Origin of the sequence: Rhodococcus sp. APC 3903, assembly GCF_030407755.1 — a bacterium.
Taxonomy (GTDB): Bacteria; Actinomycetota; Actinomycetes; order Mycobacteriales; family Mycobacteriaceae; genus Rhodococcus_F; species Rhodococcus_F erythropolis.
This window is the reverse complement of record NZ_JASDCV010000011.1, coordinates 115343-227784: the sequence shown is the minus strand read 5'-3', so window position 1 is coordinate 227784 and position 112442 is coordinate 115343. Positions and strand designations below refer to the sequence as shown.

Below are 112442 nucleotides of genomic sequence, written 5' to 3'. Positions count from 1 at the left end.
ACGAGCCTGATGCAGAGTCGCGACCTCGTCCACGATCTGGCACCGACCAAGGGCGGTACGGGCGACTTCGACGCCTTGGTCGTGGCCGCCGCCCGCCAGTTCGTCCCGACCGTTCGGATCCGCACCGTCGGTGAAGCCGTCATCTTGCCCTCGGACGTAGCTCATGCCATCGTGCGAGTGGTCTCGAGCGCGTCCTCCAACATCGCCCGCCACGCTCGCGCCGAAACGGCGGGCGTGACGATCACGTATCTCGACGACTCCGTCTCCGTGGACATTTTCGACGACGGCGTCGGCTTCGATCCGGGAAAGCTCGCCGACCATTCTCGGTACGGTGGATACGGCCTACGTGCGATGCGAAGTCGCATCGCACAGCTCGGCGGATCGTTCACCGTGGAAAGTGCACCGGGAGACGGCACCGTCGTCGCGGCCCAGTTCCCTCTCGAACGGAGGATCCGGTGACCACCACCATTCGCGTGTTCCTCGTCGACGATCATCTGGTCGTGCGAGCCGGGCTGAGAGCGCTGCTGAACACTCAGCCGGACGTCGAAGTAGTCGGCGAAGCATCGTCCGGTGAGGGGGCGGCCACGGCGATACCGTCGGCCTCACCGGATCTGGTGATGATGGATCTGGACATGGGCACCGGCATGCACGGTGCAGAAGCGATCAAACGCTTGCGAAGCGACGGTGTCGATGTTCCCGTACTGGTTTTCACGACGTACGACACCGACGCCGACGTCGTGCGGGCCGTCGACGCCGGTGCCATCGGTTACCTACTCAAGGACTCAACGCCCGACGAGATCTTCGGCGCGGTGCGCGGCGCGGTAGCCGGGCGCAGCGTTCTCTCTCCCACTGTGGCCTCTCGTCTTGTCCAGCAGATGCAGCGCCCGCAGGAAGCGCTCACCGCCCGTGAGTCCGAACTGCTCAGCCTGCTCGCCGAGGGGATGACCAACCGCGAGCTGGGTAAGGCACTCTTCATCAGCGAAGCGACGGTGAAAACACACCTCGGGCACATCTACGCCAAACTCGGCGTCGATACCCGCTCTGCCGCAGTGTCCGTCGCATTGCGCCGCGACGAAATACGCTGACCCGCCCGCCCGCGCAGGCTCTACTTGATCGAAGATCCGTGCTGCGTCAACGGCATGACCTCGATGGTCATGTACGGGAACAGGGGCAGGTTCCAGAGAATCTCATGGAGTTCGTCAGCCGACTCGACGTCGAAGATGCTGATGTTGCTGAACTGTCCCACAATTCGCCACAGATGCACCCACTTTCCCTGTCGCTGAAGGTCTTGCGAGTACGCCTTCTCCGTTGCGACGGTATCGGCACGAACTGCCGGATCCAGGTCGCGCGGAATATCGACGTCCATCCGAACGTGAAAGAGTGCCATGGTTTTATCCTCTAGTTCCTGGTCCAGGTTTTGACGGCGTCCATGTTCAGTTCGACTCCCAGGCCAGGCCCGGCGGGAAGGTGCAGCTGACCCTCGGAATACTTCAGGGGTTCCTGAAGCAACTCTTCACTGAAGAGCAGTGGGCCGAAAAGCTCTGTTCCGAAGTTGATTCCGGGCTCAGCGCACGCAAAGTGCAACGAAGCCGCGGTACCGATCGGACCCTCGATGGACGTCGCACCGTGGCACGCGATACCGGCGGCCTTGGCAATAGCGACGATGTCGCGGCTGCGCTGGAGGCCACCACACTTGGTGGTCTTGAGGGCGATGACATCGGCGGCGCTCCGGCGGGCGATTTCGAGAGCGTCGTGTGGGGTCTGCACACTCTCGTCGGCCATGATCGGAATCGGTAGTAGCCTGCTGAGTTCGGCGAGGACCTCGATTTGGTCTGCCGGAGTGGGCTGTTCGATCAGTTCGACTCCACCGTCTGCGAGTTGTGGCAGGTACCGCAGCGCCGTGAAGCGATCCCACCGCGCGTTGACGTCGACGCGGACGCCGGCGTGGCCGTCGAGCGCCTGCGCGATGCTGACGATGCGCGCGACGTCGACCGCCGGGTCGAGTGCTCCCATTTTCAGTTTGAAGCTGAAATTGAGCCGGGATTCGAGCTTTTCGTGAGCTTCTTCGATGATCTCGTCCGCCGGCGCAGCACCCAGTGCCCACGTGACGTCGACACTCTCGCGGAAAGCCCCGCCGAGGAGCGTGTGCACGGGGACTCCCAGGCTACGAGCCCAGGCGTCGTGCAACGCCACGTCGACGGCGGCCTTCGCGAATCGTGCATTGGCAACAACTTTTTCGATGTCGGCCATGATCGCGGTGATCTGATCCACGCGCCTGCCGACCACCACCGGCGCGATGTACTTCTCGATGATGACCTGCATCGTCTCCACCGATTCGCCGCCCCACCACGGACCGCCCGGAACGACACCTTCGCCATATCCGATAACACCGTCGGATGTGCGAATCGCGACCAGCAACAACGGCTGCGCCGTCATCGACGTGGTGGCGAACTTGTGGGGGCGAACCAGCGGAACGTCGAGGATGGTCGTCTCGATGGAGACGATCGACAGGTCTGTCATCAAATCACTTTCTTTCGAACAGTTGTGGATCAGGCCGGGTCGAGCACGAAGTCGTACGTGACCCGGTTGATTCCATCGGCACCCGGCTTCGGATCGAGAATCAGTTCGGGCTTCGTGGCAGTTGCCACGTCGTTCTCGATCCACTCACCGTCCTTGAAATAGAGCTGCGTAGTGATCGTGCGCTTACCGGGAGCCTTCACCATGAGGTGCAGGTGAGCCGGACGCCACGGGTGCCAACCGGCCTTCTCGATGAACCAACCGGTGGGTCCGTCGGTCGGGATCTGGTACGGCGCAGGCTGAATCGTGGTGATCTCGAAGCGCCCCTCATCATCGGCAACGATCGTTCCGCGGAGGTTACCGTCGGGGATGTGCGGCGCGAAATGGGAGTAGTAGCCCTCGTCATCCGCATGCCACAGCTCGACGGTGGCCCCATCCAACCCGTTGCCGTCGAGATCGCGAACCTGGCCCTCGAAGACCAGCTTCGATCCAACCTCGTTGTCACGCATCGGAAGTTCACACTTGGATGGCAACGTCTTGGCGTCGGCGACGTAGTAGGGGCCCTCGATGCTTCCCTTGGTGCCGTGCTGGCCGCGGTACGCAACCTCCTCGACGTTGTGCTCGAGGAAGACGTCCAGCCACAGGGGCCACTCGCCGAACTGGCCGATGTCGATGAGCCACTGCTTGAGGACGCGGTACTCGGGGTAAGTGATGCCGTGCTTGTCGATGACGCCGGCAAGTGCCTCGAGCACGTCCTTGGCGATGGCCGAGACGCGCTCGGGCGGGGTGTCCGCGCTGACTCGTTCCTGGAGGAACTTGTCGGTGGCGGCCGTGCCCGAACCTACTGCGGTGGGGCTCTCGGAAGTGGTCATGTGGTCCTCCTCGGGGCCGTATGTGGCTGTTACCGGGTGGGTGCCGTACTGCTGGGCTGAGTCGGCTTCCCAAGTCTGGTTGTACGCTCTGCGTACATCTGTTACGCTCTGCGTACGCCTGTACTGTGCGCCCAGTCACAGGGTTTGTCAACCTTCGAGGGCACTGATCAGGCATACCCGCAGATGAGAGGTCATTCCGTGAGCGAGAACGATCGCGATTACATCCAGAGCATCGAGCGTGGATTTGCTGTGCTGATGGCCTTCGACGAGAAGAACCCCAACCCGTCGCTCGCAGATCTTGCCGCCGAAACGGGGCTCTCCCGCCCCGCGGTCCGACGTATCCTCCTCACCCTGCAAAAACTCGGATACGTCACCGGCAACAACAGTCGGTGGTCGCTCACCCCGCGCGTCCTGAGCATCGGGCAACACTTCTCCGCATCACATGCCCTGACCGAGGCTGCCCTCCCCCGTCTACTGGAGATCGCAGAACACACCCACGAGTCCGCGTCACTCGGGGTCCTCGACGGCGTCGACGTGGTCTACGCCGCGCGTGTACCCGTACGCCGGATCATGAGCATCAACGTCAGCGTCGGTACCAGAGTGCCTGCATATGCGACCTCCATGGGCCGCGCCCTGCTAGCTTGGGCGCCAACCGAAATCGTCGACAAAGTCATCGCGAACTCCACGTTCGACGCCCTCACACCCACCACGATCACCGACGAAGGCGCATTCCACACCGCACTTCGAGTGGTGCGCGAGCAGGGTTATGCACTCACGTCCGAGGAACTGGAAGACGGCCTGATTTCCCTCGCCGCCCCCGTCCGCGACGCCGGCGGAAGCGTCGTCGGTGTGGCAGCGTGTTCTACCTCGGCCGGACGCACGACCCCGGAAGCCTTTCGCGCCGACGTCGCGCCTTTCCTCGTCGAGAAGGCGAATCAGCTCAGCGCGGACATGGGGTACCGGAGCTAACTTCTCAATACTTCGGAAGGCAACACACCGTACTTACGCCGAAAAGACGACGCGAATCGTCCGGTGTGCGTAAAACCCCATCTCACAGCGACATCGGTGACCGTCGTCGAGTCGTCGGCATCCACCAGATCTGCGTGGACCCGCTCGAGGCGGATGTCGAGCAGGCATTCCGATGGACTCCGGCCCACGTACTGCCGAAATCCCTCCTGCAATCTCCGTACGCTGACGCCCGCCACCTCGGCCATCTCTGCTGCGGTCCACACGCGGGCCGGGTCGTCGTGCATCTCGTCGAGCACCCGCTTGACGATGCGTGGCCTGGCGTGTCGCACCGCGTCCTCACTTTCGGGCATTGCAGCGAGGACGAATGCCGTGACCACGGCACCGGAGAGCTGAGCTGCCACCAGTTCGTTGTGCAGCACCCCGACCGGGCCGAGTATCTGATCCGACAGTGAGCGAACAAATTTCAGCCATCTGGCTCCGTCGTCTCCCCGAAGATCCACCTGATCAGGCAAGTGCATTCCGGGCCGGCCGAGTACCTTCTCCATCTCGCGGTCGAGGTACTGACGGTCCATCCGGACTCCGACAATTTCGCAGTCCGCGCTCCACCGCGTGATTCTTGTGGTGATGTCGGGCGGACACACCGTCGCAACGCCCTCCGTCGAGAGCACGTGCGAGCCCGCGAACACCGACTCGAGCTCGCCCGAGAGCGGGATGTTCACCCCGTAGGCACCGGGATGCTCGGATTCGACCGCGACGTCTGCTCCCCATCGAATATGAGCGATCCGCAGTGGACCCAACTCGGCGGTGCACACCCCGACTCCGCTGGCCGCGTGCCGTGACAACGGCGTGAGCGTGTGCGGAAAATAGGCGTCCGAAACCGCATCACACGCCTCGTCCCAGTCGCGGGGAGCTGTACCGATCTTGGAGTCGACCATCGTCCTTCTTCACCTTCCAAACCCGTGACCAGCCACATTGCCGAGCATGAGCGCTGAACATCATTGAACACTGTGTCCCCGGTCACTTCCAAGAGGAAACGGATACAGGCTTCGATCGGGTGCGCAATCCGGATAGACACCGCGCTGTACGGATCGACCGAACGCCGCGCTCGCCGTACGTTCGTCTTCACTCCCGGCGCGAGTCGTCCAGCACCTCCGCCTCCCGCACTTCGCGGCACCCTCACTCACCAGCCATCCGACAAGGAGGTCCGGTCATGGAACAAAATCAGCTTCGAGGCATCTTCGGCCAATTCGCCAGCGGCGTCACCGTCATCACCTGCACCAACGCCGACGGTCAGCCACACGGAGCCACCGTCACCGCATTCACGGCAATCTCGCTGGAACCACGCCTGTGCCAGATCACGATGACGCGAAAGTCCAAGGCGTGCGGCTACCTCGGCAACGCGCCGTTTGCCGTCAACATCCTTGCCGCCGACCAAGTGGACACGGCCATGCATTTTGCCGGCCGACCGCAGCGCACCGAACCGAAGTGGATCGACGGACCGACCGCTCCCCTGCTCGACGGCGCCGCAGCAACTATCTCGTGCGTCCCGTGGAAGGAGTACGACGGTGGTGACCACATCATCTTCATCGGTGAGATCGTCGATGCGCAGTCGAGTGGCAAGGATCCGCTTCTGTTCTACCGAAGCACTTTTCACGACCTAGGCGCCACCTCGTCGACCACAGTCTGGAACGGCAGTCAGGACGACCCCCACAGCGGATGGTTCGACGCCACCACTTCCTTCACCCCGATTCATCTTCAGCCCGCACCCCAAACGATCTGAAAGGCTTTGCCATGACGACCACCGAAATTCCTCCCACCGGCGTCGACCCCGCAGATTCCGGAGCGCCACAGGTCAATCCGGCCGCCGACAGCGAAGCCAACCGCACGAAGCACTTCGCCACCCGGCCGATGACGGGTGACGAGTACATCTCGAGCCTGCAGGACGGTCGCGAGATCTGGCTTCACGGTGATCGCGTCAAGGACGTCACGACGCACCCCGCGTTCCGGAATCCGATCCGCATGACCGCAAGGCTGTACGACGCTCTGCACACGGGCGAGCACGTGGACGCCTTGACCGTTCCGACGGACACGGGCAACGGCGGTGTCACCATGCCGTTCTTCCGCACTCCGACGTCCTCGGCTGATCTGCTCAAGGAACGCGACGCCATCGCGACGTGGGCACGTATGACCTACGGCTGGATGGGCCGCTCCCCCGACTACAAGGCAAGTTTCCTGGGAACCCTCCACGCCAACAAGGAGTTGTACGCACCGTTCCAGGACAACGCCGAGCGCTGGTACCGCGAATCGCAGGAGAAGGTTCTGTACTGGAACCACGCGATCATCAATCCCCCGGTGGATCGCCAACTTCCACCGGACGAAGTCGGCGACGTCTTCATGAAGGTGGAGAAGGAAACCGACGCCGGTTTGATCGTCAGCGGCGCCAAGGTGGTCGCCACCGGATCGGCGATCACGAACTACAACTTCATCGCTCACTACGGTCTGCCGATCAAGAAGAAGCAGTTCGCCTTGATCTGCACGGTACCGATGGACGCTCCGGGTGTGAAGCTGATCTGCCGCACCTCGTACACCGAACATGCTGCGGTGATGGGCAGTCCGTTCGATTACCCGCTGTCGAGCCGCATGGATGAGAACGACACCATCTTCGTCTTCGACAAGGTGTTGGTTCCATGGGAGAACGTCTTCATGTACGGCGACGTCGACCGGATCAACGCATTCTTCCCTCAATCGGGTTTCCTGCCGCGCTTCACCTTTCAGGGCTGCACTCGCCTGGCCGTCAAGCTCGACTTCATCGCCGGACTGTTGATGAAAGCACTCGAAGCCACCGGCGCTGGCGGCTTCCGCGGAGTTCAGACCCGTGTCGGCGAAGTGATCGGGTGGCGAAACCTCTTCTGGTCGTTGACCGAATCGATGGCACGCGATCCCGAACAGTGGGTCGGCGATTCGGTGATACCGAAGCTCGAGTACGGCCTCACCTATCGAATGTTCATGATCCAGGGGTACCCGCGGATCAAGGAGATCATCGAACAGGACGTCGCGTCGGGCCTGATCTACCTGCCCTCGAGTTCACTCGACTTCAAGAGCCCGGACGTGCGTCCGTACCTCGACAAGTACGTTCGTGGTTCGGACGGCATCACCGCCGTCGACCGCGTGAAAGTCATGAAGGCGCTGTGGGATTCGATCGGGACCGAGTTCGGCGGCCGACACGAACTCTACGAGCGCAACTACTCCGGCAACCACGAAAACGTCAAGGCGGAACTGCTGTTCGCAGCCCAGAATCGTGGACACGCAAGTTCCATGAAGGGACTGGCCGAGCAGTGCCTGAGTGAATACGACCTCGACGGCTGGACGGTTCCTGACCTTATCGGCAACGACGACGTCTCGTTCTTCAAGAACCGGTAGCTCACGCGGTACGAACACTGCACCCTTGGTCAGGACTAGGCAATTGCCTAGTCCTGACCTGAGACACACGATGTCAAGGTGAATCAGCTGGAGTACGCCCATGACGGATATGTTTCTCGATTCGAAACCCAGAAACTACTGTGCGAGTTGGGTTGCGGGTGGCAAGCGACGTGCAGGATCGAGGGTTCAGCGGGCAGTCGGGAGTTCGACGGCGCCGTTTTCGAGGAGAACGTGTGCGTCGATCATCTGACCGCCCCGTTCGACGTAACCCATCAGGTTCGCTCCGGACCCCCAGCCGAGCAGTCGCTGTACCTCTTCGGAAAGATCAAGCAGTTTTTCACGCGGGATTGACAGGTATTGGTTCTCTTCCTGACGTAAGCAGGCGAGGTCGAATGCCATCGTCAAGCCGGTCCGTGGCGCCTCGGACGAGTTGTTACCACCGCCGTGGTACGTAGAACCGGTCCACATGAGGGCAGCACCGGCCCGCATCACGGTCGGCGCCGCTTCGGCTTGTTTCGGGCCTCGTTGGTCGTCCCACCGATGGCTTCCGGGTATGACGAGGGTGCCGCCGTTTTCTGCTGTGAAATCGCTGACCGCCACCATGATCTGCAGTCGGCCCTCGCGTCCGTAGTCGGGGTGGCGCCACAGAAAGCTCGTGTCGTCTCGATGGAGACGCTGGGCACCCTGCCCTGGGTGGATTTCGATTGCCTGAGTGACACCGATCTGGATATCAGGCGTGATTTCGATCTGGTCGTCTCCGACCCAGACGGACAGGGGCACCTGAAGGATCTTCTTGGCGGCCCCGTAGTAGAGCGGGTGGAGCGCGATCTGGGGCATGAGGTCGATCCGACCGAACAGCCCTCCTGCTCTTCGCGTTTGGGTTCCGGCGAAGAATTCGTCTTCTCCGTAGCCGGTGCTTTCAAGGACGGGGCCAAGTTGGGCGCGCAGCTCGTCGAGCTGGGGGGTGTCGAGGAAATCTTCGACGATGACACCGCCGTCACGGTGGATCACGTCGACGATCTCGTCGACTGTTGTTGTCGAGGGCAGGGCGGTGAGGTGATTGGCCATGGTTGTCATTGATGTCTCCTTAGATTGCGGATTGAGGGTTGGCGGAGAGTGTTTCGATTTGGGCGAAGATGCCCTTGTCCCCGTGCCCGGCTGCGCATGCACGTTGCAAGTTGTCGAGATTCGCCGTCATCAGAGCGGCGCGTTGGCCTGCTCGCTGCATCGATTGTTGCCAGGCTTCTACTGCGGCTGCGTATACGTTCAAGGTTGCCTGATCGGTCTCGTACTCTCCAGATTCGAACGCTTTGAGTGCTTCGTGAAGGAGTTCGAGAAGTTTGTCGGTCCACAGGTGCAAACTGTGGCGCATCTCCGCGATCGCGACGTCCTCGGACCGCACGTACGCTGCTGCTTCGTGGAAGGCACCGAGCGCGACGTTGAAGAATGCGCCTGCCATGGCCGCGTCGATCACGTTGGCGGCACCGGGACGGGCTCCGACATATCGTGATTGGGCGGCGATGGGTGTCAGAAGGCTCTGGACGTCCTCCCACACGTCCTCGTCTCCGGAATAGTTGATCCCTGAACTTTCGGTTCCGATGTCCTCCGGGTATGCAGCTATGGCTCCGTCGAGGTACCGAGCGCCTCGCCCTGCGATCCACTCGGCGAACTGGTTCGCTTCCTCCGGCGTACCGGTTGCGGTGTTGACGATGATTTTTCCGGCAATCGAATCTGCTTCTGTAACGACATCTTTGGCGATCTCGTAGTTCAGGAGACTGATGACGATTAGCGGGCTGGCCGCAATCGCAGATTGTGGAGATTCGGCGACTGTAGCTCCAGCCGCAGCGAGGGGTAACGCTCTGTCGGCGGTTCGATTCCACACCGTCACCTTTGTCCCGCTACGTATGAGCGCCTGAGCGAGAGCTGTTCCCATCAAGCCGGTGCCGAGTATTGATACGTCCATGTTGTTCATCCTTTGCCTGTCGTCAGTGCATGGAAGTCGGACTTGCGGAATAGCCTGGTGCGCAACCAGTATTCGATTGTGCTGGCCGGCCACAGGGTGTCGATTCGACCGTCAGCGGATTGATACCAGCTGTCGCAGCCACCCGATGCCCATACAGTTCGGCGCATGCGTTCTTGGGTGGCGGCGTAGCTGCCTGTCTGGACGGTGCGATCGAGTTCGAGGGCAGAGATACTCTTTCGGCGCATGTACTGCACTGCCGAAGCGATGTATCTGGCTTGTGCTTCGATCATGAAGATGATCGAGTTGTGACCGAGACCGGTATTCGGGCCGTTGAGGAACCACAGGTTCGGGAACGCGGCGGATGCAAGCCCGAGCTTTGTTGCGGCGCCCTCGCGCCAACTGTCGGAGAGTTCGACTCCTTCGCGGCCGAATACTTTCATCGGTGCCAGGAAGCTGGTTGCCTGGAATCCCGTCGCGAAGATCAGGGTGTCGACTTCGTGTTCCGCTCCCTCTGAGTCAATGATCGAATGCGGGCGGATCTCGGAAACCCCCGAGGTGTTCAAGTGCACATTTTCCCGTTGCAGCGCGGGGTACCAGTCGTCGGATATCAAGCGACGTTTACAGCCAGGATCGTAATCTGGGGTGACCTTCTGCCTCAAGTCCGAATCCGGCACTTGCTGTTGAAGATTGGCGAGCGCCTGGGATCGGTACTGTTCGACGAGTTTGCGATTTCCGAGGAAGGCGCTGGCGAGCTTTTCGAATGCCCAGTAGGTCCGCCATCGCAGCCACCGTTGACGATAAGGACGCCGTGAGAATCTTTCGCGGGTGGCGGGCGACAGCTCGGCATCACCACGTGGCATGACCCAGTTGGGTGATCGCTGAAACACATGCAGGGTCTCGGTGTGCGGGGCGATTTCGGGGACGAACTGGATCGCACTGGCGCCGGAACCTATCACCGCGACACGCCTTCCCGACATGTCGAGGTCATGTCGCCACTTGGCGGAGTGGAATGCGGCACCCTCGAATGATTCCAGTCCGGGTAGCTGCGGGATGTACGGATTACTCAAGCCCCCTGAGCCGTTGACGACAACGGCCGCCGTCACTGATTCGCCGTATGCGAACTGGATGTTCCACCGGAGCCGGTCCTCGTCGAACCGCATTTCGGAGACCTCGACACCGAAGCGGATGTGCGGCAGCAAATCATACTGCGCAGCAACAGATCTGAGATAGTCGAGCAGTTCCGACCATGGCGGGAAGATACGGGTCCAGTTCGGGTTCTGAGCGAAGGAGTAGGAATACAACACGCTGGGCACATCGCAGGCTGCCCCTGGGTATGTGTTGTCGCGCCAGGTTCCGCCGACATCGTCGGCGCGTTCGTACAGGACGAAGTCGTCGATGCCCTTCTTCTTCAGTTCGATCGCCATGCACAGCCCGGAAAACCCGGTTCCGATGATCGCGATGTGGCCGTCGTTGACCCGTGATGACATGTGCTGTGCCTTTGTTCAGAGATGGATCCACGTCGACTTCGTCGACGTGAATTTGTCGAGTGCATGGATGCTCTTGTCCACACTGTGGCCTGAGAGTTTGCGACCGCCGAAGGGGACGGAGAGATCCCCTTCCTCGTAGCAGTTCACCCAGACAAGACCTGCGTCGATTTCGCGCGTGAGCCGATGGGCTCGTGTGAGATTCGACGTCCACACCCCCGCTCCGAGACCGAACGGTGTGGCGTTAGCCAACCTGACGGCGTCAGCGTCGTCAGTGAAACGGGTGACTGCGAGGATCGGTCCGAAAACTTCTTCGCGGAACAGGCGGTGCTCGGCCTGAACATCGGTGAACACGATCGGATCCAGGTACGCCCCCGAACCTGCTCGTTCCTGCAGCGAACCGTGGGCGAGCGTTGCGCCTTCTGTGTGAGCAGTTCTCGCGTGTTCGAGGACGTCCGCGCGATGCGCCCGACTCGCGACGGGCCCGATGTGGGTATCGGGATCGAAAGGGTCACCGACAGTGCAGCGCTTGATTTCCGAAACGACCTCGGCGACGAATTGATCCGCGATCGTTTCCTCGACCAACAAGCGAGCACCTGCAGTGCACATCTGTCCGGCGTTGAAGGTAATTGCCCACGCCACGGTGCGCGCTGCAACGGCGAGGTCCGGAGCATCGGCGAATACCAACTGTGGGCTCTTGCCGCCGAGTTCGAGATGCACGGGTTTCGCATTCGACTCACCCGCGTAGATCAGCAGCTGTTTGCCGACGTCCGGTGATCCGGTGAAGGTGAGACAGTCGACGCCGTTGTGGCGAGCAAGGGCAGCTCCGGCCTGTCCACCGCTACCTGTGACAACTTGCAGCACGCCGTCGGGAAGTCCTGCAGCCGAACCCAGCTGAGCCAAGCGAAGCAAGGACAACGGTGACTGTGTAGCGGGCTTGATGACCATGCTGTTGCCTGCAAGCAACGCAGGGGCGATTTTCCAACTACTGAGAGTGAGTGGGAAGTTCCATGGGGTGATCGCCGCGACCACCCCCACCGGCTCACGGCTCACCAACGCGACCGCATCGATCAGGCCGCGTGGCGACTCGTCGTAGAGTTTGTCAGCCAGTTCTCCATACCAGCGGAAGGTGTTCTCGACGGCGCGCAGCTCGATATCACGTGCCATCTGGATCGGCTTACCCATCTCGAGTGTGATGAGCGCAGCGAGTTCGTCGCGGTGCTCGTAGACGAGCTCTGCCCACCGCTGCAGTACCGCACCACGCTCGCGCGCACTGATCCTCGCCCACCGGCCATCGAGAAACGCCGCGCGAGCACCTTCGACGGCTCTGTCGACGTCGGCGTGAGTGGCCAGCGGGACACTGGTTACGACGGTGTCGTCATGCGGGGACAAGACATGGTGGCGCTCACTCCCGTCACCGTTGAACCATTGACCGTTCAGCCACATAGCCGATGGTGCTTCGATTGACGTCGCGAATCGTGTCCATTCCTCGCGGGTGTTCATGTGCGTTCCGTTTCCGAGTAGAGGGTCGGCATTTTTTCCGTTTCTGGGAGGAGCGGCTTGCCGGCATGAATCGGTGGGACGCGGCCTGCCCATGGGACGGCTTCCTCGAGTTGCGCGGCCACGGCAAGCAACAGATCGTCACGGCCGGGAGCTGCGGCGAGCTGCACTCCGATCGGCAGTCCGTCACACATTCCTGTGGGGATGGAGATAGCCGGTTGGCCCGTGACGTTGTAGATGGCAGTAAAGGGCGAGTACTTCGCCAAGGTGTCCACCCACTCGCCGGCGGTGATACCCCGCCGGTTGGAGTCGAGTTCGCCGACGTGCCAGGCGGTCGTCGGTGTGGTGGGCGTGAGAGTGAGGTCGAAGAATTCGAAGAAGCTCGCCGTGCCACGGGTCAGGTGATTCTGGTAGCGGCGGGCGCGGGCGATGTCCGCCCATTCCACGGTGAATCCGTGACGAACCATGGCGGCAGTCGAGCTCTCCAGCGAGGAGTACATGTCCTCGATGGCGCGTACTCCGGTCAGTGCGCGCATGGACTCTGCGATCGACGCAGACCAGAAAGTGAGATTGAGATCCCGAAACAGTTCGGGGTCAACATCTGGTGCCGCAATCTCGACGTGGCCGCCGAACTGTTCGAGCAAGCGCGCGATGCGCATCACCTCGGCTGTCACGGCGGGGTCCGCAGCGTGACGACTGCCAGGTGATTCGGTCGACACAGCGATCCGGAGGCCTTTCGGTCGCCGGCCGACTGCTCGGCTGTAGTGGCCGGGGCTTCGACGCGGCTGAAAGTACCGGTCCCCCGGTGCGCTGCCGTGCACTACGTCCATCAACGCGGCGGCGTCGCGAACTGTCCGGGTGACCGCGAACTCAGTCGTGAGGCCGAAGAGCGGTTCATCCGAATCCGGGCCGGGTGGAACGAGCCCGCGGGTCGGTTTGAGTCCCACCACCCCGCACAGTGCGGCAGGGATTCTTATGGATCCGCCGGCGTCGTTGGCGTGCGCCCACGGCAAGGCCCCGGCGGCAACGAGCGCCGCGGAGCCACCGCTGGATCCACCGGCGACCCGCTGTGGGTTCCAGGGGTTGCGGGTAGGACCGTTCACTGCCGATTCCGTCGTTGCGCTGAATCCGAATTCTGGTGTGGCAGTGCGACAGGTCACGGACAGTCCGGCAGCGCGCCACCTAGCCATCAGATCGGAGTCACGTGTGGCGATATAGCCTGCGGTTGCTGCGCTACCGTTCTCGTTCGCTATCCCCGCCGCAGTGCACAGGAGATCTTTGAGCGCGAACGGAACTCCGCTGAAAGGACCGGATGTGGAATACGTCGGTGGTGGGTCGAGTGGAGGACCGACGGTGGCACCGAGGTGCGTGTCGACGTGGGAGATTGCAGCTAGTGCGGCTTCGCGCACTTCAGCAGGGGTTACTTCTTTCCGGTCGAGTCGACATTTCAGATCCGTGGCGTCCATGTCCGAGTATTCATGCAACTCCATCGAGCACTTCCTTTCGCGCGAGAGCGACCTGGACCAACCAAGCGAAGACGGGGTCCTTCCGGCGCCATTCCGGATGCCATTGGACGCCGACGATCGGTCTCCCGCGCATCTCCACCGCTTCGACGACACCGTCCGGAGCCCACCCGCTGGGAGTGAGGCCCGGGCCGAGCCGGTCCACTGCTTGGTGGTGCAAGGAGTTGACCTCTACGTGTGCGCCGTATATCTCGAACACCGTCGAATCAGTGGCGATCCGTACGGGGTGGGTCTCCTCGGCTATGCCCAGTCCTGGTGACTTGTGGTTGATGTCTATGGTCGGAAGATCAGGCACGAGCGTGCCTCCCAATGCCACATTCAGCATCTGCATCCCGCGACAGACACCCAGCAGTGGAGTACCGAGTTCTACTGCACCCGATATTAATTCGATCTCATACGCATCTCGACGCGGGTCACTATCCGGGTCGGTGGGCGCGGCGTCGATACCCAGTGTTTCGGGGTGAACATCCTGCCCACCAGAGATGACTATTCCGTCGAGCCGCTCAATCAGGTCGATTCCGCTTGCCTCATAGGGAATTTGGACGACCAGGGCGCCTTCGGACGACAGCCGGGTGGGAAAATCGGAGTAGTGCATGTCGAACTCGAGATGGCGGTACCGAGGTTCGACGGCCAGGCGTTCCGCGCTCGAGCGCCGACCGGTCACTCCGATCAATGGGCGACGCGCACGCTCAGGCGAATTCGACGACGACACGATTCACCCCTCCTTCACGAAGCGCTGCGATTCCTGTGTTGATCTCGCCGAAGGGGACTCGCAACGAGATCATCTCGTCGAGTTCGAGTCGGCCCTGGACGTACAGCTCGGCCAATCGCGGAATATCGGTCGGGAATTGGTTCGACCCGAGGAGGGAGCCTTGCAATCGCTTCTCCTGGAAAAACAATTCCGACGCTGTGATCCGCAGCGGCTCGTCATCAGGAACCATGCCGAGGACCGTGGCCACTCCGCCGGGAGCGAGCATCGAGAATGCCTGCTCGACAGTGACTCTGCGGCCGATCGCCTCGAATGAGTAGTCCACCCCACCCGGACACAACGCGCGTACGGCGTCGACTGGTTCGATCTCAGCCGCGTTCACTGACGCAGTCGCCCCGACTCGAAGAGCCTGATCGATACTTCGCTGGTCCACATCGATCGCGATGATCCGGGCCGCGCCGGCTAGCCGGGCGCCCTGAATTACCGAAAGCCCCACGCCTCCACAACCGATGACGGCAACCGACGACCCTGGTTCGATGCGAGCACTGTGCCAGACCGCCCCGACGCCGGTGATGGTGGCGCACCCGAGCAAACTCGCGCGATCGAGAGGTACCGAATCGTCGACGCGGACGACGCTGTTCTCGTGCACGAGCATCTGTTCGGCGAATCCACCGATGCCACCCATTCGTCCCACTGCGCGCCCGGCCTTGGTCGTCAACGCCGGCTGGGGCCGCGAGCGGAGGCGGGAATGATTGGAGCAGAGGGTGAGTCGACCTGCAATGCAGTATCGGCATCGGCCACAAAAAGCTGTCATGCACGTCACGACGTGGTCGCCAGGCGCTACAGCCGTGACGTCTGACCCAACCGATTCGACGATGCCCGATGCCTCGTGACCGAGCACCTCCGGAAGTTCTGTTCGCCAGAGCGCGTCCACGTAGTGCAGATCGGTATGACACAGCCCGACGGCTGCTGTACGTATGCGAACTTCTCGAGGTCCGGCCACGTCGATGTCGAGTTCTTCGAACTCGAGCCGACCAGGGGCAGCGTTCAGTATTGCTGCTTTCATCTTCAGACCTGTCCTCGTTGTCAGACGTGCTCGAAGTAGCGTTCGAGCTCCCAGTCGGAGACTCCTGCGGCCGGGTCTCCCCCAGTGGTGAAGAACTGCAACCATTCCCACCGGCGCGTGCCGATCCAGTACTCCACCAGCTCTCGCCCCAAAACCTCCGTCAGGTTTACATCGCCACTCAATTCCGCGATCGCTCGAGAGAGGCTGGCTGGCAACTTCGGGGTTCCCGGCGGCAATCCCCAGGCCATGACGGTGCATTCGAGGCCAGGATCGCTGTGATCGCGCAGACCGATCAGACCGCCGGCAAGGAACGATGCCATCGACAGATAGATGTTCACGTCCGCCGACGGGACGCGATACTCGACACGAGAGAGCTTCTCGGTCGTGCAGACGGCTCGAACGGCCGCACTCTTGTTGTCAACACCCCACGTGACGGTGGTGGGAGGTCCGTCGAATTCTGCGATTCTGCGGTATGAGTTCACGGTCGGATACTGGAAAGAACTGGCCGCCGCCATTGTGTCGAGGACGCCACCGATGAAGTTCCGCATCGTCTCCGACGGGCGCGAGGGCTCAACTTCATCGAAGAAGGCGTTCCGTCCGTCCTGTTGAAGCGAAAGGTTGATGTGAGCGCCCTGCCCGAACTGGTCCGGCGACCACCGAGCCATGAAGGTGATGGTGCGACCGTGCTCGTAGGCGACTTCCCGCATGATCTGCTTCGTTCGTACGTACCAGTCCGCTGCGGTGAGAATGTCGGTCGGTGGGAGATTTACTTCGATTTGGCCGTGCGCGGACTCGTCTGCCCAGCCTTCCCAAGGGATTCCGGCCCGTTCGATGCGGTCAGCTATTGCGTCCATGAGCGTCGTGTAGTCCCGTGATCTGCTCAACAGGTAGATCGCGCCCTGGGTACCGCCGAGTGGATGCAGGTTCGTGAAACGCTGTTCGCGGGCCTGCTCGATCGACTCTTCGAACACCGTGGCCTCGATCTCCACGGCCGCCTTACCTGTAAATCCAAGCTCGGCAAGCTCTTTGACCACACGTGCGAGCGTGGATCGCGAACACACCGGAAGCGGTGCCCCGTGTTGATCGACCAGATCACACATCACCGTGGCGAGACCTGGTAGTGATGCGTCGGTTGACAGAGTCGTAAGGTCGGGACGAAGGAAGACGTCGTGCATCTCACCGCGCCAATCACCGAAATCGAATCCGAGCTGAGCGGTGTTCCCGAGATCGACTGCGAGGGCGATATCAGCGAATCCCCAGCCCGATTGCGCTCCGGACTCAAACTTTTTGGGTGACAGATGTTTTCCGACCAAGGCACCATCCAACGTCACGGTTTGTGCGCGAATCGTGCGAACGGAATTGTTGCCGATCCATTCACCGAGGTTCGTCGTGTCAGACATGGAGGACCGCCTTCATTGATGCTCCCGCGACGACCGACAATTGTCGGTTCGTGCCTTTGATGTAGAACTTCCCTGCGCGCAGGGAATAGACGAACAACTCGAAACCCGCTAGCAGTCGACGTAGATCCATCTCGAGCCCGTGAATTTCATACACATCCGTTGTCGGCCCCACGTGCACGGCTGCGTCCGTGTCGAGAGCAGCCAATGACAATCCGGGCATTCCAGGCAGGCCCGAAGCTTTCTCCCAGAATTCACACGCTGCGATGTCCAGCGTCGGTGGCTCTGGTTCGATAAGAGGGGTTAACGCGGCAACATTCGCAGTGCCCGCCAGTGGCTCGTCCTCGGATATCGCCAGTTCGTCGACGCTGATTCCGACAACAGGAACTGTCGACCCCTCGGGGCTACTGACGTGCACGCCGGTTGCTGTTCGAGTCAATCGCGCGCTTTGCGGATCACTGGTCGACTGCAGGTCGACCTCGGGGGGCATTGCCTCGAGAGCTTTCCTGCCTGAGTCGGAATCGAGAGCAACGCGCAGGCGGGTCACGACAGCTCGTACCAACGGGGGTGGGTCGAACTCCATCGTGACGGCGACGTCGGGCGCACACCGGGTGTGGGATTCATCGGGTCGCGGTGGATCTGTATCCACCCGCTCTCGGATGTCGGTCATGGGGTGGTCCCTCCAGTTTCGGGGCATGGGGCAAGCGATTTGGTTGCGCGTCAGAGAGACGCGGTTTTGTGCGATGTCGCAGCTCTCGCCCTGGTGTGATCTGCCAAGCGCTATAGTCGAGCAATGAAGTCAGTCACATGACTAACTCATGTGACTGAGATTATGGCGGATCGGAGCTAGCGTCAATAGGCAAACTGCAAGAGATCCCGAAGAGCGGCAACGACGCACCCGGAACGCACCGGGCAGATATAAGGAACGACCAGGGTGTCACGCACGCTGAGTGACATCGATACGCTCGACCCCTGGAGTCCCACGGCAACGAGAAGGTGAACGGTAAAGCGAATGGCGTATCTGACAGCATCCGAGCGGCGGACTGCGATCGTCAAGGCCGCCGCCCGAGTCATCATTCGCGACGGACTGGCCGCGGCGACCACCCGCCGCATCGCCGACGAAGCCGGAGTCAACCTCGCTGCGTTGCACTACAGTTTCGACGGCAAAGGAGAGATCTATACCGCCGTGGACGACATGTTTCGTGCCACCACAGTGGGATCACGCCTGGTACCGACAACTGGCTGGACACGTCAAGAGATCATCCGTTCATTGCTCGAACGCTTCCAAGATCTTCTCCACGCCGATCGGGACGTCCCGATCGCCCAATACGAGCTGCTGCTGTGGGCGCTGCGCAATCCGGACAAGGCCGAACTCGCCAGAGCCAGCTACACGACGTACATATCCGCCTTCGCCGATGAGCTTCGGCACGCAACCGACATCGCCGGCAGCGACGCCACACTGCTCGCCCGCTACACGATCGGCGCAATCGACGGAATCTACATGCAAAATCTCGCAACCGGCGCGACCGGAGTGAGCGCACCCGAACTCGACGCCATCTCGTCCGCAATCGTCGGCATCATCGATTCGATCCACCCGCCCCACTAGAGTTTTCCCGTTTCCCGCCCGGCGTTGCAATCGACAGCGCCGGGCCGCAGTCGTGCCCGTCATCATCCGAATCCCGCAGCTGCATTCAAGGAATTTCCCGGAACTCATTGACGAACAGCAAGGGCGAAGCTAATCTCAGTCGATCGACTCAGTCATGTGACTGACATCACCATCTCCTGAGGGCTATCCCGATCCTCACACGCGCGATCGCGGCCGATCCCGGCATATAGCCCCTGCCCGCACTCGACAGTGCACAAATTCAAGGACGCACACATGAATCACTCGTCGAATAATGCTGTAGCACAGACTGATACGGAGTCCATCAACCTTGAATCCGGCCATCTCAGCCGCCTTCAACTGACCTCGCTGGCCATCTCGTCAATGATCCCTGCCGTCGGCATGGCGTCGTTTCCAATGCTGCTGGTACTCAACGCAGGACTCGGTGGTTGGGTCGCTGCTCTGCTCGCAGCGCTGACAGTCATCTGCGTCGGCAGAGCAGTAACCGTCTTCGCTAGCCGGTATGTCGCCTCCGGATCGCTCTACTCCTACGCCGGCGAAGTATTCGGGCGATGGGCACAGTCACTGATCGCAGCCTCGTTGTTCCTCGGGTATCTGGCGATGGTCGCAAGCATTTTGCTGGTCATCGGCGCGTACAGCGGTAGCTTCCTGCAATCTATCGGCATCAACGGCGGCCTCGATCGCCCTGCACAAATCGCGATCTACCTCGCCTCCGCAGCAATTGTCGCGGCGATCACCTGTCGCGGCCTAGATGTTTCGATCGTAATCGCGGTCCTACTCACTGCGATTTGTCTTCCACTGTTGCTGGCCATTACCGGGGCGAGTGCGATTCACACTGGTCTACATCTGCAGGAACAACTGACTCTTCAGGGCGCGTCCGTCAGCGGGATCGTGGCCGGCATCGCATCCGGAACTGCGTTCCTGGTCGGTTTCGAGGGGAGCGCGGCCCTGGCCGCCGAGACCCGCGACCCGAAGAAGAATGTGCCGGCCGCCGTGATGAGTGTCCCCATCGTGCTTGGAACCTTGTACGTGATCGCAACCTTCCTACAGGCACCAGGAATCACGGAGACGTCCGACCAAATCCTTTCCGGCACATCATCCCCCGCCGCCCTGGCCGAGAATGCGGGCTTACCGACCGCAATGGGACAAATGACGGACCTCGTTGTCGCCGTAGCGACCTTCGCCGCACTGATCGGATTCGTCAACTACGGATCCCGCTTCGTCGCCACCCTGTCAGCCGAAAAGCTTCTACCACAAAGGTTCACACGCATACACTCCCGATTCCACAGTCCTGTTTCCGCAATCCTGCTGATCATTCTCGGTGGCCTCTTCGGCATTTGCACTTTGGTGATCGGCGCCACGGGCCCACTTCCTTCCATCTATAACGCAGTGTCAACTCTGGTCGTCTATTTCTGGGTGAGCCCATACGTCGTCATCAGCATCGGCGCCGTGATGCTCCTCTTCCGCGAGCGCGCAGCCACCGCCGTGACAATCGCAGCACTGATCGCCGGTGCCGTCGCAACCTCATGGATCTATCTCAACGGAATCTTCTTCCCCGCACCGTCTCCAGTCAGTGCCATGTCCTACGTTGCGCTCGCAACCATCACGCCGGCCACTATCGCCTTTTACCTGATGGGGCGTCGAAGCCACGCTGACGCCTCCCAGCCGCCACCTCACCTGAACTCGGAACGAGCGACGGCCCGAGAGCAGTAGACGAACCTCAAATTCAAGCCACCAAACCGGCTTCCCCGTCGCGAGGCACGGGCCCACCGGAGCATGAAAACCACGCCGCCCAACCTGCACTGGAACTAAAAGCGGAAGCGCCGTCGGCGCCAATTTGCTCGAGTTGGATCAGTGGGCCAAAGACATGGTCCTTGAAGCCGTCGCTACGTCGCGTACGCGTCATCCTTCGGGCGCAACCCTTCGGCTACTACGCGTGCGCGGCAGCCAACAACGCTGTGGCGCATGGAATGCCCTTCGACCATGCACTCACTGACGGAGACCTTCGGATTGATACTGAGCGTTCCGGATTCCTGATCAACACCGAATTCGGTGTCCTCGGTATCAGTCAGACATCAGGACCCACATACTCGAACACCGGCCGACCTGGGCGGAAATACACACTATGCCCAGGCCTGCTGCCAGCCCTGGAATCCTGGGTCATGACTGACGCCGACGGCCATGATCCAATGTCGAGGCGTTCGACGCGGCTGATTCCGTACGCGGCAAAAGAATCGCAGGCATGTTCTCAACCGCTCAATATCGGAACGCCCTTTCTGGGAACTCGTGTTCGGGGTCATCGGCTCGCGAATGCTCGAGCGCGGTGCCCACGCCCGACATGCGAACATTCGCATACTCGACTTTGACAATCATTTACATTAAGCAGTAGATCTATACCCATGCACCTCAACACCCGCATGTCGCGGCGCCTCACCCTTGCCACATCAGTTGGCCTCTCACTCGCCCTCGTTACGGGCTGCTCGTCCGACAACAAGGACTCGGCCCCGCCGGAGACCACCACGACAACCGCGTCCGCACCCACCGAACAAGCCTCGGCAACACCGCGTCTCGCAGTCTCCTACGACGGTGGCGTCCTGGTGCTGGATGCAACGTCGCTCGACGTGGTCGGCGAGACCAAGATCGACGGCTTCACGCGACTCAACCCGGCCGGCGACGGTCGCCACGTCATGATCTCCTCGGGTGAGGCGTTCAAGGTGCTCGACACCGGCACGTGGTCCTCGGCCCACGGCGACCATTCCCACTACTACACAGCCGATCCCGCGATGTCCGAGGTCGAGTTCGCAGCCAACGAACCCGGACACGTTGTACGCCATGCCGGAAAAACCGTTCTCTTCAACGACGGCTCGGGACTCGTCGAGATCTTCGATCCGGCGCAACTGGCAAAGCGCCAACCTCGCGTCGAGACGTACACCACGCCAGAACCCCATCACGGCGTTGCGGTCGCACTTGCCGACGGCAGCCTGTTGACGACCATCGGAAATTCGGAGTCCCGCAACGGCATTGCCATCCTCGATGCCGACCGCAAGGAAATCCTGCGCAACGAACAGTGCCCCGGTGTCCACGGCGAAGCAGTCGCTGCCGGCGAAGCCATCGTGCTGGGCTGCCAGGACGGGTTGCTCGTGTACAAGAACGGAGCGATCACCAAGGTCCAGAGTCCGGATGCATACGGCCGCATCGGAAATCAAGCAGGCTCGGAGGAGTCGGACATCGTCCTGGGTGATTACAAGACTGACAAGGACGCCGAACTCGAACGTCCGCAACGGGTCTCGCTGACCAACACGACGACGTCCGAACTCAAGCTCGTCGACCTCGGCACCAGCTACACCTTCCGCTCACTCGGCCGCGGACCGCACGGAGAGGCACTGGTGCTCGGCACCGACGGCGCCATCCACGTCATCGACCCGAACACCGGCGTCGTCACCAAGAAGATCGCCGTCATCGACGCATGGACCGAGCCCACCAAGTGGCAAGAGCCCAGGCCGGCACTCTTCGTGGAAGACCACACCGCGTACGTCACCGATCCCACGTCGAAGAAGCTGATCGCCGTCGACCTCGAGGACGGCAGCATCCTGACCGAGACCACCCTCGATCACGCCCCCAACGAATTGACCGGTGTCACCGGCTGATTCAGATCCTCATCTCAGGCCCCCATCTCACACCGAGATGGGGGCCTGAGCCGTTCTCGTGCTTCGCCTACTGACCAGGGAATCTCGACACTTAGGCAGTCCTCGAGGTTCTACGACGCGCACCTCAGAGAATCGAAGCCGTTGTCGCCAGCTCTGCTGGAGCTGAGGGATGAGCAGGACCACGATTGACCGCGGCACAAGTCAGCATGGAATAACTCCGTGTGGAGGTTCGTTGGAGATGGTGTCGGTGTTCGGTTCTTTGCCCCGGGTACCACCCCAGAATTGCCACTTCGAGTGGCCACTTGCCGAGAGGCGCAAGACGGGCACCGACGCGCTGGAGCCGCTGGACACCTTTCGGTGCCAGCGGCTTTGTCGTCTGAATGATCAGGCCGGGTTTTCGCCGGCAGCGACGTCGAGGATCCACGTCACCCCGAACGCATCGGTGAGCATGCCGAATCCGGGGCTCCACGCCGCCGCGGCAAGACCCTCGATGATGGATCCACCGACAGAGAGTTTGGCCCAGTAACCCTGCACCTCTTCGAGCGATTCACCGCGAACCGAGACGAAGAACGGTTGGTCGGTGATCGTGGTGCCGTTCTCACGGTGCGTCGTGCCGGCATTGGCGGTCGAACCGCCCGACTGTCCTGGGATGTCGTACGCCATCACGCTGAAGCCGTCCGCGGTTTCGACTTGGCCGAACACAATGTTCTCAGCGCCAGGCACATCCTTGGGCATTCCGAAGTCGCCGTAGGTTGCGATCGTGACCTGGCCACCGAAGACGGACTGGTAGAACTCCAGAGCCGCGCGGGCGTCGCCGCGGAAGTTGAGGTGGGTCGTTGTCTTGATGCTCATGTCTGCTCCTAGTACGAACGTCGCCCGGGTTTTCCCTGACAACGTCGACTCTCACAGCCGTATAGGACTGTTTTCGTCCTAGACTCGTCGTAGTCTCACGACATGGCGACCACCACTCGGCTCTTGAATCTGCTGTCCCTCTTGCAGACGAGGCGCGACTGGCCGGGCGCTCTACTCGCCGAGCGGCTCGACATCAGCCACCGCACGGTCCGCCGCGACATCGACCGGCTCCGGGAGATGGGTTACAGCATTGCGGCGACCATGGGCCCGGACGGCGGATACCGACTCGACGCCGGCAGCGAGCTACCACCCCTGCTGTTCGACGACGATCAGGTCATCGCCTTGGCAGTCGCTCTGCAGGCGGCGACGCTGACCGGCGTCGGCATCGAAGAGGACGCAGTGCGTGCGCTGACCACCTTGCGGCAAGTGATGCCGTCGCGTCTGCGCCATCGCCTCGACGCACTCACGTTCACCACGATTTCGACCGATTCCAGCGACGCAGACTCGGTGTCCCCTGAGGTGCTCGTAGCGATTTCCGCAGCGGTGCGCGCTCGCGAGGTGCTCCGCTTCGACTACTCGAACGGCCGCTCAACTGACAACATCGAAATAACACCCCCACGCCGCGTGGAGCCACATCATCTGGTGACCTCCAAGCGTCGCTGGTACCTCGTCGCGTGGGATCTCGAGCGAGACGACTGGCGAATCTTCCGCGCCGATCGCATCACTCCACGCACCCCGAACGGCCGGCGGTTCACACCGAAGGGGATCCCCGGCGGTGACGTGAGCGAATACGTGGCCGCGCGCTTCAAGGGATCGGAACATATCAACAAATGGCCGTGCCACGGCAAGGTCGTTCTCCATCGACCAGCCAGTTATGTTCTTCCCTTTGTCGAGGACGGCGCCGTCGAAGATCTTGGCCCCGACCAGTGCAGCCTCGAAGCCGGATCATGGTCCTGGACGGCGCTGGCAGCCTCCTTCAACCGATTCGACACCGACATCGATGTCGTCGGCCCGGCAGAACTGACCCACGCTTTCGCACAACTCGCCGCCCGCAATGCCGCGACTGCTGCGAGCTAGGCAGTCGTCGCGAATGAGATCCAGGTCTCCAACACAACCGTGCGTCCGTGGGTTCATGTAGGTTTCAAGTCCTCAGAGGACCTGAGGACTTGAAGACCTCAACGAAGGGATGCCCAAGGAGATGAAGAAGGGGCAAGTTGCGTTTCTCACCGGCACACACGTCGTGAACGATCTGTACCAGGGGGCTGTGCCTGCACTGTTGCCGTTCATGATGCTGGAACGCGGATATTCCTACTCCGCGGTTGCCGGAATCACGCTCGCCGCGACCGGACTATCCAGTGTCGTGCAACCCGCATTCGGCATGCTGGTCGATCGAAAGAGCCGGAATTGGCTGGTACCCACAGGTTTTGTGACGGCCGCAACGGGAATTGTCGTGGCCGCGATGAGCACCACCTACATCGTTACTTGGCTGGCAATTGCTTTGGCCGGCATCGGCATTGCCGCATACCATCCGCCCGCCACAAATTTGGCACGCGCAGCTGGAGGTCACTCGCAGAAGGCCATGAGCGTGTTCTCCGTGGGCGGCACGTTGGGAGCCTCACTGGCGCCACCGTTCGTCACGCTCGTGGTCGGTTCGCTCGGATTGTCCGGCGGCTACCTGCTCGCAGTTCCTGCAGTGGTAGCGGCTATTTGGTGGATCGTCGCCCAATCACGATCGGCCGGCACGGGCACGGACGCCGAATCAGCCCAGTCGTTGAGTTCGCAGCTAGCAGCGAACGGTCCCGTGTCAGATGATTGGCGCTCGTTCACCCGACTCGTGCTGGTAACGGTGTGTTGGTCAATTCCATATGTGACCACGCTGTCGTTGGTCTCACCGTACGTACTCAACGGACTGAACGGATCGTCCTCGAGTGCAGCAATCGTGTTGTCCTCCTTCACCTTGGCGGGAGCGGCCGGCACGCTACTGGGCGGAGTCCTCGCGGACCGTCGTGGTCGACGTGCATCCATCCGACTCGGTTACCTGCTTGCGGTACCTTCACTGGCATTGCTCGCCGCGGCTCCGAACGTGGCAATTGCCGAACTTGGAATCGTCTGTCTCGGATTCGCGATGTTCTTGCCCTTCGCGCCACAGGTGACATTGGCGCAGGACTACCTACCGAACCGCCCAGGCACGGCAAGTGGGGTGACCCTCGGACTCGCAATGTCAGTGGGAGGCATCGCCTCTCCGCTGTTCGGTTACCTGGCAGATCACTTCGGACCGCGCATGGCGATCGGGGCGACAACTGCAGTGCTGTTGGTCGGAGCCGTCATCGCATTCACCTTGCGCGATCGACGCCTCGACCCGGAGGACGAGACGGAGCGCGAACTGGACGTCATCGCCCTTCGATAACCCGAAGACAGCCCCGTAGTCTGAAGATTCATCGGAGGACATGAAGTGTCACTCGGTGGGCCGCTCCACGGCGGTTCACCGAGTCAGTCAGGAGCAGACACATGGCAGTGCGCCAGGTCAAGCAGCAGTCACTGGTACAGAAAGCCGCAGACGAACTTGCGCGCCTCATCGGCGACGGCGAGTGGCCGGTCGGGACGAAAATCCCGAACGAGCAGGATCTGAGCACGCTCCTCGGAGTCGGGCGTTCGACCGGCAGGGAAGCCGTGCGTGCACTGATCGCGTCGGGACAGCTCTACTCTCATCAAGGATCCGGCACCTACGTCATGTCCTCGACTCCGGTCACAGAACTCGAGCGAGAACTCAAACGCTCGGACCGCCGCGAAGTCTACGAAGTACGCAGACTCCTGGAAGTGGAAGCGGGCCGCCTGGCCGCCATGCGTCGGACCTCTGCCGACGTCGACCTGTTACGGGCAGCACTCGCAGCCCGTGAAAATGCTTCGACACCAACAGAATTTGTCGACGCTGACATGGAACTACATCGCGCCGTGGTGAATGCTGCGCACAACAGCGTGTTGTCGATGGTGTTCGATTCATTCATCGAAACGCTCCGCAACTCGGCCCTGGACGTGATCACCGACGTCGCGGCGCGAAACCCCCAATCCATCGACGACGAAGCCGCTGCCCACCGAGATCTGGTGGAAGCAATCGTCGCGGGTGATGCCGACGCTGCCAGCGCGGCAACGCGCAGGAACATGGACGGGCTCGACTGACCCTCTCTATCGTTGTCAGGCATGACGTCCACATCGCTCCCTCCACGGGGTCTCCGGATCGGTCTGTCCGCCATCGCGTGGCTCAACCTGCTCTCTGCGCTCGTAGGAATGGCGGGCCTGACGATCGGCGGCGGGATGGGCCTGCCTCCGGAGTGGATCGAGGGAACCGTCTTCCCTTCATACTTCTGGCCCGGAATCCTCCTCGGCGTCGTCGTCGGAGGCATCCAAGCCGTCGCACTCTTCGCTCAGCACAACAGGTTCCGCCTGGCATGGGGCCTGCACGCCGCCGCCGGGCTGACCATGCTTATCTGGATCTTCGTCGAGATCGCCATCGTTCTCGCCTGGTCGCCGCTGCAAGGCATCTTCTTCACCACCGGACTGGCCCAGACGATCCTCGCCGTGCTCGCACTCGGAGCCTGGCCTCGCCCCTTCCTTCAACGAACCGACAGCCATCACGGTCAGTGACGAATTACATTGGGATAGAAGGTCACTAGGACCGACCTCGATGCTCTCCATCGCCCAATCCAGCTCGACCCCCGACCGTCAACTGAAATCTGTTCAGCCGATGAGGTCTTTCGAGAAGTTCAGCGAGTCGAAAGACCTGTTCGCTACGAGTTCCAATTGCCTCTGTGTTGCACCGTCTCGGGCGCGCTGAGACATGCCTTGGATGACTACACCGATGAACTCGGCAAGGTCCTCGGGATCGGAGTCAGCGGGCATGAGTCCGTTGGCGATATCGGCTGCGATCCTCTGCGACAGCAACACCACGTTGGCATTTCGCATGTCGCGCAATCGGTTTGCTATGTGACTGTTGGCGTCGGTCACGCTGACCGCCGCGCTGATGATCAGACAACCACCCGGACAAGACTCGTCGGTGTAATGGGACGCCGCGTCGTTCAAGAGGCGGCGAATCAATTCGGATGCCTCGCGCTCTTCGGCGAACGCCCGGTCCATGAAGTCGCCGCGAGTCGCGTTGTAGTGATCGACGGCGGCAAAGAACACTCCTTCCTTGCCGCCGAAAGCACTGTAGAGACTCGGTGGATTTATCTGCATCGCAGCAGTCAACATGGCAACGGATGTCCCCTCGTAGCCGTGCTCCCAGAAGGCATACATCGCCTTGTCCAAGGCCGCGTCTACGTCGAACTTCCGCCCTTGTCCCGGCACCCCGGCCATGCAACCTCCCAATTCCGCAGCATCTACCGATCCAAATGTGATCTATTCTACTCTTGTAGCGATCACTATGCGAATGTCCTACTGTTCTCCTCGAAAGTTCATTTCGTTCACTGAAGTACCGCCGTACTGCTGACACAGCTCGCGAACGCTCTTTCACACCGTCTAGGGGGATCGACATGCGTAGTGCCGCTTCATTCAAACTGGGCCTCAGCCACAGCGCGGCCACCGATTCGACATGGAAGGTCGAAGCGGTCAAACAGGTCGAGTATCACGTGATTGCCGCACGAAATCTGTTCGCCAAGGACAGCACTCGACTACTCGACGGGTGCAGCGCAGCGTCGCTACACCGCGGAGACCGACGCTTGATCATCATCGACGCGAACGTCGACCGAATTCACGGGGATAGAATTCGAGGCTACTTCGAACACCACGGAATACGAGCATCCTTCGTACCGATGCGAGCCGACGAGACGGTCAAAGAGTGGGGTTCTGCGGTGCGGGTGGTCGACGCGATGAACGGATTCGGCATCGACCGACGCAGGGAGCCGGTAATCGCGATCGGCGGGGGTGTTCTACTCGACATTGTCGGTTTCGCCGCGAGCGTCTACCGCCGCGGAACGCCGTACATCCGGGTCCCCACCACACTGATCGGCCTCGTCGACGCCGGGGTCGGCGTCAAGACCGGAGTCAACTACGGCATTGGCAAGAATCGACTGGGGACGTATGCACCGGCCCTGGCAACTTTTGTCGACCGAGCATTCCTGCGTACCCTCGACAACCGACACTTGTCCAACGGCCTTGCCGAGATACTCAAGATGGCCTTGATCAAATCCCTCGACCTCTTCGAACTGCTGGAAATCTTCGGGGAACGATTGATCGATGACAGGTTTCAGGGCTCTTCCGACGAACTCGACACAGCAGCAACACAAGTCATCGCCGAGTCGATCCACCTGATGCTCGAGGAACTGCAGCCCAATCTGTGGGAATCCTGCCTCGAACGCTGCGTCGACTACGGCCACACATTCTCGCCCACGCTCGAGATGGAAGCACTACCGGAACTTCTGCACGGTGAAGCCGTAGCTGTCGATATGGCATTGACGTCTGCACTGGGTTATTTGCGGGGAAGTATCAGTGAAGCTGAACTTGATCGCGTCCTGACTGTAATGAGGCGCCTCGGCCTTCCCACCTGGAACGACGTCTTGTCCACACCGGGCGTCCTCGGCGCCGCATTGGCCGACACAGTGCGTCATCGGGACGGGCGGCAACGGCTGCCTTTGCCGGTCGGGATCGGTGGACACCACTTCGTCAATGATGTCACGATCGACGGAATCAACTCTGCCTCCGCCCTTTTGAACAGGAAGAGCGACGAGCTACGCGTCCGTGAGACGTCGGTGACGAAGGTCGCGTCATGAGGTGGGGCGGCCTCTACATCGAAGGCTTCGGCTCATACCTACCGGACAGGCGGGAACAAGCCTCCGACATGGTGACCGAAGGACGGTTCGATCCCGTCGAACAGCAGAAGACCGGACAGACTTCGGTTGCAGTGTCGGACCCTGATATCGGCGAATCCGCGCCGGAGATGGCAGTCTTCGCAGGCAGAGCTGCGTTGGCCGACAGCGGAATCAGCAGCAACGAAATCGACCTACTCGTGCATGCAGTGGTTCTGCACAACGGCCTGGAGGCGTGGAACTGCGGCGCCTACATTCAGAACGAACTTGGCATCGACGACTGCCTGCCGATCGAGATCCGAACAGCCTGCGCCGGAGCAATCGTCGGAATCGAACTGATCGGCCGCTGGTTCGACGGACACGGCAAAGGCCTGGTAACTGCATCCGACGCTTGGCGTCTCCCCCTGTTCGACCGGTGGAATTCCGACAGCGGTCTCGCCTACGGAGACGGCGCGGCCGCTGCTGTCATCGGCCCGGATCCGGGTCCCTTTCGTATTCTTTCGACTTCCGTAGTCACTGATGCACACCTCGAGCAGATGCACCGCGGGCACGAGCGCACAAGCATGCCTGTCTACGGCACCGCCGACCCGATCGATCTCCGAGCACGGGTGGGGGGCTTCACCGAGACTCACTCCATCGACGAGTTCTGGTCACGCAACGCGGCCGCTCTGTCTCGATGCGCTGAAACAGCTTTGGGTGATGCCGCCACTCATCACGGTGACATCGCCACCTGGATCGTACCGAATTTCGGCAACGTCCTACTCCGCAAACAATGTTTCGAGCCGCTGAAGATCCGCGCCGAGCAGACCTTGGTCGAACTCGGCAGAACCATCGGCCACACCGGTGCTGCCGACCCACTACTGGGCCTCGACCTGCTCCGCCGCAGCAAGGCCCTGCACCCCGGAGACCGGATCATGCTCACCGGCATCGGCGTCGGGTTCACATGGGGATGCGCAGTCGTCGAATACACCGGATACGAGAAGGGATAGGCCATGGTGGTCGAAACTCCGCACGAATTGACGACAACGGCTCGCTCTACCAACGCGAATGCCGCAATAATCTGGATGCTCCTGGCAGTGTTCGGCGTCGGCACTGTCGAATACCTTGTGGCCGGCGTACTTCCGGACATCTCCACCGACCTCGGGGTCAGCACCTCCACAGCCGGACTGCTCGTCACCATCTATGCCGTCACAGTGGTCATCGGTGGCCCTCTACTGACGATCGCTACCACCAGGGTGCCGCGGACACCTCTCATCGCGGCTCTGATGGCTCTCTTCGTCATCGGCAACATCGGAACTGCGCTGGCACCGAACTTCGCAACCATGGTGATATTTCGGATCATCACTGCTCTGCCACACGCGACGTTCTTCGCTCTGTGCCTGGTGCTGGCGACGTCGTTGGTGGCGCCTGAATTCCAAGGGCGTGTGATCGCCCGCGTCACCCTCGGACTGAACCTGGCGACGGTCCTCGGCGTCCCCTTGGGAACTCTCATCGGTACACAACTGGGTTGGCGCTGGTCTTTTGCGATCATCGCCGTTTTCCAACTGCTGGTCACCGCTGCGCTGATCGCCTCGACGCGCAACGCCGCTCCCTCGCACCAGACCGGCAACGTCAGCTCAGAGCTACGGGTGTTCACCCGGGGCCCAGTTCTGTGGGCGATCGGGCTGACCGCTCTCAGTCAGGCAGCGCTTTTCGTGGTGTTCACCTACATCTCGCCGTATCTCACCGAGCATGCCGGCATCTCGGTGTCGACGGTGACGGTGGTGTTGTTCGTATTCGGCGTCGGGTCTGTTGTCGGCAATCAACTCGGTGGTTACTACGCAGACAAGGACCTGGACAAAACGCTGTACATCGCGTTGACCGCGCTCGCGTTGGCACTTCTCGCTCTCTTCGTCTTCGGCGGAACGTCTTGGTTTGCCTTCGCCTGGATGTTCGTACTCGGTGCTACCGGTTTTTCCATTATTCCGCCGCTCGCCTCGAAACTCATCGGTGCTGCAAGCGAAGCCCCGCACCTTGCTGCCACGGTCAACATTGCAGGATTCCAACTTGCGAATGCTGCCGGCGCGTGGATCGGCTCGATCGCTCTGTCCGGCGGCAACAGCGTTGCAGTCCTGCCTGCTATCGGGGCAGTCCTCGCGGCGGGCGCAGTACTGCTGCTGTTCGTCAGTCGGCGCACTGCTCGGAGCGTGACGTGAAAGCCATGAGAGCTGCGATGATCGACGCTCCCCGTTCCGTGTCGATCGTGACGATCGACCGTCCCAACTGCGGGCCTGACGATGTCGTCGTCAAGGTTGCCTATGTCGGTCTGTGCGGTACGGATCTGGAGTTGTTGCACGGCACGTCGTCATACCTCACTGATGGCCTTACGTCGTTTCCGCATCACTTCGGGCACGAATGGGTGGGCACCGTAGAGCAGACCGGCCCGAATATTCACGATCTGTCGGCGGGTGACGTAGTCACCGGGAGCACGATGATTTTCTGCCAGGCGTGTTCGGCCTGCGGGGCCGGACGACGCAACCAATGCTCCGATCTGCGTGAGGTCGGGCTATACGAACATCCTGGTGCCGCAGCCGAATTCCTCCGCATGCCGCGGCGCACGGTCGTTTCACTCGGTCGCGTCACAGTCGAACCGGAGCACGTTCTCATCGAGCCGCTCGTGACGGTGCTCGAGGCGCTCGACGCTGCTTCGGTGTCGCCGGGTGATCGGGTTCTCGTCGTCGGCGCGGGCACGATCGGCAGCTTGTCCATCGCCATGCTGAGTCGATACCCGATCACCGTCGACGTTCTCGAACCCCGGTCGATCGAACACCTCGACTCCGGCACCGTCACACACAGTTTCACCGATGCCACACACCTGACCGGGCAGTACGACGTGGTCGTGGAGGCGTCTGGCGGCGCCGGTGCGCTGGGTACCGCCGTACGCGTTCTCCGTCCGGGAGGCAAGTGCATCCTCGTAGGCGTCGCGGCGCACACGGAATCGATCGATCCCGGAGCGGTTGCGCTGGCCGGCATTTCGATCATCGGAGTACGTCACGGGGTAGATCACTACCGCCGAGCCGCGGAACTGTTCCCGCTGATTCGCCCGGCATTGACCGCATTGATCGACAGTGTGGTTCCTCTGACCGACGCACAGTCCGCATTCGATCGTCTCGAAGGCCACAGGACACGGCCGAAGGTGGTGATCTCTGTTGAGTGAGCTCGAATACACAGTGATAACCGGAGCGAGTAGTGGTATCGGCCGGGCAATCGCGCTCGCGCTTGCGAAAGAGGGTCACAACCTCGTCCTCGGATACGGCAATGGTCTCGATCGCATCGCACGGTTGGTGAGCGAACTAAATGCGCAGTTCCGCATCGACGTCGTTCCCCTGCAACTGGACCTGCGCAATGCCGAATCGACAGTCGACGCCGTTCTGAGATGCACAGATGAACTGGGTGAGATCCACTGCCTGGTAAACAATGCCGGAATCAACGATCGATCACCCGCAGATGCACTCGCCATCGATCGAATGCGCGAGGTCATGGCCGTCAATTCGATCACCCCACTTGCGTTGGCCTCGTCGGTGGGGCGCCGGATGATCGCGCGAGGTATCGCAGGATCGATCGTCAACATCACATCGATCCATGACACGGTCCCCATCACCGGCGGTGCAATCTACTGCGCCAGCAAGGCCGCATTGGCGGCGTCGAGTCGTGTCCTCGCCCTCGAATTCGCGCCCCACGGAGTGCGCGTCAATTCCGTCGCACCGGGAGAAACCGCCACCGCGATGAACGGCATCGATGACGAATCCTCGTATGCGGACATCGATCGCCCCGCTATCCCGTTGGGGCGTCCGGCCGGTGTGCACGAGGTCGCAGCAGCCGCGGCGTTCCTCGCCGGGTCCGGTTCGAGCTATCTCACGGGGACCACCGTTACCGTCGACGGCGGACTGGTTCTGACTGCAGCCGAAGCGAATGCCCGCTACGCCGTCGATCATTCTCCAACGCAAGGTCTCATGAAAGGAATCGCATGAAAGCCATCGCAATCGAAGCCATCGGCGACCCAAGCGTTCTCACTCTCACCGAGGTTGACGAGCCGACATCCGGCCCCGGAGACGTCACTGTTTCCGTTGCAGCCGCTGCCGTCAACCCTGTCGATCTGAAGACCCGTTCGGGGTTCTTGCCCATCGAGTTGCACTTCCCAGCCGTATTGGGATGGGACGTCTCCGGAACTGTTATCGCAGTCGGATCCGCGGTAACACGCTTCACGCCAGGAGACCGCGTCATCGGAATGATCGCGCAACCGGCACACCGCTACGGAACCTATGCCGAACGCGTCACCGCCGACCAGTCCTTGTTCGCACCCGCTCCGTCGAACGTCACCCTCGAGCACGCTGCTGCGATCCCACTCGCAGCGCTCACCGCTGTGCAATGCCTCGAGAAACTCGACCTTGCACCAGAATCCACGGTGTTGGTGACCGGTGCTGCCGGCGCGGTGGGCCGAATAGCGTCGGCGCTGCTGATCTCGCGGGGACACCGCGTCGAAGCCCTCGCTCGCGAGAGCGACACTGACGAACTCTTGGCCCTCAGCCTCAGCCGGGTCATAGCGAGTCCCGTCGACCTGCCGCAGAAGGAGTACGACGCCATCGTCGACACGGCGGGTATTGCCGAATCCGTCGACAGTGTGCGAGACGACGGCGCCTTCATCTCCATCGACGACAACGAGCAACCCGCACCGCAACGTGGAATCACACCGGCGAAAAGCTATGTCGACGAGGACGGCTCGGGCCTCGAATCATTCGCCGAACTGGTATCGACCGGTTCGGTCACCGTCCCTGTCGCCCGAACATTCCGGTTCGACGAAGCACCCCAAGCCCACGCTCTGCTGGCCGCGGGCGGAACCCGAGGAAAGGTACTGCTGATCCCATGACCGTGACCGCGAATGTCGAAGATGCCTTGTCCACAGTCGGTGTCACCGTTCCCGATGCGGACGCCGCCGCCAACTTCTTCGCTTCACTCCTGGGTGCGAACCGCGTCGTAAGATACCCCGGACGTGTCTCCGTACCGATCGGATTGTCGGGGGTCGTGGATTTCGTATCAGCGGATTGGCCCCATCAACCCCCACCGCGGTTGGTCGACATCGGTACCAACCATCTCTGCTTCACTGTCGGCGATATCGAACTCGCTGTGAGCTACCTTGATTCGCGAAGCGACGTGACAGTCCTCGGCGACGTGATCGAGGTACCCGAGGGTCCGATTGCGGGCAACAAGTGGGTTTACTTCCGGTCGCCGTGGGGCGATCTCTTCGAACTTCAGCAGTGGCCCGAGGAGCCGGGATACTTCCACGAGACCCAGGCCCGACTCCACCACAGACGAGAGGACATCGCGTCAGCCCTTCTCCCGACCTGCCGCGGTTTGGATCACACGGGCTACAGCGTCCCGGACCTCGACGCCGCGATAGCGCGTCTGGTGACCGCCCATTCGGGAACCGAGGTGCTCCGCACCGACATCGCAGCGGATCGCGGGTTCATGACGGCACAGTTCGATCTCGACGTCGAAGGAACGTCCCGGATGGCGATGGTATCCGTCGGCGACTTGAACATCGAGTTGTTCGAGCACCACATCGGCCGGCAGGAGGCCCCTCGCCCTTTGACCGCCAACGGGGGAAACTTCCTGACGTTCCGCCACGGGGGCGCCGCGCGACTGATTCCGAGTTCGCTGTGAAGTACGGAATCAATCTCCCCAACTTCGGGCCGCAGATCGACCCCGAGGGGATTCTCGCGTGGGCCCGGACAGCGGAAGCTGCCGGATTCGACAATGTCCTACTCTCGGATCACGTGGTGTTGACCGACGACGCGAATCGCCGCTCTCCCGCTCCGTTTTACGAGTGCCTGGCCACGCTGTCCTGGCTCGCAGCGGGTACCGAGTCGATTCGCCTGGGCAGCGGCGTGCTGATCGGCAGTCACCGACACCCGGCCCACCTCGCCCACGCGACCGCGACGATTGATCGACTCAGCGGCGGACGGTTGATCGTGGGCATCGGGGTCGGCTGGACTGCACAGGCTTTCGACGTCCTCGGCGTTCCGTTCACACGTCGAGGCCGACTGACGGATACCACTCTCGAAACCCTGATCGCAGCGTGGACGTCGGAGACATACGACGCACCGGGCTCGGCCGGAACACATCGCGTGCACAACGGACCTCTACCGCTGCAGCAACCACACCCTCCGTTGTGGATCGGCGGCAACGGACCCGCTGCGATCGACCGAACCAACAGATTAGGCACTGCATGGCACCCATTGCACCCTACCCGGGGCCTATGCATCGCTGGAGTCGCTTCACTCGCCCCCGGGCGTGAGTTCGTCCCCCGCATCTACTTTCTCCCCACCGAAAGATCTGTCGAATCACCAAACCGTCCACTCGGGTACGGAACCATCAACCAGATACGTGCCGACATCGATTTTCTGTCTGAGATCGGTGCACAGACGATTGTGCTCGATACCGATCCTGGCGACCAGCGACTGCGCCGCTCAACCGACCACGATCTCGATCTGATTCGCATTGCCGGCGAAAGTTTGGGAATGAGTCGGGTGGCCGTCTTATGACTCTGCGGCCCAGCTTGATTCGACAATCCATTTCGACCTCGGCACTGCTGTTCGACATGGACGGAACCCTCGTCGATTCGCAGGCGTCGATCGAGGCTGTCTGGTTCGAATTCGCGGACCGGCACGGCGTTGATCGGGCGGTGGTAGCGCAGGCACTTCCAGGCCGCATCGCTTCCGACATCATCGTTCGGGTTCTCGGTAATCGAGCAAACGTCGAATCCGAACTGAACTGGATCAGGCAAAGCGAAGAGCAGAACTCGCATCCAGTTCGCGCCATCGCCGGCGCCAAGGACTTTCTGGCGTCTGTGCCCCGGGAGCAATGGGCGATTGTCACGTCGGCCCCTCGATCGATGATGGTGCGAAGGCTCACTGAAGCGGGCCTCCCGCTTCCACACGCGTCGGTATGCGCTGAGGACGTGCGCGCCGGCAAGCCAGATCCCGAGGGCTTTCTTGCAGCGGCGGCGCGCTTGAAGGTTTCCGCCGACTCCTGCACCGTATTCGAAGACTCCTCGGCCGGCATGGCTGCTGCGGCCGATTCCGGCGCATCATGCGTTGCAATCGGAGCCGAGCCCGGACGAAACCTTTTGAGAGTGAATAATTTTACTTCACTACGACTCTCCCGAGAGAGATCGGAGCTCGTAATCGACGTGGTACCGGAACTATGACGGATACCGTATCGGTCGATCTGGGAGGTACGTGGCTACGCATCCGCAGCGGTGAGCGAACCGAACGGCTGCCATCGCCCAGCGTGCTCCGACAACCGTCTGCCACTCCCGATCAACTCCTGCGCGAGCTGATCGAGACACTGGATCGATATCTACCGCCGGGTGCCGCAGTGAACATGGCGTGCGGGGCCGCGCTCGACGAACAGAAGGGCGTCGCCCATGGATCCGGCCCATTGTGGGGCGGCACTCCTGCCGGTGAGATTCCGTTGCTGCGCCTCCTCGAATCCCACCGCCCGGACGTTCGATGGACACTCGTGAACGACGTGACGGCAGGGTTGGCGTCATTCGCTCGTGGGTTTACACGTCCCACCGATCGGCGCATCGCCTACCTCACCATCAGCAGCGGGATCGCACTGCGGATAGCTGATGCAAGAGAGGGAGTGATTCCAGTGGACGCATTGGGGTTGCAAGGTGAGGTCGGCCACCTTCGTGCAGTGACGTCGGGGCCGGATACAGTGCGACAGTTGCCCTGCGCATGTGGAGGCATCGGACATGTCGCGGCGATCTCGTCCGGCTCGGCGTTGGCTGCTGTCGCCTCGGCTCTCGAATTGCCCTATGACAGAGATTCGTTCGGTCCAGCACTCGAGTCAGGCGCCCCTGGTGCATCACTTCTGTTGAGCGTGGTCGTCGAGCCGATCGCCGAGCTGGTCAGAACGATGATCGCCCTCGATCCACGACTGGATCGCATCGGGATCGGTGGCGGGCTCGCCGAAGGTCTGTCCGAGATGTATGAGAGGGAACTTTGTTCCCAACTCGCCTCGGTGCGATCGTACGCGGACACGTCACTGACTCCCGAGAGAATCCGTAAGACGATATACCTGTGCCGTCCTCACGACATCGACACCCTGTCCGGTGCCGACGATATTGCCGCCGGTCGCCTCCGCGTAAGCAAGCTGTGAAAGAGGATTCATGACAACGCAACTCACCCATCGCGCAATCGTGAGAAGGGGCAGTCGGTCGAGCGTCGAAAAGCGGCCGACTCCAACTCCCGGACCCGGCGAACTTCTCGTCGCCCCCGAGAAAGTCAGCCTGTGCGGGACTGACATTCAGATTGTGCGCGGAGACAGGGACGACCCCTCGCCCATCGTCGGCCACGAAGGCGCTACCCGCGTCGTCGAAGTGGGCGACGGCGTCACCGGCTTCGAGGTAGGTGATCGAGTCGTGGTCAACCCGACGCATCCGCATGATTCATCGTTTCTTCTCGGCCACAACGTCGAGGGGTTGTTTCAACAACGCGTCATCATCGGCGTGCCCGCGGTGAGTGGAGGGTTGGTCACGCCGTTGCCACTGGAACTTTCCAGCGCACGCGCTACTCTCGTCGAACCGTACGCCGTCGTCAGGTACGCGCTCTCCTGCCTCTCCCGTGAGTCACCGGGGACGCTGCTCATTTTCGGCGACGGTCTCATCGGAAATCTGGCTGCGGCCCTCGCACCCTCCGTTCTCTTCCCAACCGTCCGAGTAGTAATGGTCCACCGCACCGAACTCGGCATGGAGTGGACGACAAATCACTTTCCATCCGTGGTCAACTCGCTCGCTACCGAGAACTGGGTACGCGAAACCACAGGCTCGGTCGCCGTGCTGGTCGCGACTCACCGCGCCGGCACAGTAGCGTCGATCGACACCGCTCTGGAACGCCTCGGCGATCGAGTTGTCTCCGTGCATCCGCTTGGTGGAGTGCCGGCCAAGGCCACGTCCGATTTGTTACCCGGGGTGGACATCGCCGGGGTGCGACAAGCCAACACGGGTGGACCGACACCACCCGCGATCACGACGTTCACCAGGGGCTCTCTGCGCGTTGCCTTGACGGGCAACAGAGGAGTCACGAACCACCAACTCGCCTCCGCTGCAGCTGCATTGACGAGCGCCGACGACACGATCGACACGCTACTCACACACCAACTCGGCATCGATGAGGGCACCGCATTGATGAACGTGATCTGCGAGAAACGGACCCGAGAGGTGGACGGCGAGTTGGTGATTCGATTGGTGGTGAATCTTGCGGGTCATTGAAGGTATTTGATCCGACGAACTCGGGGAACAACCAGCCAAGACCTCCCGCCCGAGATCCCCCACGGACTCGCATTGCTAGTGTTGATGACGTGTTTGCCACGGGACCCAACGCGCTGACGGTAAAAGGCCAACCGACGCTTCAACACATAGATTTCACCTTTTTGGATTCTTTTCGATTTCCCGACCGGCAGGGCTTCCCCGATTCATATCGCGCATTCATCCGGCACGCAGGGTGGGCGCGGACCTTCGGACTCTGGCTCATCTATCCGCCCGTCCTTCCCGGATTTGCCGACGGCTGGCAAGGGCGCGCCCGCAACCTCACCGCTCATCTTCATTCGGTCTACACAGAAGGACAGGATGACGAGTTCGATTGGATGATCGAACCCGACGGCGATTGGTCACTCCCCGACTCGCTGCAGGTTTTCGGATGGAGCGAAAACGGTGACGCCCTCCTGTGGGACACAGCATCACGCGACACCGACGGAGAGTTTCCGGTTTGGGAATCGCGATCGTTCAACTCCCTCCACCGCCTCGGCGGGAGCCTCTACGAAGCACTTCCGTCCATTCGCACCCGGACGGCGAGCCTGTTCGGACCCCGCGCCTACGACATCGAGCCACTCCAGCCCACCCAACTCTGACGCGCGACCCAAATTATCGAAAGGCCGCGGGCACAGCCACTAGTACGACACCTACGATGACGACCAGCGACAGATAGCCGAGAACGAGGCCGGCCACTGCCAATCCGCGCCCGCTTTCGCCGGAACGGCGAATCTGGTTCAGCGACACATGGCCCACGGGAATAGCAAGAACCCCACCGAAGATTCCAAGTACCAGTGCGACGATGGCCAAGGCATTCGTACCGCCGACCACCCCTGGCGGCGGCGACACCACCTGCCTGACAGGCCCGAATGCCGAACGAAGGCTCCTCCCTAACAGCAGCGCCCCGACCATATACAGCGACAGTCCCGCCACTGATCCGGCTACCCAGGCTCCACGAAACGCCGGCCCGTCGACGTCGAGGATCCTCCCCGCCGCCCTTACCCCGGATCCTGCTGCACCGACCGCGATACTCAAATTCACTGCGCCAGGAAGAACGGCAAGCAAGGCAATAGCACCGATACCAAGCGAAAATGCCGGGCCACCTCGGCGCCGCCACGCCAACGAACTCATCAGCGCTGCGAACAAAGTCACAGCAATGCCTAAAAGCCCAGTCACAAATCCGACAACGACTCCCGTCTCGAAGTCCCCACCTAGATGACGAGCAACCCACTGTGCCCAGGCCCGTGCGAATGGCGGCCCGAGCGTCAGCGAGGCAACGACCGTTGCAACCGCAACACACGCCACGACACTGACGACCCGCAGAATCCACCCCAGATAACCGGAATGCGAATTATTCGGCGCAACAGTAGTTTCCGAGTCGATCACCAGGATTCCTTCGTTCAGAGTGTGACAACAGAACGGCTCTAGCCGTCACTCCACACAGAACCGTGGCCGGACCGGCTCACTCATCTGATCAAGTTCTGGTGCCTGTGTCTGTAGTTCGTTCGCACGACCAAACCGGCGATAGCAACGATTACACATTTATGTTAGCGTTGTTTTCATGAGTTCGAGAGCAAAGATTCTGGCAGCAGCAACCGAGTTGCTCAACACCTCCCCCAACGGTGACATCTCCACCCGCGCCGTGTGCGAGATGGCCGGCGTCGGCGCCCCCGCGCTCTACCGTCAGTTCGGCGACAAGGACGGACTGCTCGCAGCCGTCGTCGAGGCAGGTTTCTTCGAATACCTCGAAGGCAAACGCGCTGCGACACCTTCCGATGACCCAGTTGCCGATCTACGGGCCGGCTGGGATGCGCATACCGCCTTCGCGCTCGCACATCCCGCTCATTACCGACTGATGCACTCACCTTCCGCCCAGAGTGCCGACACCGCCTTGCAAGCCCAGGCGCTACTTCGATCCGTTCTCGAACGATGCGCTGCGGCAGGCGTTCTGACCGTGTCGGTCGACGTGGCTACGCAGATGGTGATGTCCGCCAATGCGGGCGTCGCTCTGATGCTCGTCGTAAGGCCGGAACAGTACCCCGATCCGACGCTGTCACAGCGAGTTCGCGACGGAATCTTCGCGTCCATCATCGACGAATCCGACGCCCACCCGGACGCCTCCCTCAACAGAGTTGCATCCACTCTCGATGCCCAACTCGCCGCCGTAGATTCAACTTCCCTCTCCACCAACGAAGTCGGCCTCCTACGCGAGTGGCTACGCAAGCTGTCCGATGCACCCGAAACCAGTTCAGGAGTTACATCATGACTGACACCACCATCCGCGTCGCCATCGTCACCGGAGCTTCCGGCGGCATCGGGCGAGCGACTGCCGAGAAGCTCGCCGCCGACGGAATGGCTGTCGCCGTGCACTATTCAGGAAACCTTCAACGCGCCCAGGAAACAGTTGACACCATCGTCGCAGCGGGCGGTCGGGCCATCGCGGTGCATGCCGACGTCGCCGACGAAGGTGAAGTCGCGGCCCTGTTCGATACGGTCGAGGAGGAGTTCGGGGGCATCGACGTCGTCGTCCATGCAGCCGGAATCATGATTCTCTCCACCGTCGCAGAACTGAACTTCGACGATTTCGATCGGATGCATCGGACCAACGTCCGAGGGACCTTCGTGGTCGACCAGCAGGCAGCCAGACGTGTCCGGACCGGTGGTGCGATCATCAATTTCTCCACCTCCGTGAAGAAGCTGGCGTTTCCGACTTATGCCGCGTACGCCGCCACCAAAGGTGCTGTCGACGCGATCACTCTGGTTCTCGCGAAAGAGCTACGGGGACGCGATATCACGGTCAACGCCGTAGCCCCAGGCCCCACGGCCACCGATCTGTTCCTGGACGGGAAAGACGAAGCTACAGTGGAGAACCTGTCCAAGCTGGCTCCCCTGGAACGCCTCGGCACACCGGTGGACATCGCGGAGGCTGTCGCGTTTCTCGCCGGCCCAGCTCGTTGGGTCAACGGCCAGGTCATCTACGTCAACGGCGGCGTGATTTAGCAAATCCATCGTCTAAGGACCACACCTTGGCAATTCCGACAAAACAGTCAAACCAGTCGACTTTGGTTGTAATGTGCAAACAATGGAAAACCAGGATCGAGGGTCCGCCCGGACGTCACGACGACAGTTCATCAGCGTTGCAGGACTGGCGGCAACCGCCGTCATAACCCTCGCGACCTCCTCGACCGCCAGCGCCGCCGGCCCCACGGCACCCAATCCAGGTTCGCGGGTCGGCGATCCTGCAGAAGCCCAAGCGGTACAGCGCGTCGCAGAGACACTGCTGAACAGCGGAGTCCCCGGCCTTGCCTTCGCCATCGTCAAACCGGATGAGAAGAACCGCAAAGCGAGTGTCACCACTACGTACCACTACGGCCAGGCCGACGTCGAAAACGGCGTGAGAGTCACTCCACGAACGCAATTCGAGATCGCCTCGGAGACCAAGACCTTCACCGCTGCACTACTGGCGAAACTGATCGCTCGGGGAGAAGTCGGATTGGACGACCTGGCGAGCAAGTATTCGGACGGCAACCCGCTGCCAAAAGGCAGCGGTGGCGAGGAGATCACGCTTCGCCAACTGGTCACCCACCGTTCCGGTCTGAGCGACGACCCACCCAATCTTTCGGCAGGGTGTGCCGATCCCACACAATCGTGCACGGACGAGAAAGCGAAGTACACGAGAGACATGCTCTGGGAAGGACTCCGGGCTCCCGGGGCCTTGGAGTTCGCCCCCGGTAGCCACTGGCTGTACTCGGACTTCGGGTTCGGACTGCTCGGCACACTCATGGCAGACAAGATCATTCCGGGACAGGAGAAGCCGCCTTTCGCGGCAGCAGTCGCCCGCGAAATCACCGACCCGCTCGGGATGATGGGTACCGTGATCGAGACCAAAGCAACCGACCTGGCCGTTCCGTACTACCTCGACGGCACAAGAGCCCCTCTGTGGAACAACACGGGTGCGATCGCAGGCGGGGGTGGCCTCGTCAGCACCGCCGAGGACATGTCGATCTGGGCCGCAACAACTCTCGGCTATGGCAACAACCCGCTCAAACCGGTCCTGACCTCGATGCTCGAGCAGATCGACACGCAAGCTCCGGAGAATCCTGCATTCGGAATGGGAATGGCGTGGCAGCTCCAACCCCCGACGCCGAACTTCCCACAATCGTTCGCCAAGAAGAACGGAGACAGCTCGGGATCCAACTGCATCACCCTGTTGGTTCCCGACAGCGGCTGGTCGATCACGATTCTGGCGAACGGTGGAAATGCGGCGATGATCGACCCTGCAGCAGTGAACCTGATGCATGATCTGGTTCCGAGACGACCGATATTCGGTAGCTCGACGGGAAGTTCGTCGGGCAGCGACGCCGGTTTCCAGACCGGGTCATTCGGATAGACCCACTTACCCAGGGGCGCTACATCTTCGTCGAGCGTGCCATCACGAAGCAGTAGAGCCCGTAGGTGATGATGCCCAATCCGGCAAGGATCAGCAGGGCCACTCCGTACGGCTGCGCACCCAGCGTCTTGAACGCTCCGTCGAGTCCGGAGGACTTGCCGGGTTCGGAACTGTTGACCGCGAGAAGAACCAGAACGCCGACAGCAGCGATGGCCAAGCCCTTGGCGACGTACCCGACGGTTCCGAGTCGGCGCACGAAGTTGCTGGGTGTGCCTTTCAAATCATCCAGGAAGTTCTGGCTCGCGCCCTTGTACACGTGGTAAACACCAACAGCGATGATCGCGATCCCACCGATCACCAATGCGATAGTCCCCAGCGTGTTCTCCATCAAACGCGCCGTGATTCCCGCACTCTGACCGCTGCTGGACTTCCCGCTTCCGCGGGCGAATCCGAATGCAGTGAAAGCAAAACCGAAATAGACGAGCGAAATGCCCAGAGCCTTTGCACGGTTGAAGAACTCCTTCTTCTTGTCGTCCGAGGACGGCGACGACGAGCTCCCCAACGCAGCTTCGGCCAATCTCCACAACGCCATGGCAAGGAAGGCCACGACGCCGACCCACAGAGCGAAGACACCCCCTGGTTTTCCTGCCAACTCGGCCATCGCACCCGATTGGTCCGCAGACCCGGATCCACCGAGAGCAAGGCGGATCGCGATATATCCGATCAGCAGATGAACCACGCCGCTGACGACAAATCCTGCGCGGGCAAAGCGCTCGAAGACATTGTTCTGTGCGACGTCAGCCGCCGTGGACGTGACACTTTTCTGGTCCTGCGGTGACGATTCTTTGTTCATCATGATCGTCGAACCATATACGGGCAGACGCTTCCCTCGAACGCCTGCATCAAGTGTTTCGAGATCAAGGGTTTCGAGGGTTCTGATCCGGCGTCGACCGCGGTTCTTCGGGGTTGGGAACCTTGGGGTCGATCGTGTCTGCATGATCTCGTTGCTGGTTCAGTTCCTCGCGAGAGCTCGTCGCCTCTTTCCGATGTTGCGCTGCATGATGTTGCAGCGCAGACGCTTCCGCCGCTTTGGCGTCGGCCTCTGCCTGCACCATGCGCGCTTTGGCTGCTGTCTCTTCTGCCCGCGCCTCGCGCTCGCCTACTTGCAGCGACTTGTCTGCGACGTCTTCGCGGATCTGTTCTGCCTCGATGTGACGACGCTCGTCGCGCCTGTTTCGCGCCACCCACAGGAGTGCGGCCACGATCGCTATCACCACGACCACGGCAACAATTATCCAGATAATGCTGCTGGTACTCATACTGCGAGAGGTACCCACCTGGGACTTTCTCACACGCAGGCAAAGAAATACGCAAAAATTACAGGTCGGTCGGATGCGTGTTGGCACCGCACAAAACGACGCACAATTCACCGTCGGACGGCGGCGTCACCGTTCCGTTCAGAACCGGAACCATTGCTGCCGCGGTTCCCAACTCCACCAGGATCCGGAACTCCCGCCACAGGAACGCCCGCGCCTGCCGGATCGAATCATCGTCGACCACAACGCTGTTAACCGAACTCTCATGCAGCGTCTCCCAGGCGATGGCGCCAATCCGTGTGGCCCCCAATGAGTCCCCGGCGATACTGTTCACTTCGATATCGATCGGACGCCCCGCATCGAGCGAGGTGTGCAAGGTGGCAGCCCCGGTCGGCTCGACGGCTACCACTTGATCTTCGGGACGAGCCGCCGCGACGATTCCAGAGACCAACCCGCCGCCGCCGACTGCAACGCAATACGTGATCGGTCCGGATGCGTCGTCCTCGATCTCGAGAGCAATGGTCCCGGCTCCGCTGACGATGTCGGGCAGGTCGTAGGCGTGCAGTTCGAGCGCACCGCTCGAGCGTGCGATGTCCGCCGCAGCGGCAGCGGCGAGTGCATACCGGTCGCCGACCTTGTGAACGGTTGCACCCAGCTCCCCAAGTGCCTTCACCTTTGCTTCGGGCGCTGTCTCCGGCACCACCACTGTGCAGGTGAGTCCTCGGCGCCGCGCGGCCCACGCAGCGCCGATCGCAGCGTTGCCGCCGGACGCGATCACCACGCCGGCATCGGGCATGGTGCCGTCGGCGACCGCTCGTTCCACGGCATTGAGACTGCCGCGCACCTTGAAGGAGCCGCCGTGTTGGAGGTACTCGAGCTTGAACAGAACCGGCACCTCGCCGTGTGGTGTCGGCACCGCAGTTCGAAAGATGGGAGTACGCCGCGCCAGTCCTGCGATACGAGTCCGCGCAGCTTCGACGTCCGAGCGCTCGATTGCCACTGGACCTGCGTTGTTGTCGGCGGTGAGAGTCATGTACCAACCCTACGGTTCGCAACGTCGACCCGAAGCAGTCGGCCCATCGTCATCAAGATGTCTGTTTTTCACCAATTAATGCCCGCATCTGACCGAGACATCGACCTTCCAGGTGAATAAATTTACTACTACAAGCACAACGACGACAGCAAGGAAAGGCACACGCCATGTCGAAGATCGCAGTATTCGGTGGAAACGGTTTTGCAGGAAGTGCAATCGCGAAGGAAGCCGCTTCACGCGGCCACGAGGTAACCGTCGTCGCTCGCAGCGCGCAGTCCGGAACCGACACGAATGTCGTGCAGGGTTCGGTTCACGACAACACGATCGTGGAGCAGATCACGGCAGACAACGACGTCGTTGTCGTTGCCATCCCCGCTCGCGAGATCGACGGCAAGCGCCTGCTCGACGCCGTCACTCCCCTCGCCGATGCCGCCGCACACAACGGTGCTCGCATTGCCGTAGTCGGTGGCGCCGGCAGCCTGTTGGTCGCCGAGGGTGGGCCGCGCGTCGTCGACACCCCCGATTTCCCGGACGCATACAAGGGTGAGGCGCTCGCTCACGCCGACGTCCTCGACGCGCTCCGCGCAACTGACAGCAATGTCGACTGGTTCTACGTGAGCCCGGCCGCAGCATTCGGTGCCCATGCCGGCGTCGCCCCGAAGGGATCGTTCCAGTTGGGTGGCGACATTCTCCTGACGGACGCCGAGGGTAACTCCGCCATCGCGGGCGAAGACTACGCCCACGCTTTTGTCGACGAGATCGAGACTCCGGCCCACCGTCGCCAGCGTTTCACCGTCGCACACTGAACATGAGCAACCTTCGTAGGCGCGCAGCCTGGATCACTGTTCCCGCTGCCGCCGCTCTCCTGCTCACCGCGTGCTCCAACGACGCGGAATCCGCAACGCCCAGCAGCTCTGCGACGTCCACGAGCGTTGTTGCCGAACAGGGCGATCAACTCGAATCCAACAAGACCGTCGTCACGGACTTCTACGAACTGGCGTTCAACGGCCGTCAGGTACAGCAAGCCGCCGACCGGTACCTTGGCGACGTCTACATCCAACACAACCCCACTGCCGCCGACGGGGCAGCCGGATTTGTCAGCGGCATAGGCGGTTACGTCGAGGCCACACCCGGATTACACGCCGAGATCACTCGTGTTTTCGCCGAGGGCGATCTGGTTGCCCTCCAGTCTCACACCACGTCTGCACCCGGCGACCGCGGCCAGGCCGTGTTCGACATCTTCCGCGTCGACAACGGCAAGATCGTCGAACACTGGGATGCCATTCAAGACGTGCCGGAAACGTCCGCAAATCCGAACACGATGTTCGACGGACCCACCTCGTCGCCGTCCAAGTCGTCAGAAGTCTTGGAGCGCAACACGGCCAACGCGTTGACGTTCCTGCAGCTCGCCTTCAACGAAGGCAAAGCCGCCGAGGCTGCCGACCAGCTGGTCGGTCCGACCTACACCCAGCACAACCCCTCGTTCGCTGACGGCAAGGACGCATTTGTCACCGCACTGGCCGGGATCGAACCCGTTACCGGAGACAAGGCCACCAAGTTTCCACGGACGGTAGCCGAGGGCGACTTCGTCTTTGTTCAGACCTTCGCTTCGTCCGGTGAGGGAACGGCCGGCAGCGGCTCGATGGACATCTTCCGATTCGACGAGAACGGCAAAATCGTCGAACACTGGGACGCGGTCCAGGACTACCCTTCGACGACCGCAAGCGGTAACACCGTGTGGGATGACGGTCGCTGAGACGACAACTCCGAACAGTTCAGCGGACGGCTACGTGATCAGCCGACGTTGATTCGTTCTGTGTCGCCGTCGTAGTAGTCCAACAATCTCTGATCCATCACCCGGCGCCACAGTGGTGGAATCCACGCGATCACGATCATCACTGCGTAGCCGGCCGGAAGTTGCGGCGCTTCGGCCGCGCTACGCAGACTTTGGTACCGCAGCTTCGGGTTGGCGTGGTGATCGCTGTGCCGCTGCAGTTGGTAGAGAAACAGATTGCTCACGACGTGATCGCTGTTCCAACTGTCAGCGGGGCTGCAGCGAACGTACGAGCCGTCAGCACGCTTGCCACGCAGCAGACCGTAATGCTCGAGGTAGTTCGCCGCTTCGAGGAAGGTGAATCCGGCAACTGCCTGCAGCAGGAGCCAGGGCGCGACCTCCCAACCGAAGATACCGATCAGCGTCGCGAAGAGGACAACACTCATCGCCCAAGCGTTGAGAATATTGTTCTCGAAGCTCCAGGTTCGTTTGCCTTTCCTCTGGAGTCGAGCGCTCTCGATGCGCCATGCCGACCGCAGCCCGCCGAACACACTTCGTGGCAAGAACCTCCAGAAGCTCTCACCGAACCGTGAGCTGGCCGGGTCCTGCGGAGTAGCTACACGCACATGGTGGCCGAAATTGTGTTCCACGTAGAAGTGCCCGTAGAGAGATTGCGCAAGCGCCACTTTCGCGAGCCACTGTTCGCTCTTCTCGCTCTTGTGGCCGAGCTCGTGGGCCGCGTTGATACCGACGCCGGCGACGACACCCACCGTGAACGACATCGCGATCTTCTCCGCGATTCCCATCGGAGCGTTGATCCAGCACCAGCAGGCGAAGACCAGACCGGCGTATTGCAAGGGGAGGAACGCGTAAGTGCACCAGCGGTAGTAGCGGTCCTTCTGCAGTCGTGGGATCGCATCGTCCGGCGGACTTTCGCCGTCTTCACCAGCCAACATGTCGATGATCGGGATGACGATGACCAGGAGCCACGCGCCGGTCGCCCAGAACAATCCGAGACGAAGGTTGTCGACGAGAAACCAGGAGATGAACGGGCTGAGTGGAATCAGCAATCCGAGCGGCCACAGGTACCTTTTGCGGTCGCGCCAGCGCGGGTTTTCGCCAGACGGCGAGTCGGTGTTCTGGACAGCCTTGGATTCGGTATGCCGTGCGTCGGAAGTCGCTGTCATTCGCCGATCTCGCCTTTCGTCCCCTCGAACGATTCGCCCCACGCACCGTTCACGCTCAGCAAACCAGAACTAATGTCCGGACGGGTATGGTCCCGAAATCCAGAGCGCCCTGCTCGAAAGACGGCACGAGCGCTTGTACTCACCAAAAACTCCCCCGCACATCACTGCTCACCCCGACAGTAGATACGGACAAAATACCCCACGGATCTGCGGGGATGGCGACCACCTCCGCACGTCGCCGAGGATCGATGATCCCTGCCAAGGCAAGGTCGAACCGCGTCGCCCTCGTCGAAGTAACGGTAACCGGCAGTGACAGAAATCATAAGCAGAGGACAGGATTTCCGCTCGTAGTGGCGACCAAAAAGACTGCGCGCCCTCAACTGGTCAGTTGCGGGCACGCAGTGAAAAGGTGAGCAAGCGTCAGAGCGTTGCAAACACCTTCGTTTTCACTTCGTTCAGCCAACCGTTCGCGGTCACGAAGTCTGTGACACTCGACTGCAATCCGAAGACGTGGCCAGCCTGCGCCGCCGGCAGCCTCGTGAAGAGGTTGTCGTCGAGGACCGCTTGAACCGCCGCATTGGTCGATCCGTCCGCATTCAGGGGATACAGCACGACCGTCACACCGTTCATGATGTCGGCCAACTGCTCCATCGGGTAGGACTCGTATCCGGCATCGGTGTAATTGGTCGGAACACCGGGCCCGTACGCCAATCCGAGTTCGTTGACGACCAAATTGCCGATCGCACCAGTGGGCTGCTGAACCGAGAAAGCGCCGGGTGCGTCTCCGAGCGAAATGTGAATCCACTTGTTGTTCGCGATCACGTCCGCGTACTCGCCACGAACACGTTCGAGATTCTCTTCGTAAGCAGTGCGCGTCGACTCGAGCACGTCCGTCTTGCCGATCGCCTCGGCGATCTCCGTGGTGATCGTCTTCCAGTCACCTCGACTCTCGCCCTTGACGATGACAGTGGGCGCAATGCCAGACAGACGGTCGAACGCCGCTTGGTCCACTTCGTCGGCGTCGCCGACGATGATGTCGGGATCTGCCGCAGCGATCGCTTCGAAGTTCATTTCCCCGTACGGCCCGATGGTCGGGAGCCCGTCGACGAAGGCCTGCTGCTCGGGCGTGAATTCACTGATCCACTTGCCGTAGTCCTGCACAGCAGCCGGTTTCACTCCGAGGGACATGAGCTGCCAAGGAGTGTCGTACGACGCGGCGACGACGCGCTCCGGCGAGGCAGGAACCTCGATGTCCCCGTATGCCGAGGCAACCGTCCGGACGTCCGTCGGCTCGGAGTCGGCCGATGACGAGGAACAGCCAGTCACCGCCATCGCACCGACAACGGCAACTGCCGCCGCTGCGATGACTCTGGAACCGAAAGAAAATGATCGAATTGCGCGCACGCAGAACTCCTACAGAGGTGATTGTTTAGCCAACCCTAAGTTCATTCTGTGGCACGACACAAGTCCGATCGAGGCGCTTTGAGTCGCTGTTCGGACTAGTCCTGTAGCCAATCGGTCATTGGCGCGCGCGGATGATCGATCAGGCTTGCGAACTCCCCCGGGGTCACACCCATCGTCCGACGAAAAGCCGCACCGAACGCGCTTTCGGAACGGAAACCCGTCTTCCTCGATACAAACGAGATGCTTCGACCGAGTGCCAGAAGTTGCATCGCATGATGAGCCCGCAGTCGCATACGCCATTCCGAGAAGGTCAAGCCGGTTTCGGCCGGAAACCTTCGTGTGAGAGTCCTCGTACTGACCTTCGCGTCGGTGGCCCACTCCTCGACCGATCGGGTGTCGGCCGGGCTGGCAACCAACTGATCTGCGATCTGCCGAAGCCACGGCGTCGTCGGCAGCGGCACATCGAAAATCAGTCGCGGTACGGGTTCGACGAGGTCGATGGCAAACGCCTCGGCTCGTCGACGAGCCGCGTCGGTCAAGTCGTCTCGGGTGAGGTGATCGAGTACTTGTTCGAGCAGCGGAGGGGTGGACAAGGCCACCACACGATCCAACCCGGTCACATCGGATGCCACCAACCACGTGCACGACAATTCTGTGCCGCTACGCGCCGTCACCTCGTGGGGAACATAGGACGGGATCCATAGACTGACCCCACTCGGCACCGTGTACACAGTCTCCGGAGTACGGACCTCGAGAACACCGTCGATCGCCCACAGCAATTCGTGATCGCTGTGGCGGTGCATCTCCCACGTGTAGTCGGAGTCGACTGACAGCCGATTGGTCGCCAAACGCAGATACCCGTCGGCACTGACGCGCAGCGGTCGCACGACGCGTTGCCACTCGGACAGCTCGTCGAGCGGGCTGCTGAGCGGGTAGTCGATCTGCTCGCTCACCGCAGCGTCGACAGTTCGGGATGTCCGAACAGGCCAGGTAACCCCCCGGTGTGCAGGAAGACCGTTTTTGATCCCGCCGTGATGGCTTTGTCCTTCACGAGTTGGATCAATCCCGCAAAGGCTCGGCCGGTGTACGTCGGGTCGAGGAAGATGCCCTCCGTACGAGCCAAACATCGGATCGCGCCGGCTGATGCTTCCGTGAGCGTCGAATATCCTTGTCCAACTTGGTTTCGCAGGATCTGAAGATCCGCGGCTCGCACGATCGGACCAGGCATCTCGTCCAATAACCCAGCGAGGGTCGACACTGGATCGGCAACAGCCCCGACATCGACGCCGACAACTCTGTCGACGCCCAGATGCGCGACAAGTCCAGCCATCGTTCCGCCCGATCCGAGTGCAACCACGACGCGTTCCACTCCGGGGAGTTGCTGCTCTATCTCGCGTGCGCAGTCGACGTAACCCTGCGCGGCCACCGCGCTGGTACCACCGAAGGGAATGACAAAAGGAACTCCGCCCGAGTCAGCGACGGCCTGCACCGCGGCGTCGACCGCGGATGCCCTGTCCCCACCGGCCCAGACGATCTCAGCGCCCGCGAGTGCATCCAGAACGAGATTTCCCTGCGCGGATTCCGGCTCGGCACCACCGAGCACCAGCACACAACGCAATCCCGAACGGGCTGCTGCGGATGCAGTCAACCGAGCGTGATTGCTTTGCGGTGCACCGGTAGTGATCAAAGTCGTCGCGCCGACGGCCAAAGCCTGAGCGCAGGTGTACTGCAGCTTTCGGATCTTGTTGCCGCCACCGCCTAGTCCGGTGACATCGTCACGTTTGATCCACAGGTCTTCCGGCCCCAATCCGAGTGCCTTCGCGCAACGCGCCAAAGGTTCGACGGGCGTCGGCCAACTGCCCAGGCTGATCGGCGGAACGTCGGAACTGAACATTCGACGAGTCTAGTTCGACCGTGCACCCACAGTCCGTACTCGAATACAGTCCGTACTCGCATACAGTCGGGACATGGGAACTTTCACGACGACCACACGTGACGTACCGCTGACCGTCAGCCGACCGGATTCGCCGAGTGAACCGAGACATGCGGTAGTAGTTCTCCAAGAAGCGTGGGGCGTGAACCAACACATCGAGAGCATCCTCGAACGCCTCGCCGACGCCGGCTACCTTGCCGTCGCCCCGCATCTCTACCACCGCGGCGCACAGACCTCCTTCACCGACTTCCCGTCCGCGAAGGATGCGCTCATGGCACTCGACAGCACAAGCATCGGCCACGACGTACGTGCCGCCGTCGACTACAGCCGATCCGAGGGAGCAGACAGAGTCGGCTCCCTCGGATTCTGCATGGGCGGCACCGCGTCACTGTGGTGTGCCGCGGTACCCCTCGTCGATTCCGCTGTCACGTACTACGGCGGCGGTGTCGCCGAGGCCCGATGGGACGGAATCGCGGCAGGCACCGAACTTGCAGCGCAACTGCAGGTCCCGTGGCTCGGTCACTACGGCGACCTCGATCCGAGTATCCCGCCGGAGAGCGTCGAGCAATTGCGCGCAACCGCGTCCGATCTCGCCCGGGTGTACCGCTATGCCGACGCCGGCCACGCGTTCAACAACGACACTTCGACCAGCCACTACGCCCCGGATTCTGCTGCCCTCGCCTGGACCCGCACTATGGAGTTCTTCGCCGAAACCCTTTGATTCCCAATGCGAGTCAGGGCACCCGCTTGACCACCGTGCCGGTGATCTCGTCCTGAACCTGTTCAGCCGTTACCGCTCGACTCTGCGCCCGACGTGATCGGGTGAAGTAGTAGATGCCGATCACGGCAAGAACAAACGGCACCCCGAACACCAAGGTCATCTTGAAATCCTCGACCCACAATGTCGTGACGAGGATCGCGACCATGAGGACACCACCCAGTATCGTCCCCACCGGGAAGAACGGAATCGTGAACGAGAGGGTTCGTCCTTCGCTTGCCATCCGCTTGCGAAAGAACCAGTGCGTCACGAAGATCAGCAGCCACGTCGCCATCGCTCCGAACATCGACAACGAGATCATCAACGTGAATGCCTGCTCGGGAAAGAGAACGTAGACGATGGTCGCGACGGCGATGCCCGACGTCGACAGCAGCAAGGCGTTGACCGGCGAGCCGTTGGCCCTGACCTTGCCGAGAACGGCCGGCGCGTCACCAGCACGCGAGAGCGAGAACATCATTCGCGAAGACACGTACAACTGACTGTTCATCGCGGACAGCGCGGCAATGATCACCACGAAGTTCAGCACACTGTCTGCGCCCGGAATCTTCACGACCTGCATTACCGTGACGAAAGGGCTTCCGCCGCTCAAGATCTTGTCCATCGGAGCAATTGCCAGAATCAAAGCAAGGGTTGCGATGTAGAAGACGAACAGCCGGACGATCGTCACACGGAACGCCTTCTTCACCGCCACCGCGGGGTTTTCCGCCTCACCGGCCGCAATGGCGATCATCTCGATGCTCAAGTAGCTGAAGATCGATACGATCACGGCAAACCACATGCCGGACAAACCATTCGGAAAGAATCCGCCACCGGCCGTGTAATTGTGGAATCCATAGTCCGGGTTCCCGCTACCGAACACGACGTACGCTGCCATCACGATGAATGCCACGATCGCGAAGACCTTGATCGTCGAGAACCAGTACTCCATCGTTCCGAAGGCCTTGACGTTGAACATGTTCACGCCGATCAGCACTCCGGAGAACAACACGATCCACAGCCACGACGGTACGTCGGCGAACCAGAACTGCATGTATTCACCGATCGCGGTGACCTCGGTACCGACCGCGAGGACGATGCAAGACCAGTAGAGATAGCGAACGAGGAAGCCGATCAACGGTCCGACGTAGAACTCTGCGTACGCACCGAACGAACCTGATGTCGCATGTGCGACGGTCATTTCGGCGAGGGCACCCATCAGCAGCAGGGCGATCAACCCGCCGATCGCGTAACTGATGATGACGCTCGGGCCGGCAAATCCGATGGCGAACTTACTGCCGAGGAAGAGTCCGGTGCCGATTGCACCGCCGAGCGCGATCATGCTCATCTGCTTGGGGCCGAGTTCGCGTTTGAGACCTGATTCTCGCTGCTGAATGTTTTTGAAATCACTCATGAAAGCTCCTTGCGAAAGGCGGTACCTCCCGGTCCGCGGAAACTTGGAAGAATCAGGTGACTGCGTCGCGCTCGCGGAATTCGGGGCGATCCCAGGACTTGTTCTCGAGGATGTCTCGCAACACGTCGACGGCGTTCCACACGTCGGCGTATCCGAGATAGAGCGGAGTGATACCGAACCTCAGCACTCCTGGTTCGCGGTAGTCGCCGATGACGCCCCGCGCGATGAGAGCCTTCATGATGGAATAGCCCTCGGGATGAACAAAACTCACGTGCGAGCCACGACGCTCGTGCGCGCGCGGCGTGATCAACTCCAAACCGTAGGCAGCGCAACGCTCCTCGACGAGGTTGATGAAGAGATCGGCCAGCGCGAGCGACTTGCTGCGGATGTCGGCCATGTCAGCTTTGAGCATGACGTCGAGACCACACTCGACGAGTGACAACGACGTGATTGGTTGAGTACCACTCAGAAACCGTCGTATTCCTGCGCCCGGTTCGTAGGCCGACTCCATCGCGAACGGTCGCGCGTGCCCCCACCACCCGGACAGCGGCTGGATTCCGGTGTTCTGATGGCGACGGTTGACCCAGATGAATGCAGGTGAACCTGGACCACCATTGAGGTACTTGTACGTACACCCGACCGCGAAGTCGGCGTCGGCGCCGCTCAGATCGACAGTGACGGCGCCGGCCGAGTGTGCGAGATCCCAGATCATGAGGGCGCCACGTTCCTGCACTGCTGCAGTGACTTCCGTCATCGCATACAGGTTTCCGGTGCGGTAGTTGACGTGCGAGAACATCACTACGGCGGTGTCTGGTCCTACTGCTTCGGTGAGGTCGCCCGGTTGGTCGATCAGGCGTAGTTCGTATCCCTGATCGAGCAGCGAGATGATGCCCTCCGCAATGTAGAGGTCAGTGGGGAAATTGTCGCGCTCGGAGACGATCACCTTCCGGCTGGGATCCTGAGCAGCCGCGATGGACAGTGCGGAGGCCAATGCCTTGAACAGGTTGATCGACGTCGAATCCGTCACTACCACTTCGCCTTCACCTGCTCCCAGCAACGGGGCGAGTTTGTCACCGAGGCGGACCGGGAGGTCGAACCATCCAGCCTCGTTCCAACTGCGAACCAAGCCGTTGCCCCACTCGTCGCCGATTACTCTCGCGGCGCATTCCTGTGCGGCAATGGGACGCGCGCCGAGCGAGTTTCCGTCGAAGTAGAGAACGCCCTCCGGAATCGCGAACTCGCGGCGGAGCTCCCTCAGGGGATCCACTGCGTCGGCCTTGACGCAGTCATCCAACGAAAGGGTGGTTGTCGATGTCATGACGATTCTTCTCCTGCATGTGTCGGCGTTGAAAGTGATGAAGGCAGAGTCCGGAGCACGGCGCGTACCGGGCTGGCATCGAGGTCGAGGAACTTCAGCGGCAGTGCGATCAACTCGTAGTAGCCTTCGTCGACCTCGTCGAGGCACAGTCCTTCGAGGATCGCGACGCCACGATCGCTTGCCGCGTGGTGCCCGTCCATGGTCTTGCTGTCCATCGGATCGAACGAGGCGCCGTCGATTCCGATCAGAACTCCACCGCGGTCGGCGAACCAGTGGGTCAGCTCCGGAGAAACGCCGGCGAAGTCGTTGTCCCACTCGCGCGGGTACTTCGGGTAAGTCCTCAGAATCAGCCGCTGCGGCAGATGGCCGCCGAATCGCTCCACCGTCTCTTCGACGGGCCTGATGCATGCGGCACCGTCGACGCCCGTCATGTCGACCACCAGTGCTTCGCCGAGATAGGGCTCGAGGGGAACAGAACCGATGGGCGCACCGCCGATGCGGGTGTGCGCCGGCGCATCGGCGTGAGCACCGATATGAGGAGTGGTGGTGATTCGGTTGATCGTGACGGCGTCACTGTCGCCGAGGTCTGACGTAACAGCGCGGGTGAAGGCGGTATCGCCTGGCCACACGGGCGTCGATTCGGAGATCGGCGGGCTGATGTCGATCAACCGCGCCCCCGAATCGCCCGTGTGTCGGCCGATCCTCGGAACCATCCGGACCCCTTCGTCGCAACAGTCGACTGTGTCGATCTCGACCGTTTGATAATTCGATGTGTTTGGCAAAAGCTAGAATCATCGACGGGCGCGGTCAATAGTTGCTGAATATTTTCGCAACGGCAGGGAGAAATCGGATGATTAATGCGATCGAACGGGCGGCAGCCGCGGCTCGGCCGAATCATGTTCGGCTCGACGACGTCGATACGGCGATTCTCCGCGAACTCGTCCGGGATGCACGCATCCCCAACAATGCACTCGCCGAGAAGGTCGGGATAGCGCCGTCGACCGCTCTGGCGCGGATGCGTGCGCTACGCGAATCGGGCGTCATCAAGGGGTTTCACGCAGACATAGACCTCGAGCTACTCGGCCTCGAGATCTCGGCGATGGTGTCGATTCTGATTCACTCCCACGCCAGGAGCCGGATGACGGAAATTGCCGAGCACCTGAGCGGACTGGATTCCGTTCAGCGAGTGTTCCTGATGAGTGGGGACCGTGATCTCCTGGTGCACGTCTCGTGTGAATCTCCCACTCGGCTTCGCGATTTCGTCAGCGCGCACCTCAACGATCCGGCCATCGCCAATACCCAGACCAACTTGATCTTCAGCGAACTGCGGCAGGGTGACTGAACCGCAGGGCACAGCAATCATCGTCGATCGATCGCACCAGTCGTCTGGCTGCCGTTCGATCATGTGAGCACAAGTGAAACGGGGTGGGTGCATTGGATTGCACCCACCCCATCCTTGAACTACCTCGTCAGCCGACAGTCAGACCTCACGTGCGGACTCAAGATGTCGCTCGGTCAAATCAGTCGACGGATTATCTACGAGGCAACGAAATTAAAGTGGTACGCCGAGTTGGAACTGAGCGATCCGTACTGATGCGCTGCAAAAATGATCGTTCCGATGTTCGTAGTCCCGAAAACTGCTGCACTCTTCCACGGATTGTTGGTGATGGTGGTGAACGGTGACGGCGGGGTGCCGGCAGTGAGCTTGACCGTGGCTCCGCCCAGTACATCAGCCTTCATCGTATTCGGAGCCTGGATACAGTAACGCCCCGCTGAATCGGTGGTCGCGGTATACGTCGTGGAGGGTGCCGTGCTAATCACGCCGGAGATTACGACCCCGGAGACACCTTGTGCGGCCGCCGGTGGTGCGGCGTTGTACTCCAACCCCGCACCGCTGTAAACATTGCCACACAGCTGGTAATCAGCGGTAGGTACGGCCTCGACCGCGGGAGCGGCAGAAGCGGTTCCTGCGAACGCGAGGGCAGCGGCGGACGCAAGAACACCCGCACCAATTCCGACTCTCTTAAATCCCATGACTGTGAACACCTTTCGTAGATGAAACGCGAACGAATCGCTATTCGAATCTTCTGTCCACTGCGCGGCTCGGAAACCTCCTGTTTGCACGCCATTCAGAGCGCAGGGAAGACACATGGTTCATGCAGCTGTGGCGATGATCTGAGTTTCCCCGTCTTGGGCACTCGGCAGTTCGACGCTCCGGCCGTGAACTGAACTAACCGTCGTGCTACATACACTATATGCACTTTTTGTTACGCTTGTCGGCGATTTAGACATTCTCAAAAATGTTGCACAACATCACTTTTCGAGATCCTTCGTTGCCACTAGGGCGCAGGATGTGGTCCCGCCAGCCACACAGGCAGTCAGATAGCGAAGACGCTCATGCAACACTTCCTCGGCACAATCACCAGTGTTCGATTGCACGAAGAGAGGTGGGCGCACCACGTGCGCCCACCTCATCAATCAACTTCAGAAAACACTTGTGCCGAAACATCTTTCGAGCTACGAGATTGGTGAATTCGTCCACCAATCAAGTGGCGTCACCTGCCGGCGCTGAGCGACTCTGCGCTGGACCAGCCCGCACCTTCGGCGGAAGCAGTGCTGAGGCCGAACAATACAACCCCAACGAAACTCGACATGAGATTGACCATCCCTGCCCAGTAGTCTGACGACATCTTTGTACTCCTTCTCAGGATAGAGAGATCAGAAATGCGGTGAGGTATTCAGAGAGAGCAGGCCACACCATTGCAGCAAGCCCCAAAGAATCACTCATAATTGGCTGAAGCGACATGCCTTACCTTCCCCTCAGAAGCCCATCGAAAGTTCGAGTGGACGTTGAATCAACATGAAAAACAATGTCGGCAGCATCTGGGCAACTGTCTCGCCCAACGATGACGTCGCCTCTGCGACGGATTCCATACCGCTCACCCTTCGTTCGAATAGTCGTTGGTAGACATCGTGTTCAAAATGTCTATTGAGCCCCCAAGAATGGGTGCCACCCCGGTAATCAGGGTCCTCAGTGCAGCCAGAAGGTCAGCTGACATCGTGCGCTCCTACCTCTCGTTCCGCGACACGCGCCATTCGCCGTGTCAGATTCTCAGCTCGCAGCAACATGAGCCTGTGTCGATTGCACCGCACCACGACGCCCGAAGTTCACAGGCTTCATGGAATCAAGACTTCGTCAAAACCTGATTCCACTTTCCGTTCGTCACCGCAGAGCCACACTAGAACAGATATCAGTTTTTTTGAGGCAGACCGACTACAGTCACAAAAGATCATTCGAAAGTGCCAGCCAAACTAGTGTTAAAGTATGATCTGCCAGGCTCTTTCGTCGAACCCCAAACTTATTCGTTAGCCAGGAATGGCAAAGCACGACACGTTACTCAGATATCCTCCACCGCACTAGAGTCGGACAGCATGTTGCCACTCGGGTTGTCCATGCTCTGGGAGTCGGTGGAGCCGGAAGCCGCTCTGGAGGAGCGATTCGGATTCAACAGCTTTGGCGCAGCCACCCATTGGGTCTCGGCGGTACTCGAGCAGACTTGGGGATTGACGGCCCTCGAGTGCTCGCGAATGGCGATCAGTGACCAGAACGCGATTGTGTGGGTTGCGAGCGACCGAGGTGGGCTGGTGGTGAAGTGGTCGCGCGCCACAGAGCGCTTCGAGAACCTGGAGGCGTCGACGCGCCTGCTGAGCGCACTCGCCGCGCAGGGCGTGCCCGTTCCGTCGCCGATCACGTCCCTGAACGGATTGGACCGGGAAACACTGCTGGTCCGGGAAACACTGCTGGCCTGGGAAACACTGGAAGGTCCTTCGTGCGCAGTGTCGTTCACCGTACTGCCGGAGTTGGCGGGAGATTTGTTGGACGTGCAGGACCACGCGGCGGTCCGTTCGGCAGGAGCATGTCTGGCAGAAATACACCGAACGCTCGGCGCCACCCATGTCGACGGATCGGTTTTCTCGTCGCGCAGCACCGGGTTGAAGGAGCGCATCGGTGGTTGGCTCGAGAATTTCGACCGCGGGTTCGCGCCTGAGGCAACGCGTAGGCTCGGGGGCCTCCTGGCGCGTGCGTCCGAGCTCGATGACCAAATTCAACTGGTACACAACGACTTCCGTGCAGCCAACATCTTGACTCGAAACTCTCGGACCACCGGAGTACTCGACTTCGACGACGTGGTGATCGACCACCGGGTGAGCGACCTGGCCAAGGCAAGCGTCTATCTGGGCACCCTGTTCACCGATTGGCGACCGACCCCGATCGCGGTACGGCAGAGCCTGCGCGCCGGCTACGAATCTGTACGTCCCCTCAGCCGATCCGAGACAGAATGGTTCGAGATCCTCGAACTGTGGCACGGCCTGATGGCAATCCCGGGTGAGAACGACACCGCCGGTTGGGCATCAGCGTTGTGACAAAAAGTGGGGACGCCGGTACCGGCGTCCCCACTTCACTTCTGATCACATCAGGATCCGGCGCGGATCCATTCTTCGAGATGCGGCGCCTCGGTGCCGATCGTCGTGCCGTCACCGTGACCGGTGTGAACCTTGGTCTCGGCAGGTAAGGCAAACAGCTTGTCGCGGATCGATCCGATGATGGTCGGGAAATCGGAGTACGAGCGCCCCGTTGCGCCGGGTCCACCGGAGAACAAGGTGTCGCCGCTGAACAGTTCGCCGGCCTCCGGCAGGTAGAGGCACGTCGACCCCGGGGAATGGCCGGGTGTGTGGATGGCCAGAATATCCGTGCCCGCCACAGCAATACGCTGATCATCTTCCAAGCTCAGATGCTTCACCCCGGGGTGAGTCATCTCCCAGAGCACATCGTCGGCCGGGTTCAGGTAGATCGGAGCGTCGAGCTTCTCGGCCAGCTCCGGCGCAACCGTGACGTGATCGTTGTGACCGTGGGTGCAGACGATTCCGATCACCTTGCGTCCGCCGACAGCGTCGATGATCGGCTGCGCGGTGTGAGCTGCGTCGACGATTACCACTTCGTTGTCGTCACCGATCAGCCAGATGTTGTTGTCGACGTCCCATGTTCCGCCGTCGAGGCTGAACGTGCCCGAGGTGACGACGCGATCGACACGCAATGTCACAGGACCACCACCGAACGGAGGACCTCGCCGCGGTGCATCGTCTCGAAGGCCTTCTCCACCTCGTCGAGCTTGATGCGCTCACTGACGAACTTCTCGAGCGGCAGACGCCCCTGCTGGTACAGGTCGACCAGAACGGGGAAGTCACGCTCGGGCAGGCAATCGCCGTACCACGACGACTTGAGGGCTCCGCCGCGCGAGAAGAAGTCCACCAGCGGCATTTCCAGCTTCATGTCCGGCGTCGGAACACCCACCAGCACTACAGTTCCCGCGAGGTCGCGGGCGTAGAACGCCTGCTTCCAGGTCTCCGGGCGACCGACTGCGTCGACAACCACGTCGGCACCGAAACCTCCGGTCAGCTCCTGGACTGCCTCGACGACGTCGTCGACCTCGGTGGCATTGATCGTGTGTGTGGCACCAAGTTCCGTGGCCCACTCCAGCTTTCGCGGATCCCGGTCGATGGCGATGATGGTATTGGCGCCGGCCAGGCGTGAACCCATGATCGCTGCGTCGCCGACACCACCACACCCGATCACGGCCACTGAATCACCGCGTCCGACGTTGCCGGTGTTCATCGCGGCACCCATGCCGGCCATGACACCGCAACCGAGCAGTCCGACCACAGCCGGATCGGCCGAGGCGTCGACCTTGGTGCACTGGCCTTCGTGAACCAGCGTCTTGTCTGCGAATGCGCCGATACCGAGTGCCGGCGTCAGTTCGGTGCCGTCTTCGAGCGTCATCTTCTGCTCGGCGTTGAACGTGTCGAAGCAGTACTGCGGGCGGCCACGCTTACACGCACGACACTGCCCGCAGACTGCACGCCAGTTGAGGACGACGAAGTCGCCCACCTCGACGTGAGTGACACCGGGGCCGACGCTCTCGACGATGCCCGACGCCTCGTGCCCGAGCAGGAACGGGTACTCGTCGTTGATTCCGCCGTCGCGGTAGGTCAGGTCGGTGTGGCACACACCGCACGCTGCAATGGCGACCACTACCTCGTTGGCACCGGGGTCGGGAATCGTGATGGGGACGATTTCGACGGGGGCACCCTTGGATCGGGCGATGACGCCGCGTACCTGCTGTGGCATGGCTTTGCTCCTGGCTTCGTGCGATTGAGGACGTGTCGTCACATGGCGCCGTGTTTTCACATTGCGATATGTGCACTCGTTGAAAGGTTAGCCCGAAGCAGGTGCCCGCAACCCTGGTCGAACTGACTGACCGACCTGGCCGAAAGGACTAGGGTGCAGGCTTCACGCCGGCCTCCGCGCCCGCGGCGGCCGCCGCACCCCGACTCTCGACGCCCAATTTCCGCAGGACCCCGGCAACATGAAACTTGACTGTGCTCTCGCTGACGCCGAGGCGCTCCGAGATCGCCTTGTTGCGCCGTCCGGCCACCAGATGCTCGAGTACCTCGAACTCCCGCGGAGCCAGTTCGGTGAGGACGTCGCGGTTCGGTAGGGCGACGGGGGCGTCGAGCGGGATGGTTGCGCTGATCCGGTTCCCCCACCCGGGCGTCGACTCGGATTCGACGGTTCCACCCAAAGTCTCTACCCTCGAACGCAATTGGCGTTCAACGTCAACCACGTCGGCTTCGCCGCCGCCGTCGTCGCGAATGTCGATCGAGAGTGAAGCCGCGTCGAGCGTCCAGGCCACCCGGATACGCGAGAGCATCTGCTGATCCGACAAGGCCAAGACCGCGCCGCGGACGACCGCGCGGGCGCCGTGCGCCACTTCACCTGGTAACCCACGCCCGTCGACGGGTGGCTCCACCAACTCCAACGCGATTTCCCGATGCTTGAGCAGCGAACGCAATTCCCCACGCATCCGTGCAAAAGCCGTGGTGGTCGACTCTTCGGCCAACTCGCGGTGCACGTCGACGGCTGAACGCAGGCCGATCAGAGCCGAGGCCGCAGTCTCCCTGGCCGAGGTTCGCGCACGTGTGTCGTCGAGATCCGCCGAGCGCAGCGTCGCCAGCATCGTCTCGAGGGTGGCCGCATGCACCTCCGTCATCTCCGCCACGGTGCGTGCACGCTCCGACGACGCTGCCCGTGACTCGGCGAGATATGCCGGGCTCGCGTTCCGGACCTGGAGCTGAATTCCGGTTGCAGTCACTGCGAACAGTGCCTGGATCAATTCGAGGGATGCTGTCTTCACCGGTACGGGGTGCGGTGTCAAAACGAGAAGCGTATCGGTTCGATCAAGCATCGCAAGCACTTCACGGTCCCGGCCGGCGACAGCGCATTTTCCCCGAAAGATCTGTCCGACAGTGAGATCCGTACGGATACGGTCGAGTTCGGCGATGGTCACACGATCGACGACGGCTGGATCCCCGGCGACCTTGCGCGGCCTACCGGTGCATTCACGGGTGAAGATCACCAGGGAAGTGTGCGGCGCCATGTCCGCGATCAACGTCGAAAATCGTCGGCCGATTTCGGGTAGTGGTCCCACCAACACGTCTCGAAGGGCGGTGATCAGTAGCGCATTGTCGGTGGTGCTCACCGTTCAACGATAACCATCCGGTTCACTGGTGCAGCGTGGTCTTCATGAGCATCACGTTGTAGTCGGACCAGGTGGTGGCGAGAAAGTAGAGGTCCTGCCCCTGTGACCAGGGGTGCATGTACGCGCCGTAGAGTCCCGGAACCTCGTCGGTGCCGATCACTACGTCGGGCGCACTCCACGGGCCGGTCAGGTCCGACGCCGTCCGCAGCACCAGCGCTCCCCACTCGTTGGAGTACATCGCGACGAACTTGCCGAGATAGTCGTTGTACTGCACCGACAGTTCGCTGACATCCCCGTCGAGAACTACTGCAGCGGCAGCGGGATTGTTGGGGACCCATGCTTTTCCGTCCCAGTATTCGTACGCCGCGACGTCCGCGATGGAGGCTTCCTTGACCCGCGAGAGGCGCCCCTCGCCGAAACGTCCCGCGGGGGTACCGAAGTTGTAGACGTAACCACCGTCTTTGACGAAGGAACCCATCTGGAAGTTGTCGTTACCCGTCAACGGCAGATTGGGCCGGGACGAGGCCGGTTCGACCTGCCAGGTCTCACCGTTGTCGTGCGAGGACGCGATCTGCGAGAAGTTGGTGACCCACTCGCCCGACCCTCCCCACGAACGAATCGACATGTAGTTGACGTACTGAACGCCGCCAACCGAGATACCCGTCGTCGGAATGCTGCTGGTTTCGACGCCGGTGACTTTCAGACTTCCGATGATCTCGCGTGAGTGATTCGGCCGGTCGGTCGGTGAGGAGTCGATGTTCATGCCGTCGGACAGATTTCCGTCCGAACTACGGAACAGGACGTTGCTGCGCCAGTCACCGACCACCCCGGAACACAGGGGGTCAGATCCGATGCCGACGGTGTCGCCGAAGGCTGTCAGGACCTGACCTGCGCCGTTGTCCCACATGATGCCGAGATCCGTGCCGAGAACGTTGAAACGCTCGACGGTTTGGTTGGGGCTGAGCGCGCCGGTGATGTACTCGACCGCCGAGGTGCGGCCCTGCAATTCCGGAAGTTTCCCGTCCGTTCCGTTGAGCCAGGGAATCGGATTGGTCGGCCCACCTGATTGATCCAAGCTGCCGGTGACGTTGCAATCCCACGGGGATGCATGAGCCTGGGTCGCCCCCAAGACCGCGGTCGACGCGAGTACACACGTCACTGCAGCTGTCGATATCTTCCGTATCCGGCGCATCGCTCCCCTTTCGCGGGGGAGATCCGGACTCTACGAGGTGTCTTGCTCGACCGGATCGGTTCATCCACCCACGACAACACAAGGTAACAGGTAAATCGGTCAATCAGGACAAAACGGCCTTATTCAACAGAGATCGATTTCAACCACTTCTCCATCACCGCTGCGGCAATCTCGAGACCCTGCGACTCGGCAGCACTCAACTGCTGCATGAAGATGCGCGGACCGTCCGCTCCCAGCGAAGCATGCAGCGAGTCGCGGTACTCGGCCAGTTCCATCCATTCGCGCGCCACCTCGGAGGACGCTTCGAGGTGAAACTGAACGGCGTAACTCTGCTTGTATCGGAAGAGTTGATTCGGATACTTGGCAGAACCAGCGAGCCGCACCGCGCCGTTCGGAATGTCGAAGGTATCCGAATGCCATTGCATTGCAGGAAATGTGGAGGGCAGATCTCCCCACACGGGATCTTGCCGGCCCTCGACAGTCAAAGTGATCTCCTCAACTCCGACTTCGGGCACAGCGCCCGTGTAGACGCGAGCACCCAGCGCCGCGGCGAGCAACTGCGAACCCAGACACACTCCCCACACCGGGACATCGTTCTCGACCAGATCGCGAATGTAATCGATCTCGGATGCCAACCACTCGACCTCGCCCTGATCGCCGACGCCCATCGGCCCGCCCATCACGATCACGGCGTCGAACCGTCGATGGGCGGGAAGCGGGTCGGTTCCCAGAAGAACGGTCTGCACATCTCCGTAGCTCTCCAGGACAGGCGAATACGCCGCTGGGGGTTCACACTGCGCGTGTCGTAGTTCCAGAAAATGCATGTAGGCAATTCCTCTCGAATCCGGTGCCGAAAGCCTATGGTTCTATTCGACATAAGGCACATCGACGGCGTCGGATGTGCTCTGCGCTCGAATCTCCCCTTTCATCGCCCCTTTACCGACAAGGAACGTCTGTGCGCGCATCACACCTCTTTTCGACATCGATTCGCCCGTCCTCAACTGCCGTTCGCATCGCACTCAGCGCATTCGCCTTGGCGTCTCTTGCCGCATGCTCAGGGACAAGCACCGACAGCGAGGCCGAATCAACATCCACCGCGACCACCACTGCAACCTCGACAACTCAACCCACGACGACTCAGGCTCCATTGACCACCTCGGTGGCCGGTACGACGAATACTCCACTGGCCACCACCCCAGTCACCGCAGAAGTGACGCCCGCTGCAACTCCTGCGATCATGCCCAACGTCGTGTGCATGAATCTTCAAGACGCGCAGGACACCATTCAGTCGGCCGGAGTCTTCTTCTCCAGAAGTGCTGACGCGACTGGCGCGGGTCGGCGCCAACTGGTCGATTCCAACTGGATTGTTGTCGATCAGACACCTTCTGCCGGAAGCCCTTTCGGTGAAATCGAAGCCGTGCTCTCAGCCGTCAAGATCGGCGAACCCAACCCCTGCTGATCGAGCGAGGTCTCGAACTTCGCAATTCCGGGAACGCCGCACCCTACTTGACAACTACCTTCAACCTCCTTCACTGTAGTCAACATTACGAGTATCCAATATATTGGATGCGAAAGGTTGGATTGCAACATGAAGGTGCAACGAATACGGCAGAGCGCCAACTCTCCGGCGGGCATGAGCGAACCCGTCATCGGAATACTCGGAGGCATGGGGCCGGCCGCTACTGCGGACTTCTACTCCAAACTCGTTGCCCTGACGCCAGGTTCGACGGATCAGGAGCACCCAAAAGTTGTCATCTGGGCCGATCCCACGGTTCCCGACCGGACATTGGCACTCACCGAGGACGGCCCGGACCCCACCCCCTGGCTGATCCGAGGCGCGCGCGTCCTCCGAAAGTCGGGCGCAACGACGCTCGCCATCCCATGCAATACCGCCCACGCCTTCCTGCCCGCCATCTCATCCCAACTGGGACTTCCTGTCGTCCACATGATCGACGAAGTTGCTCGGCACATCCGGACGCTCTCACCCGCCGTCACATCCGTCGGACTGTTGGCCACCACGGGGACGGTCCGCACCGGGTTGTATCAACAATGGCTGTCGGAATACTCGATTGACGTCCTGGTGCCAGGACCTGCGATCCAGGACGAACTGGTGATGCCGGCGATCCGAGCAATCAAGAGTGGCAACGTCGGAGACGAGACCACCGACAAACTCGTCAGGGCCGCTGATCTTCTCGTCGAATCGGGCGCGCAGGTCGTCGTGGCCGGATGCACCGAGATTCCGCTCGGACTGCCCGCCGACGCCACAACCTGTCAGATCATCGATCCGGCAACAATTCTCGCCCGCGCGCTGCTCCTACGCGTTGCGGATGCCCGGAAACACGCGTCGTTGGCCGACCTGGGCTGACCTGCGACAAGCAACGTGCAGAGTACGATATCCAGTATGTTGCGTGGCGGTAAACCGGTTGAGCGAGCACGAATGAGCGACATCGCTCTCGAACGCATTCGCGAAGCGATCGTCACCGGTGAACTGGCGCCGGGCTCGAAGATCAAGGACAGCGAACTCGCCGAGTATCTGGGATTGAGCAGAACTCCGGTCCGCGAAGCGCTCGCAAGGCTGGTCGACACCGGACTCGTGGAAGCGAAGCCCGGTGCGTACACGCGCATCACCACCCTCGACCGCGGCGACGTCGAGGCAACACTCGCAGTCATCGAAGCTCTCGACCAACTGGCCGTCGTCACCGCTGTACCGAACCTCACCGACGAGATGATCGGGGCGATGCGCTCAGCCAACAAAGACTTCGCCGCTGCCGTCAAGCGAAACGACATAGGCCGAGCGCTGACCGCGGACGATCGCCTACACAGCGTCATCATCGACGCTGCAGCAAATCCGCTGTTGAAGAAGCTGATTCACCAGGTTCACCCACAAATTCACCGCATCTACTACCGCAAGTTCTCGAGCCTTCTCGGCAGCCAGGACTCCGTCGACCATCACAACAAGCTGATCGAGCTGTGCGCCGACCACGATGCCGAGGCGGCAGCAACACTGTCGGCCGAACATCGACGCCATCTCGGCGGGCTGATCGGTGAACTCTTCGACGCCGACGAGTTCGCGCTCTCGGACTGACCGACGCCCGAATACAAGTTTCGGCACTTGCCTATATTGGCCATTGCCGATATAAATGACTGGTGCATGCGTTCGACGTTCTCGGAGACCCAGTTCGGCGAAGAATCATGGAACTCCTGTCCAGCGGCGAGCGCTCGGCGGGTCAGATCGCCGAAGTCGTGGCAGCGGAGTTCGGAATCTCGCAACCGACCGCGTCCGGGCACCTGCGAGTGCTCCGAGAAAACGGATTCGCCACCGTCCGCAGCGAAGGCACCAGGCGTCTCTATGCCGTCGAGCCCGCGCCATTGCAAGAAGTGGACCAATGGCTCGACGGATTCCGGCAGTTCTGGAGCGGTCCTCTCGACGCATTGGCCACAGAACTCGCACGCGGGAAACGACGCGGCTCGAAGCGGAGCAGATCTTCACAATCGAATTCTTCCGACGAAGGAGACTCACAATGACCGAGATCGCGAACCAGGACACCAGCCTCACCGCGGTAGAGCGGAGCATGGGCAACCGCGACATCGCGGAAGGTGCGGCTCGAACTGCCGTACTCAAGCGCCGCTACAACGCGTCGGTCGACGACGTCTGGGACGCCATCACGACCCCTGACCGCATCAACCGTTTCTTCCTTCCGGTGAGCGGAGACTTCCAGGTGGGCGGCTCGTACGCCTTCGAAGGCCAGGCAAGTGGCGAGATCCTGGCCTGCGACGCCCCACGCCTGCTGCGACTGCAGTGGACACCGCCCGGCGATCGCGGATACAGCGATCAGGTCGAGATCAGGCTGACTGCAGACGGCCCCGACGCCACCTGGCTCGAGTTGGAGCACGCCTCCGTCGCCGATGTCTTCCGCAACGACCCGGACACCGGCTGCTACGGCGTCGGAACCGGCTGGGAAGGCCCACTTCACTACCTGGGCGAATACTTGCGCGGCACTCTCCCTGATGCGCCGAGCACCGAGTGGTACACCTTCGACGAAGCAGAGGAGCTTCGTCTGGCCAACTTCCGCGGGTGGGAGTGGGCAAAGATCGAGGCAGAGCACGGCGGCCGATAACGCCCAATTCTTCGAAAACGGTCACAGGATGGCCGTTTGCTTTGTATCGTGACCGAGCTGGACGTATGTCCAGCAGTTTTGGTGGCTTCCTTTCGTGCCACAACTGCTTCGGTCCACGAGAAGAGAGCTCCACATGGCGCCACAACCCGTAGTCGACAACGCGGCCACGACGCGACGCACGCACATCATCCGGACAGTTCTCGCTGTCCTCGTCATCGCACCGCTGTCGATTGCGGCGTTCTACATGTGGGCACTGTGGGATCCGGGCGACACGGTCAACCGCTTGCCCGTCGCCATCGTCAACGCCGATGCCGGCACAGAACTCGACGGAACACGTCTGCAAGCCGGCGATGAAGTTGTTGCCGCGCTCGTCGAGAGCGGAGACGTTGCATGGAAGGTCGTCTCGGAACAGGAAGCCGCCGACGGCGTCAACGACGGCACCTACTACTTCTCGGTCGTCATTCCCAAGACTTTCAGCGCAGACGTGGCCAGTGCCGCATCGGGTTCGGGCCGCAAGGCCGAACTCGACGTCTTGTACAACGATTACAACAGTCTGGTCGCCGGCCCGGTCGGTGAAAGCATCATCGCTCAGGTGCGCTCGGCGGTCTCCGAGTCGATCGGCGAGCAGTCCATCGACCAGGTGCTGGTCGGGTTGGGTGAACTCGGAACAGGATTCGGTGAAGCAGCCGCTGGCGCGCAACAACTCTCCGACGGATCCTCCGAGGCACTCGCCGGAACCAACGAGCTCTACGCCGGAAGCAAGGAACTCGCCACCGGCATGGGTGAAGCGAATCAAGGCGGCAAGGAGCTGGCCGCCGGAGCCGGCGAGCTGGCTGCTGGAGCGAACGAAGCTGCTGCAGGCTCGGGCGAGCTGAGCAGCGGACTCAACCAGTTGGTCGGGGGAACCGACGAACTCGGCGCAGGAGCCCTTCAGATCAGCGAAGTGGTCGACATGGTCACCACCCCGGTACTCGACCTCGCGGGGTCCTCGGACGCCGTCGTCGGTCAGATCGACGCCCTCACGTCGATGCTTCGAAACTCGGCTGATCCGGTCTCCGCCGGACTCGTCGAAGCACTCGGCGGACTGCGAGCCTCCCTGACTGCACAACCGTCGGACGACGACGTGATCGGTCAGCTCGGCCAGCTTCGCGACGGTGCGCGGGAGATCTCGCGCCAACTCACCGATCCGAGCAGCGACTACCGTGGCGGGCTTCTTGCCGCGGCGGCCGGTGCAGGTGAACTCAACACGGGACTAGGCCAACTGTCCGACGGCGCAGGCCAACTCGCTACCGGCGCACAGGAACTCTCCACCGGCCTCGGGCAGTTGGACACCGGAAGTATTGCGCTCCGTGACGGTCTCGGGCAGCTATCGGCCGGCGTCGGCGAGCTCGACGCGGGCAGCGCAGAACTCGCCACCGGTTTGTCCGACGGCGCCGCCCAGGTGCCGCAGTTCTCGGACGACGAACGCGCCACCACAGCCAATCTGCTCTCGTCCCCGGTTGCCGTCGACGCGCGGAACAACTATCCCGCAGCCGGTTTCGGACCGGGAGCCGTCCCTGCCGTAATCTCGGTGGCACTGTTCCTGTGCGGAATTCTCACGTGGTTCGTCGTCCGTCCACGACGCGGACGTTCACTGAACTCGCACACCAGCGTGGTGCGTGAGGGGCTGCGCCGCTACCGCATTCCCGCCCTGGTCACCTTGGTCGCGGCGCTCGTGTTGTCGGTGGTGTCACTGACCGTGGCAAACGTCGAACCACCTAGTGTTCTGGCGATGATCGCAGTGATGATCCTGGTGGGTGCCGCCGCGGTCAGCTCGGGCAGGCTCTTCACCGTTGTGTTCGGAGCCGTCAACGGAACCTTCATCGCTTTGGGTGCCTTGATGATTCAGATCTTCGCCTTCGGCGCGGTATACCCCATCGAACAGATGCCGACGGTTCTGCAGTGGCTGCACGCTCTGATGCCACTCACGTGGGCGCGCAACGCCATGCGCATGGTCCTTGTCGGATACTACGGCCCGAAATTCTGGGTGGCGGTAATCGCTCTGGCTGCCTTGGTGATCGGAGCCGTCCTGTTCACCATCTGGTGGCGCCGCCGACAAGAACCGCCGACCGACGCCGATGACGACGCGCCGATCACCGAGGAGATCGTGTACCTCCAACCAACGCAAATGTAAATCTGCGCAAGCGTGAGCCGGATCAGCGAACGAGCGTCGTACGCATCAACATGACGTTGTAGTCGGCCCACGTGGTGGCAAGGAAGTACAGATCCGAACCACTGGACCACGGGTGGATGTATGCAGCGTAGATACCGGGAACCTCGACCAGATTGACCAATGTTTCCGGTGCCGTCCACGGACCGACCGGACTGGGAGCGGTTCGCATCACGATCGAACTGAACGCGTCGGCGTACATCGCCACGAACTTGCCGAGGAACTCGTTGTACTGAACGGAGATCTCCCCGATGCGGCCGTCCATGACGGGTACGGCCGCAGCGGGATCGGCATGGATCCAGCCGTTTCCGTTCCAGTACTCGTAGGCGGAAAGATCGAGGATCGCCCCCTCGGGCACGCGAGAAAGTCGAACCTCGCCGGATCGTCCCGCGGGGGTTCCGTAGTTGTAGACGAACCCGCCGTCCTTCACCATCGAGCTCATCTGAAAGTTCTCGCTACCGGCGACGGGGGCGACACCCGCGGGAAGAACCCCACCGATGTTGGGGCGCAGCGTCTCCGGACGCATGGTCCACGTCTCGCCGTTGTCCGAGGAGGTGGCAATCTGTGAGTAGTTTGTACTCCACTGCCCGGCCTCGCCCCAGTTGCGCACCGACATGTAGCTCAGATACTGCACACCGTTCACTGCTATGCCGCTCGTGGGGATACTGGAAGCCTCGACGCCCGGAATCTTCAGACCGGAGATGATCTCACGCGCCTGACCGGTACCGTCCTTCGGCGCGCTGTCGATGCGCATCCCGTCGGCAAGTACCCGATCCGAGCTGCGGAAGAGCACATTACTTCGCCACTCGCCCACCAAACCGTCGCAGGTGGGGTTACGACTGAGCCCGGTGGTATCGCCGAAAGCGGTCAGAATCTGCCCCGCACCGTTGTCCCACATGATGCCGAGGTCGGTGCCCAGGACATTGAAGCGATCAACTGTCTTGTTGGGACTGTATGTGCCGGTGACCTTTTCGATCGCAGTAGTACGACCGGACAGACCTGGCAACCCTCCGGTGTTGCCGTTGAGCCACGGCGCCGCATTGGCCGGACCTCCACTACTACCGACGCCACTGACTCCGACGCATCCCGGCGCAGCCATCGCCGGCGAAGCCACCGCCGTGACGGCAGCAGCTGCCAGAGCAGCAACTACCCCGAACACCCCCAACGATCTCCCCGCGCGAAACATGACTCCCCCATGGCCGGAATTGTTGGTGTTGTCGTCGTTCCCCCCGAACCTCGGACAATCTAGCAACTGCAGTCACAGATAACCCAATCAGACAAAGACGCGAAAAGGCCTGAAAGTCATAGTAGTTCAGACTTTCAGGCCTTTTCGGACAGAGAAGATCAGTCAGTAGGTCAGCGCGCTCCGCTCGCACCGCCGTCGAGTGGAATCACCGCGCCGGTCAGGTAAGCCCCGGCACGTGAAGCCAGGAAGATGGCAAGACCTGCAGCATCCTGGGGAGTTCCGACCCTGCCCAACGGGACCGAGTCCGCCACAGCCTTTGCACTCTGCTCATCCTCGAGGAGGAATGCCATCATCTTCGACGGGAACGGGCCCGGCGCAATGGCATTGACCGTGATCTGTTCCCCCGCAAGCGTTGCCGCGAGCTTGCGCGTCAACATGTGCACCGCAGCCTTACTGGCTCCGTACGAGAAGTTCTCCGAACCCGACACCACGAGTCCGTCGATCGATCCGATATTGATCACGCGCGCGGGATCTTCCGCAGTGGCTGCAGAACGCAACTGCGGCAACAGCTTCTGCGTCAAGAGGAAGATTGCCTTGACATTGATGTCGAAAATCTTGTCGAAGCCGGCGGCCGGAAAATCGTCGACGGGAGCTCCCCACGTGGCACCGGCGTTGTTGACCAGTACGTCGAGCGTCGGCGAAATCTCGGCGACCTTCGCAGCGAGGCTCTCGATCCCCTCGTCCGTGGACAGATCGGCCGGATGCGAAATGCAGGTGCCGAACTCCGAAAGCTCTCGCGCGGCTTCGTCACAGGCTTCGGCTTTTCGGGCCGAAATGACGACCGTCGCTCCGCCTTCGACAAATCCGCGAGCGATCATGTATCCGATGCCGCGTGATCCACCGGTGACCACAACGGTCTTGCCACTGACGTCGAACAGTCCCTCGATCAAGCTCATGCGACCTCGAAAAGCCCGGCAGCACCCATGCCGCCGCCGATGCACATGGTCACCACCACGAGCTTGGCTCCGCGCCGTTTTCCTTCCAGAAGAGCATGGCCGACCAGACGAGCACCCGTCATTCCGTACGGATGGCCGACGGAGATACCGCCGCCGTCGACGTTGTACTTCTCGGGATCGATCCCGAGCTTGTCGCGGCAGTACAGGGCCTGAGAGGCGAAGGCCTCGTTGAGTTCCCAGAGATCGATGTCGTCGACCTTCAGTCCGTGAAGATCCAGCAGACGCGGAATCGCGAACACCGGTCCGATGCCCATCTCGTCGGGAGCACAACCCGCGACAGCCATCCCACGGTAGATACCGAGAGGAGCCAACCCGCGGCGTTCCGCCTCGCCTGCCTCCATCAGCACCGAAGCGGAGGCACCGTCCGAGAGCTGAGACGAGTTGCCCGCAGTGATGGAGGAATGCGCACTGACAGTCCCGTCGGCCAGAACCGGTCGCAGACTCGCCAGCCCTTCCAACGTGGTGGAAGCGCGGTTGCCTTCGTCCAGGGTCAGCGTCACGGACTCGCTGCGGATCTCACCCGTCTCTTTGTCCTGCACTTGCTTGATCGAGGGCAGCGGGACGATCTCGAGATCGAACCGACCTGCGTTCTGAGCTGCTGCGGTCCGCTGCTGCGAGACGAGCGCGAACTCGTCCTGCTGCTCGCGGGTCACTCCGTAGCGTTCGGCGACGATCTCGGCCGTGTGCAGCATCGGCATGTAGATCGACGGCTTGTTTTCCTTCAGCCACGGATCAGCCGCGCGGAAGTTGTTCATGTGATCGTTCTGGACCAACGAGATCGATTCGACTCCGCCGCCGACCGCGATCTGCATTCCGTCGTCCACGATCTGCTTTGCTGCGGTCGCGATGGCCATGAGCCCGGACGAGCACTGACGATCGATCGTCATTCCGGAAACCGAGTCCGGAAGCCCGGCCCGCAGCACCGCTTGCCGTGCGACGTTGCCGCCGGAAGATCCCTGCTGCAGCGCGGCGCCGAGGATGACGTCCTCGACCTCGCCGCCCTCGAGGCCCGCGCGCTGAACTGCATTCGAAATGGCATGTGCAGCAAGCTCTTGAGCCTGAGTGTTGTTGAACGCGCCGCGGTACGCCTTACCGATCGGGGTACGGGCGGTGGAAACGATGACAGCTTGCCTCATCGGGGAAACCTTTCGTCGAACACGAAGTGCTGTGCGCCTTTATTAACCGCCGGGGGTTAATAAAGGCGCACAGCAAAGAATCAGGGCTGGAACACGACGCGACCGACAGTGGTGCCGTCGCCGAGGCGACCGATACCGTCGGCAACGTCCGTCAACGACAGCCGCTCACTGATCAGTGGTTTGACCAAGCCGGCATCGGCGAGCCTGGTGAGCTCGACGTGGCAGTCGTCGATGGCCTGCTGGTTGTAGGCCTTGTACAGCCCCCAGTGCAGTCCGATGATCGAATAGTTCTTGATGAGAGCGTGATTGAGGGCCGGCTGCGGGATCGTGCCACCGGCGAAGCCGATGATGACGATCCGTCCCTCGAAGGCGATGCACTTGGTGGACTTCGCGTAGGCGTCGCCGCCGACCGGATCGAAGACCACGTCGGCGCCCTTGCCGCCGGTGAACTCCTTGACCGCTGCCACGAAGTCTTCACTGTGACGGTCTACGACGAGGTCTGCGCCGAGCTTGCGCGCGTACTCGGCCTTGTCCGGGCCGCCGACGACACCGATGACCTTGGCGCCTGCCGCCTTGCCGAGTTGCACTGCCGCACTACCGACACCACCCGCAGCAGCGTGGACCAACAACGTCTCACCCTCGAGCAGTTGGGTGCGGCGATGCAGAGCGAACCACGCTGTCTGATAGCCGATGCTCAGAGCGGATGCTTCCGCGTCGTCGAGAGCCGACGGCGCCGGGAACGTGTTGTTCTGATCCAGTACCGAGTACTCGGCGAATCCGCCGGACGGCAGACTCGGATTACCGATCACCCGATCCCCCACTGCGAACTTGGTCACCGATTCACCGACCGAGACCACTTCACCACACAGTTCGACACCGGGTGTGAAGGGCAGCGGCGGCTTGATCTGGTACTCACCCCGGCACATGAGGACGTCGGGGAAGTTGGCCGGAGCCGCCAGCACCTTGACCAACATCTCCGTCGCATTCGGGGTGGGATCCGCGGTCTCCTCCAACGCGAGCACATCGCGGGGTTGACCGAGTTCGTTGACGCGCCAAGCCTTCACAGCAATTCTCCAGACAGATAGTGGGTGAGTTTCAGGACGAGATCGGGAGGTCGACCAACTCGGCGAGGCGTGCCCGATGCTGATACGCGGTTCCCAGCGACAGCTGATCGCTCTTCGCCCGTTTGAGGTACAGGTGCGCCGGATACTCCCACGTCATTCCGATACCACCATGAAGTTGGACGCATTCCTCCGCAGCATGAACCGCGACGCCGCTGCAGAATGCCTGGGCCACCGTCGCTGCGATCGCCGCATCGGCGTCGCCGCGCGCATAGGTGTCCGCCGCATATCGTGCTGCCGCTCCCGAAGAGCTGACTTCGAGCCAGAGATCGGCGAGGCGGTGCTTGATCGCCTGGTACGAACCGATCGCCCGGCCGAACTGCTTGCGCTCCTTCACATACGCGAGAGTCGTTTCGAGGCACCACTGAGCTACAGCGAACTGTTCGGACGCCAGAAGTGCGCTTCCGCAGAGCAATGCTTCCTCAACCGCTTGCGCCGCATTGCCGCTGTCGACACGGACCGACGACGACCCCGAGAACTCGACGTCCGCCAATCGGCGCGTCATGTCCAGGGACAGAACCGGCGTGACGGTAGCGTCGGCGATCCGAACTGTATGCAGCTCCAGGCCGCTCTCACCGGCAACCGGAACAACAAGAACATCGGACTCGGCGACGCCGGCAACCGTCGTGACGCTGCCGACGAGTCCACTCGCCGTTACCTTGACAGTAGGTGTGAAAGTTCCTGGTGCAGTGGACAACGGGACGACCAGAGCAGCCGTCGAATCCCCCGCTGCCAATTGACCGAGCACCTCGGTCTCGCCGGCCTTCAGCAACGCCGTCGTCGCCAGCACCGCGCTGGTGAAGAACGGAACGGGAGCGACCGCACGTCCGATCTCCTCCATCACGACCGCCGCCTCACGCGTCGACGCACCTGCCCCGCCCAGTTCCTCGGGTACCAGCAGTCCCGCCAAACCGAGTTCCGACGCCAGCGACTTCCACAGCCCGGTGAAGTCGGCGGACACGTCGTCGTACGCCGTGACCACGGTGTCGGCGCCGGCCCGCTCGCTCAGCAGTCGTCTGACGCTGGCTCGCAGATCTTGTTCGGTCTCGGAGTACAGCAGATCGGCGCTCATCGGGGTAGGTCCTTCCAGGCGATGTCCTTGTCGACGCGATGCTCGGGCGGCAACCCGAGTACACGTTCTGCGATGACGTTGCGCAGGATCTCCGACGTTCCGCCCTCGATCGAATTGCCCTTGGCTCGCAGGTACCGGTATCCGGGTTCACGCCCGGTGAAGTCGACGGAATCCGGTCGACGCAGCGTCCAGTCGTCGTAGCGCAGACCAGCTTCGCCGTGCAGCTCGAGGTCGAAACCCGAAATCTGCTGAGCCAAACCGGCAAACGCGAGCTTCATTCCCGAGCCCTCGGGGCCAGGCTGGCCGGCGGCGAGCTGCTGGCGCAGTCGCTCACCGGTCAGACGCGCAACTTCGGATTCGGTCCAGAGCCGCATCAACTCGTCGTGCATCGCCGGATTACGCAGCTCGGGCTCGTCACGCCAGGCCTGAGCGACCTTTCCGATCATGCCTCCCTCACGCGGTGCGCCCGAACCGATGGCAACACGCTCGTTGTTCAGGGTGGTGGTCGCAACCTTCCACCCCTGGCCTTCGGCTCCGAGGCGATTGGCGTCCGGAATCCTGACGTCCGTGAGGAATACCTCGTTGAATTCGGCCTCGCCGGTGATCTGACGCAGCGGCCGGACATCGACGCCCGGGTCGGTCATGTCGCAGATGAAGTAGCTCAGACCCGCATGCTTGGAACGTGACGGATCGGTCCTGGCCACGAGAATCGCCAGCTGCGCATTCTGCGCGCCCGACGTCCATACCTTCTGCCCGTTGACTATCCAGTCGTCGCCGTCGCGGACGGCGCGGGTAGCGACGGCCGCGAGGTCCGACCCTGCGCCCGGTTCACTGAACAGCTGGCAGTAGACCGTCTCCGCAGTCCACAACGGGCGCAGGAACTTCTGCTTCTGCTCCTCGGTGCCGAAGGCGGCGATGGTCGGTGCCGCCATGCCGAGTCCGATGCCGTTCTTGCCGGTGGCCGGGCCGGGTGCGCCGGCGGCCTCCAGCTGAGCGTTCACCTGACGCTGAAAGCTCTGCGGTACACCGAGTCCCCCATGACCTTCGGGGAAATGAACCCACGCCAGTCCGGCGTCGAATCGTGCGCCGAGGAAATCCGACACCGACACACTGTTCGGATCGTTCTCCGCGAGAAGCGTGTTCACCTTTTCGGTGAGATCACGCGATACTGCCTCTTCGTCGAAAGCCATGCCCATTCCTTCGGTTCGAGCGGTGAGCGGACGGTCAGTCCTTGGGTCCACCGGCGACGTAGACGACCTGACCGGAAACGAAGCCCGCTCCTTCACTGACGAAGAACGACGCGGTGTGCGCGATGTCCTCGGGCTGACCGACGCGGTTGACCGGAATCTGCGAAGCGGCAGCGGTCTTGAAGTCCTCGAAGCCGACTCCCATGCGCTCTGCCGTTGCGGCGGTCATCTCGGTTTCGATGAATCCGGGGGCAATGGCGTTGGCGGTGACGCCGAACTTGCCCAATTCGAAGGCCAATGTCTTGGTGAATCCCTGCATGCCGGCCTTGGCTGCGGAGTAGTTGACCTGTCCGCGGTTGCCGAGAGCCGACGTGCTCGAGAGGTTCACGATGCGGCCGAACTTCGCTTCCACCATGTACTTCTGCACCGCACGCGACATGAGGAACGCTCCGCGCAGATGGACGTTCATCACCGAATCCCACTCGGCGACGCTCATCTTGAACAGAAGGTTGTCGCGAGTGATGCCGGCATTGTTGATCAGCACGGTAGGTGCACCGAGTTCTGCGGCCACACGATCCACCGCTGCAGCAACCGAAGCCTCGTCGGAGACGTCAGCGCCGACGGCCAATGCCTGGCCGCCTGCGGCCTTGATCGCGTCGACGGTTCCGGCACACGCTGCTTCGTCGAGGTCCAGCACGGCAACGGCAAAGCCGTCTTCCGACAGTCGCTTGGCCACTGCCGCACCGATTCCGCGTGCTGCACCCGTGACAATTGCGGTTCTACGTTCCTGGCTCACTGGCCCTCCATAATTTTCGTGATTCGACGGACACCGGACGATCTCGTCAGATCCCGGCCTGATCTGCAATTTCCCTGGCTTTGGCTACCAAGGCGTCAATACGTTCCACGGTGGGAGTTCCGCTCTCGGCGGCATTCTGCGGTTCGTCGCGGGCGCGACGCATCACGCCCTCGGCGATCACGGCGATCTTCCACAGCCCCAAGGTGTGCCAGAACTTCAGCGCAGCCGGATCCCGTCCGGTGGCCTCGAGATAGATCCGGGAGATCTCCTCTCGCGAAGGGAATCCCGGGAGCGCTGACGCCGGGAAATCGCCACCAGTGTCCTCCCCGGCCGCCGGCCAGTACGCCAACAAGCTTCCGACATCGGCCAACGGATCACCGAGTGTGCAGAGTTCCCAGTCGAGGGCCGCGACAACTTCGCCGTTCTCAGCGGAGGTGATCACGTTGCGTAGGTGAAAGTCGCCGTGCACCAACGTGGTTTCGGTGTGAGCCGGCTGAGCTGCAATGAGACGTCGGGTGAGATCGTCCAGGTCAGGACATTCCCGCGTCTTCGACTGTTCCCACTGTCCGCCCCAGCGCTTCAGCTGCCGTGCAGCGTAAGGCTTGTGGCTTGCCAGGTCGTCGAGACCGGCCTTCCCGAGGTCGACGGCGTGTATCTTCGCCAGCGTCTGAGCGAGCGAGATTCCGATTGCCCGGCGACGATCTTCCGACAACGCCTCAGCAAGAGGCATTCGGTCCACCACTTCGCCGTCCACGAATTCCATGAGGAGCAGCGGAACTTCGGTGACGGCTGGATCCTCGGTCAACCCGAATACTCGCGGCGAAGGCACGTCGGTGGATTCGAGAGCGCTCAGGATTCGTGCTTCGCGCGCCACGTCGTGAGCCGAGGCCAGCAGGTGCCCCAGCGGTGGGCGTCGTAGCACCCAGCGATTGCCGTCTTGATCGCGAACCAGGTACGTGAGATTCGACTGCCCCAGCCCGATTCGATCGAAGGACAACGGCCCGGTGAAGTCGATCCCCAGGCCTGCTATCCACCCGGTGACCGCTTCGGTATCGAGTCCCACTACTCCGACGCTAGCCACCGACGGACGCTCCCTGCCGGAACGGGAGTGCGTCACCCAACAACTGGCCACCGTCGATGGTCATGATCTCGCCGGTTATCCACTGGGCTGCATCCGAAACCAGGAAGGCGATGGCAGCGGCCACGTCCTCGGGTTCACCGATGCGTCCGAGAGCGGTCGACGCGGACACCGCTTCTTCATGTTCTTTCCACAGAGCTTCGGCGAGTTTGGTTCTCACCACTCCCGGAGCAACGGCGTTGACACGAATCTTCGGTGACAACTCGAGCGCCAACTGCTTGGTGATGTGGATCAGAGCAGCCTTCGACGCGTTGTACGTGCCGATCCCGGCCTCGAACGCCATGCCGCCGATCGAGGCGGTGTTGACCACGGAACCACCGTGCTCGCCCATCCAGGCCCGCGCTGCCAGGCCGGTCCACAGGACTGGAGCCCACACGTTGACGTCGAAGGTCTTGGCGAAGCGCGAGTGATCCTGGTTGATGATCGGCCCGAACGACGGGTTGGTGCCCGCGTTGTTCACCAAGATGTCGAGACTGCCGAAACGCTCGATCGTCTGCTCGACGCACTTGCTGGCAGCATCCTCGTCCGTCGCGTGAGCGCCGACGCCGATCGCGTTGCCGTTCACCTGCGCGGCAGCCGCATCTGCGGATTCCTGTGAGCGCGAAGTCAGTACGACGTTTCCGCCCGCCGCCGCAATCGCCTGCGCGGTCGCGAGGCCGATGCCCCGCGATGCGCCTGTGACGATTGCCGTCTTACCGGTGAGATCCAGTCCTGCCATGTCAGTTCGCCTTGACTTCGCGGTACTTGCGCAGTTCCTGCTTGGCGATGGCGCGCTTGTGCACCTCGTCCGGGCCGTCAGCCAGGCGAAGGGTACGCATGTGGGCGTAAGCCATCGCGAGCGGGAAGTCGTCCGTGACGCCGCCGCCGCCGTGAACCTGGATGGCGCGGTCGATGATCTTGAGCGCGATGTTCGGCGCTGCAACCTTGATGGCTGCGATCTCGGTGCGCGCTTCCTTGTTGCCCACCGTGTCCATCATGTGTGCGGCCTTGAGAGTGAGGAGTCGAACCATCTCGATGTCGATACGAGCCTCGGCGATCCAGTCCTGGATATTCGCGTTGTCGCTGACGGGCTTTCCGAAGGTGATGCGGGTGGATGCGCGCTTGCACATCAGTTCCAGTGCGCGCTCGGCCATTCCGATTGCACGCATGCAGTGGTGGATGCGGCCGGGGCCGAGGCGGGCCTGGCTGATCGCGAATCCTTCGCCCTCGCCGGCGAGAATGTCCTTGGCCGGGACGCGCACGTCCTCGAAAGTGATCTCGCCGTGTCCTTCGCGGTCCTGGTAGCCGAAGACCGGCAGGTTGCGCAGGATCGTGACGCCGGGAGCATCGATCGGAACGACCATCATCGACTGCTGACGGTGGGTGGCGGCATTGAAGTCGGTCTTGCCCATGACGATCAGAACCTTGCAGTTCTGGTGCAAAGCGTTGGAAGCGAACCACTTACGGCCGTTCAGTACGTACTCGTCGCCGTCACGGTCCATACGAAGCTGGATGTTGGTGGCGTCGGAACTGGCAACCTCGGGCTCGGTCATCGCGAAAGCAGAACGGATTTCGCCTTCGAGAAGCGGCTTGAGGTACTTCTCCTTGTGCTCGTCGGTGCCGAAGAGCGTGAGCACCTCCATGTTTCCCGTGTCCGGAGCGGCGCAGTTGGTGGCTTCGGAAGCCAGGTGGCTGCGGCCCATGATCTCCGCGAGCGGTGCGTATTCCAGGTTGGTCAGGCCGGGGCCCCATTCGGGATGCGGGTGAAAGAGGTTCCACAGCCCGCGCGCCTTGGCTTCCTTCTTCAAGTCGTCGATGATCGGCGGCTGGAAGTGCGGGTTACCGGACTCACGCATCTGCTCTTCGTAGACCGCTTCGGCCGGGTAAACGTGCTTGTCCATGAAATCGAGCAGTTCGGCCTGGTACTTCTTGGTGCGATCCGAGAACTCAAACACTGACATGTGAACTCCTGACAGAGAGGGAAGGAAAATTGGGGGCTCGATGTTCGAGATGGCTGTTGACGCCCTCGACGACATCCGGGCCGTGAAATGCGTTCAGCATCAGCGATTCCGCACGCCTGGCGGAATCGGTGAAGGTCGAGTGCGCGTCGGCACTCATCTGAGATTTGATGACGGAGAGGGACGTCGGCGAGCAGTTGGCCGCGATGTCCTCGGCGTACGCAATCGCCGCATCCAGAACGTCACCGCCGGTGACCAGGTGGTCGATCAAACCGATACGGTACGCCTCGTCGGCATCCACCATCCGGCTGGAAAGCAGAAGATCGACTGCTCGACTGTGACCGACCAAGCGGGGCAACATCCAGGAGATGCCGTACTCCGCAATCAGGCCTCGACGCGCGAACGCGGTAGTGAATCGCGTTGCACTCGAGCCGAAACGAACGTCACAGTACAGAGCCTCGACCATTCCGAGCCCTGCGGCGACGCCATTGACGGCAGCGATCAGCGGCTTGCGAATCGTGGTCGGGAAATCACGGTCCCGTGGTCGGACAAGATCACTTTCGGAGACGTCGCCGACGTTCTTCAAATTGCCGAGGTCAGCCCCCGAGCAGAATCCTCGACCGGAGCCGGTGACAACAATTGCTCGGACACTGGGATCTTCGTCTGCTGCGGCCAAAAGGTCGTAGTACTGATCTTCGAGCTCGTTGGTCCACGCGTTGAGAACGCGGGGCCGATTGAATGTCAGGACCAGCACCGCTCCTCTCTGCTCGGAGAGGACGAGTTCCTCGGTCATCGCGTTCCCGCGAGCAGCGACGCCTGGTACCGGCGCATCCCGCGCAGCCAACGGTCGTAGTCGGCGCCCTTCTGCCGGTACATGTCCAGAACGTTCTTGTGCGGAAGGATGAGGAATTCCTCGGCATCTACTGCGGCAAGAACGATTTCGGCGCATTCAGCAGGCTCGAGAACATTGCCTGCCGCAAGCACGGCCCCGGTTGCGGCCTTGCCGACCGGATCGCCGGAGTTCTCGCCTTCGTAGAGAAGCTTGGTGTTGACACCCATCGGACACAGGCAACTGACGCGAACGCCCTGATCTCCGTAGGTGATCGAGAGCCACTCGGCAAACGCGACCGCGGCATGTTTGGTCACCGAGTACGCGGCGGACCCGACCTGACTGAGCAAGCCGGCAGCAGAGGCAGTGCTGATGAAGTAGCCTTCCCCGCGCTCGGTCCAACCAGGGACGAGGAGCCTGGCGGCACGAATGTGGGCGCGAACGTTGACGTCGATCGTCGTGTCCCAGACGTCCTCACTGATGTCGAGGCCCATGCCTCCGGTGACGCCGGCATTGGCGAAGTAGAGGTCGACCGGGCCGAATTCCTTTTCCGCCTGCGCGATGAGGCCCGCAATGACCGTCTCGTCGGAGACGTCGCCACCCGCAGACACTGCTGCGCCGGGATGCTCCATGTTGATCGCCTCTGCCACTGCCGAAGCTGCCGCCCCGTCGAGGTCGGCTACTACGACGCGAGCGCCCTCTGCGGCCAGTCGCTGCGCCAACGCACCGCCGATCCCCCCGCCGCCACCGGTGACAATTGCTACCTTCTGGGCAACCTTCATGAGCGATTCCTCTCGCTTGCGTCATACCTACGCGCTGACAGTGATCCACGTCTCCCCTCATGTATAGTTGAATCCGGCGTCAGTTTCAACCGTCGAATCGCGACGGTCACCCGAACGGCCCGTTCCGTCCTCCTGAACTGCGAGTAAAGGGATCAACGATGACTGAAAACCAATTGCCCGTCCGCCCGTCCACCTTCGCCGAGCTCGAGAAGCTCATCGGCCAGGAACTTGGCCCGACGGAGTGGTACGACATCACCCAGGAGCGCATCAACGCGTTCGCCGAAGCCACAAACGATCATCAGTGGATTCACGTCGACCCGGAACGAGCCGCATCGAGCCCGCTCGGCAGCACGATCGCGCACGGACTCTTCAGCCTCTCGCTGGGCCCACAGTTCTCCTACCAACTCATCCACTTCGACGGCTTCGCCCACAGCCTCAATTACGGCTACGACAAGGTTCGCTTCCCCGCTCCCGTTCCCGTGGGATCCCGGGTCCGCATGCGTGCAACCGTCGTGTCCGCGGAGCAGTTGCCCGGCGGAATCCAGGTGAAGATGAGCCAGGTGGTTGAGCGCGAAGGTTCCGACAAGCCAGTCGTCGTGGCCGAATCCGTCGCTCGCGTCGTCGAGAAAAGCTGAACAGAGAAAAGCTGAACAGAGAAAAGCCGACTAGAGAAAAGCTGAAACAAGACTCGGCACGTCCCGGCCGCTCGAACGTCGATACGGCCGGGGCGACCTGCCGCTTCAGGATCGGTCAGGGAACTTCAGCGCGTTAGCCCACAGGTCTGTCACCGTGGCGACAATCTGATCGAACTCCGGCGAACGCCCGTCCACCTCACCCTCATGGAGGGTGAACAGACTGTAGGCGAGCCGACTCACCATGCCGGACAGAGCAATTGACGCTGTCATCGGATCCAGCGTCGTGTCCGCGATACCACGACTCTGCAGATCTGCAATCCCGCGGGCATTACGGCGCATGAACGCATTGGCACGCTCGCTGCGGAACTTTCGGAACTCCGGGTCGATGTGAGCAACCTGCTCCATCAGTCCCATCAATTTCGCATTGCGTTGATACGCCGCCAGATACGCTCGATTACTTGCCTCGAGCACGGCGTACGGATCGTCTGCGCCCGCAACGCGTCCCATGCCCGGGTGCATCATGTCGTCTCGCGCGACCTCGAGGACGGCGGCGAAGACCTCTTCCTTGTTCGCGAAGTAGGTGTAGAACGATCCCGTCGCGCAGCCGGCTTCTTTGGCGATGTCGATCAGACGGGCATCGAGATAGCCACTACGCTCGAATACCGTGCGGGCAGCGGCAATCAGCGCTGCGCGCGTGCGGGTTCCCCGCTCGGTGGTGGGCCGATCTCGGAGCAGCGCAGGCGGAGCCACCGGCAGGGCGGCAATTCGCGATTCGTCATCGAGCACGGTGCGCTCCCCATCCTTCCGAGCCAACATCATTTCGGGACAATCCCAGCAGACTCGATGTTGACGCCGGATTCAAGTGTACGCTCTGGTGAGACCCAGGACACACAATCGGTCGATTCCTCCCGAAAGGCAGAACCATGGTTAGCGTTCTCGACCCGGTGACCCGTCACGCGGAAGTCACTCCGGACAACATCGCAATTCGAAACAGCACTGCGATCCGCGGCACGGATGAACACTGGACTTACCGGCAGCTCCACGACGCGTCCCTGGCGTTCGCCGGCCGCATTCGCGATGCCGGGTTGAGCGTAGGCGATCGGGTTCTCCTAGCGGCACCGTCGGTAGCGGAATTCGTCGTGGCGTACATGGGAATTCAGGCCGCCGGTTGTGTCGTGGTGCCGATCAACACGATGTCGGCGCAACCCGAAGTCGAGTACGTTCTGGACGACGCGGAGATTTCCCTGGCCATCGCGTGGCATCAGCTCGGTCCCGCAGTCCAGGATGCAGGGAGTGCGCGCGGTGTCCCGGTGTGGACACTCACCGAAGAATCGGCGCAGGCCGATCATGCACCCGCAACTGTGGTCGACCGTGACACAGCAGACACAACGGCGATTCTCTACACCTCCGGCACCACCGGACGCCCGAAGGGCGCTCAGCTGACCGTCGGGAATTTGTTGTCCGCCGGTGAGATCGGCGCCGAGAGCAGCCGCGGAAACCCTTCGGACCGCACCGGAACCGGACTGCCGCTCTTCCATATCTTCGGCCAGGGTTCGGTCATGATGGCAACCTTCACCGGCGGCGGATCACTGTCCCTGCTCGCCCGGTTCGACCCCGCTGCCATGCTCGACCTGGTCCGCCGGGACAAGCTCACCATCATGGCCGGTGTCCCCACCATGTGGAATGCCATGCTGCACGCCGCCGCCGATGTGGACAGCTCCGACTTCGAACAACTCAGGATCGCAATCTCCGGTGGCGCATCACTTCCCGGTGAAGTCGCTCGCGCCTTCGAAGCACGGTTCAACTGCACGATCCTCGAGGGCTACGGCCTCACCGAGACGAGCGCGTTCGGGACTTTCAACAGCATCGACCGCGTCGCAAAGATCGGATACACCGGCCGCGCCGTACCGCGCACCGAGGTCGAGGTGCGTGATCACGACGGAAATGTCTGCGAGGCAGGGACAGTGGGCGAGGTGTTCATCAAAGGACCGACGGTCATGAAGGGTTACTGGAAGCGCCCTGAAGACACCGCCGCCGTTCTTTCCGACGACGGATGGTTCCGCACCGGAGACCTCGGTGAGACCGATCCCGACGGGGACCTTCGCATCGTCGACCGAGTGAAGGACCTCATCATCCGTGGTGGATACAACGTCTATCCGGGCGAGGTCGAAGAGGTGCTCTACCAGCACCCCGACATCATCGAAGCCGCAGTGATCGGCATACCCGACGACTACTACGGGGAGGAAGTTGCCGCAGTGGTGGCCGTGCGTCCAGGCTCCGACCTCGAAGCAGACGCCGTCACTTCGTGGGCTCGGGAACGTCTCTCCGCCTACAAGATTCCCCGAGTCGTCCAGTTCATCGACGCACTCCCGAAGGGTTCGACGGGAAAGATCCTCAAGCGATCGATCGACCGAACCGAACTCCTCGCCCAGAAGCAGAACTGAAAACACAGGTGAGCCCCGGCCAGATTTCGCCGGGGCTCACCTGTTCACTCGCTCAGAGAGCGTCGAAGTACTCGATCTGCGGGGCGCCGGCGAGGAAGGGTGCCATCGCCTTTCCTGCAGCCTGGAAATGCTCGGACGTTCCGTGAGCCTTGATGGCAGCACCGTCCTGATACAACTCCATGAACTTGTAGGAATTCGCATCCGTTTTCGATCGGATCAGTTGATACAGAACCGTTCCGGACTCCTCCGTGCGCACCTTCTCCGCAAGTTCGGCGATTACGGCTTCGAACTGCTCGCCGCTTCCGTCCTTGACGGTGATATCCGCGATGACAGCAATCATTCGTTCCTCCAAAAGTGTTCCAGCAGTATTCGAGTGTTACCGAGAAACCTACAGTTTCACTGCGTGGGCAGTAGCCCGAACGTCGATGCCAATTGTCTGCGAGTGCTTTCCGCGTCGGTGTGGAGAATGCCGGCGATCCCCAATCGTGCCGCACCGTCGAGATTCTGTTGCAGATCGTCGATCATCACGGCATCTTCGGGCGCGACGCCCAGGCGCTCACACGCGATGGTATAGATCTGACGAGAGGGCTTACGAATCCCGACTTCCGAGGAGATCACCACTTCGTCGGCCAGGTCCTCGAGGACAAATCCCGCATAACAATCACGCCCGAAAGCATTGGACACGAGCGCAACAGGGTGTCCCGCCGCCCGCACGTCTGCGAGCAGACGCACCATCTCCTCGTCTCGAATCAGCCCGGCTTGCATACGGTCGACCAATCCAACGCTGTCGACGACTGCGCCGTGCGCTCGTAGACGTTCTCCGAATCCGGCCTCGAAGGCCTCCTGGTCGATCTTTCCGGATTCGTGATCGGAGAGCAGCCTCTTCGAGACGTCGTCGCGGGAGAGCAGGGTCAACGGAAGTCGTGGGTCTCCCCCAAGCGAGGCCCCGAAATCTTCGAAGGCCTGAAGAACACTGGAGGTGAGAACTCCACCGAAATCGACGAGCACTGCCGTACGCGTAGGTGTCATTGCTCCATCAGACACCAAACATGAACCCGGCGTCAACATCAGTTTTGGCGCAGCGAGAATTGTAAAGTGTTGATCCACAACCGGTTGACCGTATCGAGCAGACCATCGAAGGTCACTCCGGCGGCGCCGTCCTCGCCGCCGCGGGATACGAAGTACCCGAACGCAAGTCGACTGATCATCCCGGAGAGTGCCCGAGACGTCAGTAGCGGATCCAGGTTCGCGTCCGCCAGACCGGCTTTCTGCAGCTTCTCGATACTGCGCGCGTTGCGTCGAACAAACGCGTCAGCACGCTCGAGGCGGAGAACCCGGAACTCCGGATCGATACTTGCGACCTGCTCGAGCAGTCCCATCAGCTTCGCGTTACGTCGGTACGCCTCGAGGTACGCGCGGTTGCTCGCCGCGATGACCTCAGCGGGATCCGCGCCTTTCGGAGTGTGCGGCATACCCGGATGCATCATGTCTTCGCGCGCCAGCTCCATCACAGCCGCGAAGATCTCCTCCTTGCTTGCGAAGTAGGTGTAGAACGTACCGGCCGAGCACTGCGCCTCCACCGTGATGTCGATCAGACGCGAGTCCAGATAACCGGTCCGTTCGAAGACGGTGCGAGCCGCATCGATCAACGCTCGACGCGTACGCAAACCACGCTGAGTGGAGGGGAGTTCCCGTGACACTGTCGACGAAGCATCTTCGGAGCCTGTGCGTGCTGCAGCCATGCTCCAGTTATACGTCAGACGCCCGCTACCGGTGACCGATAGCGGGCGTCTGTTCGAGACCGAAGGTATTACCTGGCGTAGAGGTGCGCGCCCGGAATTGCGTCCGGATCGTCCCGAACTTCCTTCGGATTGGTCTCTTTCAGCACCCAAGCGCTGAAGAAGGTCACCAAGCCCATGAGTGCCACGAACACGGCAACCCATGTCGTGGTTCCGGTCTTCGCGATAAGTGCTGTCATGATGAACGGGGTGCCGCCGCTGACCGTGATCGCAGCCAACTGGTAGGCCAACGATGCTGCCGAGTAGCGCACGTTGGGTGCGAACAGTTCACCCATGTATGCCGCGATAGGCCCGTAGGTCATCGACTGGAACACGCTGCCGACCGTGACTGCGATGAAGAACAGCGGCAGGGACTTGGTGTTGATCAACCAGAAGTACGGGAATGCCCAGACCACGATCGCCGCGGCGCCGATCAGGATCATCGGACGACGACCGATCTTGTCGGACATCTTCCCGGACCACAGCACCACGCCGACTGTCAGCAACGCGCTCAGGAGCGAGATGATGAGCAGTGAGTTCCGCTTCAACCCCAGTTCGGTTGTGCCGTAGCTGAGTACGCCGGCAATGCTGATGTAGAACAGTGCATTGGTGGCGGCCAGAAGTCCGCAGCCAAGCAGGATCTTGCGCCAGTGATCCTTGAGCGCCTGCGCCAGTGGAGCCTGAACGACGACATCCTTTTGGTTCTTCTTGGCGTCTTCCTGCAACTCGAGGAATTCCGGCGTGTCCTCGACCTTCGTCTGGATGTACAGAACCACGGGGAAGAGCAGCGCGCTGGCGAAGAACGGAACCCGCCAACCCCAGCTCAGGAATGCTTCGTTGGAAATGGTCGCGGTCGCGACGAGGAAGACCAGGTTGCCCAGCACTACACCGAACGAGACACCCATCTGACCGAAAGTGCCTGAGAATCCACGCTTCTTGGGACTCGCGGATTCGGTGAGGAGAAGGACGATTCCGCCCCACTGGCCACCGCAGGCGAGACCTTGGATGAATCGCAGTGTCACCAGAAGAATCGGAGCGACGACGCCGATTGCCGACGCACTCGGAATCGCGCCGATCAGGAACGTCGCGACAGCCATCAGCAACAGGCAGGTGACGACGGCCGGCTTGCGTCCGTACTTGTCGCCGAAGTGTCCGGCGACCAAACCGCCGATGGGGCGGGCAACGAAGCCGGCCCAGAACGTACTGAACGAGAGCAATGTGCCCATCAGTGCGGATGAATCGGGGAAGAACACATGCGGAAAGACCAGTGCCGCAGCCGTTCCGTACAAGAAGAAGTCGTACCACTCGATGGAACTGCCGAGCAGTCCCGCGCCGAGAAGTTTGCGGTGCGCTTTCTTCTTCTTCCGTTCCTGATCGGACAGGCCCCCTGCCTGCGTGTTCGAATCCACTGCCGATCTCGTCATGGGTTACTCCTCGATGGGTCGGACGCTCGTCGCGCCGGGAGTTGAGAAGTGAAACCGGGCCAGAAGTAGAAACTGACACCAACTTCAACTCTGTGGCGTTGCGATCAGTCTGCGATACAAAAAGAGTGATGTCAATCACTGAAATGCATTGCCGCATAAGGGACTAAATCCCCTATCGATGCTCGCCGATCACCACGACGAATGGCCGGCTCACCTTGTCGGCGGCCGGCAATTCGTTTGTCAGGCAGATCTAGTTCGGTACCCGCAGTTCACGACGAAGAATCTTGCCGCTCACTGTTTTCGGCAGGTCATTCATGACCTCGACGATGCGTGGATACTTGTATGCTGCAAGCCTTTCCTTGCAGAACTCGACCAGATCCTCGGTGGTCGCCTCGACACCGTCCTTGAAAGACACGAAGGCCTTCACGGTTTCGCCGCGATACGGATCCATGACACCGACGACGGCAGCCTCTCGTACGGCAGGGTGTTCGTAGAGAACATCTTCCACTTCGCGTGGCCACACTTTGAAGCCCGAGGCATTTATCTGATCCTTCATCCGGTCGACGATGTAAAACCAACCGTCGCCGTCCATGAATCCGATGTCGCCGGTGTGAAAACGCCCGTCCGGCATCGCATGTGCGGTCTCGTCCGGCTTGTTCCAGTATCCGAGTGCAACCTGGGGACCGGAGACCACGATCTCGCCGTACTCCTCGATCTGTACCGGCCTGTCGTTCTCGTCCACCACCTCGGCGTACGTATTCGATACCGGAACGCCGACAGCAACGGCCCCCGACGCCGGATCTACCGGCGCTTCACGCGAATTCGGCACCACGATCGCCGGGCTGTTCGTCTCGGTCAGCCCGTAGCCGTTGTGAATGTAAAGACCGAACTTCGCCCGGAACGCTTCCAACGCCGCGTGCGGGATCGGCGCGCCACCTGAATACACCGACTCGAGAGAGCTCAACGATTCCTTCGAGACTGCGGCGCTGTCCGTCCACGCGATGAATACCGTGATCGCTCCGATGATCGCAGTAGCCCGATGCTCCGAAATCGACTCCGCTGCAACGATGGGATGGAATCGGCAGGTCAGAATCGTGGGCGCGCCGGCCAGGAGTGGAGCCGCGACGTGCCCGATCAACCCGGTGATATGGAACAGTGGCGCCACCGCGAACATCGCGCCGCCGGGGCGCAGCCCCAACCAGTCCCGATAGATCTGCGCTGCGAACACGACATTTGAGTGCGTGTTCATCGACCCCTTCGGCGGGCCGGTCGTCCCCGACGTATAAGGAAGGTAGGCAAGGTCTTCCGGGGACAGATCGACCTTCTCGGGCTTCTGCCCTCGATGAGCCTCGATCAGTTCCAGTAGGTCCGGAAATCCATCATGACGAATCCTGGACGCCGAACCGAAGATCCGTTCATCGTCACGCGACTGAAAATCCCGTTCCGACGTAGTGATGACCCGTCGCACTTCGGTGCCATCGGACGCAGTCGCCACGGTCTCGGCCGAGGACTCGAGACAGATAACTGCTACCGCTCCGCTGTCCGCGAGTACGGTGGACAGCTCACGGTCCCGGTACATCGGATTGACCGGAACGACGACAGCGCCGAGTTTCCAGACTGCGACCGTCGCGATGACGAACTGCGGAACATTCTGCAGGACAAAGGAAACTCTGTCGCCGAACCCGATTCCGTCCACGGCGAGGGCTACGGCAAGCGCGTCCGACATCTCGTCGAGCTCGGCAAAGCTGACAGTCCTGTCGAAGTACCTGATGATCGGGGCGGTGCGATCGCGCTCCAGCGACGCACGGAACATCGCGAGGGCGTTGGCATGCTCGATGTCCACGTTCGGTGGAGTGTCGGCGTCGTAATTGGCGAGCCACGGCTTGCTCTCGTACACGTTGGTCATAACTCAGCTCTCGAAGTACCGACGTGGATTATCCACCAGCATGGTGTTGATCTGATCCTCGGTGACGCCGCGCTCGAGCAGCGTGGGAATGACCTGATCGCTGATGTGGGTGAAGTTCCAGTTCGGTACTGCGGCCGCCTTGGCCTCACTCGAGAACCAGTCGATGAAGCACGAGGCATCATGTGCCAGAACCATTTTCTCGGCATAGCCTCGGCGGGCCAGTTCCACGACGGTGTTCACCCGCTCCTCGAACGGGAGCAGAACATCGAGACCGAAACGGTCCATCCCGAGTAGCGAACCCGCATCGGCGAGAGCACACAGGTAGTCCAGGTCGGTCGAATCACCCGAGTGCCCGATGACGACCTTGCTCAGATCTGCACCTTCCTCGGCCAGAACCTTCTGCGCAACGAGGCCCGATTCCGTGTGCGGGTTCGTGTGAACCGTGATCGGTACCCCGGTTTCGACCTGCGCCTGACCGACCGCTCGCATCACACGCTCGACGCCGGGAGTCAGACCAGGTTCTTCGATGGCGCACTTGAGGAACGACGCGCGGATGTCTGTGCCGGCAATGCCGTCCTTGATGTCCTTCACAAATAGATCAACCATCGGCTCGCGCACGTCGAACAGCAAACCTGGACCGGTGTAATGGAATTGGAACGGAATGTCGTTGTACGTGTAGACGCCGGTGGCGACGATGATGTTGAGATCGACCTGCTCGTTGATCCGCGCAATACGCGGGATGTAGCGACCGAGTCCGATGACCGTGGGATCGACGATCGTGCTGATCCCTCGCGACTTCAGTTCGGACAGCTTGGTCACCGCATCGGCTACTCGAGCCTCCTCGTCCCAAGGCTCCGGGTAGTCGGGATAGTTCTGACGCATCTCCTCCCCCAGAACGAAGACATGCTCGTGCATCAACACCTTTCCCAGATCGGCTGTGTCCACCGGCCCACGAACGGTTTGTACTGAACTCATCGATCGAACCCCTGACTGTGATCGCCATCACTAACATGAGACAATGAGCTAGTGTGTCTCACGTCGCTTGGTTCGTCAATAGGCTCGAGCCACCCGAAGCCCACCTCTGTTCGACCGCCGAAATTGTGCAGTACCGGACAACCGGAGAGAATGTCCCGATGCCTACCGACCTCGAACGCCGACGCGCGATCGACACCGCCGCGAGCATGTACCTCGCGGAGGAACCACTCGACATGTCACTGCTCGCCGAACGTCTCGGAGTAGGCCGCGCGACGCTCTACCGCTGGGTCGGCAATCGCGACGAACTGCTCGGAACAGTGCTGGCCGAGGCCACCGAACGGACATACCGGAAGGCGATGTCACAGGCGTCGGGGCAAGGTCCGGAGTACATCCTCGACGTCTTCGGACGCGTCATGCGGTCGGTGGAATCGTCGACCGAACTGCGAGCGCTGACCAAACGCGAACCGATGGTGTTCATCAAACTCGCGATGATGCCCGGCTCCATCGAATCGATCTCCGCCTCCATCACCGCCGAAATCTTGCAGTCCCAGGTCGACGCCGGCCAACTGACGATCACGCTTTCGCCGCAAGTGCTGGGCGAAGCTCTCGTTCGCATCTGCGACGTACACCTCTACGCCCCTCTACTCGGGCGGGAAAAGGCGGAGATCGAGACGGCCCTCGACCTGATCGCACTGCTCCTCGGCGTCACCCGTAACTGACGGTATCGACTGCGTGAGCACTGCTCCGACACACGGCCCACCCGAGTCCTCAGACGTCTGATGAGTTGTTACGCTGTCGGTACCCCCACGAGAGGCAAGCCGTGTCCGACGACCACACAGGATTCACACTTCGCAGTGGTCCGCTGGTGCCGCAACTCGAACAGTTGCTTCGCGGGCGAATCAGGCAAGGAACGTGGGCGCCGTCCGAGCGCATACCGAGCGAGGCGGCCCTTGCCGTCGAACTCGGTGTCGGGCGTTCCTCGATTCGCGAGGCAATCCGCCTCCTCGCTCGCGACGGACTACTCGAAGTCCGACACGGCGTCGGCACCTTCGTGGCTGCCGCGTCTGAACTCGAGCACGTCGACGAATTCACCAAGCTACTTCGACGCTCACGCATCCTGGAGGTCTTCGAAGTCCGTCGCGCACTCGAGATCGAGGCCGCCAGACTGGCCGCGGAGCGGGTACAACCCGAGGACCTCGACGGCCTGCGGCGGCGACTGACCATGCGACACAGTCATTTCGAGGGTGACGTCGAGAAGTTCGTCGACGTCGACCTCGACTTCCACACCGAAGTCGTTCGGTTGTCCGGAAACGCGGTTCTGCTCTCGCTGTTCACGTCGGTGCGTCCACTCCTTCGTGAATCCCTCGTCGAGATGATGGCCCACGAGGCCGGCGTCCCCGACACCTCACATGCCCATGATCAGTTGGTCGAGGCCCTTCAAGACGCCGACCCAGAAGCCGCGGTAGCGGCAACCCGAGCAAATATCGACACCGTCTTACGGCGGTTGCGTGTGCTCGACGCCTAAGAGAGGTTAGTTCTCGTGCAACACCCCAATGGCACCGTTCTGTCGACCGAACACGTGGATCTCGTCCGCGACGGCCGATACTTGTTGAAAGACATCAACATTTCGATCGAACCAGGGCAACACTGGGTGCTCCTCGGCGCGAACGGTGCAGGCAAGAGCACCCTACTGAGCCTTCTCGGAGCAACCGCCCACCCGACTCGCGGTTCCGTCTACGTCCTCGGGCACAAGCTGGGCCGAGTCGACATGAGGGAACTGCGGATGGACATCGGGCACGTGAACCCGCGTCACACGATCGGAATTCCGATCACCGTCCGCAACGTCGTGATCACCGGCCTCACCAACACCACCGAGGTAATGCCGCGGTGGTCGCCGACGCCGGAGCAAGAGGCTCATGCCGACGCACTGATCGATCTACTCGGGATGAGTCCGCGTTCGGACGCACTGTGGCCCAACTTGTCCCAGGGCGAACGGGGGCGAGCCCTGATCGCCCGTGCACTCATGGTGGAACCACGCCTGCTCCTGCTCGACGAACCGGCGACCGGGCTCGATCTTGCTGCGCGCGAACAGCTCTTGACGGCTCTGGACGATCTCCGCGATCAGAACCCGTCACTTGCCAGCATCCTCGTGACGCATCACATCGAAGAGATTCCGAGCACCACCACACATGCTCTCCTGATCAAGGACGGCGTCGTGACCGCCAGCGGCCTCGCCGAGAATGTGATCACCACCCAGAACATCAGCGAGTGCTTCTCGCATCCCATCGAGATCGAGCGTCGTGGTGGTCGGTGGAATGCTCAGTCGCGGCCACGCGAAAGAGTTTGACCGACAGTAGTTTCAGAGACGTCTGGCGCCGGGTCCCTCCCGGCCCAGTTCGTCTCCAGGGTTGAGCAGGTTGCATGTCTTGAGTGACAGACACCCACAGCCGATACAGCCCGTCAGTTCGTCCTGCATCCGGCTGATGGCCTGCTTGCGATCCTCGAGGCGCTGATTCCACTCCGTCGAAATCTTGCGCCAGTCCTTCTTCGTCGGAGTTCGCCCCTGCGGCAACGACCCGAATACTTCGGCGACTTCGGCCAGAGGTATCCCGAACCTGACTGCCAACTGGATCAGCGACACCCGCCGGATCGAGTGGCGCGGGAACTTCCTCATATTTCCTGCCGTCCGCTCTGCAGGAACCAGACCGAGTGTTTCGTAGTAGCGCACCGCCGACACGGCGACGCCGGTGCGCGCCGATACCTCACCGATCGAGAGAAGTTCGTCACTCTTACGGATCATTCTGCCTCCCAATGGCTGCGCGACATTGACCTGAAGCGCACTTGAGATTCTACCTTCGACAACATGCACTCCCCCACCGATGCTCCCGCCGGAACCTGGCGGCAGCTCCTGAGCGGTCGATACCTCGGCACCGCTACCGTCCTCGCAGGCGGCGTCGCGCTGTACGCGACCAACGTCTACCTGACGACCAGCCTGCTTCCGACTGCCATCGACGACATCGGCGGTCAGCAGTACTACGCCTGGACCGCGACGGTCTTCCTCATCGCTTCCGTCATCTCCTCGATGTTGGTCACCAACGTCCTCGCCGCCAGGGGACCGCGCGGGGCCTACCTGATCGGCCTCGCGATCTTCGCGCTCGGCACCGTCGTCTGTGCGGTCAGCCCGACCATGGAATTGCTGTTGGTCGGCCGCACGATCCAGGGTTCGGGAGGTGGCCTGCTGGCTGGTCTCGGTTACGCCGTCATCAATGCCGCGCTCCCCAGACATCTGTGGACCCGCGGGGCCGCGCTGGTTTCGGCAATGTGGGGAGTCGGCACCTTCGCCGGCCCTGCAATCGGCGGCGTCTTTGCTCAATTCGGAGCCTGGCGATGGGCTTTCGGCGTTCTGGTTGTCGCGACGATCGCAGTCGCAGCTCTCGTCCCCAGCGCGCTACCGGCACATGAACCGGGCAGCACGACCAGTAGCCCGGTGCCGGTCCTCTCCCTGGCATTGCTGACTGCGGCAGCCTTGCTGGTCAGCGTTGCCGGAATTCTGTCCAACCTCGCAGTGACCGCAGCAATGGTTCTCGCCGCTGTGCTGCTACTGATCGCCTTTGTCGCCGCTGACCGTCGCTCGCGCCACGGCGTACTACCGCCGTCGACGTTCAACGCGTCGTCGCTCAAATGGGTGTACCTGACCATCGTCGTCCTCGCTGTTGCGTCGACCGTCGAGACATTCATTCCGCTCTTCGGCCAACGACTTGCCGGACTGGCACCGCTCGCGGCCGGATTCCTCGGGGCCGCACTCGCTCTCGGCTGGACTCTCGGCGAAATCCCGAGCGCCTCGGCGACTACCCCTCGTATCGTGCGACGAATCGTTGTCAGCGGTCCGATCCTCGTCGCGATCGGGTTGGGCATCATGGCAGCATTTCTCACCGAACACGCCGGCGCCGGTGCGATGGTCGCGTGGGTGATCGGACTGCTGGTCGCCGGCGTCGGAATCGGCATCGCCTGGCCCCATCTTGCAGTCGGTGCGATGACCTCGGTCACCGATCCCGGAGAAGGTGCGCGTGCCTCCGCTGCCATCAACACCGTTCAGCTGATCGCCAATGCCTTCGGCGCGGCCCTGGCCGGAGTGCTGGTGAACATCGGCGAACCGTCGACGCTTCGTTCTGCGCAATTGCTTCTCTTCACCTTCGCCGCTATCGCGATCATCGGCATTGCCGTGGCAGCTCGCGCGCTTCCGCGAACGCCCGACAAAATCGACAGCCCCGAAATCGTTCACGACGCTCGCTAAACTGTGGAAAACCCACACGGAGGAGTTGGCCAGTGACAGAACCGGATCCGGGCACAGTGGAAACCGACTTCCCGAAAACGGGAGCTCCCGCACAGCGCGCGCTGATCGGAGCGGGCTACACCCATCTCGCGCAATTGACGTCCGTGTCCGAGAAGGAACTCGGCGCTCTGCACGGGATGGGACCGAAGGCTCTGAGGATTCTGCGTGAAGCACTCGCCGAACGCGGCCTGAGCTTCGCCGACTGAGCTCTCACATCAGACCAGGCTCGCCCGAACCTGGTTGCCACCTTCGCGCTTCGCTTCGTACATCACCGTGTCCGCGACGCGGAAGAGTTCGGCAAAGACTTCGTCGACGGACTCACCCGGATGCCGGGGCGCGGTGCGGACCGCCATTCCGATGCTCGCGCTCGTCGGTGGATCATCGGTCGCCCCGTCCATTGCCGAGCGGATCTGTCCTTCCAGCCTCGCTATCACGCTGACCGGCACCCGCTCGACCACGACGAACTCGTCACCGCCCACGCGGGCGGTCAGTGCAGCTTTGGTTGTCCACAGGCGAATACGCAGCGCCGTTCGCAGGATCGTGCTGTCCCCAACGTCGTGGCCGTAAACGTCGTTGATCGTCTTGAATCGGTCGAGATCGATCACCACTACGAGAACCGCGTCGGCCTCGGTCACCGGAGGCCCCATCAGATCCTTCACACGACGCGAAAGTCCGCGACGGTTGAGCAGACCGGTCAACGGGTCGATGTCGGAAGTAGTGGCGTCGGATCCCAGAACTGCCAGAACCATTTGGGACACCACGGGAATCACAATGATGGTGGCCATCACGACCGCGATTTTCGCCAACCCCAAGCCGACGTCCGCTGCTGGTCCGAACAACAAAGTCCACCCCGAAAGCACCGTGACAATCGAGGCGAAGACCAAGTGACCGACTTGGAGTTTCGGATTGTGGAAGAACGCAATATAGCCGCCGATCGACGCAAACACGACGCACGCGATGAGCCGTCCCATCGGTTCCGAGTCGGTTGCGGCGGCCGCCGCAATCGCAACGTCGGAACCCACGACAAAGGTGTACGACCACAGCGGCGTCGGCGGAAACAACCACCAGATCAGGGCCGCGCCGACGCACAGGACTATGACCATGAGATTGACCGCTCGCCAGAACGTACCTTGCGGACCGACGTCACTGAATCGCGCCGACAGCAACACCAACCCCATCCAGAGTGCCGTTCCGCCGACCAGCGCCCGGCAGGAAGTCAAGAACCTGCGGTCTTCGAGGTACCTGCTGAAACTATGGAACTGGTCCGGCAACTGCCACCAGCGCATGACAACTTCGACGAAACCCTTCATCGCCGGTCAGCCGATGCAGGTCTGCAACTTTCGGGCACACTTCGACGTAGCGGACAAGCTGATTTCCCCCCGGAGCACACTGGCATATCCGGCAGCATAGTCAGCTGCAGCAGACAAACCAACCGTTCCGCCGGATTAGCGATCGGGCCTACACCCAGCCCCCTCGGCTACTACTCAGCAAGGATTTGAGTAGCGCTTCGCCCTCCCTGTCATATCGATCAAACGCAGTCACATCGATCAGCTCAGTGCGTCGTAGGCAGCCGATACGTACTGCGCCGACCTCTCGGAACCGAGCAGGCCCGGCCCCATCTTGTTCATCACGTACGAGAAGGTCATGCGCTTCTCGGTGTCGATGATGATCTGCGAGCCACCCCAACCTCCCCAGAAGCAGATTCGCCCCTCCGGAATGAACGGGACGGACTCGGGCGTCGGCAATCCGAATCCGACGCCGAAGCGGACCGGCACACCGAGGACGAGGTCGACCCCGTACGACTGCTCCTCGAAGATCTTGTCGATCGTTTCCTCCGACAGCAGGCGAACGTCACCGACCTTGCCACCGCACGCAATCACCGATTGGATCCTTGCGAGCGCCCTCGCATTCGAATGACCGTTGGCCGCACCGATCTCGGCGGCTCGCCACCCGTCGGTCCACGAACCTGTCGCGTCGGCTGGCGGCGCGGTGAAGGTCTTCACCATGATGTTGTCCATCCCGAGTGCCGCGATGTCGATCGGCAACGGCGGTGGCGCAATCACATTCGAGACTCGCCCATATTCGGACTTCGGCAAGCCCAGGCGGAAATCAGCATCGAGCGGACCGGCTATTTCCTCGTCGATGAAGCGGCCGAGGGTTCGACCGTCGATGCGCCTGACGACCTCGCCGATCAGGTGGCCGTAGTTGAGGGCGTGATATCCGGATGCGGTACCCGGCTCCCACCACGGAGCCTGCGTCGCCAACCGGGCTGTGGCGTACGCGTCGTCGCAAATGTTCTCCAAGGTGAACGGTTGATCCCACCCCGAAACACCCGAAGTGTGCGACAACAGTTGCCGGACCTGAATACGGTCCTTACCCGCTGCTGCGAACTCGGGCCAGTACTGCGCGACCGGGGCATCGAGATCCAGCAACCCGCGGTCGACGAGCATGAGCGCGGCCAGTGCGGTCACGGTCTTGCTGCAGGACCAGACGTTGGTGACGGTGTCGCGGGCCCAAGGAGCAGTGTGCTCGACGTCGACCCAACCGCCCCACATGTCGACGACGGATTCGCCGTCGATCGTCAGTGCGATCGCTGCCCCGACGTCCTCGCCGGAATCGAGATTGCGTGCCAGCGCCTCCTTCAAGCCAGAGAATCGCTGGTCACATACGCCTTCGATGTTCGCCACTGACAGCCTCCACAGGAAAGTTAAAACTTGACGTCAACTTCAACTATGTCGAGTATGTGTCCGATTCACCTGTGGTGTCAATCACTTCAAGTGTCAGAGTCGGCTCAGACCAACGGGATTCCCTTGGCGATGCGCCGACGCAGATCCCAGAGATAGAAGTTGTAGGGGAACATCCGCAGAATCTTCGGGCTGAACCGATTGACCAGCGCGGCGACCCGCATGGATCGGTCGAAGTTACGCTGCCGACGCGCTGACCACGGGAGCCGCATTTCGTCACGAAAGGCCTGGGGCAGGAACCCGGTGGTGACAAATCGGTTGAGCGGACCGACCACGGGATGCAACAGCTTCGGCGTGAAGGTCGCCGACGCGATCCCGTAGAGATGCTCACGAATCGTCTCGTCGATCGCCACCTTGTCGAGGTTCTCGTTCCAGTAGACCTCGAACGCATCCCGGTCCGCCGGCCACATGTCGCGTCGCATCTGAAGGGTTGTACCGAACGTGGCGCTTCGCTGATAGAACGCATCCTGGGTGACCGGATCGAGATCCCCGTACAAGATTTTGTAGACGTCCTCGAACCCTCGGTACAGGCAGGCGGCTACCCACAACTGCAGCTCGGGATCGAACGCGTTGTATTCGACCGCGCTGTTCTCATCGGAGCGAACGTGCTTGTGAGAGCCGTTGACTGCGCGTCGGTACAGCTTCTTTTCTTCGTCCGTCGCCAGGCTCGCGACGGCGAGATACGTCAGCGTCGTCCGGGTTCGCTTCACCGGATGCCGATCCAACCGACCCGTCTCGACCTTGCTCTCATACACGCCGTACCCCACCGCCGGGCGCGCCAACTGCATGATGACGTTGGCGCCTGCGGCCAACAGTCCGAGCCCGGACATCGCCTTTTCGACCTCGGCGTCGATGTCGACCGCCTGGACGCCGACCGCTCCGATGCCGCCCGTCACCGCTTCCTTGCGCCCGTCCATCGAATCCCTACTCACCGTCATGGCAGAACCCCTTCGAGTCGATATCTGCGAACGCACGTTCTCGGATGAGTGAAACGCCGAAATGCCGAGATGTCAAGCAATCTCGGGATGCAAAGATGGTCTTCATGAATGACCAACCGCGTTCGTACGGTGGCGTCGACGGCGCGCTCCGCGTAGCCCAACGACGAGAGACGCTGATCGAGGCCGGTCTGGAACTCATGGGCTCCGCCGAGCCCGAACTCACGGTCCGCGGAGTGTGCAAGAAGGCCGGTGTCGCGGCGCGGTACTTCTACGAGAGCTTCACCGATCGTGATGCTCTGATGTCGGCCGTCTACGACACCGTCATCACGGACATCGCCGTTTCAACCCAGGCCGCGGTGGACGCCGCCGAGACCGAACGAGGCAAGGCGCTCGCCGGAATCGCGAACATCGTCCGCACGATCGCGCAGGATCCCCGTCGCGGACGTCTACTGTTCTCCAGCGCCCTGACGAGCCCGGTCCTGGCCGAGAAACGACGAGCGTCGACGACGATATTCATCGGTCTCCTGGCCGCCAACGCCAAGACCTTCTACCGATTGAACGACAGCGGCCACTTGACGCTGACGGCAACCTTCCTGGTCGGCGGCCTGGCGCAGACCCTCAGTGCATGGCTGGACGGATACATCGACGTGACGGAAGAAGAACTGGTCGCCGAATGTGCAGCGATCCTGCTCGCTCCCGCCCTACCTCCGTCTTGAGCTCCTGATTCAGTCCCAGATCCCGATGTTGTCGAGGTGAGCGAGAAGTCGAGCAGCGCCGTCGGAGAACTGCAGACTCATCTGCGCGTCCACCTGTTCTCGATCGTGCTTCTCGAACGCCTCGATCAAAGCGTCGTGGCTCGATACTGCAAGCTCACCCCAGCCTGGATCCGTCGCGTAGAGACGAGCAGGGGTGTACCGAATCGCGCCGAACAGGAACCATGCCAGCTTCGCACCACCCGCAGCGCGATTGATCAAGCGGTGGAATTCGAATTCGCACTGCTCGATCGCAGCTGCATCCGAAGCGTCGACCGCCGCTCGCAAATCGGCGTTGAGTTCCGTGAGTTCCACCAGTTGATCAGCTGTGATGGTGTCCATCGCCCGCAAAGCCAGCTTGACTGCGATCTGCCCCTGCAACCAGAAGATGTCTTCGATGTCTTGGCGACTGAGGGGCGAGACGAGATAGCCGCGATGCGGAACCAACTCGACCATTCCCTCGCCGCGCAATGCGACGAGGGCTTCTCGCACCGGCGTCACGCTGACACCGAGGTCGGCTGCGGTTTCGTCCAATCTGACGAACTCGCCCGGACGCACAGCGCCGGACATGATCAGGTTACGAACGTGGTTGGCCACGTCCTCCGACAACTGTGGCCGTCTCCTCAGCTCAGATGTCGCCCTCCGAGTGCGTGCAGACGTTGCCACAACCGATCCTCACAGTCCGTACATTTTGCCGATGATGTCTCGCTGAATCTCGTTGGTACCACCATAAATGGAGGACACAAGAGTCTTTCGCACATGGTGCTCCATGTCGAACTCAGTCGCGTAACCGTACCCACCCATCATCTGCATCCCCTCGAGCGCGACCTTCTTGGCGGTCTCGGTCAGCTTCAGCTTGGCCATCGACGCTTCCCGCGGGAACATCTTGGTCGGGTTGGCGTCGACCATTCGGGCAACGCTGTAGACCAGCAGACGGCCGCATTCGATCTCCGTGGCGAGATCCGCGATCCGGTGGCGAAGCGCCTGAAACGATCCGACCGGACGGCCGAACTGCTTACGCGTGGTGACGAATTCGAGGGTGTCGTCGAAAGCGCGCTGCGCGGTCCCGAGCATCATCGCCGCGAGGATGAGGCGTTCGATGTTGAGTCCGGCCATGAGTTGACGCCAGCCGTTGCCGACTTCCCCAACCACCGCGTCCTCGGGCAGGAATGTGTCGGTGAAGTAGAGATCGTTGACCTCCTTGCCGCCCATGGTGTCGATTCCACTGATCTTCAATCCGGAGATGTCGGCCGGGACATGGAACATCGTCAGGCCCTCATGCTTGCCTTCACCTCGGGATGTGCGAGCCACCAGAAGGATGTTCTCGGCGAAGTGCGCGTTGGAACACCACGTCTTCTGGCCGTTGATCAGCCACCCACCGTCGACCTTCTCGGCGCGGCAACTCAAATTTCCCACGTCGGAGCCCGCTTCGGGTTCGGACATCGAGATCGACTGCGACGCGCCACGGACGATCCCGCCGAGCACTGCCTCCTTCTGGGCCGGACTGCCGAACTTCTCGTATGCAGCCCCGGTGATGACGGTCGGGCCCAGTCCACCGATCGGCGCCATGCCCTTGGCTGCTTCCTCCAGGAAGATGCACAGGTCGACCGTACTTCCGGCAGATCCGCCGTATTCCTCCGGGACAGTCAGCCCGAGCCAACCCAATTCCGCCATCTTCTCGTAGAACGCCTGGTTGTGGTTATGGGCGCCATGATCGGTCAGCAGGTCTCGCTGCTCACGGGTACCACTTTCCTTCTTGCAGAACGACGCTACCGACTTGGCGAAATCAGACTGCTCCTGCGTGAAATCCATGTACATCGAAAACTCCCGAGTGAGATGAGGCTGGAGGCTTGTCGGAGCTCGGTCCGACGCATACTGTGACTACCAGCACAGTAAATCACATCACATATATGTGATGCACCGACATGTGGAGGATCTGAAGAACATGACAGAACAGCTCGGCCGCCAGAGCACGTCCACGTCGACAGATCCGAAATCGGACGATCACACCTTCGCGAGCCTCGACCCTCGCAACGATTCCGTGGTCGCGCAGCACCCCATTGCAGATCAGCAAGAGATCGAGAAAGCGGTCGCCGCAGCACGCGCGGCGTCGAAGTGGTGGGATCAACTCGGATTCCAAGGCCGCCGGAAGGTGCTCGGCAATTTCCGCGCCGCGATCGCCACTCACGCCGAATCGATGGCGGCGATCATTTCCGCCGAGACCGGAAAACCCAGCGACGACGCCCTTCTCGAAGTCATGCTGGCCGTCGAACATCTCGACTGGGCGGCACGCAACGCACAGAAAGTATTGCGCCGCAGACGCGTCGGTGCAGGACTGATCAGCGCCAACCAGTCTGCATCCGTCGGCTACCGGCCGATGGGCGTCGTCGGTGTGATCGGCCCCTGGAACTATCCGCTGTACACACCGATGGGTTCGATCGGCTACGCACTGGCCGCCGGCAACGCCGTCGTCTTCAAACCGAGCGAACTCTCACCAGGCGTCGGCGTCGAATTGGCCCGGCTGTGGAACATCGCCGCGCCCGGACACCCTGTCCTGCAGACCATTACCGGTGACGGAAAAACCGGTGCACTTCTGTGTTCGTCCGGTGTCGACAAGATCGCATTCACCGGCTCGACGGCTACCGCAAAGCGCGTGATGGCCGCCTGCGCGGACACCCTCACTCCCCTGGTCGCCGAATGCGGCGGCAAGGACGCCATGCTGGTGGACTCCGACGCCAACCTCGATGCGGCCGTGAGCTTCGCTGCATTCGGGGCAGTGGGCAACGGCGGACAAACCTGTGCCGGCGTCGAACGAATCTACGTCGCAGCGCCCGTGTACGACGCCTTCTTGTCCAAGCTCACCGCCGCGCTTCAGGACGCCCACGCCGGCGCCACCGACAGCTCGACCTACGGGCCGATGACGCTGGGAAAGCAGACTGCGATAGTCCGAGGCCAGATCGAAGACGCTCTCGGTCGCGGCGCGAAAGCTGTACTCGGCGGACTTGATTCGTTCAACGGTCCGTTCATCGATCCGATCATCCTGACGGATGTTCCGGAGGATTCCACGGCGATCACCGAGGAAACGTTCGGCCCGAGCGTCGTGGTGAACAAGGTCGCCGACATGAACGAGGGGATCGAGCGTGCCAATGCGTCGAAGTACGGCTTGGGCGCCTCGGTGTTCACCAAGAGTTCGTCGAAGGGTCGAGCGATTGCCGAGAAGCTCGAATGCGGCGTCGTCACGGTCAATTCGGTTCTCGGATTCGCCGGAATCGCCGCCCTGCCGTTCGGCGGGGTCGGCGATTCCGGGTTCGGGCGTATCCACGGAGCCGATGGGCTGCGTGAGTTCAGCAGTGTGAAATCACTGGCCGTTCAGAAATTCAGCGCTCCGTTGGACCTGCTGACCATCGAACGAAAAGCTCGGGACATGAAGATCTCTCGTTGGATGCTGGCGAAGCGCCACGCAAAGTCCTGAGAGGCCAGGCGATCAGCCGGCGGTGACGAGCACCTGCTCGTCACTGTCGGCTGCTTCGAGTTCACGAACCAGCGGGAGCACCTTGGCCCCGAAGTACTCGATCTCTTCCTGGAAGTGCAGGAATCCGCCGAGAATCAGATCGACACCGCGACGGCGATATTCGACGATCCGATGGGCGATCTGTTCCGGCGTGCCGATCAGTTGTGAGCGGAAGCCGTCGTTGTACTGAACCAAGTCCTCGAACGTCGAATCTGCCCACATCCCGTCCTTGGACGAGGTCGACGCGCCGGCTTGTTGGACTGCATTCTTGAAACCCTCGACTGCGGGACGGTTCGCCTTGGCGATGATCTCGCGCAGCGTGTCTTTTGCTTCGGCCTCGGTGTCGCGGGCGATGATGAACCCGTTGAGTCCGAACTTGACCTCCCGATCGTTCTCGCGAGCAACACGGCGGACGTCGACCAACTGTTCGGTGACGCCGTCGTAGTCCTTGCCGTTACTGAAGTACCAATCCGAATAGCGACCGGCGTTCTCACGGGCTGCCGCCGAGTTACCACCTTGGAACAGTTCGGGATTGGGTCGCTCCGGAGTGTTCAGGGGCTTAGGCTTTAACGTGAAGTCGTGAATGCGGTAGAAGTCGCCGCGGAAATCGACGTCGTCCTCGGTCCAGATCTTCCGAAGAACCTGAAGGAACTCGGCGCTACGCCGATAGCGCTCGTCGTGCTCGAGCCACGGCTCGCCCAGATGAGTGAACTCGTCCTTGAACCAACCACTGACGACGTTGACGGCGAATCGACCGTTCGACAGGTGGTCAGCGGTAGCGCCCAGTTTCGCCAACACTGCCGGCTGCCAGAGTCCGGGATGCACGGCGGCGATGACCTTGAGCTTCTCGGTGGCCAGGAGCAGCGCAAGGCTGAAACTCGTGGATTCGTGCTGGAACTCGGCACCGTAGCTCGCCTCGTAACGAACCTGACTCAGGGCGTACTCGAAGCCGTTGTTCTCGGCGGTCTGCGCCAACTTCTTGTTGTACTCGTAGTCCCAGCTGGTCCGCTGCTCGATGTCGGAGGTGACCAGACCACCACTGACATTGGGCACCCAGTAGGCGAACTTGATCTCGTCGGCGATACGTTCAGTAGACATGAAATCCAGCAAACATGCAGTTCCCGGGGGTTTCCAGGGTAGCGATCACACAGGTTGTAAGTGTTGGGTGGGTGCTACGACTGTGAAACGGTGGCAGCATGACTGCTGTGGACATTCAGGAGATCGCGCACCGCATCACCAGTGAAGACGAGGCGCTCTCGGTAGCGTCACAGCTGTCCGACGAGTTCGCGGCAGGTGCCGGCGTCCGCGATGCGCAGCGCCTCCTTCCCCACGACGAGGTTCGCACCCTGGCGCAGTCCGGTCTGCTGGGGCTGTCGGTGCCGAAGGAGTTCGGTGGCATCGACGCGAGCACCGAGACGTTGGCCGAGGTCTTCCGCCTACTCGCCGAGGGCGATCCCAGCATCGCGCAGATTCCGCACAGCCACTTCACTTTCCTGGAAGCGCTCCGGTACCAGGGGTCTTACGAGCAGAAGCAGTTCTTCTACGCCGAGGCGTTGTCGGGTAAGCAGTTCGCCAACGCCCAGAGCGAGCGCGGCAACAAGACCATCGACATCGACGGCACGACTCTCACACCCGACGGGCAAGACTTTGTGCTCGAAGGTCGAAAATTCTATTGCACAGGAGCGCTTTTCGCAGATTGGATCGTGGTGCGTGCCGCCAATGCGGATCAGTTCACCGAGACCGGCGCACAGGTGAAATCCGCGGTCTACCTACCCCGGAATACTCCCGGACTGTCGATCGTCGACGACTGGGACGGCATGGGGCAGAAGACAACTGCGAGCGGAACCGTGACACTCGAATCCGTGTCGGTGCCGCGGTTCAACGTCGTACCCTTCACATCGTTGTTCACTCACCCGACCACCTACGGAGCACAGGCCCAGATTCTGCACGCGGCGATCGACACCGGCATCGCGTCGGCCGCATTGCGCGAATCCGTGAAACTCGCGGCAAAGGCGCGGCCCTTCTTCGAGGCGAAAGTCGATACAGCGGTGGAGGATCCACTGCTCGCTCAACTCGCCGGCGAAGCGGCAATCGAGGTTCGCGCTGCCAGATCCCTCTTGGCGGAAGCGGCGCGATCGATCGACGTGGCGCGTCGTAATCCCACCGAGGACTCCACGGCCCGAGCATCCATCGACGCTGCAACTGCCAAAGTGGTCGGTGCCAGAGCGTCATTGGCGGCCACGAGCACGCTGTTCGAGATCGGTGGCACCAGAAGCGCGGGCGAATCAGCGAACCTCTCGCGATTCTGGCGTGACGCACGCACACACACCCTGCACGATCCGACGAGGTGGAAGGTCCAACACATCGGCCGCTGGACGCTGTCGGGGACAATCCCACCGAGGCACGGGCTGCTGTAAACACTCTCAGTCGGAATTTGTGTATCCGCTGATCAAGACCTCGAGACCTTCCAGGTAACTCTCAGTCGTCGTCCCTCCCGGCCAGTCCTCGAGCACCTCACTGAGTACCGGCAGTTTCTCGGGACCGATTTCTCGGATCTTGACCGCGAGAGGTGACACACTGCCTTCCGGTCGTGTGGTGGTGTCGTAGATGTTGAGCAGTGCACCGAGTGTGTAGTTCCACAGCGCTCGATAGACCAACAGTGCGCGGCGCGGCGACATCCCGAGTTCGACACACGCGGCCATGGCCCGATCGACCAAGACCACAGCGCCGCTCCCGCCGCGCCCACCTCGCTGAAGCAACTCGATGATCCAGCGCTCCGATGCCAGCGTTTCGAAGATCGCGGTGAAGATCATGCGAAGCCGTTCGACCTGATCCTGCGGCAGGACCAGCGCGCCGAGATCTTGTGAGTACACATCGAGAACCGCGCTGATCAGCTGTTCCTTGTCGCCCACGTGCCGGTACAGCGCCATCGGCGTGGTGCCGAGCGACTTCGCCAACGCTCGCATGCTCAACGCGTCGGCGCCGCCGGACTGGAGTTGCCGTTTCGCCTCGTCGACTATCTGCTCCGACGTGATCGTCGGGGGACGTCCGAGCCGCGGTGATCTCGGTTCCATCTTTTCGGCCATCCGTCGATTGTGCGCGCCCCTGCTACGACGCTCTCGCCCGGGGAACCCCTTGCATCTCAGTCGTCAGCAAGGTAAACCTAACTACTTATGAGAACGCGTATACAAATTAGGTACCTGCAATGACAACAACAACTCGAGCGGTAGCCGCACCGGCTTTGGTCCTCACAGCCGCCGCGGCAGCGCAGTTCCTGGTGGCCTTCGACATGTCGGTCATCAACGTCGCGCTGCCAGACATCCAGGAATCGCTGAACTTTTCCGACGCCGGGTTGTCCTGGGTCGTCAACGCGTACGCCCTCGCCTTCGGCGGGCTGCTGCTTCTCGGCGGTCGTCTGTGCGACGTGATGGGCACTCGTCGAGTTCTGGTTTCCGGGCTTCTGCTGTTCGCCCTCGTCAGCATCGTCGGCACCTTCTCCGTGTCCGCCGAAATGCTTGTCGGAGCTCGGTCGCTTCAAGGCGTCGGCGCTGCACTGATCGCGCCGGCCGGGCTCGCTGCCCTCAGTCAGGCCTTTCCCACCGGACGCGCCAGAGCCAAGGCATTCGGCATCGGCGCAATGTCGTCAGCACTGGGCGGCGCACTCGGTGTCGTCCTGAGCGGCATTTTGACCGAAGGGCTCAGTTGGCGATGGGTGATGTTCGCCGGCGCACCGGTGGCCCTGATCGCCGCGGTCGCAGGTGCCCGTGGCCTGCCGGCCGGCCAAGCCGCTAGAGGTGGCTCCCTCGATCTCCCCGGAGCCATCTTGGCGACGGCCGGAATCACCGCCCTTGTCGGCACAGTGATCGCCACTGAATCACATTCCTGGACTTCGGGTTACGTGCTGGGTGGATTCGCACTCACGGTCGCCCTGCTGACTGCCTTTGTCGTAGCCGAAAGCCGCTGCGCCACACCACTGGTACGACTGTCCACCCTGCTTCGACCCCGAATCGGACTGGCCAACGCCATCATGTGCCTGGTGTGTGCGGCCCAGTTCAGCGCGTTCTTCTTCGTCTCACTCTTCCTGCAACGCGGGTTGGGCTATTCACCGACCACCACCGGTCTGGCTTTCCTGCCTTTCTGCTTCGGCCTGGTGATCGGCATCCTCGCGTCCACCAAACTCCTTCCGCGCTACGGAGTTCGACCGCTGCTCGTAGTCGGAACAGCAGTCGCCGCAATCGGGACTTTCATGTTTTCGACCATGAACCTCGACAGTCCCTTCTGGGCCGTCATCCTGGTGCCTTCGCTTCTGGCAAGCATCGGCATCGGTCTGTCGTTCATGCCGCTCAGTAACGTCGCCACCGCCGACGCTCCCCCCGAAGAAGTCGGCATGGCATCAGGGCTACTGAGCACATCGCGTCAGATCGGCGGTTCACTCGGACTAGCCGTTCTCGTGAGCGTCGCCGCTTCCTCGACGGCGCGTTCGGACAGCGCACCGACCGAAGCACTGGTTTCCGGATACTCCCAAGCCCTCTTCGTCTGCTCCGGCCTACTGCTGGCCGGCACCCTCCTGTCCTTCTTCTTCCCACGAATGGATCGTTGACCTCAGATGTTCACCACCCGAACCGCATTCGGCATCGTCTCGGCGCTTCTCCTCACCGTTGCCGGCGCAAGCGCGTGCAGCAGCTCCGCCGAGTCCGAAACCGCTTCTGCAACTCGCTCCGTCACACACGAACTCGGCACCGTCGAAGTTCCGGCCTCACCGCAGCGCATTCTCGCGCTCGACGAGTACGCGGGGCTGAGTGCACTCGCACTCGGCGTGAAGCCCACCGTCGTCTACAGCACCCTGCGATCGGACGTCGCCAAGTCGATTCTGCGCGAGCAGGGCGTCGAAGTTCTCGACAAGCCGACTTTCTTCGCCAACCCCGCCGTCGAAGAGATCGCGTCCGTCGAACCCGATGAGATCCTGATGAGCAATGCCGGTCCACTACCGAGCCTGTTCGCGCAGATCAATTCCGTGGCGCCAACCTTGGTCCTCCCGTACTCGGCGCCGTGGCGTGATGTGCTCGAACAAGCTGGGGCACAGCTCGATCGAGGCAGCGAAGCAACCGCCATGATCGGAAAGCTGGAATCCGGCCTCGAAGACGTCAAGTCCGCGGCTGCCGGCCAGAGCCTTGCGATCCTTCTCGGCTACAGCGGAAACCTGTTCACTGTGCCACCGACCACTCCCATCTCCACACTGGTCACCGAGGCCGGATTCACCAGGCCGGTATCGGAAGTCAACGCGACCAACAATCAAGACACCGGCACGATTTCGCCCGTCTCACCTGAACTCCTACCCGAGCATGCGGCGCAGACCGTCGCCGTACTTTCCGGGCAGCAGTACGACGCATCCATCGTGCGAAACACTCCACTGTTCGACAACCTGACACCCGACCCGGCGCACGCTCTGGACGTCAGCGGCGATCTCTGGTTCGGCAGCCATCCTTTTGCCATCTACTGGATCATCCAGGATCTGGACGGCATCGCACATGGCAAGGGGCAGAACAGCATCGGAACCCTCGACAGCGCCGACGCACGATGGGCGGCGTTCAGCGCGCTCTGACGTCCTGACGGAAGGTCAGCGGAGAAACACCCACCCGGGTGGCGAAGAATTTTGTGAAGTTCGCAGAATCGTCGAACCCCAGCTTCGACGCCACCTGGGTGACCGTGTCCGTGCCGAAAGACAGCAGACGTTTCGCTTCGAGCACCACACGCTGATCGATGTACTGCTTTGCCGTCATTCCGGCAGCAGCTCGGGTAGCCCGCAATACAGTCTTCTCGGAGTACCCGATCTTGTTGGCGTACTCCGAAACCGAACGGACCGTGGCGAAGTCACGTTCGACAACGGCATGAAACCTTTCGAACACGTCATTGTGTGCCAGCACGGAACTCTGCTCCTGTCCACCGAGGTGGGTCAGTTTCAACAGAATTGCTGTCAACGTGTGCCGCAGAATGGCCGCGCGAACGACCGGTGCAGAAGTATCCGGACAACCGTAGTTCAAGTTCAGGTGTTTCATACCCGTGCTGATGGTCTCGAGGTTCTCGCCGGACAACTGCCACGCTGCCTGCCGACTGTGAGCGTTCCCGTCCAACAACTGCTGGCTGACGGCATCGAGCGACGAGGGTGTGAACAGAACGACCATCGCCTCGAAATCCTGGATTCGCCCCCACTGTTGCACCTGCCCCGGTCTGACCCAGAACACGGTCCCCGGACTCACCGCGTAGTTGACGAAGTCGATGGTGTGTAGCGCCGAACCCTCGGTCACCAGCGCGAGTAAGTGAAACTGCGGGCGTTGGGGGCCGACGAACTCTGCACTACCCCCGTTGATGCGAATGGTGTCCAGGCTGAGTACTTCGATCTCGGTCGCGTCAGCCACCGAAGACGCGTACCCGACGTCCCGGACGGGTACTTGTCTGTTTTTCACTAGTTCGGGACTCATCTTCACCGTGACCGAATACCCGAATGCGACATACCGTCAGAGTATCAATCAGTTCGCGCTCGGATAGGAATCAACAGTGCAATCGACAGGCTCGAAAACAGCAGGCACGACGCAACTCACCTACGTCTTCGACGCCTATTGCGGGTGGTGTTTCGGCTTCGGCCCTGCTTTGACGGAGTTCGTCCGTCAAAATGCCGATTCCATCAACTTGTCCGTGGTCAGCGGCGGACTGTTCACCGGTGACCGCGTCGCACCCATGTCTTCGGCTCCGTACCTGAAATCGGCCAACGCCACCATCGCAGCCCAGACCGGCGCCGCTTTCGGTGACGGATATTCACAACTGGTGTCTGACGGGCGGTTCGTCATGGATTCGACGGATGCTGCGATCGGACTCGCCGCGCTTCGCACACAAGATCCGACTCGCGCACTCGACATCGCGGGGGCCATGCAGACCGCGTTCTACCGAGACGGTCGCAGCCTCTCCGATCCCGAGACCTACCGCGCCATAGCGAAATCGCTCGGGCTCGAACCATCTGCCGCAGTGTCTTCCCTGTTCACCGCAGATTCGAAGGACGCCGCCCGCGCCGATTTCGTCCGGGCACGCAGGCTCGGCGCCACTTCGTTTCCGACGCTGCTGTTCCACGGGAGCGACGGGTCCGTCGTGAAATTCGGTTCTCCGACCAGTACAGCGGCCGATCTCACCCGCGACCTGAACACGTGCGTGCGGGCGTATGCGGTGGCTTGACCCACCCACTTTCCGAGCGAAAGGTACGTTCAGCGCCTTCAGTACGCCGAACGTACCTTTCGCTCAGCGTGACTTCACCCAAATCACTCCGGCCCCCCTTCTGGTTTGATGAACACCGAACGAATCGCACCAAAGGGGAACGACAGTGGTTTCAGATCCGATCACGGGCCTGGAGATGGAACTTGCCGACATGTGGCAACGAGGACGCGCCCAGGCGCGCACCTATGCGCGTGCAATTCATCCCAAACTCGATCCGGCGCTCTACCCGGTTCTTGTCATCCTGAACCGTTCCGATGCCGTGCGGATGTCCGACTTGATCTCCACGCTCGATATCGAGAAGTCCACCCTGACCAGGCAAATTGATGCCGCAGCTCGGCTCGGCCTGGTGGAACGGATCCCCGACCCCGACGACGCTCGCGCGAAGCTGGTGACCCTGACCCCTGAGGCTCGGACGAAGCTCACGACGATCCGCAATCATCAGATCGATCGTTGGCGCGCCCGACTCGCAAAATGGGAAACTGACGACATCACCACGCTGACGGCCTTGCTGCACCGACTGGGCAGTTCCGAGGACTGACAACAAAGTAGTTGTGCAGTGCAACCAACTTGATCTATAGTTGCAAATATCAACTATTCAAGGGGGTGGCCGTGATCACTCACGACAGTGCCGAGGCAATCCTCGACAACCTTCGCGCCCTAGTCCGGCGCCACCGCGAGGTTTCGTCGACCGGCTCACGCCAACTGTCCCCCGGCATGTTGCCGGACCCACTGGGCGCCCTCCTCTCGCAGTTGTCGGCCGCAGATTCCACGAGATCGACGGATCTGGCGGAAAAGTTGAGAGTGACAGTCTCGACGCTGAGCAGACAGATCACACACGCCGAATCTTGTGGATACATTCAGCGGCGACCGGACCCGGACGACGGACGGGCATCGCTCCTGTCCTTGACTCCACTCGGCGTCCAGACCCTGGTCTTCCATCGTCGCGCCCAGGCGCAGCGACTCATCGACCATCTCGACGGATGGACCGAAGAGGACGCCGTCGACGTCGCATGTGCACTCGATCGACTACGACGCTCGACCTGCCCAGAGTCCCACGCGGCGCACTGACCGACGCTGCACGATCAGATCGAATCATTCTCCGATGCAAGGACATTCATGAGTTCTTTCACGTCTACCGACGTTCCACCATCTCAGTCATCGACCAATGCGCCGATGACCCACAAGCAGAAGATCGAGGCACTT

Annotated in this window: 115 protein-coding genes (2 of these 115 running past the window's edge); 54 read left to right on the top strand and 61 right to left on the bottom strand. The window is 61.5% G+C overall.

The genetic code is table 11. The features are described 5' to 3' along the window. Window positions 1-459, top strand: partial view of a sensor histidine kinase gene (locus tag QMA15_RS17885; RefSeq protein WP_031330745.1) — the end only. The gene continues 711 nt to the left of window position 1, outside the view; the window shows 459 of its 1170 coding nt (coding positions 712-1170); its start codon lies beyond the left edge, outside the window; its stop codon occupies window positions 457-459. After that, on the top strand, window positions 456-1085 hold the full coding sequence (locus tag QMA15_RS17880) for a response regulator transcription factor (protein WP_290285613.1): 630 nt from the start codon (window positions 456-458) through the stop codon (window positions 1083-1085). Before QMA15_RS17885 ends, QMA15_RS17880 begins: the two co-directional genes overlap by 4 nt. A 20-nt stretch (window positions 1086-1105) precedes the next feature. Here QMA15_RS17880 and catC read toward each other — a convergent pair whose 3' ends face one another. From catC to catA, 3 genes are read right to left on the bottom strand one after another with little or no spacing between them, the layout of a single operon-like run. Next, a complete protein-coding gene (catC, locus tag QMA15_RS17875; RefSeq protein ID WP_021331788.1) occupies window positions 1106-1387 on the bottom strand; it encodes a muconolactone Delta-isomerase in 282 nt (93 codons plus the stop codon). A gap of 11 nt (window positions 1388-1398) precedes the next feature. Continuing rightward, window positions 1399-2520 carry a muconate/chloromuconate family cycloisomerase gene (locus QMA15_RS17870; protein ID WP_019745627.1) on the bottom strand — a complete coding sequence of 374 codons (1122 nt, stop codon included), beginning with the start codon at window positions 2518-2520 and terminating at the stop codon, window positions 1399-1401. 29 nt (window positions 2521-2549) lie between these two features. After that, window positions 2550-3389 carry a catechol 1,2-dioxygenase gene (gene catA / locus QMA15_RS17865; RefSeq protein WP_069145470.1) on the bottom strand — a complete coding sequence of 280 codons (840 nt, stop codon included), beginning with the start codon at window positions 3387-3389 and terminating at the stop codon, window positions 2550-2552. Between the two features lie 198 nt (window positions 3390-3587). Between catA and QMA15_RS17860 the strand changes: the two genes are divergently transcribed. Then, window positions 3588-4358, top strand: a complete 771-nt coding sequence (locus QMA15_RS17860; RefSeq protein ID WP_029537119.1) for an IclR family transcriptional regulator — start codon at window positions 3588-3590, stop codon at window positions 4356-4358. Here the strand turns inward: QMA15_RS17860 and QMA15_RS17855 are convergent. Further along, window positions 4355-5293 carry an AraC family transcriptional regulator gene (locus QMA15_RS17855; protein WP_047889028.1) on the bottom strand — a complete coding sequence of 313 codons (939 nt, stop codon included), beginning with the start codon at window positions 5291-5293 and terminating at the stop codon, window positions 4355-4357. The genes QMA15_RS17860 and QMA15_RS17855 overlap by 4 nt on opposite strands. A 275-nt stretch (window positions 5294-5568) precedes the next feature. On the opposite strand from QMA15_RS17855, the gene QMA15_RS17850 reads away from it, so the two are divergent. Both QMA15_RS17850 and QMA15_RS17845 read left to right on the top strand, forming a co-directional pair. Beyond that, the gene (locus QMA15_RS17850) at window positions 5569-6138 is read left to right on the top strand and encodes a flavin reductase family protein (protein WP_019745631.1); all 570 of its coding nucleotides are present in this window, start codon (window positions 5569-5571) and stop codon (window positions 6136-6138) included. Between the two features lie 11 nt (window positions 6139-6149). After that, complete coding sequence (locus QMA15_RS17845) at window positions 6150-7778, top strand: 4-hydroxyphenylacetate 3-hydroxylase N-terminal domain-containing protein (protein ID WP_097386756.1); 1629 nt, start codon at window positions 6150-6152, stop codon at window positions 7776-7778. A gap of 186 nt (window positions 7779-7964) precedes the next feature. On the opposite strand, the gene QMA15_RS17840 is transcribed toward QMA15_RS17845, so the two are convergent. The 9 genes from QMA15_RS17840 to QMA15_RS17800 are packed head-to-tail and all read right to left on the bottom strand — an operon-like array spanning window position 7965 to window position 18090. After that, window positions 7965-8855, bottom strand: a complete 891-nt coding sequence (locus QMA15_RS17840) for a phytanoyl-CoA dioxygenase family protein (protein WP_279163497.1) — start codon at window positions 8853-8855, stop codon at window positions 7965-7967. 10 nt (window positions 8856-8865) lie between these two features. Beyond that, window positions 8866-9741, bottom strand: coding sequence for an NAD(P)-binding domain-containing protein (locus QMA15_RS17835; protein ID WP_020971038.1), 876 nt, complete (start codon window positions 9739-9741; stop codon window positions 8866-8868). Between the two features lie 5 nt (window positions 9742-9746). Further along, a complete protein-coding gene (locus tag QMA15_RS17830) occupies window positions 9747-11228 on the bottom strand; it encodes an NAD(P)/FAD-dependent oxidoreductase (protein WP_279163496.1) in 1482 nt (493 codons plus the stop codon). Window positions 11229-11243: 15 nt separating this feature from the next. After that, window positions 11244-12728, bottom strand: coding sequence for an aldehyde dehydrogenase family protein (locus tag QMA15_RS17825; protein WP_279163495.1), 1485 nt, complete (start codon window positions 12726-12728; stop codon window positions 11244-11246). Then, window positions 12725-14215: an amidase family protein gene (locus tag QMA15_RS17820; protein WP_230091019.1), complete on the bottom strand. Its 1491-nt coding sequence runs from the start codon at window positions 14213-14215 to the stop codon at window positions 12725-12727. The genes QMA15_RS17825 and QMA15_RS17820 overlap by 4 nt, the downstream gene beginning before the upstream one ends. Beyond that, window positions 14202-14960, bottom strand: coding sequence for a gamma-glutamyl-gamma-aminobutyrate hydrolase family protein (locus QMA15_RS17815; RefSeq protein ID WP_029256441.1), 759 nt, complete (start codon window positions 14958-14960; stop codon window positions 14202-14204). The genes QMA15_RS17820 and QMA15_RS17815 overlap by 14 nt, the downstream gene beginning before the upstream one ends. Next, a complete protein-coding gene (locus QMA15_RS17810) occupies window positions 14938-16023 on the bottom strand; it encodes a Zn-dependent alcohol dehydrogenase (protein ID WP_019745639.1) in 1086 nt (361 codons plus the stop codon). The genes QMA15_RS17815 and QMA15_RS17810 overlap by 23 nt, the downstream gene beginning before the upstream one ends. 20 nt (window positions 16024-16043) lie before the next feature. Continuing rightward, window positions 16044-17423 carry a glutamine synthetase family protein gene (locus QMA15_RS17805; RefSeq protein ID WP_019745640.1) on the bottom strand — a complete coding sequence of 460 codons (1380 nt, stop codon included), beginning with the start codon at window positions 17421-17423 and terminating at the stop codon, window positions 16044-16046. Further along, the gene (locus QMA15_RS17800; RefSeq protein ID WP_290285601.1) at window positions 17416-18090 is read right to left on the bottom strand and encodes a hypothetical protein; all 675 of its coding nucleotides are present in this window, start codon (window positions 18088-18090) and stop codon (window positions 17416-17418) included. Before QMA15_RS17800 ends, QMA15_RS17805 begins: the two co-directional genes overlap by 8 nt. Before the next feature lie 342 nt (window positions 18091-18432). Between QMA15_RS17800 and QMA15_RS17795 the strand changes: the two genes are divergently transcribed. From QMA15_RS17795 to aztD, 3 genes are all read left to right on the top strand, one after another. After that, a complete protein-coding gene (locus QMA15_RS17795; protein WP_019745642.1) occupies window positions 18433-19026 on the top strand; it encodes a TetR family transcriptional regulator in 594 nt (197 codons plus the stop codon). A 273-nt stretch (window positions 19027-19299) separates the two neighbouring features. After that, the gene (locus QMA15_RS17790) at window positions 19300-20757 is read left to right on the top strand and encodes an APC family permease (RefSeq protein ID WP_037136700.1); all 1458 of its coding nucleotides are present in this window, start codon (window positions 19300-19302) and stop codon (window positions 20755-20757) included. A 686-nt stretch (window positions 20758-21443) separates the two neighbouring features. Further along, window positions 21444-22691 (top strand): zinc metallochaperone AztD, encoded by a 1248-nt coding sequence (gene aztD, locus QMA15_RS17785; protein ID WP_069145466.1) that lies wholly within the window; start codon window positions 21444-21446, stop codon window positions 22689-22691. Window positions 22692-23075: 384 nt separating this feature from the next. Here aztD and QMA15_RS17780 read toward each other — a convergent pair whose 3' ends face one another. Beyond that, window positions 23076-23543, bottom strand: a complete 468-nt coding sequence (locus tag QMA15_RS17780; protein WP_019745645.1) for a VOC family protein — start codon at window positions 23541-23543, stop codon at window positions 23076-23078. Between the two features lie 102 nt (window positions 23544-23645). Between QMA15_RS17780 and QMA15_RS17775 the strand changes: the two genes are divergently transcribed. From QMA15_RS17775 to QMA15_RS17760, 4 genes are all read left to right on the top strand, one after another. Next, window positions 23646-24620: a WYL domain-containing protein gene (locus tag QMA15_RS17775; RefSeq protein ID WP_279163494.1), complete on the top strand. Its 975-nt coding sequence runs from the start codon at window positions 23646-23648 to the stop codon at window positions 24618-24620. A gap of 121 nt (window positions 24621-24741) precedes the next feature. Then, the gene (locus QMA15_RS17770; protein WP_020971048.1) at window positions 24742-25950 is read left to right on the top strand and encodes an MFS transporter; all 1209 of its coding nucleotides are present in this window, start codon (window positions 24742-24744) and stop codon (window positions 25948-25950) included. 101 nt (window positions 25951-26051) lie between these two features. Further along, window positions 26052-26720 (top strand): FCD domain-containing protein, encoded by a 669-nt coding sequence (locus QMA15_RS17765; protein WP_084325439.1) that lies wholly within the window; start codon window positions 26052-26054, stop codon window positions 26718-26720. Between the two features lie 21 nt (window positions 26721-26741). Then, window positions 26742-27185 carry a hypothetical protein gene (locus QMA15_RS17760; RefSeq protein ID WP_256922173.1) on the top strand — a complete coding sequence of 148 codons (444 nt, stop codon included), beginning with the start codon at window positions 26742-26744 and terminating at the stop codon, window positions 27183-27185. 93 nt (window positions 27186-27278) lie between these two features. Here the strand turns inward: QMA15_RS17760 and QMA15_RS17755 are convergent, their stop codons facing one another. After that, on the bottom strand, window positions 27279-27893 hold the full coding sequence (locus QMA15_RS17755) for a TetR/AcrR family transcriptional regulator (RefSeq protein ID WP_020909395.1): 615 nt from the start codon (window positions 27891-27893) through the stop codon (window positions 27279-27281). A gap of 176 nt (window positions 27894-28069) precedes the next feature. Here QMA15_RS17755 and QMA15_RS17750 point away from each other — a divergent pair, with 176 nt between their 5' ends. The 12 genes from QMA15_RS17750 (at window position 28070) to QMA15_RS17695 (ending at window position 39295) form a co-directional block, all read left to right on the top strand. Next, window positions 28070-29305, top strand: a complete 1236-nt coding sequence (locus QMA15_RS17750; RefSeq protein WP_279163493.1) for a sedoheptulose 7-phosphate cyclase — start codon at window positions 28070-28072, stop codon at window positions 29303-29305. Next, entirely contained in the window at window positions 29302-30330 is a 1029-nt protein-coding gene (locus QMA15_RS17745; RefSeq protein WP_020971052.1) for a ketoacyl-ACP synthase III family protein, read from the top strand. Before QMA15_RS17750 ends, QMA15_RS17745 begins: the two co-directional genes overlap by 4 nt. A 3-nt stretch (window positions 30331-30333) precedes the next feature. After that, the gene (locus tag QMA15_RS17740; protein ID WP_020971053.1) at window positions 30334-31536 is read left to right on the top strand and encodes an MFS transporter; all 1203 of its coding nucleotides are present in this window, start codon (window positions 30334-30336) and stop codon (window positions 31534-31536) included. Window positions 31537-31541: 5 nt separating this feature from the next. Beyond that, window positions 31542-32537: an alcohol dehydrogenase catalytic domain-containing protein gene (locus QMA15_RS17735; RefSeq protein ID WP_029537130.1), complete on the top strand. Its 996-nt coding sequence runs from the start codon at window positions 31542-31544 to the stop codon at window positions 32535-32537. After that, entirely contained in the window at window positions 32530-33351 is an 822-nt protein-coding gene (locus QMA15_RS17730; protein WP_019745655.1) for an SDR family oxidoreductase, read from the top strand. Before QMA15_RS17735 ends, QMA15_RS17730 begins: the two co-directional genes overlap by 8 nt. Continuing rightward, complete coding sequence (locus tag QMA15_RS17725; RefSeq protein WP_019745656.1) at window positions 33348-34247, top strand: NADP-dependent oxidoreductase; 900 nt, start codon at window positions 33348-33350, stop codon at window positions 34245-34247. Before QMA15_RS17730 ends, QMA15_RS17725 begins: the two co-directional genes overlap by 4 nt. Continuing rightward, entirely contained in the window at window positions 34244-35041 is a 798-nt protein-coding gene (locus QMA15_RS17720; RefSeq protein ID WP_019745657.1) for a VOC family protein, read from the top strand. Before QMA15_RS17725 ends, QMA15_RS17720 begins: the two co-directional genes overlap by 4 nt. Next, entirely contained in the window at window positions 35038-35922 is an 885-nt protein-coding gene (locus QMA15_RS17715; RefSeq protein WP_019745658.1) for a TIGR03619 family F420-dependent LLM class oxidoreductase, read from the top strand. Before QMA15_RS17720 ends, QMA15_RS17715 begins: the two co-directional genes overlap by 4 nt. Further along, entirely contained in the window at window positions 35919-36587 is a 669-nt protein-coding gene (locus QMA15_RS17710; protein WP_019745659.1) for an HAD-IA family hydrolase, read from the top strand. Before QMA15_RS17715 ends, QMA15_RS17710 begins: the two co-directional genes overlap by 4 nt. Further along, window positions 36584-37546 carry an ROK family protein gene (locus tag QMA15_RS17705; RefSeq protein WP_019745660.1) on the top strand — a complete coding sequence of 321 codons (963 nt, stop codon included), beginning with the start codon at window positions 36584-36586 and terminating at the stop codon, window positions 37544-37546. The genes QMA15_RS17710 and QMA15_RS17705 overlap by 4 nt, the downstream gene beginning before the upstream one ends. Window positions 37547-37556: 10 nt before the next feature. After that, the gene (locus tag QMA15_RS17700) at window positions 37557-38657 is read left to right on the top strand and encodes an alcohol dehydrogenase catalytic domain-containing protein (RefSeq protein ID WP_279163491.1); all 1101 of its coding nucleotides are present in this window, start codon (window positions 37557-37559) and stop codon (window positions 38655-38657) included. 161 nt (window positions 38658-38818) lie between these two features. Next, window positions 38819-39295, top strand: coding sequence for a hypothetical protein (locus QMA15_RS17695; protein WP_024487502.1), 477 nt, complete (start codon window positions 38819-38821; stop codon window positions 39293-39295). A gap of 13 nt (window positions 39296-39308) precedes the next feature. Here QMA15_RS17695 and QMA15_RS17690 read toward each other — a convergent pair whose 3' ends face one another. Then, window positions 39309-40082, bottom strand: coding sequence for a DUF4190 domain-containing protein (locus tag QMA15_RS17690; RefSeq protein ID WP_019745663.1), 774 nt, complete (start codon window positions 40080-40082; stop codon window positions 39309-39311). A 175-nt stretch (window positions 40083-40257) separates the two neighbouring features. On the opposite strand from QMA15_RS17690, the gene QMA15_RS17685 reads away from it, so the two are divergent. The 3 genes from QMA15_RS17685 (at window position 40258) to QMA15_RS17675 (ending at window position 43086) form a co-directional block, all read left to right on the top strand. Then, window positions 40258-40962, top strand: a complete 705-nt coding sequence (locus QMA15_RS17685; RefSeq protein ID WP_019745664.1) for a TetR/AcrR family transcriptional regulator — start codon at window positions 40258-40260, stop codon at window positions 40960-40962. Continuing rightward, complete coding sequence (locus tag QMA15_RS17680) at window positions 40959-41696, top strand: SDR family oxidoreductase (protein WP_019745665.1); 738 nt, start codon at window positions 40959-40961, stop codon at window positions 41694-41696. The genes QMA15_RS17685 and QMA15_RS17680 overlap by 4 nt, the downstream gene beginning before the upstream one ends. 82 nt (window positions 41697-41778) lie before the next feature. Next, window positions 41779-43086 carry a serine hydrolase domain-containing protein gene (locus QMA15_RS17675; protein WP_020909409.1) on the top strand — a complete coding sequence of 436 codons (1308 nt, stop codon included), beginning with the start codon at window positions 41779-41781 and terminating at the stop codon, window positions 43084-43086. A gap of 19 nt (window positions 43087-43105) precedes the next feature. Here the strand turns inward: QMA15_RS17675 and QMA15_RS17670 are convergent, their stop codons facing one another. The 3 genes from QMA15_RS17670 to QMA15_RS17660 all read right to left on the bottom strand — a co-directional run bounded on the left by QMA15_RS17670 (window position 43106) and on the right by QMA15_RS17660 (window position 45435). Next, on the bottom strand, window positions 43106-43942 hold the full coding sequence (locus QMA15_RS17670; protein ID WP_019745667.1) for a DUF1206 domain-containing protein: 837 nt from the start codon (window positions 43940-43942) through the stop codon (window positions 43106-43108). 61 nt (window positions 43943-44003) lie between these two features. Further along, on the bottom strand, window positions 44004-44405 hold the full coding sequence (locus QMA15_RS17665; protein ID WP_020971062.1) for a hypothetical protein: 402 nt from the start codon (window positions 44403-44405) through the stop codon (window positions 44004-44006). Between the two features lie 58 nt (window positions 44406-44463). After that, on the bottom strand, window positions 44464-45435 hold the full coding sequence (locus tag QMA15_RS17660) for a serine/threonine dehydratase (RefSeq protein WP_021331768.1): 972 nt from the start codon (window positions 45433-45435) through the stop codon (window positions 44464-44466). A 167-nt stretch (window positions 45436-45602) separates the two neighbouring features. On the opposite strand from QMA15_RS17660, the gene QMA15_RS17655 reads away from it, so the two are divergent. Beyond that, entirely contained in the window at window positions 45603-46241 is a 639-nt protein-coding gene (locus QMA15_RS17655; protein ID WP_070795552.1) for an NAD(P)H-binding protein, read from the top strand. A gap of 2 nt (window positions 46242-46243) precedes the next feature. Continuing rightward, window positions 46244-47191 carry a nuclear transport factor 2 family protein gene (locus QMA15_RS17650; protein WP_060937856.1) on the top strand — a complete coding sequence of 316 codons (948 nt, stop codon included), beginning with the start codon at window positions 46244-46246 and terminating at the stop codon, window positions 47189-47191. 38 nt (window positions 47192-47229) lie between these two features. Here QMA15_RS17650 and QMA15_RS17645 read toward each other — a convergent pair whose 3' ends face one another. From QMA15_RS17645 to QMA15_RS17630, 4 genes are all read right to left on the bottom strand, one after another. Beyond that, window positions 47230-48396, bottom strand: a complete 1167-nt coding sequence (locus QMA15_RS17645) for an alkane 1-monooxygenase (protein WP_029256457.1) — start codon at window positions 48394-48396, stop codon at window positions 47230-47232. A gap of 420 nt (window positions 48397-48816) precedes the next feature. Further along, on the bottom strand, window positions 48817-49800 hold the full coding sequence (locus QMA15_RS17640; RefSeq protein ID WP_279163489.1) for an ABC transporter substrate-binding protein: 984 nt from the start codon (window positions 49798-49800) through the stop codon (window positions 48817-48819). A 95-nt stretch (window positions 49801-49895) separates the two neighbouring features. Continuing rightward, on the bottom strand, window positions 49896-50753 hold the full coding sequence (locus tag QMA15_RS17635; protein ID WP_020971067.1) for an AraC family transcriptional regulator: 858 nt from the start codon (window positions 50751-50753) through the stop codon (window positions 49896-49898). After that, window positions 50750-51694, bottom strand: a complete 945-nt coding sequence (locus QMA15_RS17630; protein WP_020971068.1) for a D-cysteine desulfhydrase family protein — start codon at window positions 51692-51694, stop codon at window positions 50750-50752. The genes QMA15_RS17635 and QMA15_RS17630 overlap by 4 nt, the downstream gene beginning before the upstream one ends. A gap of 73 nt (window positions 51695-51767) precedes the next feature. On the opposite strand from QMA15_RS17630, the gene QMA15_RS17625 reads away from it, so the two are divergent. Further along, a complete protein-coding gene (locus QMA15_RS17625) occupies window positions 51768-52454 on the top strand; it encodes a dienelactone hydrolase family protein (RefSeq protein ID WP_069145454.1) in 687 nt (228 codons plus the stop codon). Between the two features lie 13 nt (window positions 52455-52467). On the opposite strand, the gene QMA15_RS17620 is transcribed toward QMA15_RS17625, so the two are convergent. From QMA15_RS17620 to kynB, 3 genes are read right to left on the bottom strand one after another with little or no spacing between them, the layout of a single operon-like run. Beyond that, window positions 52468-53901, bottom strand: coding sequence for an amino acid permease (locus tag QMA15_RS17620; protein ID WP_019745676.1), 1434 nt, complete (start codon window positions 53899-53901; stop codon window positions 52468-52470). Between the two features lie 52 nt (window positions 53902-53953). Beyond that, the gene (gene kynU, locus QMA15_RS17615) at window positions 53954-55219 is read right to left on the bottom strand and encodes a kynureninase (protein ID WP_279163488.1); all 1266 of its coding nucleotides are present in this window, start codon (window positions 55217-55219) and stop codon (window positions 53954-53956) included. Beyond that, window positions 55216-55932, bottom strand: coding sequence for an arylformamidase (gene kynB, locus QMA15_RS17610; RefSeq protein WP_279163487.1), 717 nt, complete (start codon window positions 55930-55932; stop codon window positions 55216-55218). The genes kynU and kynB overlap by 4 nt, the downstream gene beginning before the upstream one ends. A 137-nt stretch (window positions 55933-56069) precedes the next feature. Here kynB and QMA15_RS17605 point away from each other — a divergent pair, with 137 nt between their 5' ends. Further along, window positions 56070-56561, top strand: a complete 492-nt coding sequence (locus tag QMA15_RS17605) for an Lrp/AsnC family transcriptional regulator (protein ID WP_019745679.1) — start codon at window positions 56070-56072, stop codon at window positions 56559-56561. A gap of 194 nt (window positions 56562-56755) precedes the next feature. On the opposite strand, the gene QMA15_RS17600 is transcribed toward QMA15_RS17605, so the two are convergent. Continuing rightward, a complete protein-coding gene (locus tag QMA15_RS17600) occupies window positions 56756-57253 on the bottom strand; it encodes a hypothetical protein (RefSeq protein ID WP_020971070.1) in 498 nt (165 codons plus the stop codon). 521 nt (window positions 57254-57774) lie between these two features. Beyond that, the gene (locus QMA15_RS17595) at window positions 57775-57909 is read right to left on the bottom strand and encodes a hypothetical protein (protein WP_019745682.1); all 135 of its coding nucleotides are present in this window, start codon (window positions 57907-57909) and stop codon (window positions 57775-57777) included. Window positions 57910-58651: 742 nt separating this feature from the next. Between QMA15_RS17595 and QMA15_RS17590 the strand changes: the two genes are divergently transcribed. After that, on the top strand, window positions 58652-59644 hold the full coding sequence (locus tag QMA15_RS17590) for a phosphotransferase (protein WP_279163486.1): 993 nt from the start codon (window positions 58652-58654) through the stop codon (window positions 59642-59644). Window positions 59645-59694: 50 nt separating this feature from the next. On the opposite strand, the gene QMA15_RS17585 is transcribed toward QMA15_RS17590, so the two are convergent. From QMA15_RS17585 to QMA15_RS17565, 5 genes are all read right to left on the bottom strand, one after another. After that, window positions 59695-60321 carry an MBL fold metallo-hydrolase gene (locus QMA15_RS17585; protein WP_007730862.1) on the bottom strand — a complete coding sequence of 209 codons (627 nt, stop codon included), beginning with the start codon at window positions 60319-60321 and terminating at the stop codon, window positions 59695-59697. After that, window positions 60318-61406 carry an S-(hydroxymethyl)mycothiol dehydrogenase gene (locus QMA15_RS17580; RefSeq protein WP_007730860.1) on the bottom strand — a complete coding sequence of 363 codons (1089 nt, stop codon included), beginning with the start codon at window positions 61404-61406 and terminating at the stop codon, window positions 60318-60320. Before QMA15_RS17580 ends, QMA15_RS17585 begins: the two co-directional genes overlap by 4 nt. 148 nt (window positions 61407-61554) lie before the next feature. After that, entirely contained in the window at window positions 61555-62817 is a 1263-nt protein-coding gene (locus QMA15_RS17575) for a LuxR C-terminal-related transcriptional regulator (RefSeq protein ID WP_019745685.1), read from the bottom strand. 22 nt (window positions 62818-62839) lie between these two features. Next, complete coding sequence (locus tag QMA15_RS17570; protein WP_019745686.1) at window positions 62840-64009, bottom strand: DUF4185 domain-containing protein; 1170 nt, start codon at window positions 64007-64009, stop codon at window positions 62840-62842. A gap of 119 nt (window positions 64010-64128) precedes the next feature. Further along, window positions 64129-64833 (bottom strand): type 1 glutamine amidotransferase, encoded by a 705-nt coding sequence (locus tag QMA15_RS17565; protein ID WP_020971072.1) that lies wholly within the window; start codon window positions 64831-64833, stop codon window positions 64129-64131. A 131-nt stretch (window positions 64834-64964) separates the two neighbouring features. On the opposite strand from QMA15_RS17565, the gene QMA15_RS17560 reads away from it, so the two are divergent. The 6 genes from QMA15_RS17560 to QMA15_RS17535 all read left to right on the top strand — a co-directional run bounded on the left by QMA15_RS17560 (window position 64965) and on the right by QMA15_RS17535 (window position 70300). Beyond that, window positions 64965-65468, top strand: a complete 504-nt coding sequence (locus QMA15_RS17560; protein WP_020971073.1) for a PASTA domain-containing protein — start codon at window positions 64965-64967, stop codon at window positions 65466-65468. Window positions 65469-65597: 129 nt separating this feature from the next. After that, entirely contained in the window at window positions 65598-66374 is a 777-nt protein-coding gene (locus QMA15_RS17555; RefSeq protein ID WP_228117940.1) for an amino acid racemase, read from the top strand. A gap of 36 nt (window positions 66375-66410) precedes the next feature. Continuing rightward, window positions 66411-67094, top strand: coding sequence for a GntR family transcriptional regulator (locus QMA15_RS17550; protein WP_019745689.1), 684 nt, complete (start codon window positions 66411-66413; stop codon window positions 67092-67094). A 62-nt stretch (window positions 67095-67156) separates the two neighbouring features. Next, window positions 67157-67534 (top strand): metalloregulator ArsR/SmtB family transcription factor, encoded by a 378-nt coding sequence (locus QMA15_RS17545; protein ID WP_054781105.1) that lies wholly within the window; start codon window positions 67157-67159, stop codon window positions 67532-67534. Then, window positions 67531-68127: an SRPBCC domain-containing protein gene (locus QMA15_RS17540; RefSeq protein ID WP_021345803.1), complete on the top strand. Its 597-nt coding sequence runs from the start codon at window positions 67531-67533 to the stop codon at window positions 68125-68127. The genes QMA15_RS17545 and QMA15_RS17540 overlap by 4 nt, the downstream gene beginning before the upstream one ends. A 133-nt stretch (window positions 68128-68260) precedes the next feature. Beyond that, window positions 68261-70300 carry a YhgE/Pip domain-containing protein gene (locus QMA15_RS17535; protein WP_046379446.1) on the top strand — a complete coding sequence of 680 codons (2040 nt, stop codon included), beginning with the start codon at window positions 68261-68263 and terminating at the stop codon, window positions 70298-70300. 22 nt (window positions 70301-70322) lie between these two features. On the opposite strand, the gene QMA15_RS17530 is transcribed toward QMA15_RS17535, so the two are convergent. From QMA15_RS17530 to QMA15_RS17475, 12 genes are all read right to left on the bottom strand, one after another. Then, window positions 70323-71522 (bottom strand): DUF4185 domain-containing protein, encoded by a 1200-nt coding sequence (locus QMA15_RS17530; protein ID WP_279163484.1) that lies wholly within the window; start codon window positions 71520-71522, stop codon window positions 70323-70325. A gap of 170 nt (window positions 71523-71692) precedes the next feature. Further along, on the bottom strand, window positions 71693-72478 hold the full coding sequence (locus tag QMA15_RS17525) for a RhlG family 3-oxoacyl-ACP reductase (RefSeq protein ID WP_020909426.1): 786 nt from the start codon (window positions 72476-72478) through the stop codon (window positions 71693-71695). Continuing rightward, window positions 72475-73674 (bottom strand): acetyl-CoA C-acyltransferase, encoded by a 1200-nt coding sequence (locus QMA15_RS17520; RefSeq protein WP_279163483.1) that lies wholly within the window; start codon window positions 73672-73674, stop codon window positions 72475-72477. The genes QMA15_RS17525 and QMA15_RS17520 overlap by 4 nt, the downstream gene beginning before the upstream one ends. An 80-nt stretch (window positions 73675-73754) precedes the next feature. Beyond that, a complete protein-coding gene (locus QMA15_RS17515; RefSeq protein WP_003943088.1) occupies window positions 73755-74738 on the bottom strand; it encodes an NADPH:quinone oxidoreductase family protein in 984 nt (327 codons plus the stop codon). Between the two features lie 31 nt (window positions 74739-74769). Beyond that, window positions 74770-75867 carry an acyl-CoA dehydrogenase family protein gene (locus tag QMA15_RS17510; RefSeq protein WP_021345810.1) on the bottom strand — a complete coding sequence of 366 codons (1098 nt, stop codon included), beginning with the start codon at window positions 75865-75867 and terminating at the stop codon, window positions 74770-74772. Beyond that, a complete protein-coding gene (locus QMA15_RS17505) occupies window positions 75864-77057 on the bottom strand; it encodes an acyl-CoA dehydrogenase family protein (protein WP_003943047.1) in 1194 nt (397 codons plus the stop codon). Before QMA15_RS17505 ends, QMA15_RS17510 begins: the two co-directional genes overlap by 4 nt. Window positions 77058-77091: 34 nt before the next feature. Next, complete coding sequence (fabG, locus tag QMA15_RS17500; protein ID WP_020909429.1) at window positions 77092-77850, bottom strand: 3-oxoacyl-ACP reductase FabG; 759 nt, start codon at window positions 77848-77850, stop codon at window positions 77092-77094. Between the two features lie 46 nt (window positions 77851-77896). Next, complete coding sequence (locus QMA15_RS17495) at window positions 77897-78931, bottom strand: phosphotransferase family protein (RefSeq protein ID WP_029537145.1); 1035 nt, start codon at window positions 78929-78931, stop codon at window positions 77897-77899. Next, on the bottom strand, window positions 78924-79706 hold the full coding sequence (locus tag QMA15_RS17490; protein WP_019745700.1) for an SDR family oxidoreductase: 783 nt from the start codon (window positions 79704-79706) through the stop codon (window positions 78924-78926). Before QMA15_RS17490 ends, QMA15_RS17495 begins: the two co-directional genes overlap by 8 nt. A 1-nt stretch (window position 79707) precedes the next feature. Continuing rightward, window positions 79708-80928 carry an acyl-CoA dehydrogenase family protein gene (locus tag QMA15_RS17485; protein ID WP_019745701.1) on the bottom strand — a complete coding sequence of 407 codons (1221 nt, stop codon included), beginning with the start codon at window positions 80926-80928 and terminating at the stop codon, window positions 79708-79710. Beyond that, entirely contained in the window at window positions 80915-81718 is an 804-nt protein-coding gene (locus QMA15_RS17480; protein ID WP_279163482.1) for an enoyl-CoA hydratase-related protein, read from the bottom strand. The genes QMA15_RS17485 and QMA15_RS17480 overlap by 14 nt, the downstream gene beginning before the upstream one ends. Continuing rightward, window positions 81715-82536, bottom strand: a complete 822-nt coding sequence (locus QMA15_RS17475; RefSeq protein ID WP_020909431.1) for an SDR family oxidoreductase — start codon at window positions 82534-82536, stop codon at window positions 81715-81717. The genes QMA15_RS17480 and QMA15_RS17475 overlap by 4 nt, the downstream gene beginning before the upstream one ends. Before the next feature lie 158 nt (window positions 82537-82694). Here QMA15_RS17475 and QMA15_RS17470 point away from each other — a divergent pair, with 158 nt between their 5' ends. Continuing rightward, window positions 82695-83171 (top strand): MaoC family dehydratase, encoded by a 477-nt coding sequence (locus tag QMA15_RS17470; RefSeq protein ID WP_003942878.1) that lies wholly within the window; start codon window positions 82695-82697, stop codon window positions 83169-83171. Window positions 83172-83276: 105 nt separating this feature from the next. On the opposite strand, the gene QMA15_RS17465 is transcribed toward QMA15_RS17470, so the two are convergent. Next, entirely contained in the window at window positions 83277-83957 is a 681-nt protein-coding gene (locus QMA15_RS17465) for a TetR/AcrR family transcriptional regulator (protein ID WP_081051189.1), read from the bottom strand. A gap of 137 nt (window positions 83958-84094) precedes the next feature. On the opposite strand from QMA15_RS17465, the gene QMA15_RS17460 reads away from it, so the two are divergent. Further along, on the top strand, window positions 84095-85615 hold the full coding sequence (locus tag QMA15_RS17460; RefSeq protein WP_279163480.1) for an AMP-binding protein: 1521 nt from the start codon (window positions 84095-84097) through the stop codon (window positions 85613-85615). Window positions 85616-85667: 52 nt separating this feature from the next. On the opposite strand, the gene QMA15_RS17455 is transcribed toward QMA15_RS17460, so the two are convergent. The 6 genes from QMA15_RS17455 to QMA15_RS17430 form a co-directional block, all read right to left on the bottom strand. Further along, complete coding sequence (locus QMA15_RS17455) at window positions 85668-85955, bottom strand: putative quinol monooxygenase (RefSeq protein ID WP_279163479.1); 288 nt, start codon at window positions 85953-85955, stop codon at window positions 85668-85670. 56 nt (window positions 85956-86011) lie between these two features. Further along, entirely contained in the window at window positions 86012-86644 is a 633-nt protein-coding gene (locus tag QMA15_RS17450; RefSeq protein WP_097386737.1) for an HAD family phosphatase, read from the bottom strand. 38 nt (window positions 86645-86682) lie between these two features. Next, complete coding sequence (locus QMA15_RS17445; protein WP_019745708.1) at window positions 86683-87357, bottom strand: TetR/AcrR family transcriptional regulator; 675 nt, start codon at window positions 87355-87357, stop codon at window positions 86683-86685. Window positions 87358-87425: 68 nt separating this feature from the next. Further along, the gene (locus tag QMA15_RS17440) at window positions 87426-88817 is read right to left on the bottom strand and encodes an MFS transporter (protein ID WP_279163478.1); all 1392 of its coding nucleotides are present in this window, start codon (window positions 88815-88817) and stop codon (window positions 87426-87428) included. 250 nt (window positions 88818-89067) lie between these two features. Continuing rightward, complete coding sequence (locus QMA15_RS17435; RefSeq protein ID WP_279163477.1) at window positions 89068-90723, bottom strand: AMP-binding protein; 1656 nt, start codon at window positions 90721-90723, stop codon at window positions 89068-89070. A 3-nt stretch (window positions 90724-90726) separates the two neighbouring features. Next, complete coding sequence (locus QMA15_RS17430) at window positions 90727-91698, bottom strand: phosphotriesterase (RefSeq protein ID WP_019745711.1); 972 nt, start codon at window positions 91696-91698, stop codon at window positions 90727-90729. A gap of 158 nt (window positions 91699-91856) precedes the next feature. On the opposite strand from QMA15_RS17430, the gene QMA15_RS17425 reads away from it, so the two are divergent. The 3 genes from QMA15_RS17425 to QMA15_RS17415 all read left to right on the top strand — a co-directional run bounded on the left by QMA15_RS17425 (window position 91857) and on the right by QMA15_RS17415 (window position 94045). Continuing rightward, window positions 91857-92417, top strand: coding sequence for a QsdR family transcriptional regulator (locus tag QMA15_RS17425; protein ID WP_003943195.1), 561 nt, complete (start codon window positions 91857-91859; stop codon window positions 92415-92417). 101 nt (window positions 92418-92518) lie between these two features. Beyond that, window positions 92519-93223 carry a FadR/GntR family transcriptional regulator gene (locus tag QMA15_RS17420; protein WP_019745713.1) on the top strand — a complete coding sequence of 235 codons (705 nt, stop codon included), beginning with the start codon at window positions 92519-92521 and terminating at the stop codon, window positions 93221-93223. A gap of 15 nt (window positions 93224-93238) precedes the next feature. Continuing rightward, window positions 93239-94045: an ATP-binding cassette domain-containing protein gene (locus QMA15_RS17415; RefSeq protein WP_046379453.1), complete on the top strand. Its 807-nt coding sequence runs from the start codon at window positions 93239-93241 to the stop codon at window positions 94043-94045. Window positions 94046-94057: 12 nt separating this feature from the next. Here QMA15_RS17415 and soxR read toward each other — a convergent pair whose 3' ends face one another. Further along, the gene (soxR, locus tag QMA15_RS17410; protein WP_020909439.1) at window positions 94058-94498 is read right to left on the bottom strand and encodes a redox-sensitive transcriptional activator SoxR; all 441 of its coding nucleotides are present in this window, start codon (window positions 94496-94498) and stop codon (window positions 94058-94060) included. Between the two features lie 63 nt (window positions 94499-94561). Here soxR and QMA15_RS17405 point away from each other — a divergent pair, with 63 nt between their 5' ends. Both QMA15_RS17405 and QMA15_RS17400 read left to right on the top strand, forming a co-directional pair. Next, entirely contained in the window at window positions 94562-95992 is a 1431-nt protein-coding gene (locus tag QMA15_RS17405; protein ID WP_133727248.1) for an MFS transporter, read from the top strand. A 32-nt stretch (window positions 95993-96024) separates the two neighbouring features. Beyond that, window positions 96025-96237, top strand: a complete 213-nt coding sequence (locus QMA15_RS17400; protein ID WP_020971089.1) for a hypothetical protein — start codon at window positions 96025-96027, stop codon at window positions 96235-96237. Between the two features lie 9 nt (window positions 96238-96246). On the opposite strand, the gene QMA15_RS17395 is transcribed toward QMA15_RS17400, so the two are convergent. From QMA15_RS17395 to QMA15_RS17385, 3 genes are all read right to left on the bottom strand, one after another. Next, complete coding sequence (locus QMA15_RS17395) at window positions 96247-97341, bottom strand: GGDEF domain-containing protein (RefSeq protein ID WP_279163476.1); 1095 nt, start codon at window positions 97339-97341, stop codon at window positions 96247-96249. A gap of 237 nt (window positions 97342-97578) precedes the next feature. Continuing rightward, complete coding sequence (locus tag QMA15_RS17390) at window positions 97579-98718, bottom strand: serine hydrolase domain-containing protein (protein ID WP_020971091.1); 1140 nt, start codon at window positions 98716-98718, stop codon at window positions 97579-97581. Between the two features lie 104 nt (window positions 98719-98822). Next, window positions 98823-99692: an oxygenase MpaB family protein gene (locus QMA15_RS17385; protein WP_279163544.1), complete on the bottom strand. Its 870-nt coding sequence runs from the start codon at window positions 99690-99692 to the stop codon at window positions 98823-98825. Between the two features lie 116 nt (window positions 99693-99808). On the opposite strand from QMA15_RS17385, the gene QMA15_RS17380 reads away from it, so the two are divergent. Continuing rightward, window positions 99809-100429 (top strand): TetR family transcriptional regulator, encoded by a 621-nt coding sequence (locus QMA15_RS17380; RefSeq protein WP_019745721.1) that lies wholly within the window; start codon window positions 99809-99811, stop codon window positions 100427-100429. A gap of 9 nt (window positions 100430-100438) precedes the next feature. Here the strand turns inward: QMA15_RS17380 and QMA15_RS17375 are convergent, their stop codons facing one another. Next, a complete protein-coding gene (locus QMA15_RS17375) occupies window positions 100439-101131 on the bottom strand; it encodes a GntR family transcriptional regulator (RefSeq protein ID WP_019745722.1) in 693 nt (230 codons plus the stop codon). 9 nt (window positions 101132-101140) lie between these two features. Further along, a complete protein-coding gene (locus QMA15_RS17370; RefSeq protein WP_279163475.1) occupies window positions 101141-102283 on the bottom strand; it encodes an acyl-CoA dehydrogenase family protein in 1143 nt (380 codons plus the stop codon). A 127-nt stretch (window positions 102284-102410) separates the two neighbouring features. On the opposite strand from QMA15_RS17370, the gene QMA15_RS17365 reads away from it, so the two are divergent. Further along, complete coding sequence (locus QMA15_RS17365; RefSeq protein ID WP_279163474.1) at window positions 102411-103937, top strand: aldehyde dehydrogenase family protein; 1527 nt, start codon at window positions 102411-102413, stop codon at window positions 103935-103937. 12 nt (window positions 103938-103949) lie between these two features. On the opposite strand, the gene sfnG is transcribed toward QMA15_RS17365, so the two are convergent. After that, entirely contained in the window at window positions 103950-105074 is a 1125-nt protein-coding gene (sfnG, locus tag QMA15_RS17360) for a dimethylsulfone monooxygenase SfnG (RefSeq protein WP_024487492.1), read from the bottom strand. 98 nt (window positions 105075-105172) lie between these two features. Here sfnG and QMA15_RS17355 point away from each other — a divergent pair, with 98 nt between their 5' ends. Continuing rightward, entirely contained in the window at window positions 105173-106393 is a 1221-nt protein-coding gene (locus tag QMA15_RS17355; RefSeq protein WP_279163473.1) for an SfnB family sulfur acquisition oxidoreductase, read from the top strand. Between the two features lie 6 nt (window positions 106394-106399). Here the strand turns inward: QMA15_RS17355 and QMA15_RS17350 are convergent, their stop codons facing one another. Beyond that, window positions 106400-107062, bottom strand: a complete 663-nt coding sequence (locus QMA15_RS17350) for a TetR/AcrR family transcriptional regulator (RefSeq protein WP_021331743.1) — start codon at window positions 107060-107062, stop codon at window positions 106400-106402. Window positions 107063-107181: 119 nt separating this feature from the next. Here QMA15_RS17350 and QMA15_RS17345 point away from each other — a divergent pair, with 119 nt between their 5' ends. Continuing rightward, the gene (locus QMA15_RS17345; protein WP_279163472.1) at window positions 107182-108576 is read left to right on the top strand and encodes an MFS transporter; all 1395 of its coding nucleotides are present in this window, start codon (window positions 107182-107184) and stop codon (window positions 108574-108576) included. A gap of 6 nt (window positions 108577-108582) precedes the next feature. Beyond that, on the top strand, window positions 108583-109578 hold the full coding sequence (locus QMA15_RS17340) for an ABC transporter substrate-binding protein (protein ID WP_019745728.1): 996 nt from the start codon (window positions 108583-108585) through the stop codon (window positions 109576-109578). Here the strand turns inward: QMA15_RS17340 and QMA15_RS17335 are convergent. After that, window positions 109565-110392, bottom strand: coding sequence for an AraC family transcriptional regulator (locus QMA15_RS17335; protein ID WP_019745729.1), 828 nt, complete (start codon window positions 110390-110392; stop codon window positions 109565-109567). The two genes, QMA15_RS17340 and QMA15_RS17335, sit on opposite strands and share 14 nt — an antisense overlap. Window positions 110393-110531: 139 nt before the next feature. Between QMA15_RS17335 and QMA15_RS17330 the strand changes: the two genes are divergently transcribed. The 4 genes from QMA15_RS17330 to QMA15_RS17315 form a co-directional block, all read left to right on the top strand. Then, window positions 110532-111200 (top strand): DsbA family protein, encoded by a 669-nt coding sequence (locus tag QMA15_RS17330; protein ID WP_279163471.1) that lies wholly within the window; start codon window positions 110532-110534, stop codon window positions 111198-111200. A 145-nt stretch (window positions 111201-111345) separates the two neighbouring features. Beyond that, window positions 111346-111777: a MarR family transcriptional regulator gene (locus QMA15_RS17325; RefSeq protein WP_019745731.1), complete on the top strand. Its 432-nt coding sequence runs from the start codon at window positions 111346-111348 to the stop codon at window positions 111775-111777. Window positions 111778-111848: 71 nt separating this feature from the next. Continuing rightward, complete coding sequence (locus QMA15_RS17320; RefSeq protein WP_020971103.1) at window positions 111849-112307, top strand: MarR family transcriptional regulator; 459 nt, start codon at window positions 111849-111851, stop codon at window positions 112305-112307. Window positions 112308-112412: 105 nt separating this feature from the next. Continuing rightward, window positions 112413-112442, top strand: partial view of a DHA2 family efflux MFS transporter permease subunit gene (locus QMA15_RS17315; protein ID WP_144440126.1) — the beginning only. 1578 nt of this gene lie beyond the right edge of the window; only the first 30 of its 1608 coding nucleotides appear in the window; it begins with the start codon at window positions 112413-112415; its stop codon lies beyond the right edge, outside the window.

What these genes read in the sequence shown, in the direction of transcription:
- catC (WP_021331788.1), bottom strand. Translation starts at nt 1,387, where the DNA reads ATGGCACTCTTTCACGTTCGGATGGACGTCGATATTCCGCGCGACCTG.
- QMA15_RS17870 (WP_019745627.1), bottom strand. Translation starts at nt 2,520, where the DNA reads ATGACAGACCTGTCGATCGTCTCCATCGAGACGACCATCCTCGACGTT.
- catA (WP_069145470.1), bottom strand. Translation starts at nt 3,389, where the DNA reads ATGACCACTTCCGAGAGCCCCACCGCAGTAGGTTCGGGCACGGCCGCC.
- QMA15_RS17855 (WP_047889028.1), bottom strand. Translation starts at nt 5,293, where the DNA reads ATGGTCGACTCCAAGATCGGTACAGCTCCCCGCGACTGGGACGAGGCG.
- QMA15_RS17850 (WP_019745631.1), top strand. Translation starts at nt 5,569, where the DNA reads ATGGAACAAAATCAGCTTCGAGGCATCTTCGGCCAATTCGCCAGCGGC.
- QMA15_RS17845 (WP_097386756.1), top strand. Translation starts at nt 6,150, where the DNA reads ATGACGACCACCGAAATTCCTCCCACCGGCGTCGACCCCGCAGATTCC.
- QMA15_RS17840 (WP_279163497.1), bottom strand. Translation starts at nt 8,855, where the DNA reads ATGACAACCATGGCCAATCACCTCACCGCCCTGCCCTCGACAACAACA.
- QMA15_RS17835 (WP_020971038.1), bottom strand. Translation starts at nt 9,741, where the DNA reads ATGGACGTATCAATACTCGGCACCGGCTTGATGGGAACAGCTCTCGCT.
- QMA15_RS17830 (WP_279163496.1), bottom strand. Translation starts at nt 11,228, where the DNA reads ATGTCATCACGGGTCAACGACGGCCACATCGCGATCATCGGAACCGGG.
- QMA15_RS17825 (WP_279163495.1), bottom strand. Translation starts at nt 12,728, where the DNA reads ATGAACACCCGCGAGGAATGGACACGATTCGCGACGTCAATCGAAGCA.
- QMA15_RS17820 (WP_230091019.1), bottom strand. Translation starts at nt 14,215, where the DNA reads ATGGAGTTGCATGAATACTCGGACATGGACGCCACGGATCTGAAATGT.
- QMA15_RS17810 (WP_019745639.1), bottom strand. Translation starts at nt 16,023, where the DNA reads ATGAAAGCAGCAATACTGAACGCTGCCCCTGGTCGGCTCGAGTTCGAA.
- QMA15_RS17805 (WP_019745640.1), bottom strand. Translation starts at nt 17,423, where the DNA reads ATGTCTGACACGACGAACCTCGGTGAATGGATCGGCAACAATTCCGTT.
- QMA15_RS17800 (WP_290285601.1), bottom strand. Translation starts at nt 18,090, where the DNA reads ATGACCGACATCCGAGAGCGGGTGGATACAGATCCACCGCGACCCGAT.
- QMA15_RS17795 (WP_019745642.1), top strand. Translation starts at nt 18,433, where the DNA reads ATGGCGTATCTGACAGCATCCGAGCGGCGGACTGCGATCGTCAAGGCC.
- QMA15_RS17790 (WP_037136700.1), top strand. Translation starts at nt 19,300, where the DNA reads ATGAATCACTCGTCGAATAATGCTGTAGCACAGACTGATACGGAGTCC.
- aztD (WP_069145466.1), top strand. Translation starts at nt 21,444, where the DNA reads ATGCACCTCAACACCCGCATGTCGCGGCGCCTCACCCTTGCCACATCA.
- QMA15_RS17780 (WP_019745645.1), bottom strand. Translation starts at nt 23,543, where the DNA reads ATGAGCATCAAGACAACGACCCACCTCAACTTCCGCGGCGACGCCCGC.
- QMA15_RS17775 (WP_279163494.1), top strand. Translation starts at nt 23,646, where the DNA reads ATGGCGACCACCACTCGGCTCTTGAATCTGCTGTCCCTCTTGCAGACG.
- QMA15_RS17770 (WP_020971048.1), top strand. Translation starts at nt 24,742, where the DNA reads ATGAAGAAGGGGCAAGTTGCGTTTCTCACCGGCACACACGTCGTGAAC.
- QMA15_RS17765 (WP_084325439.1), top strand. Translation starts at nt 26,052, where the DNA reads ATGGCAGTGCGCCAGGTCAAGCAGCAGTCACTGGTACAGAAAGCCGCA.
- QMA15_RS17760 (WP_256922173.1), top strand. Translation starts at nt 26,742, where the DNA reads ATGACGTCCACATCGCTCCCTCCACGGGGTCTCCGGATCGGTCTGTCC.
- QMA15_RS17755 (WP_020909395.1), bottom strand. Translation starts at nt 27,893, where the DNA reads ATGGCCGGGGTGCCGGGACAAGGGCGGAAGTTCGACGTAGACGCGGCC.
- QMA15_RS17750 (WP_279163493.1), top strand. Translation starts at nt 28,070, where the DNA reads ATGCGTAGTGCCGCTTCATTCAAACTGGGCCTCAGCCACAGCGCGGCC.
- QMA15_RS17745 (WP_020971052.1), top strand. Translation starts at nt 29,302, where the DNA reads ATGAGGTGGGGCGGCCTCTACATCGAAGGCTTCGGCTCATACCTACCG.
- QMA15_RS17740 (WP_020971053.1), top strand. Translation starts at nt 30,334, where the DNA reads ATGGTGGTCGAAACTCCGCACGAATTGACGACAACGGCTCGCTCTACC.
- QMA15_RS17735 (WP_029537130.1), top strand. Translation starts at nt 31,542, where the DNA reads ATGAGAGCTGCGATGATCGACGCTCCCCGTTCCGTGTCGATCGTGACG.
- QMA15_RS17725 (WP_019745656.1), top strand. Translation starts at nt 33,348, where the DNA reads ATGAAAGCCATCGCAATCGAAGCCATCGGCGACCCAAGCGTTCTCACT.
- QMA15_RS17720 (WP_019745657.1), top strand. Translation starts at nt 34,244, where the DNA reads ATGACCGTGACCGCGAATGTCGAAGATGCCTTGTCCACAGTCGGTGTC.
- QMA15_RS17710 (WP_019745659.1), top strand. Translation starts at nt 35,919, where the DNA reads ATGACTCTGCGGCCCAGCTTGATTCGACAATCCATTTCGACCTCGGCA.
- QMA15_RS17705 (WP_019745660.1), top strand. Translation starts at nt 36,584, where the DNA reads ATGACGGATACCGTATCGGTCGATCTGGGAGGTACGTGGCTACGCATC.
- QMA15_RS17700 (WP_279163491.1), top strand. Translation starts at nt 37,557, where the DNA reads ATGACAACGCAACTCACCCATCGCGCAATCGTGAGAAGGGGCAGTCGG.
- QMA15_RS17685 (WP_019745664.1), top strand. Translation starts at nt 40,258, where the DNA reads ATGAGTTCGAGAGCAAAGATTCTGGCAGCAGCAACCGAGTTGCTCAAC.
- QMA15_RS17680 (WP_019745665.1), top strand. Translation starts at nt 40,959, where the DNA reads ATGACTGACACCACCATCCGCGTCGCCATCGTCACCGGAGCTTCCGGC.
- QMA15_RS17675 (WP_020909409.1), top strand. Translation starts at nt 41,779, where the DNA reads ATGGAAAACCAGGATCGAGGGTCCGCCCGGACGTCACGACGACAGTTC.
- QMA15_RS17670 (WP_019745667.1), bottom strand. Translation starts at nt 43,942, where the DNA reads ATGATGAACAAAGAATCGTCACCGCAGGACCAGAAAAGTGTCACGTCC.
- QMA15_RS17665 (WP_020971062.1), bottom strand. Translation starts at nt 44,405, where the DNA reads ATGAGTACCAGCAGCATTATCTGGATAATTGTTGCCGTGGTCGTGGTG.
- QMA15_RS17660 (WP_021331768.1), bottom strand. Translation starts at nt 45,435, where the DNA reads ATGACTCTCACCGCCGACAACAACGCAGGTCCAGTGGCAATCGAGCGC.
- QMA15_RS17655 (WP_070795552.1), top strand. Translation starts at nt 45,603, where the DNA reads ATGTCGAAGATCGCAGTATTCGGTGGAAACGGTTTTGCAGGAAGTGCA.
- QMA15_RS17650 (WP_060937856.1), top strand. Translation starts at nt 46,244, where the DNA reads ATGAGCAACCTTCGTAGGCGCGCAGCCTGGATCACTGTTCCCGCTGCC.
- QMA15_RS17645 (WP_029256457.1), bottom strand. Translation starts at nt 48,396, where the DNA reads ATGACAGCGACTTCCGACGCACGGCATACCGAATCCAAGGCTGTCCAG.
- QMA15_RS17630 (WP_020971068.1), bottom strand. Translation starts at nt 51,694, where the DNA reads ATGTTCAGTTCCGACGTTCCGCCGATCAGCCTGGGCAGTTGGCCGACG.
- QMA15_RS17625 (WP_069145454.1), top strand. Translation starts at nt 51,768, where the DNA reads ATGGGAACTTTCACGACGACCACACGTGACGTACCGCTGACCGTCAGC.
- QMA15_RS17620 (WP_019745676.1), bottom strand. Translation starts at nt 53,901, where the DNA reads ATGAGTGATTTCAAAAACATTCAGCAGCGAGAATCAGGTCTCAAACGC.
- kynU (WP_279163488.1), bottom strand. Translation starts at nt 55,219, where the DNA reads ATGACATCGACAACCACCCTTTCGTTGGATGACTGCGTCAAGGCCGAC.
- kynB (WP_279163487.1), bottom strand. Translation starts at nt 55,932, where the DNA reads ATGGTTCCGAGGATCGGCCGACACACGGGCGATTCGGGGGCGCGGTTG.
- QMA15_RS17605 (WP_019745679.1), top strand. Translation starts at nt 56,070, where the DNA reads ATGATTAATGCGATCGAACGGGCGGCAGCCGCGGCTCGGCCGAATCAT.
- QMA15_RS17600 (WP_020971070.1), bottom strand. Translation starts at nt 57,253, where the DNA reads ATGGGATTTAAGAGAGTCGGAATTGGTGCGGGTGTTCTTGCGTCCGCC.
- QMA15_RS17595 (WP_019745682.1), bottom strand. Translation starts at nt 57,909, where the DNA reads ATGTCGTCAGACTACTGGGCAGGGATGGTCAATCTCATGTCGAGTTTC.
- QMA15_RS17590 (WP_279163486.1), top strand. Translation starts at nt 58,652, where the DNA reads ATGTTGCCACTCGGGTTGTCCATGCTCTGGGAGTCGGTGGAGCCGGAA.
- QMA15_RS17580 (WP_007730860.1), bottom strand. Translation starts at nt 61,406, where the DNA reads ATGCCACAGCAGGTACGCGGCGTCATCGCCCGATCCAAGGGTGCCCCC.
- QMA15_RS17570 (WP_019745686.1), bottom strand. Translation starts at nt 64,009, where the DNA reads ATGCGCCGGATACGGAAGATATCGACAGCTGCAGTGACGTGTGTACTC.
- QMA15_RS17565 (WP_020971072.1), bottom strand. Translation starts at nt 64,833, where the DNA reads ATGCATTTTCTGGAACTACGACACGCGCAGTGTGAACCCCCAGCGGCG.
- QMA15_RS17555 (WP_228117940.1), top strand. Translation starts at nt 65,598, where the DNA reads ATGAAGGTGCAACGAATACGGCAGAGCGCCAACTCTCCGGCGGGCATG.
- QMA15_RS17550 (WP_019745689.1), top strand. Translation starts at nt 66,411, where the DNA reads ATGTTGCGTGGCGGTAAACCGGTTGAGCGAGCACGAATGAGCGACATC.
- QMA15_RS17540 (WP_021345803.1), top strand. Translation starts at nt 67,531, where the DNA reads ATGACCGAGATCGCGAACCAGGACACCAGCCTCACCGCGGTAGAGCGG.
- QMA15_RS17535 (WP_046379446.1), top strand. Translation starts at nt 68,261, where the DNA reads ATGGCGCCACAACCCGTAGTCGACAACGCGGCCACGACGCGACGCACG.
- QMA15_RS17530 (WP_279163484.1), bottom strand. Translation starts at nt 71,522, where the DNA reads ATGTTTCGCGCGGGGAGATCGTTGGGGGTGTTCGGGGTAGTTGCTGCT.
- QMA15_RS17525 (WP_020909426.1), bottom strand. Translation starts at nt 72,478, where the DNA reads ATGAGCTTGATCGAGGGACTGTTCGACGTCAGTGGCAAGACCGTTGTG.
- QMA15_RS17520 (WP_279163483.1), bottom strand. Translation starts at nt 73,674, where the DNA reads ATGAGGCAAGCTGTCATCGTTTCCACCGCCCGTACCCCGATCGGTAAG.
- QMA15_RS17510 (WP_021345810.1), bottom strand. Translation starts at nt 75,867, where the DNA reads ATGAGCGCCGATCTGCTGTACTCCGAGACCGAACAAGATCTGCGAGCC.
- QMA15_RS17505 (WP_003943047.1), bottom strand. Translation starts at nt 77,057, where the DNA reads ATGGCTTTCGACGAAGAGGCAGTATCGCGTGATCTCACCGAAAAGGTG.
- QMA15_RS17490 (WP_019745700.1), bottom strand. Translation starts at nt 79,706, where the DNA reads ATGGCAGGACTGGATCTCACCGGTAAGACGGCAATCGTCACAGGCGCA.
- QMA15_RS17485 (WP_019745701.1), bottom strand. Translation starts at nt 80,928, where the DNA reads ATGTCAGTGTTTGAGTTCTCGGATCGCACCAAGAAGTACCAGGCCGAA.
- QMA15_RS17480 (WP_279163482.1), bottom strand. Translation starts at nt 81,718, where the DNA reads ATGACCGAGGAACTCGTCCTCTCCGAGCAGAGAGGAGCGGTGCTGGTC.
- QMA15_RS17475 (WP_020909431.1), bottom strand. Translation starts at nt 82,536, where the DNA reads ATGAAGGTTGCCCAGAAGGTAGCAATTGTCACCGGTGGCGGCGGGGGG.
- QMA15_RS17470 (WP_003942878.1), top strand. Translation starts at nt 82,695, where the DNA reads ATGACTGAAAACCAATTGCCCGTCCGCCCGTCCACCTTCGCCGAGCTC.
- QMA15_RS17460 (WP_279163480.1), top strand. Translation starts at nt 84,095, where the DNA reads ATGGTTAGCGTTCTCGACCCGGTGACCCGTCACGCGGAAGTCACTCCG.
- QMA15_RS17455 (WP_279163479.1), bottom strand. Translation starts at nt 85,955, where the DNA reads ATGATTGCTGTCATCGCGGATATCACCGTCAAGGACGGAAGCGGCGAG.
- QMA15_RS17450 (WP_097386737.1), bottom strand. Translation starts at nt 86,644, where the DNA reads ATGACACCTACGCGTACGGCAGTGCTCGTCGATTTCGGTGGAGTTCTC.
- QMA15_RS17445 (WP_019745708.1), bottom strand. Translation starts at nt 87,357, where the DNA reads ATGGCTGCAGCACGCACAGGCTCCGAAGATGCTTCGTCGACAGTGTCA.
- QMA15_RS17440 (WP_279163478.1), bottom strand. Translation starts at nt 88,817, where the DNA reads ATGACGAGATCGGCAGTGGATTCGAACACGCAGGCAGGGGGCCTGTCC.
- QMA15_RS17435 (WP_279163477.1), bottom strand. Translation starts at nt 90,723, where the DNA reads ATGACCAACGTGTACGAGAGCAAGCCGTGGCTCGCCAATTACGACGCC.
- QMA15_RS17430 (WP_019745711.1), bottom strand. Translation starts at nt 91,698, where the DNA reads ATGAGTTCAGTACAAACCGTTCGTGGGCCGGTGGACACAGCCGATCTG.
- QMA15_RS17425 (WP_003943195.1), top strand. Translation starts at nt 91,857, where the DNA reads ATGCCTACCGACCTCGAACGCCGACGCGCGATCGACACCGCCGCGAGC.
- soxR (WP_020909439.1), bottom strand. Translation starts at nt 94,498, where the DNA reads ATGATCCGTAAGAGTGACGAACTTCTCTCGATCGGTGAGGTATCGGCG.
- QMA15_RS17405 (WP_133727248.1), top strand. Translation starts at nt 94,562, where the DNA reads ATGCACTCCCCCACCGATGCTCCCGCCGGAACCTGGCGGCAGCTCCTG.
- QMA15_RS17395 (WP_279163476.1), bottom strand. Translation starts at nt 97,341, where the DNA reads ATGAAGGGTTTCGTCGAAGTTGTCATGCGCTGGTGGCAGTTGCCGGAC.
- QMA15_RS17385 (WP_279163544.1), bottom strand. Translation starts at nt 99,692, where the DNA reads ATGGACGGGCGCAAGGAAGCGGTGACGGGCGGCATCGGAGCGGTCGGC.
- QMA15_RS17380 (WP_019745721.1), top strand. Translation starts at nt 99,809, where the DNA reads ATGGTCTTCATGAATGACCAACCGCGTTCGTACGGTGGCGTCGACGGC.
- QMA15_RS17370 (WP_279163475.1), bottom strand. Translation starts at nt 102,283, where the DNA reads ATGTACATGGATTTCACGCAGGAGCAGTCTGATTTCGCCAAGTCGGTA.
- QMA15_RS17365 (WP_279163474.1), top strand. Translation starts at nt 102,411, where the DNA reads ATGACAGAACAGCTCGGCCGCCAGAGCACGTCCACGTCGACAGATCCG.
- sfnG (WP_024487492.1), bottom strand. Translation starts at nt 105,074, where the DNA reads ATGTCTACTGAACGTATCGCCGACGAGATCAAGTTCGCCTACTGGGTG.
- QMA15_RS17355 (WP_279163473.1), top strand. Translation starts at nt 105,173, where the DNA reads ATGACTGCTGTGGACATTCAGGAGATCGCGCACCGCATCACCAGTGAA.
- QMA15_RS17350 (WP_021331743.1), bottom strand. Translation starts at nt 107,062, where the DNA reads ATGGCCGAAAAGATGGAACCGAGATCACCGCGGCTCGGACGTCCCCCG.
- QMA15_RS17345 (WP_279163472.1), top strand. Translation starts at nt 107,182, where the DNA reads ATGACAACAACAACTCGAGCGGTAGCCGCACCGGCTTTGGTCCTCACA.
- QMA15_RS17340 (WP_019745728.1), top strand. Translation starts at nt 108,583, where the DNA reads ATGTTCACCACCCGAACCGCATTCGGCATCGTCTCGGCGCTTCTCCTC.